The sequence below is a fragment of the Streptomyces galbus genome (assembly GCF_005280195.1).
Lineage (GTDB): Bacteria > Actinomycetota > Actinomycetes > Streptomycetales > Streptomycetaceae > Streptomyces > Streptomyces galbus.
Map to the genome: position 1 here is coordinate 97,080 of NZ_SZPR01000031.1, position 112,779 is coordinate 209,858.

The window sequence follows — 112,779 nt, forward strand, 5'->3', positions numbered from 1 at the left end:
CGATCACCTCGTCGATGCCGACCTCGGCGGCCACGGCCTCGGCGACGGTGCGGTTGTCGCCGGTGAGCAGCACGGGCGTGAGACCGAGCGCGCGCAGCCGCCGCACCGCCTCGGCGCTGGTGTCCTTCACCGCGTCCGCGACCTCCAGGACCGCGCGGGCCCGGCCGTCCCAGGCGACCGCCACCGCCGTACGGCCGCTGCGCTCCGCCTCGTCGGCGGCGGCCGCGAGACCGGCGGGCAGCTCCGTCGCCCACTCGGCGAGCAGCCGCCGGCGTCCGACGAGGACGGCGTGCCCCTCGACGACGCCCTGCACGCCGAGCCCCGGCACGTCGGCGAAGTCCTCCGGCACCGGCAGGGTGCCGACCCGCTCGACGGCTCCGGCGGCCACCGCGCGGGCGACCGGGTGCCCGGAGGCGTGCTCCAGGGCGCCGGCCAGCCGCAGCACGGCCCTCTCGTCCTCACCGTCGGCGGTGCGGACGGCGAGCAGCGTCATCCGGCCGGTGGTGACGGTGCCGGTCTTGTCGAGGACGACCGTGTCGACGCGCCGGGTGGACTCCAGCACCTCGGGGCCCTTGATGAGGATGCCGAGCTGCGCGCCGCGCCCGGTGCCGACCATGAGCGCGGTCGGTGTGGCCAGGCCCAGCGCGCACGGGCAGGCGATGATCAGCACCGCGACGGCCGCGGTGAACGCCGCGGTCGGACCGGCCCCGTTGCCCAGCCAGAAGCCCAGCGTGGCGAGCGCGAGCCCGATCACGACGGGGACGAAGACGCCGGAGATGCGGTCGGCGAGCCGCTGGGCGGCGGCCTTGCCGTTCTGCGCGTCCTCGACCAGCCGTGCCATGCGGGCCAGTTGGGTGTCGGCGCCGATCCGGGTGGCCTCGACGACCAGCCGGCCGCCCGCGTTGACGGTGGCGCCGGTGACCGTGTCTCCGACGGTGACGTCGACCGGGACGGACTCCCCGGTCAGCATCGAGGCGTCGACGGCGCTCGCCCCCTCGACGACGACGCCGTCGGTGGCGACCTTCTCGCCGGGCCGGACGAGGAAGCGGTCGCCGGTTTCCAACTCGTCGACCGGGACGCGCTCTTCGCGTCCCGCGCGCAGCACCGTCACGTCCTTGGCGCCCAGTTCCATCAGCGCCCGCAGGGCCGCGCCCGCCCGCCGCTTGGAGCGGGCCTCGAACCAGCGCCCGGCGAGGATGAACGCCGTCACGCCGGCCGCCGCTTCCAGGTAGAGGTTCCCGGCGCCGCCGCCGCGCCCCACGGTCAGCTCGAAGGGGTGGCGCATGCCGGGCGTGCCCGCGTCGCCGAGGAACAGGGCCCACAGGGACCACAGGAACGCGGCCGAGACGCCGACCGAGATCAGTGTGTCCATGGTGGCGGCGCCGTGGCGCAGGTTGGTCCAGGCGGCCCGGTGGAACGGCCAGGCGGCGTAGGTGACGACCGGGGCGGCCAGGGTGAGGGACAGCCACTGCCAGTAGTCGAACTGGAGCGCCGGGACCATCGCCAGGGCGATCACCGGCACGGCGAGGACGACGGCGGTCACCAGCCGCTCCCGCAGCGGCCGCAGTGCGTCCACGGGCTCGGCGCCGGGGGCGTCGGGCGCCTCGGCGACCGGCTCCCGGGCGGTGTACCCGGTGGCCTCGACGGCCGCGATCAGGTCGGCGACGGACACCTCCCCCGCGTAGGTCACCTTCGCCTTCTCCGTCGCGTAGTTGACGGTGGCGGTGACCCCGTCCAGGCGGTTGAGCCGCTTCTCGACGCGGGCCGCGCAGGACGCGCAGGTCATGCCGCCGATGGACAGCTCGACCGCGGTGCCGCCGGGGGCGGTGGTGGTCATTGCTTCCTCCTGGCTTCCCTTTTCTCGATACCCCCAGGGGGTATAAGGTGCTGCCATGTATACCCCCCATGGGTATGGAGACGCAAGGAGACCCGGATGAGCCCTCTCAGGAAGATCGGCGCCTTCACCGCGGCGCTGGCCGCCGCCTTCGGAGCCGCCTACGGCATCGGCGGCGCGGTCGCCCCGGTCGACGCCGGCCGTGCACAGGAGGCAGCGCACGCCTCGATGACGGACGACGGCGGTCACGCGGAACCGGGGTCGGCTGCCGCCCACACCCCCGGCGGCCTCCAGGTCTCCGAGAGGGGCTACACGCTCGACCTGGAGACGACCTCCCTGCCGGCCGGGGCACGGACCACGCTGCGGTTCGTCGTCCGCGACGCGCAGGGCGCCCCGGTGACCGCGTACCGCACCGAGCACGGCAAGCAACTGCACCTGGTCCTCGCCGCACGCGAGCTGACCGCCTACCGGCACCTGCACCCCGCCCGCGCGGCCGACGGCACCTGGAGCGTGCCCGTCGAACTGCCCGAGGCCGGCGGCTACCGGGTGTTCGCCGACTTCACCCCGGCCGCCGCACGGGAGGGGCTCACGCTCGGCTCCGACCTCGCGGTCACCGGGCGGTACGCGGCCCGCGCCCTGCCCGCCGCGGCGCGCACCGCGACCGTCGACGGCTACACCGTCCGGCTGGACGGCACGCTGACCCCGGGCCGGGAGAGCGACCTGACCTTCACCGTCTCGCGCGCGGGACGGCCGGTCACCGCGCTCCAGCCGTACCTCGGCGCCTACGGCCACCTGGTCGCCCTGCGCTCCGGCGACCTGGCCTACCTGCACGTGCACCCGCACGAGGAGGCGCGGGGCACGACCGTCTCCGGCCCCGAGGTCGCCTTCACGGCCACGGCCCCGAGCACCGGCACCTACCGCCTGTTCCTGGACTTCGAGGTGGGCGGCAGGGTCCACACGGCGTCCTTCACGGCCGCCACCGGCACCCATGGACACTGAGGCCCGCCCGTGAACCGGCCTGCCAGCGCCCGGCGTCCCTGTCGGGCGGTCAGGCGTCCGGGTCGACTTCGGGGTGCGTGAACCGTACGGGCCTGCCCAGCGACCGGGCGTAGGCGATCTCGGCCCGGGTGCTGTCGCCGATGTAGTGGCCGACCACGAGCACCTCGTCGGCGAGCCGGATCTTCGCCCGGTGCAGACGGTCGAGTCGGGCCTTCAGCGCTTCCGCCCCGGCGGGATCGGACCACAGCTCGTGCGGCGACTTCATGTCGCAGCCCGGCTTGACGACGATCCTCCCGGCCGCGGTCTCCCGCAGGTCGGCCTCGGCCATCTCGGCCATGAACCGGGTGGAGCCGCAGATCGCGACGATGCGCGGGAGGCCCAGCTCCCTCTTCGCCCCGGCGAGCTTGTCGTCGGGGGTGAGCCCTTGCGGGTGGGGCACCGATTCCTCCTGGTGGTCCGGTCAGAGGGGTCCTGCGGAGACGAGAAGGAGGACTCTAGGGGACGTCCGGGACGTCCCGTCGCGTGGTCTGCGTCGGCTCGGTCGTGCGCCTCTCCGCCGTCGCCGGGGCGCTCCGGTCGGCCGGGGGGGCCGTGCGGGGGACCGCCGACGGACCGGTCCGGGCGCCGGGGGTCCGGCTCGGCCCGGACGAGGGGGACGGGAGGGCCGAGCGGAACGAGGGCGTGGACGGGGGCCGCGAGGCGGACGGCTCCGGTGCGGCGGGGGAACTGCTCGCGGGGGGCGGCGGCGCGAGCGGCACCGTGGGGCGGGCCGGGGCCTCGGACGCGCCGGGCGCGAGGAGCACGGCGGTGAGCGCGGCGACGGCACAGGTCAGTCCGGCCCCGGCCGCGGCGCGCAGCAGCCGTCGGCGGGCGGCGGCGCGGCGGATCGCCTCGTACCGTCCGGGCGGCGGACCGAGGTGGTCGGACCCCGGCCGCAGGATCACGGCGAGCGGGTCGTCGGGCCCGAACCCGGGGTCGTCGTCGAGACGTTGGCCGTCGGAGCCGTGCCCGTACGGCCGTCCCTGCGGGTACCGGTCGTCGGACCCGTACGCGTACCCGTACGGCCGGCCGTCGGAACGTCCGTCGTCAGCGCGTGGCATCGAGGCTCCTCCTCAGGTGGACGCGGAGCAGTTCGCGGGCCGCGTGCAGGTCGGCCTTGACGGTCCCTTCCTTGCGCCCGGTCAGCACGGCCACCTCCCGGATCGGCATGTCAGCGTAGTAGTGCAGCAGGATCGGGACGCGCAGCCGTTCGGGCAGCGACTGCACCATCAGCCGCACCGAGGGGTCGGCCTGCTCCTGCGGGGGCCGCACGGCGGCCTCGGTGGTGGCCCGGCGCACGGCCCGGCGCTCGCGCTCCAGCTTGCGCCAGTGGTCGCGGACCAGGTTGGCCGCGGTGACGTAGAGGAAGCCGCGCGGCTCGTCGACGGCCGTCCAGCGGGCCCAGAGCCGGGTGAAGGACTCGGAGGCGATCTCGTGGGCCGTCCCGTCGTCGTCGACGAGCCGGCGGCACCAGCCGGCGAGGCGCGGGTACAGGGCGGCGAACAACTCGGACGCCTCCCTGTCGCGGGACCGTTTCACCGTTCTCCAGGGTCGTGGGGGAACAGGGTCGTGAGGGAACAGGGTCGTGGGGGAACAGGGTCGTGAGGGACTCGGGGAGGAAGACCCCGGGCCGACGGCGTACGTTCCGCCGGCCCGGTGCCGGGACGCCCGGCCGGATCAGGGACCGGCGGCGCGGAGCGCGGCGAAGACGATGACGTTCGCCAGGTAGCCGTCCCCGGTGCGGGGCCCGCCGCAGGTGATGAGCCGCAGCTCCGGGCGGTCCACGTCGCCGTAGACCTCGCCGGCGGGGAAGTCGGCCTTGGCGACCGTGCGCACCTCGCGCACGGCGAACTCCGCGGTGCGGCCGTCCGCCAGGCGCGCCGTGACCGCGTCACCCCGGTGCAGCCGCGCGAGGTGGCGGAAGACGCCGTCCCCGTACGGGCCGACCGTGACGTGGCCGAGGATCACCGACGGGCCGACCTGCCCGGGCGGGGGCGAGTACCGGTACCAGCCCGCCCGGTCGTGCGCGGTGACCGGCGGCACCTCCACGGTGCCGTCCGCCGCGAGTCCGAGCCGCAGGACCGGGGTGTCGACGCCGATGGCCGGCACCAGGAGCCGTACCGGCGCGGCCCCGGACGGCCGCGACGCCGGCCGGGGCGCCGCGCTCTCCCGGGGCGCGGACCGCCGGGCGCCCGGGGTGACCGCCGGGCCGGCGGCCGTCGGGCCGCCGCAGCCGGTGACCAGCGCGGCGGCCGCCGCGCCGACGACGGCGCGCCGGGAGAGCGGGCTCATGCCCCGGTCGCCCGCCGACGCCGTACGACGAGGAAGGCCGTGCCGGCGCCGGCGAGCACGGCCGCTCCCCCGCCGACGAGCACGCCGCTGTTGCCGGAGTCGCCGGCGGAGGCGGTCGCCACACCGGTGTCGGGCGCCCCGGAGGGGACGACCCGGACCTGGCCGCGGCCGGGCCCGGTGCTGGGCACCGCGGTGGGCGCGGCGGTCCGGGTGCGGGGCACCGGGCTCGGGGTCGCGCCGGTGCCCGGCGCGTCGCTCGGCGCGGCACTCGGGACGGCCGTGGCCGCCTGGGTGCGGGGCATCTGGGTGGGGCTCGCGTCGGCGAACGCGGGCACGGCGCCCGCGAGCAGCGCGGTGCCGGCGAGTGCCAGGCCACTGAGGACGGTTCGGCGCATCGATCGCTCTCTTTCGTCGGCGGCCCGTGGTCGGCGGGCCGGGATGGATCGAGCGGAGAGACGACGCGGCGGCGGACCGGGTTGTAAAGAGACGGCAAAGTCCGTGGGGGGTGGGCGCGGTACGCGGCGAGGCCCGCACCCCCGGTGGGGTGCGGGCCTCGTCAGGTCCGGGCCGGGGCGGCCCGGGGCGGTGTCACGCGTCCAGCGACGTCATCACGTGCTTGATGCGGGTGTAGTCCTCGAAGCCGTAGCCCGACAGGTCCTTGCCGTAGCCGGACTTCTTGAAGCCGCCGTGGGGCATCTCGGCGACCAGCGGGATGTGGGTGTTGATCCACACGCAGCCGAAGTCGAGCTTCTTGGACAGCCGCATGGCACGCCCGTGGTCCTTGGTCCACACCGAGGAGGCCAGCGCGTACTCGACGCCGTTGGCCCACTCGACCGCCTGGTCCTCGTCGCTGAAGGACTGGACGGTGATGACCGGGCCGAAGACCTCGTTCTGGATGATCTCGTCGTCCTGCTTGAGGCCGGAGACGACGGTCGGGGCGTAGAAGTAGCCCTTGTCGCCGACCCGCTGGCCGCCCGCCTCGACCTTGGCGTGCGCGGGCAGCCGCTCGATGAAGCCGGCGACCTGCTCGAGCTGGCGGGGGTTGTTCAGCGGGCCGAAGAGCACGTCCTCGTCGTCCGGCTGGCCGGTCTTGGTCTCGGCGGCCGTCTTGGCGAGCGCCGCCACGAACTCGTCGTGGATGGACTCGTGGACCAGCACGCGGGTGGCGGCCGTACAGTCCTGGCCGGCGTTGAAGAACCCGGCGACGGAGATGTCCTCGACGGCCTTGGCGATGTCGGTGTCCTCGAACACCACGACCGGGGCCTTGCCGCCCAGTTCCAGGTGGACGCGCTTGACGTCGGCGGAGGCGGACTTGGCGACCTCGACGCCGGCACGGACCGAGCCGGTGATGGAGGCCATGGCCGGGGTGGGGTGCTCGACCATCATGCGGCCGGTGTCGCGGTCGCCGCAGATGACGTTGAAGACGCCCTTGGGCAGGATCTCGCCGAGGATCTCCGCGATCAGGACGGTGGAGGCCGGGGTGGTGTCCGACGGCTTGAGCACGACGGTGTTGCCCGCGGCGATCGCCGGGGCGAACTTCCACACGGCCATCATCATCGGGTAGTTCCACGGCGCGACCTGCGCGCACACGCCGACCGGCTCACGACGGACGATCGAGGTCAGGCCCTCCATGTACTCGCCGGCCGAGCGGCCCTCGAGCATCCGCGCCGCGCCCGCGAAGAAGCGGATCTGGTCGACCATCGGCGGGATCTCCTCGGTGCGGGTGAGCCCGACGGGCTTGCCCGTGTTCTCCACCTCCGCGGCGATCAGGTCCTCGGCGCGCGCCTCGAACGCGTCCGCGATCTTCAGGAGGGCCTTCTGGCGCTCGGCGGGGGTGGTGTCGCGCCAGCCGGGGAAGGCCGCGGCGGCGGCCGCCATGGCGGCGTCGACGTCCGCCTGCCCGGACAGCGGCGCGGTCGCGTACGCCTCGCCGGTCGCGGGGTTGACCACCTCCGTGGTCCGTCCGTCGGCGGCGTCCCGGAACTCACCGTCGATGTAATTGCGCAGACGACGCAGCTCGGTGCTCACTGCCGGCCCTCCAAGGGTCAGGGGTGTCCAATGACTGAGACACCCAGCCTAATCGGAGAGCCGACGTTTTCAACACCCCTGATCCCGCCGAAGCTGCGAAATCCGCAGGCTTCGATCACGTAAACAACGAATTTCATCGCCTCGACCTTGCGCAACTGTCGATACGTCGTGCACAGTGAGGCCGTGGCCAGTCGAAGCGCAGAGCACAGGGACTCGCGGGACCCCCGCGATTCCAGGAACGGCACCCCCCATCTGGATGCCGTCAGCCTCGCCATCATCGAGCAGCTCCAGCAGGACGGCCGCCGGCCCTACGCCGCGATCGGCAAGGCCGTCGGCCTGTCGGAGGCGGCCGTGCGCCAGCGCGTCCAGAAGCTGCTCGACCAGGGCGTGATGCAGATCGTCGCCGTCACGGACCCGCTCACCGTGGGCTTCCGCCGGCAGGCGATGGTCGGGATCAACGTCGAGGGCGACGTCGAGGCGATCGCGGACGCGCTGACCGACATGGCGGAAGTCGAGTACGTGGTGATGACGGCGGGCTCGTTCGACATCCTCGCCGAGATCGTCTGCGAGGACGACGACCACCTGCTCGACGTGATCAACAAACGCATCCGGGCGCAGCCCGGCGTGCGCTCCACGGAGAGCTTCGTCTACCTGAAGCTGAAGAAGCAGACCTACATGTGGGGAACCCGATAACCGTGAGGACCCGATAACCGTGAGCACCAAGGACCTCAGCCGCACCGCGTACGACCACCTGTGGATGCACTTCACCCGCATGTCCTCGTACGAGAACTCTCCCGTCCCGACGATCGTGCGCGGCGAGGGCACCTACATCTACGACGACAACGGCAAGCGCTACCTCGACGGTCTCGCGGGTCTGTTCGTGGTCCAGGCCGGTCACGGCCGCACGGAGCTGGCGGAGACCGCGTTCAAGCAGGCCCAGGAGCTGGCGTTCTTCCCGGTGTGGTCGTACGCCCACCCGAAGGCGGTCGAGCTGGCCGAGCGGCTCGCCGACTACGCGCCGGGCGACCTGAACAAGGTCTTCTTCACCACCGGCGGCGGCGAGGCGGTCGAGACCGCCTGGAAGCTCGCCAAGCAGTACTTCAAGCTGACCGGCAAGCCCACCAAGCACAAGGTGATCTCCCGCGCGGTCGCCTACCACGGCACCCCGCAGGGCGCCCTGTCCATCACCGGCCTGCCGGCCCTGAAGGCGCCGTTCGAGCCGCTGGTGCCGGGCGCGCACAAGGTGCCGAACACCAACATCTACCGCGCCCCGATCCACGGCGACGACCCCGAGGCGTTCGGCCGCTGGGCCGCCGACCAGATCGAGCAGCAGATCCTCTTCGAGGGCCCCGACACGGTCGCCGCGGTCTTCCTGGAGCCCGTGCAGAACGCCGGCGGCTGCTTCCCGCCCCCGCCCGGCTACTTCCAGCGCGTGCGCGAGATCTGCGACCAGTACGACGTACTGCTCGTGTCCGACGAGGTCATCTGCGCCTTCGGCCGCCTGGGCACGATGTTCGCCTGCGACAAGTTCGGCTACGTCCCGGACATGATCACCTGCGCCAAGGGCATGACCTCCGGGTACTCCCCCATCGGCGCCTGCATCATCTCCGACCGGCTGGCCGAGCCGTTCTACAAGGGCGACAACACCTTCCTGCACGGCTACACCTTCGGCGGCCACCCCGTGTCGGCCGCCGTGGGCCTCGCCAACCTCGACCTGTTCGAGCGGGAGAACCTCACCCAGCACGTGCTGGACAACGAGGGCGCCTTCCTCGGCACCCTGCAGAAGCTGCACGACCTGCCGATCGTCGGCGACGTCCGCGGCAACGGCTTCTTCTACGGCATCGAGCTGGTCAAGGACAAGGCGACGAAGGAGTCGTTCAACGACGACGAGACCGAGCGCGTCCTGTACGGCTTCCTGTCCAAGGCGCTCTTCGACAACGGCCTGTACTGCCGTGCCGACGACCGCGGCGACCCGGTCGTCCAGCTCGCCCCGCCGCTGATCTCCGACCAGTCGACGTTCGACGAGATCGAGCAGATCCTGCGGGCGACGCTGACGGAGGCGTGGACGAAGCTCTGACCGACGGTTCCGGTCGTCGGTGAGCCGGACCGACGACGGCCCCGGTGCCGCCCGTTCGAGTGAGAAACGGGCGCCCGGGGCCGCGTGCTGTCCGGCCTCCCGGTGGCGGCTGCCTAGCGTGCCCAGTGACCGATCGGCCCCGCCTTCGTTCCCCCGCTCGGGGGAAAGGCACGGGAACCACAGATCTGAACCGAGGTGTACGCCATGGAGGCCCCGCCGGACAACGACGTGCTCTGGGCACGCTCCCTGCACTTCACGCACCGGGACGGCTCCCCCGCGCTCGGCGGGGTCTCGATCGGGGTCCGCGAGGGCGAGGTCCTCGCCGTCAGCGGCCCGCGCGGCAGCGGCAAGACGACCCTGCTGAGCTGCCTGTCCGGCCTGACGCGGGCCGAGCGCGGCGAGATCTGGTTCAACAGCGCCCCCCTGCACACCCTCGGCCCGGTGGCCCGTGAACGCCTGCGCCGCGACCGCTTCGGCTGGATCGACCCCGCCCCGCTCCTGGTGCCCGAGCTGAACGTCTGGGAGAACGCGGCCCTGCCCCTGATGCTGCGCGGCACGAGCCGACGCCGCGCCAAGGCGGCCGCCCTGGAGTGGCTCGACCGCCTCGACGTCGGCGACCGGGCCCGGCTGCGCCCCCACGAGCTGACCCAGGCCGAACGCCAACGGGTGTGCATCGCCCGCGCGTTGGCCCCGGCACCCGCGGTGCTGTTCGCCGACGAGCCGACCGCGCCCCTGCACCGCGCCGACCGCGCCCACGTCCTGCGCACGCTCACCACGGCCGCGCGCTCCCACGGCATCACGGTCGTCCTCGCGACCCACGACCCGGAGACGGCCGCGGTCGCCGACCGCACGGTCTGCCTCCTGGACGGCCGCCGTGTGCACACCGTCCACCTGCCGCCGGTCGGCGAGTCGGAGGGCCGGGCCGCGTGCTCGCTCTCCGCGTGACCCGCAGCGCCCGGCCGGCCGTCCAGGTGCGCCGCCTGCTGGTGACGGCGGCCTCGGCGGGCACGGGCTTCCTGCTGCTGTCCACCCTCGGCTACGCCCTCGGCCACCCGTGGGCGTCCGCCTCCGCCGTGCTGCGGCTGGCCTGGTGCGTGGTCCCGCTGGCCGCGACGGCCTACCTCGCGACGGCCGTGGCCCGCACGGACCCCGGCACCCGGCCCCGGCCGGGCCTCGCGGCGATCGGGCTCGGACCGGCCCGGCTGATGGCCGTCTCGGCCACCACGACGGCCCTGTCGAGCGTGCTCGGCTCCCTGCTGGCGCTCCTCGTCTTCCTCCACCTGCGCGGCGACCTCACGGGCCTGCCGTTCGACGGCGTCCGGTGGGAGTTCCTCGCCCCGGACCAGCCCCTCCCCCTGCCCGGCGCCCTCACCCTGCTCTCCCTCACCCCGCTGACCTGCTCCACCGCGGTCGCCCTGATGCTGCGCCCCCGGGACACCGTCCTGGCCACGCGTGCGGCGACCCGCACCCTCGGCCGGGTGGGCCGCCAGGCGGCGAAGGCGGCGGGCGGCCGGGGCGGCGCGAGGGGGCGCGCGGGCAGCGCGCCGACGCGGGGCGGCACGGGCGGGCCCGAGGACGCCTCGCGCCTGCCGGTCAGCCCGCCCGGCTCCCGCCCGGCGGCGGACGGGCACCCCGCGGCCGGGCACCGGCCGGCCGAGGGCGACGCCCTCCCCGCGGCCGGTGCGGGACCGACGGAAGCCGACGCCCGGCTGAACGGTGCGGGGCCGACGCAGGCCGACGGCCGGGCGGACGGTGCGGCCCCCCGGCCGGCCCCGCCCCGGCCGAGCCCCACCGCCCTCCCCTGGGGCGCGGCCCTCCTCGCCGCCGGCCTCGCGGTGGAGGCGTACGCAGGCGGCGGGGCGACGGCGGCCGGGCTCCGGCTCCCCGGCGGGCTGCACGGCCCCGGCGCCGCCCTGCTCGGCTGGACCCTCACCGCCCTCGGTCTGGCCCTCGCCGGCCCCGGCCTCACCCACCTGTGCGGCCGCCTCCTGCAGTCCGCACACCCCGGCGCGGTCCGTCTCCTCGCGGGACGCGGGCTGATGGAGGAGGCGACCCGTATCGGCCGTCCCGTGGGCGTGCTGTGCGCGGTGGCCTCGGGCGCGTACGCGATGGCCGCCCTGGGCACCGACTCGGCCACCGCCGGCCCGCTGACCGTCCTGGGCGGGCTCGTCGTCGCCGGGTGTGCCCTCGCCACCCTGGGGACCGCCGCCGTGGAGGCCCGCCAGGCCCGTGCCGAGACGACCGCCGCCCTGGTGCGGCTCGGCGCCCCGGCCACGGCGCTGCGCGGCGCGGCCGCCCTGCGCGCGGGTGCCCTGCTGGCGCTGTTCGTCCCCCTGACCGCGCTCGTGGCCGAACTCGCCTCCGTGCCACTGGCCGGATAAAGGTCCCCGCCGAGCGATGAGTTCCGGGGCAGCCCCGGGTCTACCCCACCGAACAGCACGACAGGACACCACCGGCACCGAACGGGAGAGACCCATGACCGCGCCCTCCGGCCACCAGCAGATGATCTTCGTCAACCTGCCCGTGAACGACCTCGACGCGTCGAAGAAGTTCTTCACCGAGCTGGGCTACTCGATCAACCCGCAGTTCAGCGACGAGAACGCGGCCTCCGTCGTGATCAGCGACACGATCGTGGCGATGCTGCTGACCAAGCCGTTCTACGCGACGTTCACCGACAAGGAGATCGCGGACAGCGCGAAGACCAGCGAGGTGCTGATCGCGCTGAGCGCCGCCAGCCGCGCCGAGGTCGACGAACTGGTGGACCGCGCGCTGGCGTCGGGCGCGACGCCGAGCGGCCGCACCCAGGACATGGGCTTCATGTACGGCCGTGCCTTCGACGACCTCGACGGCCACACCTGGGAGGTCATCTGGATGGACCCGGCCGCGGTCGAGGGCTGACCCGGCCGCGGCCGGGGGCCACCACTCGCCCTCGAACGGCTGTGCCAGCATGGGCGGGTGCATCCGACACCCGCCCCGCCGCAGCCGCCGTCCGAGCCCAACCGGCCGTCCGGGCCCGGCGGTCCGCCCGGACCGAACCCGCCGGCCGCACCCGTCACCGCGCTGCCGCCCCAGCCGTACGACGGGTGCCACGACCGTGAGATAGAGACCCTCGCCGAGTTCGACGAGGTCGTCTCGCGCCACGGCACGCTGGCCCACTACCGCGTGCAGTCCGTGGACCTCACCGGCCGCACGCAGACGCTGCTGGGTCTCGACACCGCGGGCGCCGTCTTCCTCGGCTGCCCGATGACCCCGCGGGCCGCGACGCACGCCCGGACCTCCGGCGCCCTGGTCTTCCCGCCGGTCCCCGGCCTGCCCTTCGACCCGTACCGGGGCCTGGTCTACTCGCCCGACGAACTGTTCGCCGGACTCGACGGCGGCTACGAGGCGACACCGGACGCCCAGAGCTACGCCTGGTTCCAGCGGACCAGGTCCGACGGCGACATCTTCTCCTCGATGCTCCGCTCGATCCACGACGACGCCGTCTCGGACGCCCTCGACGAACTCCTCGCCGGCTCGCGGGTGGTGGGCGTCATGGGCGGCCACGCGATGGCCCGCGGGACGGACGACTACGCCGGTGCCGCCCGCCTCGGCCGTGAACTGGCCCGCGCCGGGCTGACGGTGGCGACGGGCGGCGGCCCGGGCGCGATGGAGGCCGCCAACCTCGGCGCCTACGCGGCCCCGTTCGACGACGCGATGCTCGGTGAGGCCCTCCACCTCCTCGCCGCGGTGCCCGGGTTCGCGCCCTCGGTCACCGACTGGGCGCGCGCCGCCTTCGAGGTGCGCGAGAACTGGCCCGGCGGCGGCCGCTCGGTCGGCATCCCCACCTGGTTCTACGGCCACGAGCCGCCGAACCCGTTCGCCTCGCACATCGCCAAGTACTTCGCCAACGCCCTGCGCGAGGACGGCCTGCTGGCCCGGTCCACCGCGGGCGTGGTCTTCCTGCCGGGCGCCGCCGGCACCGTGCAGGAGATCTTCGACAGCGCGACGCCCAACTACTACGGGTCGCGGGGCGAACCGCGGCCCATGGTGCTGGTGGACCGCGCGCACTGGACGGAGCGGCTGCCCGCCTGGCCCCTGCTGCGCGCGCTCGCCCGGGAACGCTCCATGGAGTCCCGTATCGCCCTCGTTGACCGGATCGAGGAGGCGCCGGAGGCGTTGAAACGCCTCGGCGGTTAATAACCGGGCAAAGGCAACCGCCGTGGGGTGGCTGCGCGTTGACAGTTGTTATGGAACGCTTATAGACCTGTGAGCCAGCCGGGACTGGCGCCGCCCACTGCGACCGGTGGCGCCACCTCCCCCACCACCCCCCGCAGTTGTACCTTCCGAAAAGGACAAACGTGTCCCACAACCGTCGTACCGCCGCCCGTTCGGCGCGCATCCTCGGTGTCACCGCCGCCTCGGCCGCCCTCGCCCTGAGCGCCGCGGGCAGCGCCCTCGCCTGCTCCATAGCGGACTTCTCCGCCGCGGCCCTCTGCGACGGCGGCAAGGGCGTCATCACCGTCACCGACAAGGACGCCTCGGGCGTGCCCGCGGTCGTCACCGTGTACCTGGAGAACAACGGCAGCGACCTCCGCCAGGTCGGCGAGCAGACGGTCATCGGCACCAAGGACGGCGCCCAGGTGCAGTTCGCCGAAGCGTGGAAGCCCGGCGCCGTCTACCGGGTCCACGTCACGGCCACCCGGGGCAGCAAGACCTTCGTCAACGCGGACATCCCCCTGCTGACCGCCCCGGCCAAGGCCTGCGGCGCCGAGCAGACCGCCAAGCCCTCGCCCTCCGCCTCCCGGTCGGCGACCGCGACGCCCTCGCCGTCCGCCTCCGCGCCGGCCGACACCGCCTCGCCCGCCCCGTCCGACGCGACCGCCACCGCGAGCGGCAGCGCCGCGGCGCCCGCTCCGGGCGGCAACGACGTCTCGCCCGCGGCCCAGGAGTCCAACCTGGCCGAGACCGGCGCCGACTCCAACACCCCGGTGATCGCCGGGATCGCGGCCGCCCTGGTCGTGGTCGGCGGCGCCGCCGTCTTCTTCGGCATGCGCCGGCGGGGTGCCGGCAACCGCCACTGACCGTCCCGCCGAGCCGTGCCAGAGGCCCGTCCCCTCGGGGGCGGGCCTTCGGCCTGCGGTCCGGTGCGTGCCTCAGCCGAGGACGACCACGTCCGCCGCGTCGAACTCCACGCCGACCTCGGCCCCGGTCTCCGGGGCGTCCCGCAGGGCGCAGGCCGCCTCCAGGCGGGGCGCGTCCTCGGGCTGGAGGTGCACGGCGACGTGCGTGCCCTGGAAGGTGCGGGCGCTCACCCGGCAGCGCAGCCCCGCCTCGGCGGCGACCAGCCGGACCCCGGCCGGGCGGACCAGCAGCGTCCGCTCGCCCTGCGCCGAGCCGGCCGGAACCGGCACCTTGCCCCACGGGGTGTCCGCTGCCTCCCCGGCGACGGTCGCGGGCACCACGTTGCCGAAGCCGAGGAAGCGGGCGACGAAGGCGTCCGCCGGACGCTGCCACACCTCGAGGGGCGTGCCGGACTGGGCGATCCGCCCGTCCCGCATCACCACGACCCGGTCGGCGAGCGCGAACGCCTCGCCCTGGTCGTGGGTCACGGCGAGCACCGTGGTGCCCAACCGGGCGAACAGCTCCCGCAGTTCGACGACGAGCCGCTCCCGCAGGGACCGGTCGAGCTGGCCGAGGGGCTCGTCCAGCATCAGCAGCCGGGGGCTGGGGGCGAGGGCCCGGGCGAGCGCCACGCGCTGCTGCTCGCCTCCGGACAGCGCCGTCACCGCCCGCCGTGCCGCGCCCGGCAGTCCGACCAGCTCCAGCAGCTCCGCCACCCGCGCGTCCTGCTGCTTCCTGGACGCGCCGCGCACGCGCAGCCCGAAGGCCACGTTCCCGGCGACGTCCCGCTGCGGGAAGAGCTGGTGGTCCTGGAACATCAGCCCGACGTCCCGCCGGTGCGGGGGCACGCCCGTCCGGTCGCGGCCGTCGAGCAGCACCCGCCCGTCGTCCAGGGGCTGGAGTCCGGCCACGGCCCGCAACAGCGTCGACTTGCCGCTGCCGCTCGGCCCCAGCACGCACACCACCTGGTGTTCGGCCACGTCCAGGTCGACGGCGTCGAGCACGGGCCGCCCGCCGAACCGCACGGTCGCCCGCTCCAGAGCCAGCAGCATCAGAACTCCCCCGTCCGGTCCGCGATCCGCAAGCCCTCCAGCGCCAGCAGGGCCACCGCGCACACCACCATGAGAATCGTCGAAAGGGCCATCGCCTGGCCGTAGTTGAGCTCCCCGGCGCGGCCCAGCAAGCGGGCCACGGCGACCGGCAGCGTCGGGTTGTCGGGGCGCGCGATGAACACGGTGGCGCCGAACTCGCCGAGCGACACCGCGAACGCGAATCCGGCCGCGACGGCCAGCGCCCGCCGCACCATCGGCAGGTCCACCTCCCGCCACACCCGCCACGGCGACGCCCCGAGCACGGCCGCCGCCTCGCGCAGCCGGTCGTCCACCGCCCGCAGCACGGGCAGCATGGTCCGGATCACGAACGGCACCCCGACCAGCGCCTGCGCGAGCGGCACCAGGATCCAGCTGGTGCGCAGGTCCAGCGGGGGCTCGTCCAGGGCGACGAGGAAGCCGAAGCCGACGGTCACGGCGGAGACGCCGAGCGGCAGCATCAGCAGCGCGTCGAAGCCCCGCACCAGCCGGCCGGCGTCCCTGCGGGTGAGCGCGGCGGCGGCGAGACCGCCGATCAGCAGGGCGATGGCGGTGGCGGCGACGGCGTACTCCAGCGAGGTGCCGATCGCGTCGATCGGCGGGACGAGGAACACGCTGCCCTCGTCCGAGGTGAGCGCCCGGTAGTAGGCGAAGTCCGGCGCGTCGAACGACCGTTGGACCAGTACCGCCAGCGGCAGCACGAGCAGCAGGGCGACCGTGGCCAGGACCCCGGCGAGCAGCGCCCACTGCCCGGCCCCGCGCGGGCGGCGCGCGGTGCGGGACGCGTCCACCAGCCGCAGGGCGCTCTCCCGCCGCCGTACGGTCCAGGCGTGCACGGCGAGGATCGCGCCGACGGCGGCGAACTGCACGAGGGTGAGCACGGCCGCGGTGGACAGGTCGAAGATCTCGGAGGTCTGCCGGTAGATCTCCACCTCCAGGGTGGAGAAGGTCGGCCCGCCGAGGATCTGCACGATGCCGAAGGAGGTGAAGGTGAACAGGGACACCATCAGCGCGGCCGCCGCGACGGCCGGGCCGAGCGCGGGCAGCGTCACCTGCCGCCAGGCCCGCAGCGGCGAGGCGCCCAGCATCCGCGCCGCCTCCGCCTGCCGCGGGTCGAGCTGCGCCCACAGCCCGCCCACGGTGCGCACGACGACGGCGTAGTTGAAGAAGACGTGCGCGAGCAGGATCGCCCACACCGTGGTGTCCAGCCGTACGCCCCACAGGTCGTCGAGGAGGCCGCCGCGCCCCACGAGCGCCAGGAACGCCGTGCCCACGACGACCGTCGGCAGCACGAACGGCACGGTCACCACCGCGCGCAGGACCTGCTTGCCGGGGAAGTCGAGGCGCGCGAAGACGTACGCGCCGGGCAGCGCGACCAGGAGCGTGAGCGCGGTGGAGGCGCACGCCTGCCAGGTGGTGAACCACAGGACGTGCCGGATGTCCGGCCGGGCGAGCACGTCCGGGAGCCGGCCGAGGTGCCAGGCCCCGTCGGCGTGCAGGCCGCGGGCGACGATCGCGGCGACCGGGTAGGCGAAGAAGACACCGAAGAACGCGACGGGCAGCACCATCAGCCCGAGCCGGGCCGCGGCCGCCGGGAGCGCGGCGGACCGGCCCGGGCCGTGCGGCCGACCCGCACGGCCCGGACCGTCGGGCCGGCTCTTGCGGCCCGTCGCGTCGGCCGTCACTTCAGGACGATCGAGGTCCACGACGTGACCCACTGGTCGCGGTGCGCGGCGATCCGGTCCGGGGCCATCGTCTCGGGGTCCTTGGCCGCGGGGCCGAACTGCGTGAACTCGGCGGGGACCGCGGCGCCCTGCCGGACCGGGTAGACGAACATGTTCAGCGGCATGTCCTCCTGGAACTCCTGGGAGACCAGGAAGTCGAGGAACGCCTTGCCGCCCTTGGTGTTCTTCGCGTTGCTGAGCAGGCCCGCGAACTCGACCTGCCGGAAGCAGGTGCCGGCCGCGACGCCGGTCGGGGCGGTGGCCGGCCTGGGGTCGGCGTAGATCACCTCGGCGGGCGGCGAGGAGGCGTACGACACGACGAGCGGCCGGTCGCCGCCGGCCTTCCTGCCGCCGGCCGAGCCGGAGAACTCCTCGTTGTAGGCCTGCTCCCAGCCGTCGACCACCTTGACGCCGTTGGCCTTCAGCTTCTTCCAGTACCCCTCCCAGCCGGCGTCGCCGTACCGCGCGGCGCTGCCGAGCAGGAAGCCGAGGCCGGGCGAGGAGGTGGAGGCGTTCTCGGTGACCAGGAGGTTCTTGTACGCCGGCTTGACCAGGTCGTCGAAGGAGGCGGGCGGGGCGAGCTTGTGGTCGGCGAAGTACTTCTTGTCGTAGTTGACGCAGATGTCGCCGTAGTCGACGGGCGTGACCCGGTGCTTGCCCCGGTCGAGCTGGTAGGCGGCGCCGACCCGGTCGAGCCCCGCGGCCCGGTACGGCTGGAACAGGCCGTTGTCGAGGGCCCGTGACAGCAGGGTGTTGTCGACGCCGAAGAAGACGTCGCCCTGGGGGTGGTCCTTGGTCAGGACCGCCTTGTTGACGGCCTGCCCGGCGTCGCCGTCCTTGAGGACCTTGACCCGGTAGCCGGACCGCTTCTCGAAGTCGGCGAGCACCTTCTTCGACACGGCCCACGAGTCGTGGCTGACGAGGGTGACGGTCTTGCTGTCGGCCGAGTCCTTCGCCTCGGACGAGCCGCACGCGGACAGCGTCGCGACCAGGCCGAGGCCGACCGTCGCCGCCACGAGGGTCTTGGTGTGCACTGGATGTCCTCCTGGAGTGGGCCAGGAAGAACGCGGCCCCGCCCGGGAGGCCCGGGCAGGGCGCAACAGCTCGAGTGATGACCGAACTTCCTACCCAGAATGACCTGGGCGAGGTTCAGAGGGTCTGCGGCCCGGTGCCGCACTCTCAGCGCTGTGGCGCTCCCCTGTCGGAATATGAAGATGTGACGTCACCGGGGTGACGTGACCGGATTTTACCGCTCGGTGGCCGCGAGCTGACCACAGGCCCCGTCGATCTCCTGGCCGCGGGTGTCCCGGATGGTGACGGGCACACCGTGCGCCGCGATGGCCTCGACGAACGCCTTCTCGTCCTCGGGACGGGAGGCGGTCCACTTGGAGCCCGGGGTCGGGTTCAGCGGGATGAGGTTGACGTGCACGGGCTTGCCCTTGAGCAGCCGGCCGAGCCGGTCACCACGCCAGGCCTGGTCGTTGATGTCGCGGATCAGCGCGTACTCGATCGACAGCCGGCGCCCGCTCTTCTCGACGTACTCGAACCCGGCGTCGAGCACCTCGCGCACCTTCCACCGCGTGTTCACGGGGACGAGGGTGTCGCGCAGCTCGTCGTCGGGGGCGTGCAGCGAGATCGCGAGCCGGCACTTGAAGCCCTCGTCGGCGAACCGGTGGATCGCGGGCACGAGCCCGACGGTCGACACGGTGATCCCGCGCTGCGACAGCCCGAGCCCGTCGGGCGTGGGGTCGGTGAGCGCGCGGATGGCGCCGACGACACGCTTGTAGTTGGCGAGCGGCTCGCCCATGCCCATGAACACGATGTTGGACAGCCGCGCGGGCCCGCCCGGCACCTCGCCGTCGCGCAGCGCCCGCATGCCGTCGACGATCTGGTGGACGATCTCGGCGGTCGACAGGTTCCGGTCGAGTCCGGCCTGTCCGGTGGCGCAGAAGGGACAGTTCATCCCGCAGCCGGCCTGCGAGCTGATGCACATGGTGACCCGGTCCGGGTACCGCATCAGCACGGACTCCACGAGCGTGCCGTCGAAGAGCCGCCACAGCGTCTTGCGGGTCGTCCCCTCGTCCGTCGACAGGTGCCGCACGACGGTCATCAGCTCGGGGAACAACGCCTCGCGCAGCGGTTCACGCGCGCCGGCGGGGATGTCGGTCCACTGCTCCGGCTCGTGCGCGTACCGCGCGAAGTAGTGCTGCGAGAGCTGCTTGGCACGGAACGGCTTCTCCCCGATCCCGGCCACGACAGCCTTCCGCTCGGCGGGCGAGAGATCGGCAAGATGCCGCGGCGGCGACTTCGCTCCGCGCGGCACGACAAAGGTGAGTTCTCCGGGCTTGGGCATGATGCATCCAGTGTCGCAGATCGTCTTGGGTGACCTGGGGCTGCGAGTCGGAGCACCTGTCGCTGACGGTCATCGTCTGTCGCCGCTGAGCCACCTCGCACGGCCCCGGACGGCCCGAAACTCTCGGATCATCCATGGTCTGACCAGCTAGCATGGCTGCCGGTCCTGGGGACGGGGGTACGCCATGGCCACCGGCCGCAAGGGTTCGCGACGCATCGTCGTCGACGGCACGACCTACCGCTGGCGCCTGCGCCGCCGGCACCAGGCTCTCTGTGATCGACCGTGCACGTACGCAGTGCAGCACGCGGACACCTTGATGATGAAAGCACAGCCAGGAGCGCGGAAGGCGGTCGACCGCGTGTTCCGGCCCATACAGCCGGGCACGCGCAAGGAATGTCCTCTTGCTACGCCGCATCGGTTCAACTGGCAGAGCGCTGGGACGGCCCTCCGTGGTTCAAGTGGGCCTTCTTAGGCGTGTGGGCGCTCGGCGGAGTGTTCGTCCTCTACAAGCTGCGCCAGAACGGTTGGAAGTTGCCCCGCCGACGCTGAGGCCGGCCGACCGCGTAGAAGAGGTGGGGCTACGCAAGTCCGACGGCCCGGAGACGGCCCAGCACCACAGAACAGGAGAGTCGCTATTCGCATGGAGTCGCCCGCCGCCGGTAGTACGCGAGCGCTGTGACCGCGAGGAGGGGCGCCCAGGCCAGCAGCGGCGAGTAGCAGGCCACGAGGAGCACTTGCTGCGCCGATGTCTGCGTGACGCGCCCGATCAGGACCGCCGCCTGGGTACAGGCGAACCATCCCGTTATCGCGCACAACGTCGCCGCCCCGAGCAGTGCCGGGACTACCGCCGCGAGTGTGTGCACACGGCGTCCGCCGACGAGCGGAAGCCAGCGGGGTACGACGTCGCCCCATGGCCGTACCAGTCCCAGCGTGAGCAGGGCGAGACCTTCTGTCAACAAGGTCAGCGACATGGCTACGACTGCCTCGTGACCGTTCCGGCCCAACTGCTCGGCCACAGGGAGCCCGGCAACCTGGGCAATTCTCCACAGACCAGACGGCAGGGTGACAAGGGGCACCGTGTGGGCGGCGAGGACAGCCCAGCGCGGGACATCCGGTAACGCGTCGAGCTTCACCATGAGTTCCATCGTGCTCACGCAAGGTTGCCCGCACATCCGCATGCGGGATGACACGCGCTCCTCCATGGGCAGTACCCGGCTACGACGTCCGGGTCAGACACGAACTCGCCACCGAACCAAAGCCAAGACCGGTGACCGCCATGAGCGGGTGAAGGCAGGCATCTTCTCGCTACACCGAGGTCGGCTACCCGCGCACTCACCGCGTCGCCGGGCTTCGGGTGAAGACCCTCGGGTGGTTTACGCGGAGCACCCGACTGTCGACCGCACACCCTCGCTTAACTTCGGAGCGTAGTCAGGCGACTGCTTTGAGTGAGAGGAGTGCGTGGATGCGTTCGAAGTCCAGGGGCCGACCGGCGGCCCTCGTCTTACGAGTTCTGCCGACCCGTGGACGGGCCGCCTTACGGCAACCCGTCGCCCGTCTGCGAACGGGAGCGCTGGCCCTGGGGCTGGCGCTGGCGGTGTCCGCGCTCGCGCCCGCGGGCTCCGCCTCCGCGGCCGATCAGTACGAGTGGGCCGCGCTGGGCGACTCGTACACCGCCGGTGTGTTCGTCGGGGACCCGCTGCCCCCGCTCGGCAGTGCGTCGCGGGACGGCTGTGACCGCACCAGCGGCGCCTACCCCGGTCTGGTCGAGCGGGAGCTCGACGAGTTCCCGCCGGGCCGGCCCGTCCACCTGACCAACGTGAGCTGCGGCAACGCCACCATCAGCGAGATCGCCGACAGCAGGCAGACTCCGATCAGCCCGGTCCAGCCACCCGCCGACGGCTGGCCGGCCGTGGACCCGCAGATCGTGCGAGCCGGGCTCGACGACGGGACGGACGTCGTCACCATCGGCGTCGGCGGCAACAGCCTGCCCTTCGGCGGCATGCTCCTCAAGTGTCTCGAACTGGGCGGGACGCTCGGCAAGTCCTGCCGCCAGTACTACACCAGCCCTCCCGAGGGGGAGGAGAGCATCCAGGACAAGCTCGCCCGGGTCCAGGACGAGTACGTCCGGATGCTGGCCGAGGTCCACCAGGCCGCCCCGAACGCCGAGGTGATCACCGTCGGCTACCCGGCCGTCCTGCCGGACGAGGGCAGCGAGTGCAACCGGCTCTCCCTCACCGAGCTCGGCGCCATCAAGCACGCCGACATCGACTGGCTCCGGGACCACGTCCTCAAGCCGCTGAACAGCACCATCGAACGCGTCACGTCGTTCTTCGGCGACCGCTACGTCGACGTCTACTCCTCCAGCGTGGGCCACGACGCCTGTCAGCCCGCGGGCACCAAGTGGGTCGAGGGCATCTGCGGCGACGCCGCGGACCACTGGCCCGCCAAGCTCCCCGGGACGCCGCTGAACTGCGCTCCCCTCGACAAGCGCGTCACCCTGGTCCACCCCAACGCCCGGGGCCACGCCCACGCCGCCGCCCCGGTCGAACGAGCCATCCGCATCGCCCTCCTCACCTGACAAGGGGTACCCATGACGTCTTACGACGTGACAGACCCGATGATCTTCCCCGCCGGTGCCGCGACACAGACCAGCGCCGCGGAGGCCGCACAGGGCGAGTGGGACGCCGTCGTCGTCGGTGGCGGCATGGCGGGTTCCATCGTCGCCGAGCAGTTAGGCAACGCCGGCTACCGGGTGCTGATCCTCGAAGCCGGCCCCGGCAAGGACCTGGACCTCGCCGAGTACGAGTCGTACCTGTCGCGGTTCTACGGCGCGGCCGTCAAGGACAACCAGTCCCCGTACCCGTTCAACCCGAACGCCCGGATGCCCAGGAGCACCGACACCATGCCGGTGCGTCCGGACACGCCCCGGGACGACTTCTACCTCGTGCAGGAGGACGGGTACTGCACGGACACCACCTTCACCCGGGTCCTCGGCGGCACCTCCATGCACTGGGAGGGCAAAGCGCTGCGCATGCTCCCCGAGGACTTCGACCTGCGCACCAAGTACGGCCAGGGACTGAACTGGCCGCTCAGCTATGACGACCTGGAGCCCTACTACCGGCAGGCCGAGGCGGAACTGGGCGTGTCCGCCGACGTCGAGGAGCAGGCCTACCTCGGGATGCACTTCCCCGAGGGATACGTGTTCCCGATGCGCCGCATGCCACCGTCGTACCTCGACCGGACCGTCGCCCGGGGCGTGGACGGCATGCGGGTCACCCTGGCGGACGACGACTACACGCTCCGGGTGCGGACCTTCCCGCAGGCCCGCAACGGCGTGCCGAACCCCGCGTACGACGGCGGCAAGGGCTTCGTCCCGGTCGGCGCGGTGAGCACGAGCCAGGTGGAGGAGGGCGAGCGCTGCCAGGGCAACACCAACTGCGTCCCGATCTGCCCCGTGCAGGCCAAGTACCACGCGGGGAAGACCCTGACCAAGGCGCTCCGCAGGGGCAACGTCAAGATCGTCACGCAGGCCGTCGCGTCCAAGGTCGAGATCGACGAGCGGGACGGGCGGGTGACCGGGATCACCGTCAAGAACTACCGGTCGCTCGACTCCGACAGCTACGAGACGTACACCGTGAAGGGCACGGTCTACGTCCTTTGCGCGCACGCCATCGAGAACGCCCGCCTCATGCTGGCCTCCGACATGCAGCGCATGAGCCGCAGCAAGCTGATCGGCTGCAACCTGATGGACCACGCGTACCTGCTGTCCTGGGGCCTGCTGCCCAAGCCGGCCGGCACGATGCGGGGCACCTCCTGCACGAGCGGCATCACCGATCTGCGCGGCGGGCGGTTCCGCGGGACCCAGGCCGGATTCGGCGTGGACATCCACAACGACGGCTGGGGGTGGGCGACCGGCTCGCCCTACACGGACCTGGTCGAACTCGTCGACCAGCAGGGCCTGCGCGGGACGGAGCTGCGCAGGACACTCGGGAACCGGATCTCCCGGCAGCTCCTGCTGGCCTTCATGATCGACCTGCTGCCCGAGCGGAGCAACAAGGTCACCGTGGACGACCGCTACCGGGACGCCCTCGGCAACCTGAAGCCGGTCGTGTCGCTGAAGATCCCGCCGTACACCATGCGGGGCGCCGCGTTCGCCCGCAAGCTCGCGGCCGACATCTTCGACAGGCTCGGCGCCGAGGACAAGACGGTGTACCACCGGGACCGCCCGAGCGCCGTCGAGCACGACGGCCACTGGTACAACATCGTCGGCGGCAACCACCTGGCGGGCACCCACATCATGGGGTCCGACCCGGCGACCTCCGTGGTCGACCACACCCAGCACTCGTGGGACCACGACAACCTCTACCTCGTCGGGCCCGGCAGCCTGCCCTCGATCGGGACGTCCAACATCAGCCTGACCATGGCGGCACTCGCCTTCCGCAGTGCGGGCCACATCGCCCGTCACCTGCGCGCCGCGAAGGCGCCGGTCACCGTCCGCGGCTAGCCACTGCCCACGATTGGGGAAACATGTCCGCTTCTTCAGCATCAGAAGCAGCTCCGGACTGCAGGATCCAGACCATCGAGGAGCTCCACGAATACCTCTACAAGGGGCTCCAGTTGGAGCATGCGACGCTGCCGCCGTACCTGACCGCGCTCTATTCCCTGCATCCGGGGAAGAACGCGGACGCCTGGCACGTCATCAGGGTCGTGGCCGTCGAGGAGATGCTGCACCTCACCCTGGTCGCGAACGTCCTGAACGCCGTGGGCGGGACGCCGGACCTCACCAGGCCGGGCTTCGTGCCGACCTATCCGACGCGTCTGCCGTGTGGTCCCGACTACTTCGAGGTGCACCTCCGGCCGTTCTCGCGCGAGGCCCTCGACACCTTCCTGAAGATCGAGAAGCCCGCGGAGGCCGCCGGCGAGGCCGACCGGTTCGTACCGATGGACTGGGCGGCCCTGGGACTCACGTCCGACGGCGCGGCACCACCACCGCAGGAACTGGCCGAACTCGAGGCGTCCGGGGCGATCCTCGGTCTCGTCCCCGGAGAGCCCACCCAGCGCTTCGCGAGCATCGGTGAGTTCTACGAGGAGATCATCAGGGGCATCAACCACCTGGAGGACCAGGCCCGCAAGGCAGGCAAGACGATCTTCACCGGCGATCCCGCCCGCCAGGTGACCCCCGAGTACTTCTACTCCGGCGGCGGCGACGTGATCAAGGTGACCGGCCGCGACACCGCGGTCGCGGCGCTCACCCTCGTCGCGGAGCAGGGCGAGGGGCTGTACGGCGGCATCTACGACAGCCAGGACGAACTCGCCCACTACTACAGGTTCGAGCAGCTGGAGCTGGGGAGGTACTACCAGAAGGGCGATGATCCGGGCGCGCCTTCCGGCCCGGAGCTGAGCGTCGACTGGGATGCCGCCTATCCCGTGAAGCCGGACATCAAGCTGGCGGACCTCACGCGGGACCCGGAGGTCCTGGCCGCGGCCAGGGAGTTCAACGAGTCCTACGCGACCTTCCTGACCGGCATCAACCTGGCCTACAACGGTCAGCCCGACCTCCTGCTGAAAGCGGTCTGGGAGATGTTCCGCATGCGCGACCGCATGAACCTCCTCATCCGCAACCCGCTCACCGGGCATCCGGGGGCGAACGCCGGCCCGACATTCGAGATCTGAGACCGTCGAAGGAGGCGGACCCATGACGCAGGAAACGACCGCGGGGACCGAGCTGCGCGATTTCGTGAAGTTCTCCGCCGCGGTGACCGGGTTCAGCGAGTTCGACCTGTGGGGAACCGGTCAGGCGGAGGCGTACCACAGGACGGCCGTGGATCAGGTGGGGCAGGAGTCGCTCCGGGCGGCGCTGGCCTCCGATCCCTCCGCCGCCCCCGCCGATCCCGTGGTGGCGAGCATCATCAAGCTCTGGTACGTCGGCGTCTGGTACGGCCCGGAGCAGGTGGGACGCACGGACGTGGCGGCCTGGACGGCGCCCGGGCGCAGCGGAGCCAAGCCCGCCGTCGCGGAGGGCGGCCGGGCCGCTGAAGACCCGTCCGCGCCGCCGTTCGTCGTCTCCCCCGACGCCTACACCGAGGGGCTGTTGTGGCGGGCGATCGGTGCCCACCCGTCCGGCGCGAAGGCACCGGGGTACGGGTCGTGGGCCACGCCGCCCGCCGTCGAGGACCACCAGGAGACGGAAGTGCGATGACGGGTGGAAGCCGTCGCGTCATCACGGCCCGTGCTCCTCCAGACGTTCCCGCAGCAATCCCTCGTTCCGCCGGAACTCCCTGCGCGCCTGCCGGCGGACGACCAGCGGGACGAGCACCTTGCCCAGGCCGTGGGCCTCGAAGTCGAGGTCCATGGTCAGGCGGGTGCGGCTGCCCTCGTCGAGGGGGGTGATCTCGCCGTGGAAGCGGCCCCTGACCGGTCCGTCCACACCGCGCACCGCCCACTCGCGGAACGGCTCGTACTGGGTGCACTCCATCGTCATCGGCACCTCCCGGTTGCCGATGTGCCGGGTGACGCGGACCCGGGAGCCCAGGCCGAACGGGCCGTCGTCGAGCTGCCGCGCGGCCACCGCACTGGCCTGCCACTCGGGCAGGTGGCGCGGGTCGATGACGTACGCCCACACGTCCGCGGGCCGGCAGTCGAGGTCGATCTCTTCGTGGAAGCCGGACATGGTGCCCCCTTCCCGGGCGGTCCCCTGTGCGGGCCTACAGCCGAATCGTCCCACCGGGGCCCCGGGCCGTCATCCGGGGCGACGGCGACGGGCCCCCGTCCCGAGGAGGACGAGGGCCCGTCGCGCGGTCTGTGGCCGGTCAGCCGGAGCCGACGAACAGCACCAGCAGCAGCCACACCACCGGAGCCGTCGGCAGCAGCGAGTCCAGGCGGTCCATGATGCCGCCGTGGCCCGGCAGCAGCGTGCCCATGTCCTTGATGCCCAGGTCCCGCTTGATCATCGACTCGCCGAGGTCGCCCAGCGTGGCGCTGGCCGCGACCGCGAGCCCGAGCAGCAGGCCCTGCCACCAGGTGCCGTCGTCGATCAGGAACTGCAGGCACAGCGCGCCCGCGACCATCGCGAAGGACACGGCGCCGAACAGGCCCTCGCGGGTCTTGCCGGGGCTGATCCGCGGGGCGAGCTTGTGGGTGCCGAAGCGCCAGCCCACGGCGTACGCCCCGGTGTCGCTGACGACCGTGAGCAGCAGGAACGTCAGCACCCGCCACGGTCCGTCGTCGGCGGTCAGCATCATCGCCACGAAGGTGGCCAGGAACGGCACGTAGAACGCGGCGAAGACGCCCGCCGTGACGTCCCTGAGGTAGCCCTCGGGCGGTTCGGTCATCCGCCAGACCAGCACCGCCAGCGCGGTCAGCGCCATCGCGACCCAGGCGCCCTCCGCCCCGCGCACGTAGCCCGCGACGACCATCGCCGCGCCGCCCACCGCGAGCGGCACGAGCGGCGCCTTGATCTGCTTGCGCTCCTGCAGCCGGCTGGTCAGCTCCCACAGGCCGACGACCACGGCGACCGCGACGACGCCCACGAAGACGGCCTTGACGACGAACAGCGACGCGACGATCACCACGCCGAGGCCGACGCCGACCCCTATGGCCGCGCCGAGGTCCCGGCCCGCGCTCTTCTTCTGCGGGGCGGGCGCCGGCTGCGGCTGGGCGTCGGGCATGGGCTCCGGATTCTGCGGAACGTACGAGGGGCCGCTCTGCGGCACGTACGACGAGTCGTGGTGCGGCGTCGCGTGCGGCTGGGCCGACGGGGCCCCGGTCCGGCCGCCGTAGCGCTCGTCCGGGAGCCGGCCGTGCTCCTCGGCCGGGAACCCGGCACCGTTCCCGCCCGGGAACGCGCCGTGGTCCTCGTCCCGGAACAAGGGGCCGCCCGTCCGAGCGGCCCCCCGGTCGTCATCCTGGTCTCCGCCGTACGCGGGTCCGTCGGGCACGATGGGCATGGGGCGAGTCTGCTGCGCCTCGGGCGCATCGTACGCGGGACCCGCCGGGGCAGCACCCTGGACCGGTCCACGCTCGGTGGGCCCCCAGTACCCGGCCTGCCCGGCCTGCGGCGGCGCCCCCCAGGAAGAGTCGTTCATCAGACCTCGAGCAACTCCGCTTCCTTGTGCTTGAGGAGCTCGTCCACCTGCGTGACGTACTTCGCCGTGGTGTCGTCGAGTTCCTTCTCCGCACGGCGGCCCTCGTCCTCGCCGACCTCGCCGTCCTTGATCAGCTTGTCGATGGCGTCCTTGGCCTTGCGGCGGACGGAGCGGATGGACACCTTGGCGTCCTCGCCCTTGCCCTTGGCGACCTTGATGTACTCGCGGCGGCGCTCCTCGGTGAGCTCGGGGAACACCACCCGGATGATGTTGCCGTCGTTGCTCGGGTTGACTCCCAGGTCGGAGTCGCGGATGGCCTGCTCGATGTTGCGCAGCGCGCTCTTGTCGAACGGCGTCACGACCGCCATGCGCGGCTCCGGCACGGAGAACGAAGCCAGCTGGTTGATCGGCGTCGGCGCACCGTAGTAGTCGGCCACGATCTTGTTGAACATCGCCGGGTGCGCACGGCCGGTGCGGATCGCGGCGAAGTCCTCCTTGGCGACCACGACGGCCTTCTCCATCTTCTCCTCGGCCTCGAGGAGGGTCTCTTCGATCACCACTTGCTCCTGCGTGTCTTGAGTAGGCCCGGCTGCGGTTCCTTGCGGAGGCGGCGGCCGGCTGCGTCGCGTCTTCTTCTGCACGTTTCCCGACCGGTGGGACATTGTCCATCCCCCGGCCGGGGTGATCAGCCCTGGCTGGTCTGCTCGCCCACCAGCGTGCCGATCTTCTCACCCTTGACGGCGCGGGCGATATTGCCCTCGGCCAGGAGCTCGAAGACGAGGATCGGCAGCTTGTTGTCGCGGCACAGCGTGATGGCGGTGGCGTCGGCGACCTTCAGGTCGCGGGTGATGACCTCGCCGTAGCCGAGGGCGTCGAACTTCACGGCGTCCGGGTTGGTCTTCGGGTCGGAGTCGTAGACCCCGTCGACCCCGTTCTTGCCCATGAGGAGCGCCTCGGCGTCGATCTCGAGGGCGCGCTGGGCGGCGGTGGTGTCGGTGGAGAAGTACGGCATGCCCATACCGGCGCCGAAGATGACCACGCGGCCCTTCTCCAGGTGGCGCACGGCGCGCAGCGGGATGTACGGCTCGGCGACCTGGCCCATGGTGATGGCGGTCTGCACGCGGCTGTCGATGCCCTCCTTCTCCAGGAAGTCCTGGAGGGCGAGGCAGTTCATGACCGTGCCGAGCATGCCCATGTAGTCCGAACGGGCGCGGTCCATGCCGCGCTGCTGGAGTTCGGCGCCGCGGAAGAAGTTGCCGCCGCCGATGACGACCGCGATCTCCGCGCCGTCGCGCACCACGGCCGCGATCTCCCGGGCGATCTTGTGCACCACGTCCGGGTCGACGCCGAGGCCCCCACCACCGGAGAACGCCTCTCCGGACAGCTTCAGCAGGAACCGGCCGTGTACTTTGCCGTCGTCGCTCTTCTGGGCCTTGGTGGTCATGGGAGATCCCGCCTCTTTCGCGTGGTGCACATACAAGGAAGGCCATTGCCGGTGGGGTGTCGTTCGCAACCCATGCGCGGCAATGGCCTCCTCGTCAGATCTGCTGTCGTCCGTCACACGCCCGGGTGATGGCATCCGCCGGCGACACGGCCGGCTGGTGCCGACCCTATCGGGGCCGGGCGTCCGTCGCGGTTCGGACTCAGATGCCGACCTTGATGCGCGCGAAGCGCTTCAGGGTGACACCGGCCTCGTCCAGGACCTTCTGGACGGACTTCTTGTTGTCGAGCGCGTACGGCTGGCCGAGCAGCGTCGCGTCCTTGAAGAAGCCGTTGAGGCGACCCTCGACGATCTTGGCGATCGCGGCCTCGGGCTTGCCCTCGGCGCGGGTGGTCTCCTCGGCGATGCGGCGCTCCGACTCGACGACGTCGGCCGGTACGTCCTCCTTGGCGAGGTACTTCGGCGCGAACGCGGCGATGTGCTGCGCGATGCCCTTGGCGACCTCGGCGTTCGGCTTGTCCAGCTCGACCAGGACACCGATCTGCGGGGGCAGGTCGGGCATGGTGCGGTGCATGTAGGCGGTGACGTAGCCGTCGGCGAACTGCGCGAAGCGGTCCAGGACGATCTTCTCGCCGAGGTTGGCGTTGGCCTCGTCCACGTACGCCTGGACGGTCTTGCCGGGCTCGATCTCGGAGGCGAGCAGCGCCTCGAGGTCGGCCGGGGACGTCTTGGCGACGTGCTCGGCGATGGTGTTCGCCACGGCCTGGAACTTGTCACCCTTGGCGACGAAGTCCGTCTCGCACTTCAGCTCGACGATGACGCCGGAGGAGTTGTCGTCGGCGATGATCGAGACCACGGCGCCGTTCTCGGCGGAGCGGCCCTCGCGCTTGGCGACGCCCTTCTGGCCCTTGATGCGGAGCGCCTCGACGGCCTTCTCGACGTTGCCCTCGGCCTCGTCCAGCGCCTTCTTGCAGTCCATCATGCCGGCGCCGGTGAGCTCGCGGAGCTTCTTGACGTCGGCGGCGGTGTAGTTCGCCATGAGTCTGTGAGTCTTTCTCGAAGTCTGCGGATTCGGAGATCTGCGGGGTCTGCGGCCCCCATGGAGCGCGAGGCCGTGACGCGCCGCGGACCTACGGGTGAACGGCGGGGGCGGAGTGAGTGTCACCGCCCCCGCCGTCACCTCTGACGCTGTCGAATCAGGCCTGCTCGGCCTCGGCGGCCTTCTCGCCCTCGGCCGCGGGGGCCTCGGCGGGAGCGGCCTCGGCCTCGGCCGGAGCAGCCTCGGCCTCGGCGGCGGGGGCGGCCTCGGCGGCCGGAGCGGCCTCCTCGGAGTCGGCCTTCTTCTCGCCGCCCTCGAGCAGGTCGCGCTCCCACTCGGCCAGCGGCTCGCCGGCGGCCTTCTCGCCCTTGCCCTCGGTGGCGACACCGCTGCGGGCGATGAGGCCCTCGGCGACGGCGTCGGCGATCACGCGGGTGAGCAGGGTGACGGAGCGGATCGCGTCGTCGTTGCCCGGGATCTTGTAGTCGACCTCGTCGGGGTCGCAGTTGGTGTCGAGGATCGCGACGACCGGGATGTTGAGCTTCCGGGCCTCACCGACCGCGATGTGCTCCTTCTTGGTGTCCACGATCCAGACGGCGCTGGGCACCTTGGACATCTCGCGGATACCGCCGAGGGTCTTCTCCAGCTTGGCCTTCTCGCGGGAGAGGACCAGCAGCTCCTTCTTGGTGAGGCCGGAGGCGGCCACGTCCTCGAAGTCGATCTGCTCGAGCTCCTTCAGGCGCTGCAGGCGCTTGTAGACGGTCGAGAAGTTGGTGAGCATGCCGCCCAGCCAGCGCTGGTTGACGTAGGGCATGCCGACGCGGGTGGCCTGCTCGGCGATGGCCTCCTGCGCCTGCTTCTTGGTGCCGACGAACATGACCGTGCCGCCGTGGGCGACGGTCTCCTTGACGAACTCGTAGGCGCGGTCGATGTACGACAGCGACTGGAGCAGGTCGATGATGTAGATGCCGTTGCGCTCCGTGAAGATGAACCGCTTCATCTTCGGGTTCCAACGACGGGTCTGGTGACCGAAGTGGACGCCGCTCTCCAGCAGCTCCCGCATCGTGACGACGGCCATGGCCGTATCTCCTCGAGTTTCTCGGTTGTGCCGCGTCGGCCGGCCGGCCGTCGCGCCTGACGCCCGCGTCGCGCCTTGCCGCAAAGGACCGAGAGGCGCTGGCACCGACCGCTGGGCGGCCCGGTGTCGGGGCGTGCGAAGTCGACCCGGTGACCCGGATCGCCAGAAGAAGTGTACGGGACCGACGGGGGCCCGGGTGACGCCGCTGTCCACAAGCGGGTGGTTCGTCCACAGCACCCGGCGTGACCAGCGGGGGCGGGGGACGGTGGGGGCATGCGAGCGATGCGATGTACCGGGGGCAGGGCGTGGTCCGGGACCGTCCTGCGGCGGGTGGCGCTGCCGGTCTGCCTGCTGCTGGTGTGGGTGGTGACACCGGCGGTCTTCGCGCGGGCGGACGTCACTCCGTCGCCCGCTCCCCCGCCCGCCCCGTCGTCACCGACGCACCCGCCGTCGCAGCCGCCGCCGTCACCGTCGCAACGCGCGTCGTCGCCTCCGGTGCCCGCGCTCGGCCGCTCGTGGCCCGTGGGCACGCGTCCGGCCGTGCTGCGCGGCTGGGACCCGCCGGCGACGCCGTACGCCCGCGGCCACCGGGGGGTGGACCTGGCCGCCCCGGCCGGCGCCCCGGTACGGGCGGTGGCGGCCGGACGGGTGGCCTTCGCGGGCACGGTCGCCGGCAGGGGGGTGGTGTCGGTGGAGCTGGCGGGGACCGACCTGCGCACGACGTACGAGCCGGTACGCGCCTCGGTCCCGCAGGGCGCGCGGGTGGCACCGGGCGAGGTGATCGGCACGGTGGAGCCGACGGGCTCCCACTGCGCGAGCACCTGCGTGCACTGGGGCCTGCTGAGGGGCGAGAGCTACCTGGACCCGCTGTCCCTGCTGCCTCCGTGGCTGCTGGACGGAGGACCGTCGCGACTGCTGCCGGTGTGGGGGGTGCCGGTGCCGGGCCGGGCTCAGCCCCGTACGCCCCGCAGCACCATGCCCACCGCCGCCTCGGCCACGACCCCGGGTTCCTCCGCGGCGCCGAGCTCGATGCGGCGTACCGCGGCGTCCACGACGCCCTGGACCAGCATCGCGGCCAGCCTGGGTTCGGCGTGCCCGAGTCCGGTCAGGGCGTCGACGATCATCGAGACGAGACCGCCGTGCGCGGCGCGGATCTTCTCCCGGGCGCCGGCGTCCAGCTCACTGGCCGAGATGGCCACGACGGCCCGGTGGCGGCGGTCGCCGACCAGTTCGAGCTGCTTGCGCACGTACGCCTCGACCTGGGCCCCGGGCCCGTCCGCCGCGGCCATGGCCGACTCCACCTCCGCCGCCCAGACGGGGAAGTCGACCTCGCACAGTTCCTCGACGACCGCGGCCCGCGACCGGAAGTACTCGTAGACGGAGGAGCGCGCGAGCCCCGTCCGCTCCGCGAGGGCCGGGAAGGTCAGCGCGTCCGTGCCGCCCTCGGACAACAGGGTGCGGGCCGCGTCCAGCAGGGCGGCTCGCTGCATCGACCGGTGCTCGGCCACGGAGGCCGCTCGAATCCTTGGCACCCGACCACTGTACGGACGCGCCTGCTGCGGCGGGAGTGCCGGAGGAATCGGCCGGGACGCCCGGCGGGGCTCACCGGCCGAAGCCGGCCAGCTTCGCGCGGAGCTGGAGCACCGACTTGGTGTGGATCTGGCTGACCCGGCTCTCGGTGACGCCGAGGACGTTGCCGATCTCGGCGAGGGTGAGGCCCTCGTAGTAGTAGAGCGTGACGACGGTCTTCTCCCGGTCGGGCAGGGTGTTGATCGCCCGCGCCAGGAAGCGGCGCAGCTCGCGGTCCTCGGCCACCTCGACGGGGTTGTCCGCCGCGGTGTCCTCGAGGGTGTCCATGAAGCTGAGCCCGTCGCCGCCCTCGCCGCCGACGTGCAGCAGCTCGTCGAGGGCGACCACGTTGGCCAGCGACAACTGACTGAACACGGCGTGCAGTTCGTCGACGGCGATGCCCAGTTCGGCGGCCACCTCGACCTCCGAGGGGGTCCGCCGCAGCCGCGCCTCCAGGGTGGCGTAGGCGCGCTCGACGTTGCGGGCCTTCTGCCGCACGGAGCGGGGGATCCAGTCCAGGGCCCGCAGCTCGTCGATCATGGCGCCGCGGATCCGGGTGATGGCGTACGTCTCGAACTTGATCTCGCGGTCGACGTCGAACTTCTCGATCGCGTCGATCAGCCCGAACACCCCGGAGGAGACGAAGTCCGCCTGCTCCACGTTGGGCGGCAGGCCCACGCTGACGCGCCCCGCCACGTATTTCACGAGGGGCGAGTAGTGCAGGATCAGTTGTTCCCGCAGCCGTTCGTCGCCCGTCGCTTTGTACGACCGCCACAGCTCGTCGAGCGTCGAGGGGGCGGGCGGCCGCACGCTGCCACCGTCGCGGGCGGCTGGGGGGATCGCCGCCCGGTCGGACCCGGAGGTGTGCTGGGGCATTCGTCGCCTTGTGCCGTTCTGCCGTGGAGTTGCCGGTCTGTGTTCTACGTCGGAATCCACGTGAGCGTAGCGTGACTGGAGCGTCGCAATGAGCGAAGAGCGGGTGCCGGTCCATGCGCAGATACGTTCCTCCGCGCGTCCTGGAGAGGCACGGCGGCCCTCGGCCCGTCCGGGGGCCGCGTCAACTGCCGGATTTCCCAAGGCGTTACGCGTTCCCCCGGACGGCCGAACCGGACGGGTCAGGGCTGACGCGGACCCGGTCGAACGGAGAGCACCGCCTGGCGTGTCAACTTCCAGCCGTCGCCCTGTCGTTCGACATAGCCCAGCGCTCTGAGCTCGTAGAGCCGCGCGACCGCGTCGTCCTCGGTGGTCTGCGCGCCGCGGGCGACCTCGTCCGCCGGGGCGGCCCGCCGGCCGGGCAGGGCGGCCAGGACGCGGCGGGCGGCGGGGTCCAGCAGGTCGCGCGGCAGGACGGGGCCGCGCCGCTCGGGGGCCAGTTCGCCCATGTCACCGACCAGTTCGACGACTTCCGCGGCGTCGGTGATCAGCACGGCCTCCCCGCGCAGGAGTTCGTGCACCCCCGCGGACAGGGCACTGGTCGCCGGGCCGGGGACGCCCATGGTGTGCCGGCCGAGGCGCCGTGCGGCCCGTGCGGTGGCGAGCGACCCGCTGCGGTAGGCGGCCTCGACGACGACGGTGCCCCGGGTCAGCGCGGCGATGACCCGGTTGCGCAGCACGAACCGGCTCGGCGTCGGATGGTCCCCGGGCGGCAGCTCGCCGACGACCAGGCCCTGCTGCGCGATCCTGTCGATCAGCCCGGCGTGGCCGCGCGGGTAGGGCCGGTCGACCCCGCAGGCGAGGACGGCGACGGTGGCGCCGCCCGCGCCCAGGGCGCCCCGGTGGGCGGCGCCGTCGACGCCGTAGGCCCCGCCGGAGACGACGACCCAGCCGCGCTCGGCGAGGCCGGCGGCGAGGGCGGTGGCCATGTGGGCGCCGTACCCGGTGCAGGCGCGGGCGCCGACGACGGCCACGGAGCGCAGGGCCCACATCCGCAGGTTGGGGCTGCCCCGCACCCACAGGCCGAGCGGCCGGGCGTCCCCGAGGTCGTCGAGCGTCCCGGGCCACTCGGCGTCGCCGGGACACACGAACCGCAGGCCCGCGGTGGCGGCCAGGGCCAGGTCGCGGGCCGCGTCGGCCGCGCCGGCCCGGGCCCGCAGCCCGGCCCACCGCCGCTCGCTCACCCCGGCCGGTGCGTCCCGGTCCTCGCCGGCGAGCAGCCGCCGCACGGCCTCCCGGGCCCCCGCCTCCCGGACCCACCGTCCCGCGACCTCGTCCCCGGGCTCGATCACCCGCCCGAGGAAGACACGGGCCGCGCGCTCGTCGTCCGCGGCGGAGCCGGGGCCGCTCACGTCAGGGCCCCGATGGCCATGGGCACGCCGCGGGGCACCCCGGTGCGCAGTTGCAGGGCGAGCGCCACGTCCGTCGCGTCCGGCCGGTCGTGTCCGACCAGGTCGGCGACGGTCCAGGCGACGCGCAGGACCCGGTCGAGCCCCCGGGCGGTGAGCACGCCCCGCTCCAGGTTCCGCTCGGCCTCGTCCATCGCGCCCCGCGCGGCGTGCCAGCGGGTGCGCAGCTCCCGTCCCGGCACCTCGCTGTTGGTGCGCCACGGCGTTCCGGCCAGGCGGGCCGCGGCCCGTTCCCGCGCCGCCCGGACGCGGGCGGCGACGACCTGCGTGGACTCGCCGCCGGGGCCCCGGTGGGCCAGCTCGGCGCGGCTGACCGGGTCCACCTCGACGCGCAGGTCGACGCGGTCGAGCAGGGGCCCGGACAGCCTCGCCTGGTAGCGCCGGATCGCCGACGGCGGGCACTCGCACAGGGAGTCCCGCTGGGAGAAGCGTCCGCACGGGCAGGGGTTGGCGGCCAGCACCATCAGGAACCGGGCGGGGAAGCGCACCACCCCCGCGCTGCGGGCGATCACCACGTGCCCGGACTCCAGGGGCTGGCGGAGGGCGTCCAGGGCCTGGCTGTTGAACTCGGGAGTCTCGTCCAGGAAGAGCACGCCGCGGTGGGCCAGGGAGACCGCTCCGGGCCGGGCGATGGCGGGGCCGCCCCCGACGAGTGCCTGCATGGTGGCCGAGTGGTGCGGCGCGCAGTAGGGCGCCACGTCGATGAGCGGCTTGCCCGGGGGCAGCAGCCCGGCCACCGAGTGCACGGCCGTGACCTCCAGGGACTCTTGGCCGGTCAGGCGGGGCAGGACGGCCGGCAGGCGCTCGGCGAGCATGGTCTTGCCGGCGCCGGGCGGGCCCTCCAGGAACAGGTGGTGGCCGCCCGCCGCGGAGACCTCCACCGCTGTCCGTGCCGAGATCTGCCCGACCACGTCGGACAGGTCGTGGCCCGGGTCGTGCTGGGCAGCGCCCAGGCTGTGCATGCCGGTGGCCGCGCCCGCGCCCGGCACGCGCAGGCCGGCCAGCAGCGGATCCGGGCGGCCCTGCTCGTCCGGTTGCTCCTCGGGGACGGGTTCGTCCGCGAGGACCGCGACGAGCTGGCGCAGGCTGCGCACCCCGAGCACGGACACCCCGGGCACCAGCGCGGCCTCGGCGGCCGCGCACTCGGGCACCACGACCTGTTCGTACCCCGCCTCGGCGGCCGCGAGGACCGCGGGCAGGATGCCCCGCACCGGGCGCACCCGGCCGTCGAGCCCCAGCTCGCCGATCATGACGATGTCGGCGAGCACCCGGGGGTCGATCCGCTCGGCGGCCCCGAGCACCGCGCAGGCCACCGCCAGGTCGAAGCCGCTGCCGGCCTTGGGGACCGAGGCGGGGCTGAGTCCGACGGTGAGCTTCTTCTGGGGCCATTCCCCGCCCGAGTTCACCACCGCCGCCCGGACCCGGTCGCGGCTCTCCGTCAGGCTCTTGTCCGGGAGGCCGACCAGGGTGAAGGCCGCCACTCCCGGCTCCAGGTCGGCCTGGACCTCGACGACCACGCCCTCCACGCCCACCAGGGCCACCGCACACGTGCGTGCGAACCCCATGTCAGGCCACCCCCCGCACGTGCTCGACGACGGGCGCGCCCCGGTCCGGCAGGACGACGCCGACCAGGTCGATGCGGACGCCGCCCGGCGGGGCGCCGCCGTGGGCGTGGATCCAGCCCTCGGCCAGGCCCCGCAGGCGCGCGGCCTTCTCGGGGGTCACCGCGGCCATCGGGTGTTCGTAGGCGCCGCTCCTGCGGGTCTTGACCTCGCAGACCACCAGCACGTCGCCGTCCCGGGCGACGATGTCGATCTCCCCGGTCCTGCCCCAGCGCCAGTTGCGCTCCAGGACCGTCATCCCGGCCTCCGCCAGCCGTCGTGCGGCCAGCGTCTCGCCGTACCTGCCGAGTGCACTGCGTGCGTTCATGTCGGCACCACCTCCGGTGCCCACCGTCACGCACGGCGCCCCACGAAGTTGATCTGCGGGGACTACTCAGCGGTTGTGGACAACCCCGTCACCCGCCCGGGAGCTCCAGGTCGCTCTTGTTGAGCTCCTCAATGTTCACGTCCTTGAACGTGAGCACCCGCACCTGCTTCACGAACCGGGCCGGCCGGTACATGTCCCAGACCCACGCGTCCGCCATGGAGACCTCGAAGAACACCTCACCCTGGACCGAGTGCACCTGCATCTCGTAGTCGTTGGTCAGGTAGAAACGCCGCTCGGTCTCGATCACGTATTTGAACAGACCGACGACATCGCGGTACTCCCGGTAGAGCTTCAGCTCCATCTCGGTCTCGTACTTCTCGAGGTCCTCGGCGCTCATGGCATGTTCCCCTTCAGCCGTGCGATCCCCCCATTGTGCGCCAGTACCGCGGACCCCTAGACGATTTCCGTGTCGAGGGTCACCGGCGCGGCCGGGGGACCTTCGTCGAGCAGCCTGCGCAACAGCTCGGCGAGTCTGGTCGGATACACCGTCTCATGCGTCCGGGTCAGTTCCGCACAGGTCCACCACCTCGCTCCGGCGACGCTGCGCCGTTCCAGTTCCGTCAGGGCCTGGGCACGGGTCGCCGTGGTCGTCGTACGGGCCAGGAAGTACCACTCGTCCTGGTCCCAGCGGCGGCCCGCGAACGGGAACGAGCACCGGCGCCGCCACAGCACCGGGCCGAGCTCGGCGTCGGTGATGCCCGTCTCCTCGGCGAGTTCCCGCACCGCGGCCGCCTCACGGGTCTCGTCGCCCTCGACGCCGCCGCCGGGCGTGAACCACCAGTCGTCGGCCGGGTCGTCCGGCTCGTGCCCGTGCAGCAGCAGGATGCGGTCGTCGGGGTCCAGCAGGACCACCCGGGCGACCCGGCGCAGCCCGCCGGCGCAGCCGTCCTCGGCGACGCCGTCACCAGCACCGACACTCGCACCCGCGCCCATGCCGGCGCCCGCGGACGTCTCAGCGGGCACCGGCCGCTCCCGTCGCCGGTCGCGGCCCGCGGCGGCCGGACGCCCGCTTGGCGATCGGGCCGTACGCGCCGCCGCCGAGGACCAGGACCGCGCCGACGACGATCAGCGTGAGGATCAGGCGCAGTGGCCCAGGCTGCGAGAGGGCGCCCAGGGCCTGGAAGCCGGTGGGGCGCTTGAGCATGCCGTCCATGGGATAGACGACGGCGTCCACGCGGGCGCTGACCGCGCTGCGGGCGACCGTGCCCTGGGCGGCGTCGGACAGGTGGGCGGTGGAGTCCAGGGAACCCTGGCGCTCGTCGCCGAGCAGGAACAGGCGGCCCTCGGGGACCTTCACGGTGGGGAAGTCGGTGATCTCGGCGAGGCTGCCCTCGGGCAGGTAGGGCTCGTCGATCTGCCTGCCGTTGACGGTCAGCTTGCCGTTCGTGCAGCACGCGACGGTGTCACCGCCGACGGCGACGACCCGCTTGACCACGTCGGCGTTGGTGACCCAGCTCTTGTCGTGGAAGACCACCACGTCACCGCGGCGCACCTCGCCGCCGTCGATCCGCTGGGCCAGGACCCGGGCCCCGGCGTCGATGGTCGGGGACATCGAGCTGGTGGGCACGGTGTACGGCCGGTAGACCACCGCTCCCCAGGCGAAGCCGCCGAGGAACAGCACCAGACCCAGCGCGATGGCCAGCCCGGACAGGCGCTGTCCGGTCCGGCCGCCCACCGGGCCCGCCGTGGTGCCGCCGCCGTGCGGGGCCGTTCGTGTCGTGCTCTCGCCACCCATGGGTCCGCACCCTACCCGGCGGTACCGAACGGGGTCAGCCCCTCATCGGCCGCCGGGTTCCCAAGCTTGGGAAAGGGTGTGCCGGGGCGCTGAGGTGCGGGCCGGCGTCTAGCGGGGCGAGGACGAGGCGGTCGGTGCGGCCGTCGCCGCCGCGGTGGCCCGCCGACGGCGCCACAGGGCGAGCGGTACGACGCCGACGAGCGCGAGGCCCTCCGGCGCGACGGTGACGGCGGCCGAGCGGGCGCTGAGGCTGGGCTGGTCGAAGGTGTCCGGCACCGGCAGGGTGCCCCAGCGGTTGATCGGCCAGGCCTTGACGACGGCGCGGCCCACGACGTCGTCGACCGGGACCATGCCGTGGTGGCGGTCGGACTGGTTGTAGCGCGAGTCCCGGGAGTTCTGGCGGTGGTCGCCCATCACCCAGACGTAGCCCTTGGGGACCTTCACGGTGAACTGGCCGCCCTGGTCGTCCTGGCTGCACGGGGTGTTGCCCGGGTACACGTACGGCTCGTTCAGCGCCTTGCCGTTGACGGTGAGCGGGCCGGTGCCGCTGCACGCGACGGTGTCGCCGCCGACGCCGATGACCCGCTTGATCAGGTCCTTCTCCTCGGCGGACGGCATCAGGCCGATCCAGCTCAGGAAGGTCTGCAGGGCGTTCGGCTCGGGCGTGGGCTCGCCCGCGAGCCAGTTGTCCGGGTCGTGGAAGACGATGACCTCGCCGCGCTCGGGCTCGGAGCCGAACCACGGGGTCAGCTTGTCGACGAGGACGCGGTCGCCGCGCTGGAGGGTGTTCTGCATCGAGTCGGACGGGATGGAGAACGCCTGCACCAGGAACGTCTTGATCAGCAGCGCCAGGACCAGCGCGATGCCGATCAGGATCGGCAGTTCCTTCCAGAAGGACCGCGGCTTCTTGGGCTGCTTCGGCGGGGCTCCGTCGGAGCTGCCGGAACCGTCGGTGCCGTCCGCACCCTGTCCGCCGCCGGCCCCGGCCTGCCCGCCGGGTGTTCCGTCCTCGGCTGCCCCGGGGTCATTCCCTGAGGTCACGGCGCCGTCCGCGGCCCGGTCGGCCGCTTCCACGGGGCGTCCGCGGTGCTCCTCGCCGTCGTGTCCGGACCGTGCGCCAACCGCCACATCCCCCACGCCAACTCCTCACTGTGTGCCGCTGCCTGCTCCCTACGCGGCGCAGGCCCACCACTCCCATAACGAGCGGGAGTTCCGCAGGGCTCGGGAGTCGGATCGTTCCGTTTCGATCGTCGGGGGCAACCCTATGCGACAGCCGGGGGGCCGAGGCGGCAGCGGAGGCGGTCGAGTCGGTGACCGAGGAGAAGGTTTGCGGTTCCTTGAGACTGTTCCAGTGGCCGAGCGGCCAGGCGATGACCATGGCGCGGCCCACCACCTCGTCCACGGAGACGGTGCCGCCGTAGTCGGTGTCCTGGTGGAAGCGGGAGTCGGCCGAGTTGGCCCGGTGGTCGCCCATCACCCACAACCGGCCCTGCGGGACGGTGACGTCGAACGGCGTGTTGGACGGGGCGTTGCCCGGGTAGAGGTAGCCCCCCTCGTCCAGGGGAACGCCGTTGACGGTGACCCGCCCCTGGGTGTCGCAGCACTTGACGTGGTCGCCGCCGACGCCGACGACGCGCTTGATGAGGTCCTTCTCGTTGTCGGACGGCAGCAGCCCGATGAAGGTCAGGCCCTCCTTGACCTGCTTGACCACCACCGGGTCGTTCTTCTTGGTGGTGCTCTGCTCGTCCTGGAGCCAGCCGCCGGGGTCCTTGAACACCACGACGTCCCCGCGCTCAGGCTCGGAGCCGAACCACGGGGTGAACTTGTCCACGAGCACCCGGTCGCCGATCCGGATCGTCTGCTCCATCGAGCCGGACGGGATCACGAACGCCTGCACCAGGAACGTCTTCAGCACCAGCGCGATCAGGACGGCGACGCCGACCAGCAGCGGGATCTCCCGGACGGCGGAGCGCCTGCGCTTGCGCTTGACCTTGCGCTGGAGCTTGCGGCGCTCCGCTCGCGTGCGCCCGCCGGACGGGCCGGAGGCGCGCCGGGAGCCGGTGGGCAGGAGGCTGGCCGCGCCGTCACCCGGTGTGCCGCGCGGCTTGCCGCGGTTACCCATGGGCACCGCCCGCCGGTGCCGGTACGCGCGCGTACGCGTCCGGGCGGTGGAGGCGGGTGAGGTGCGCGGCGGGCCAGACGATCCAGTCGACGCGGCCGACCACGCGGCGGACCGGGATCATGCCGCCGCCCGGCGAGCCGAGGTGGTCGCGGGAGTCGCGGGAGTCGCTGCGGTGGTCGCCGAGCACGAACAGGGTGCCGTCGGGCACCACGACGTCGAAGGGCACCGTGGACGGACTGTCGCCGGGGTACAGGAACGCCGACTCGTCGACGGACCGGCCGTTCACCCGGATCCTCCCCTCCTGGTCGCAGCAGACCACGCGGTCTCCCCCCACGCCCGCCACGCGTTTGACGTAGTCGGCGTCACCGAAGTACCCGGTTCCGTCGAACACGACGACGTCGCCGCGGCGCGGCGCGGCACCGAAACGGTACGCCAACTTATTTACGGCGACGCGGTCCCCGATCCTCAATCCGTCCTCCATGGATCCGCTGGGGATCTGGAAGGGCTGGACCACGAACGTGGTGAGGAGCAGCAGGAAGGCCAGGCAGATCAGCAGGGTCAGGCTGACGCGGCCGCCCGGGAGCCGGCCGGTGATCCGCGCCGCCCACGCAAAGCGCGACCGTCCCTCCGGTCCCTCGCCGCCCGGCGGGTGGCCGGGCGGGGTGGGGCGGGAGGAGCGGTCGCGCTCCGTCGGCTGTGCTTCGGTGTCCATCGGGGCCAGATGCTATCCGGCCCAGACGGGGACTCCCGAACGCGCTCAGTTGTCGCGCTTCTCCTTGATCTTCGCGGCCTTGCCGCGCAGCTCACGGAGGTAGTACAGCTTGGCGCGGCGCACGTCACCGCGGGTGACCAGCTCGATCTTCTCGACGATCGGCGTGTGCACCGGGAAGGTGCGCTCGACGCCGACGGAGAAGGAGACCTTGCGGACCGTGAAGGTCTCGCGCACGCCGGAGCCCTGGCGGCGGATCACGACGCCCTTGAACTGCTGCACACGGGAGCGGTTGCCCTCGATGACGCGCACGTGGACGTTGACGGTGTCACCCGGGCGGAACGCCGGGACGTCGCTGCGCAGCGAGGCGGAGTCGACGGTGTCGAGCAGGTGGGCCATGTCGTCTGCTTTCTTCGCTGATGCCACAGGTCATCAACGGAAACTAGGGGTGTTCGGAAAAAAGGGGGCCGTGAGGTCGGAGCGGGCGTCGTCTCCCCCTGTGGCAGGGGCGCGCGCCGGACCGTGCACAGCAGCGGCCTATTCTTCCATGCCCGGGGCCCGTCGCCAAAATCGACCGTACGGCTCACCTGCGGGATCCGGTTCCCAGCCGAGGATGGACAGCATCTCGCGGTCCTTCTTGTCGAAGGACGCGGGGGCGCAGCGCTCGATCAGGTCGGGCCGGTGGGCGGTGGTGCGGCGCAGGGCCTCGTCGCGGCGCCAGCGGGCGATCTTCCCGTGGTGCCCGCTGAGCAGGACGTCCGGGATCTCGCGGCCGCGCCACTCGGGGGGCTTGGTGTAGACGGGGCCCTCGAGGAGGCTGGCCATGGCGCCGGGTGCGAAGGAGTCGTCGCGGTGGGACTCGGCGTTGCCGAGGACCCCGGGCAGCAGCCGGGCCACGGCCTCGGTGACGACCAGCACGGCCGCCTCGCCGCCGGCCAGGACGTAGTCGCCGATGGAGACCTCGTACACCGGTATCCGCGTCGCGTACTCGTCGATCACGCGCCGGTCGATGCCCTCGTAGCGGGCCGGGGTGAAGACCAGCCAGGGGCGTTCGGACAGCTCGACGGCGAGGTCCTGGGTGAAGGGGCGGCCGCTCGGGGTCGGCACGATGAGCGCGGGTGCGTGGGCGCCGCGTTCGTAGCCGTCGGCGAGGACCGCGTCCAGGGCGTCGCCCCAGGGCTCGGTCTTCATGACCATGCCGGGGCCGCCGCCGTAGGGGGTGTCGTCGACGGTGTTGTGCCGGTCGTAGGTCCAGCGCCGCAGGTCGTGGACGTGGACGTCGAGCTGTCCGCGCGCGCGTGCCTTGCCGACGAGGGAGACGTTCAGGGGGTCGAGGTACTCGGGGAAGATCGTGACGACGTCGAGGCGCATCAGGACGCGTCCCCCGGGGCGCCCTGCGCGCCGTCGCCCGGCAGCTCCTCCGGGCCGTCCTGCGCGTCGTCGCGGGCGGAGGCGATCTCGGCGCGGTCGTCGATCAGGCCCGGCGGGGGTGCGATGACCGCGCGCTGCTCCTCCAGGTCGATCCCGGTGACGATCTCCTCGACGAAGGGGATCATCACCTCGGTGCCGTCGGGCCGCTCCACGATGAACAGGTCCTGGGTGGGCAGGTGGGAGATCTCGGTGATGCGGCCGACCTCGGTGCCGTCCTCGGTGACCACGTCGAGGTCGATGAGCTGGTGGTCGTAGTACTCGTCCTCGCCCTCCGGCAGTTCCTCCGGGTCGACCTCGGCGATCAGGAGGGTGTTGCGCAGGGCCTCGGCCGCGGTGCGGTCCGCGACGCCCTCGAAGCGCAGGAGGAGCCGGCCGCTGTGGACGCGGCCGGAGGCGATGGTGAGCGGACCGGTGGCGGCCGGGTCGGTGGCCAGGACGGCCCCGGGGGCGAGCCGCAGCTCGGGCTCGTCGGTACGTACCTCGACGGTGACCTCGCCCTTGATGCCGTGGGCGCGGCCGATCCGTGCGACTACGAGCTGCACTGTCGGAGTTCTCCTGTCGGAACGGTCGGAACGGTCGCCGCGCGCGGAACAGGAGCCGGCCGGCGGACCATACGCCTCGGGCCGGGGAGGGCACTGAGCCGTCCCCGGCCCGAGCCGGTGGTGCGATGCTGCGAATGCGTCAGCGGACGTGGTCCACGTCGACGAGGTCGACACGGACACCGCGGCCGCCGATGGCGCCCACGACGGTGCGCAGGGCGCGCGCGGTGCGGCCGTTGCGGCCGATCACCTTGCCGAGGTCGTCCGGGTGGACCCGGACCTCGAGCACGCGTCCACGGCGCAGGTCGCGCGAGGCGACCTGCACATCGTCAGGGTTGTCGACGATGCCCTTCACGAGGTGCTCAAGCGCCTCTTCGAGCATCTGGCTCAGGCCTCGGCCGACTCGGACTCAGCCGCGGCCTCGTCCTTCTTCTCGGCCTTCTTCTTCTGGGTGATCGCCTCACCCTTGCCCTCGTCGTCGCCGCCCAGGGCCTCGAACGACGGGCGCGCCTTCTTCGGCTCGGCGGTCAGCAGCGGAGCCGGGGCGGGCTCGCCCTTGAACTTCTGCCAGTCGCCGGTCTTCTTCAGGATGGCGAGCACGGGCTCGGTCGGCTGGGCGCCGACACCGAGCCAGTACGCCACGCGCTCGGCGTCCACCTCGATGATCGAGGGGTGGTACGTCGGGTGGTACTTGCCGATCTCCTCGATGGCCCGGCCGTCACGGCGGGTACGGGAGTCGGCGACGACGATGCGGTAGTGAGGCGAACGGATCTTGCCCAGACGCTTCAGCTTGATCTTGACTGCCACGGGAGTGGGTTCTCCTGGAATTGACGTGGTTGGGCACGGCGGAACTGCCGCGTGGGGTTGCGGTACCCGAGTGCCCGATGGACGCGTCAGCCGGAGGAGAGAGGGGTCCTGTGCGACTGTCGAGTACAGCTAGCCATTGTGCCACACCCGGCGGGGCGCTCCGGCCCGGGCGTCCGTGCGGCCTCCGCGGCCGGGCAGGCGGCAGCGGCGCCCGGCGGGCACGGGACGACGGGCGAGGGGGTTGCACCGCGGGGCGCGGGGACGCGCGCGGCCGGCCACCACGGGATCGGTCGATCCCCTGACCGGGCACACGGCCCCGCGCCCCGCGCAACCGGCAGCCACGAGATGCCGGTGACGCGTCGGTGCGCCTAGGCCGCTCCGGCGACCTCCGGGATGCGGAACGGCTTCCCGCAGCCGCCGCAGACGATCGGCGCCTGGGCCAGGACCGAGGGGACGACCCGGACGTTGCGCCCGCAGTCGCACACGGCCTTGACCCGGACCCCGCCGCCGGAGGAGCCGTGCCGCGCGGCCGGGCCGCGGAAGGCGCGGGTGGCGTCGGAGGACGTCGCCGCGGTGTGGGCCTTGAGCGCCCGCTGGAGCCGCTCGATGGTCGGGCGGTACCGCCGCTTGGCCTCGGGGCTGAGCGTGACCAGCGAGAAACCGCTGCTGGGGTGCGGTTCGTCCGGGTGGTCCAGGCCCAGCTCCTCGGCGATCGCGAGGAACCTGCGGTTGTGGTAGCGGCCGGCCCGCGACGTGTCACGGACGCCGCGCGCGGCGGCGATCCCGTGCACTGCCTCGTGCAGCAACCGCTCGAAGGAGAGTTCGTGACCGCACGCGGACGACGACTCCCCGATCAGGGATTCTGGCGCGGCAAGGTCCGGCAGCTCGGGGTGGTGCCGCTGAATGTCGGCCCACGCCTGCGCCAGCTCTGCGGCGAGAACAGGTGGTGTCTGTGTCGTGCTCACGTAATGACAACGAGCGGGGGTGCCGCTGTGTTCCTATTCCGGGGCATCCCAAATAATTTGCACGTACCCGTCAGTTGCGACTGATGCGTCCTGACGAGGGCGGGTGCGCTGATCTGCGGAGAAGCCTCGCAGCTCACCACAAGGTGGTGCGTAGTCCGCGGTACGCCCCGGCGTGTACGCCGTCGAGCGCGCCGGACGAGGGAGGGCGGGCCGGGGCGCAAGAGGAGTTCCGGCCGCTTCGCGCCCCGGCCCACTGCCTCAGTAAGCGCGCGCGACGACGGCGACGTTACCGGGTGCGTCCTCCGCCTGCGGCACCGACCCGTCCTCGGCGACGAGGCACCGTACGGTCACGCCCTGCTCGGCCAGCCGGGCCTCGCCCTGCGCGCCGAGGGCCGCCCACGGGATGCGGGCCCAGCCGGTGGCGGCGGCCTCGACGGCCTCCTCGATCGTGGACACCTCGGCGGTGCGGGACAGCCGGCGCTCGCGGGACTGGGTGAGCAGCAGCGCGTGGTCCTCCTCCAGCAGGCCGGGCAGCCGCTCGACGAGGGTGTCCAGGGACACCGCCTCCTTGCCGCCGGGGATGCGGCGGGCCAGCATCGCGGTGCCGTTCTCCAGGTCGCGCGGGCCGATCTCGATCCGCACGGGCACGCCCTTGAGCTCCCAGTCGACCGCGCGCCGCCCGAACGGGGTGTCCACCCGGTCGTCGACCTGCACGCGGACGCCGGCCGCCCGCAGCCGGTCGCCGAGCTCGCGGACCTTGGCCAGAACCGCCTCGTCGCCCTTGATCGCCAGGACCACGGCCTGGATCTGCGCGAGCCGCGGGGGCACGCGCAGCCCGCTGTCGTCGCCGTGCATCATCACCAGGGCGCCGATCATGCGCGTGGTCGAACCCCAGGAGGTCTGCCAGACCAGTTCCTGGGTGCCGTCCTTGGACAGGTACGTGGTGTTGAACGCCTTGGCGAAGTTCTGGCCCAGCTCGTGGCTGGTGGCCATCTGCAGCGCCTTGCCGTCGCCCATCATCCCTTCCAGCGTGAGGGTGTTGAGCGCGCCGGCGAACCGCTCCCGGACCGTCTTGCGGCCGGGGACGACGTCCATGGCGAGGACGTTCACCATGAAGTCCTCGTACACGCGGCGGTGGATGTGGGAGGCGAACTCGCGCGCGTCCTCGTAGGTGGCGTGCGCGGTGTGGCCCTCCTGCCAGAGGAACTCCGTGGTGCGCAGGAAGAGGCGGGGCCGCAGTTCCCAGCGCACCACGTTGGCCCACTGGTTGATGAGCAGCGGCAGGTCGCGGTAGCTCTGCACCCACTTCGAGAAGTAGTCGTTGATGATCATCTCGGAGGTGGGCCGGACGACCGCCGGCTCCTCCAGCTCCTTGCCGCCGCCGTGCGTGACGACCGCCAGCTCCGGTGCGAAGCCCTCGACGTGGTCGGCCTCGCGGGTGAGGTAGGACTCGGGGATCAGCAGGGGGAAGTAGGCGTTCTGGGTCCCGGTCTCCTTGATGCGGGCGTCCATCTCGGTCTGCATCCGCTCCCACAGCCCGTACCCGTACGGTCGGATCACCATGGTGCCGCGCACCGGGCCGTTGTCGGCCAGCTCCGCCTTGTTGATCAGATCCTGGTACCAGCGGGGGAAGTCGTCCGCCTGGGGCGTGAGAACGGGTGCCTTTGCCATGGCGCGATGGTACGGGTCCGCGTTGCCGGGATGTGAATTCTTGCCACAGGCATGGTCAACCCCCAAGCAGGGCCCCACGCCCCCTGGACGCCGCCGCGAGCGGGGAGTTACCTGGCATACGGGAACCCGCTGACGCACGGCACGGGGGCCGGGCGACGAGCGGGTGCGGCTGGAACTGTCGACTCTCTCTCGTCGGATTGGGGCGCTTATCCATGACACCTACGCTCGTGCGGCAGCACCTTCCGCAGGCGGGGCCCTCGCCCCGCGCGGATCGCGGTGCACGCGCGCGTGACTGGTCGGAGATCCAGGAGCGGATGCTGGTGCCGCTCTACGAGGCCGTCTACGAGCGACTGGAAGTGGGCCCCGGCACGCGCGTGCTGGGCCTCGGCTGTGGTTCCGGGCTCGCCCTGCTGATGGCGGCGTCCCGGGGCGCGGCCCTCACCGGTGTCGAGTCCGCCTCCCCCGAGCGGCTCGCGCTGGCACGCGAACGGCTGCTGCCCGAGGGGCGGCCGGCCCGCGCGCGGACGGACGCACGGCTCGTGCAGGGCGCGCCCGGGGAGGCGGCGGGCGCGCGGAGCCCGGCGTACACCCTGGTGACCGCGTTCGAGCCGATCGGGGCGCTGGCCGGTGACGCGGAGCGGCTGACCGCCTCGCTCGCCGCGGCGGTGCCGCTCGCCCGGCGCGGGGCGGCGGTGGTGCTGGTCGGCTGGGGGCCGCCGGAGCGCTGCGCCACCACGGCCGTGCTGCGGGCGGCGGCCCGGGAGAACGAGCCGCCGCGCTGGCGGCCGCCCCTGCGGGACGACCTGGAGCGGGTCGCCGAGCGGGCGGGCCTCGCCCCCGACGGTTCCGGGCGGGTCGCCTGCCCGTTCGGGTACGCGGGCGTGGACAGCGCGGTGCGCGGGCTGCTGTCGACGGGGCTGTTCGACGAGGCCGCCGCCGGGACGGACGCGGCGCAGGTCGACAAGGAGCTGGCCGAGGCGCTGCACCCGTACCAGCGGCGCGACGGCACGGTGTGGATGCCGAACGTGTTCCGCTACCTCGTGGCCCGCGTGCCCTGAGGGGTCACCGGCGCGGGGCGGGGCGCGCTCACGGCTCGTCCTTGGTGGTGCGGACGATGCCGGCGATCCGGTAGGCGTCGGCCTCCTCCAGCGTCTCGCGCTCCAGCAGCGCCTCGGCCAGGGCGTCCAGTCGGCCGCGGTGGTCCCTCAGGGCGCGGCGCGCCTCCTCGTAGCACTCGTCGACGACCCGGCGCATCTCCTCGTCGATGGCGTCGAGGGTCTGCGGGGCGGCGGCCAGGCCGTACGCCTGCTGGGCGTCGCCCGGGAGCGCGGACAGGCGGCCGACGCGCTCGCTCATGCCCCAGCGGGAGACCATCCCGCGCGCGATGCGGGTCACCTGCTCCAGGTCGTTCTCGGAGCCGGTGGTGATCACGCCGTAGACGACCTGCTCGGCCGCCATGCCGCCGAGGGCCCCGATGATCCGGCCGCGCAGGTACTCCTCGGTGTACGCGTACTTGTCCGCGTCCGGCGTGGACAGCGTGACGCCCAGCGCGCGCCCGCGCGGCACGATGGTGATCTTGCGGACGGGGTCGGCGCCGGGCTGCAGCATGCCGAGCAGCGCGTGGCCGCTCTCGTGGTAGGCGGTGCGCCGGCGCTCCTCGTACGGCATGACCAGCGCGCGCTCGGCGCCGAGCTGCACCTTCTCCAGGGCGTCGGACAGGTCGGCCGGGGTGACCTGCCGCTGGTCGCGCTTGACGGCGAGGAGGGCGGCCTCGTTGGCGAGGTTGGCCAGTTCCGCGCCGGTCATGCCCGGGGTGGTGCGGGCGACCTGGGCGAGGTCGACGTCGTCGGCGAGCGGGATGCCGCGGGTGTGGATGCGCAGGATGGCCTCGCGGCCGCCGCGGTCCGGGGGCGAGACCTGCACGACGCGGTCGAAGCGGCCGGGGCGGGTCAGTGCCGGGTCGAGGACGTCGGCGCGGTTGGTGGCGGCGATGACGATGACGCCCTCGGAGCCGGAGAAGCCGTCCATCTCGGTGAGGATCTGGTTGAGGGTCTGCTCGCGCTCGTCGTGGCCGCCGACGCCCGCTCCGCCGCCGCGGGCCCGGCCGATGGTGTCGATCTCGTCGATGAAGATGATCGACGGGGCGACCTTGCGGGCCTCGGCGAACAGCTCCCGCACGCGGGAGGCGCCGACGCCGACGATCATCTCGATGAACTCCGAGGCCGAGGCGGAGAAGAACGGCACCCCGGCCTCCCCGGCGACGGCCCGCGCCAGCAGGGTCTTGCCGGTGCCGGGCGGGCCGGCGAGCAGCACGCCGCGCGGCATCTTGGCGCCCATCCGGCGGTAGGCGTCGGGGTTCTTCAGGAAGTCGACGACATCGTTCAGCTCGCCCTCGACCTCGTCGATGCCGGCCACGTCCGCGAACGTGGTGCGCTGCTCCCCCGGCTCCAGCTCGACCGGCTTGGGCGGGGCCTTGCGCCCCAGCATGCCGCCCGCGCCGCCGAGGCCCGCGCGCATCCGGCGCGCGATGAAGATCCACACGGCGACCAGGAGCAGCATCGGCGCGAGCGAGATCAGGAGGTTGGCCAGGAAGCTGCGGTGCTGCACGACGGGCTCGGCGGTGACGGTGACGTCGTGCCGGGTGAGGTCCTGCCAGAGGCCGTCGTCCGCGAAGGTCGGCCGCTCGGTCTTGAACTTGGTGTACGTCCCGTCGCCCTCGGGGTTGTCGCGGGCCTTCTTGAGCTGGCCCTGGATGGCGTTGCCCTTGGCGTAGATCTTCTTGACGTTCCCGGTGTCGACCTGCTTGCTGAACTCCGTGTAGGAGATCGTCGGCTCGGTCTCCTCGTCCAGGTAGGACAGCACCAGGTTGGCGATCAGGTACACGACCAGCGCGGTGAGGGCCAGCCGCCACCAGCCACCGCGCAGCCGCCGTCCGCCGGGGGGCTTCGGCGGCTCCTCGGGGGCGCCCTCGGTGCGCCAGGGCTGGTCGGGCGACTTGCGCGGCGGCGCAGGGTTGGTCATATCGGGACGTTACGACACGGTCCGGGCACCGGCACGCCCAGCCGGGTGCCTGCGGGAACGACGCGGGGCGCCCTCCCGGCGGAAGGGCGCCCCAGCGCGTGTGAGGGCTGCTGCGACCGGTCAGCCCATGAACTTCTTGAACTCGTCCGGCAGCTCGAAGTCCTCCGCCTGCTGCGGCAGCCCGAACGCGTTGCCGCCCTGTCCGGCCGCCTCGCGCCGCTGCGCCGCCTCCAGCTCCTGCTGCCTGCGCTTCATCGGGTTGCCGGAGCGCTGCTTGCCCTTGGCCTTCTTCTGCTGCTTCTTCTGCCGGCCGGGCCCGCCGCCCATGCCCGGCATCCCGGGCATCCCCGGCATGCCGCCGCCCTGGGCCATGCGGGACATCATCTTGCGGGCCTCGAAGAACCGCTCGACCAGGTTCTTCACGGCGCTGACCTCGACACCGGAGCCCTTGGCGATACGGGCGCGGCGCGAGCCGTTGATGATCGTCGGGTCCTGGCGCTCGCCGGGGGTCATCGACTTGATGATCGCGGCCGTGCGGTCGACGTCGCGCTCGTCGATGTTGTTGATCTGGTCCTTGATCTGGCCCATGCCCGGCAGCATGCCGAGGAGCTTGGAGATGGAGCCCATCTTCCTGACCTGCTCCATCTGGGCCAGGAAGTCGTCCAGGGTGAAGTCCTGGCCCTTCTTCGACGCCAGCTTGGAGGCCATCTTGGCGGCCTCTTCCTGGCTGAACGTCTTCTCGGCCTGCTCGATCAGGGTGAGCAGGTCACCCATGTCGAGGATGCGGGAGGCCATCCGGTCCGGGTGGAAGGCGTCGAACTCGTCGAGCTTCTCACCGTTGGACGCGAACATGATCGGCTTGCCGGTGATCTGCCGGATCGACAGGGCGGCACCACCGCGGGCGTCACCGTCGAGCTTGGAGAGCACCACGCCGTCGAAGCCGACGCCGTCGCGGAACGCCTCGGCGGTGTTGACGGCGTCCTGACCGATCATCGCGTCGACGACGAACAGGATCTCGTCGGGGCGCACCGCGTCCCGGATGTCCGCGGCCTGCTGCATCATCTCCTGGTCGATGCCCAGGCGGCCGGCGGTGTCCACGATCACGATGTCGTGGACCTTGGCCTTGGCGAACTCGATGGAGTCCTGGGCGACCTTCACCGGGTCGCCCACGCCGTTGCCCGGCTCGGGCGCGAACACGGCGACCCCGGCGCGCTCGGCGACGACGCTGAGCTGGTTGACGGCGTTGGGGCGCTGGAGGTCACAGGCCACCAGGAGCGGGGAGTGGCCCTGCTCCTTCAGCCAGCGGCCCAGCTTGCCCGCGAGGGTCGTCTTGCCGGCACCCTGCAGACCGGCCAGCATGATCACGGTGGGCGGGTTCTTGGCGAACCGCAGGCGGCGGGTCTCCCCGCCGAGGATGGTGACCAGCTCGTCGTTGACGATCTTGAGAACCTGCTGCGCCGGGTTCAGCGCCTTGGAGACCTCGGCGCCGAGCGCGCGCTCCTTGACGTTCTTGATGAACTGCCGCACGACGGGCAGCGCCACGTCGGCCTCGAGGAGTGCGATGCGGATCTCGCGCGCGGTGGCGTCGATGTCCGCCTCGGAGAGCCGTCCCTTGCCACGCAGGTTCTTGAAAGTAGCTGAGAGGCGATCGGAGAGAGTATCGAACACGGCGCTCGCGGTCCTCGGGGTCGGTGGTGGCTGCGGGAATCGCCCTCCAGGGTATCCCGGAGGAGCGCGGCGGGGTCACGGTCGTGCCGGAGCCGGTCCCCCGCCCCGGTTCTCAGCCCCTCAGGGTCTCCTCCAGCTTGCGCGCCACGGCCACCGCCTCCTCCCCCGGCAGCGGGTCCCCCTCGGGCCCCGTGACGTAGAAGGCGTCCACGGCGTTGGCGCCCAGCGTGCTCACGTGGGCGCTGCGCATCCGCACCCCGGCGTCCTCCAGCGCGCGGCCGATGCGGAACAGCAGGCCGGGCGCGTCCTGGGCGCGCACCTCGATCACCGTGGCGTGCCGGGAGGCAGCCGGGTCGACCGTGACCCGCGGCGGCGGCGCGACCACGCCCCGGCGGCGCGGGTAGGCCGCGTCGCGCTCCGCGAGGCGGCCTGCGACGTCCAGCGAGCCGTCCAGGGCGCGCACCAGGTCCGCGCGCAGCCGGGCGGCCTGGGGCAGGGAGCCGTACTCGGCGGCCACCCGCCAGTCGAGCAGCAGCACCGACCCCTCGACCCCGTCGGGCAGCTCCAGCGCCCGCAGCTCGGCCGTGCGCACGGTCAGCCGGTGCACGGCCAGCACCCCGGCCACCGCGGGCAGCACCCCCGGCTGGTCGGGCACGGCGATGAGCAGCTCGACCCCCAGCGGCTCGGGCCCCTCCGGCGTCTCGGCGGCCTCCCCCGCGGGCGGCTCGGTCTGGGCCCGCAGCGCCAGGACGGGTCCGCCGGTGGCGACGGACTCCAGGGCGAGGCGTTCCTGCTCGGCGGTGACCGCGGCGGCCGCGGTGGCCCGGGGGTCCTCGGGGAGGTCCCCGGCGAGCACCGCCGAGACCCGCCGGACCAGGTCGGCGACGAGCGAGCCGCGCCAGGACGACCAGGCGGCCGGGCCGGTGGCGAGCGCGTCGGCCTCGGTCAGCGCGTGCAGCAGCTCCAGCGTGGACTGGGTGCCCACCGCCCGGGCGACCAGCGCCACGGTGGCCGGGTCGTCCAGGTCGCGCCGGGTGGCCGTCTCGACGAGCAGCAGGTGGTGGCGGACCAGGGCGGCCAGTACGGCGGCGTCGGCGCGGTCGAAACCGATGCGGGCGGCGACGTCCTGGGCGATGATCTCCCCGGCCACGGAGTGGTCGCCGGGCCACCCCTTGCCGATGTCGTGCAGCAGCGCGGCGACCAGCAGCAGGTCGGGGCGGCTGACCCGGCGGGTGAACTCGGAGGCGCGGACGGCCGTCTCGATGAGGTGCCGGTCGACCGTCCACACGTGCACGGCGTTGCGCTGCGGGCGGCAGCGCACCCGTTCCCAGTCCGGCAGCAGCCGGCTGATCAGCCCCTCCGCCTCCAGCGCCTCCCAGACGTCGACGGTCGGCCGGCCGGAGCCGAGCAGGGTGACCAGTTGCTCGCGCGCCTCGGCGGGCCAGGGCGTGGGCAGCGGGCGCACGGTGGCCGCGAGGCGCCGCACGGCGTGCAGGGACAGCGGGAGGCCGGCCTGGGCGGCGGCGGCCGCGGCGCGCAGCGGGAGCACCGGGTCCCGCTCGGGCCGGGCGGCGCGGGCGAGCACGGCCTCGCCGTCCTGTTCCACGACCCCCTCGGCGAGCGGCGAGCGCTCGGTGACCGGTTTGCCCCCGCCCAGCATGGCGCGCAGCCTCGGGCGCACCGAGCGGGACCGCAGGACGCGGCCCACCTCGCGCCAGGTGACGTCGCTGGCGTAGGAGATGACCCGGGCGGCCTCGTAGACCTGGCGCAGCAGGGTGTCCGCGTCGAGCAGGCCCAGTTCGGCGGCGACCTGGTCCTGCTCCTGCAACGCCAGCCGGTCGGTGGCGCGGCCGGTGGCCAGGTGCAGCGCGTCGCGTACGTCGAGGAGGCGGCGCCGGGCGTCGTCGAGGCCCTCGCGCGGGGCGTCGGCCAGCCAGGAGGCGGCGACGGCGCGCAGCGCGGTGGCGTCCCGCAGCCCGCCGCAGGCCTCCTTCAGGTCGGGCTCCAGCAGGTACTGCAGCTCGCCCTGGCGCTCGCCGCGCTCGGCGCACAGCTCCTGCAGTTCGGGCAGGCGCCGGGGTGCCTGGTTGCGCCAGTCGGCGAGGACCGTGGTGCGCAGCGCGGCCGTCAGCCCGAGGTCACCGGCGAGGTGGCGGGCGTCCAGCAGGCCCAGTTGCACCTTGAGGTCCTCGGCGGCCGTCCTGCGGGCCTCGGCCGGCGTGCGGACGGAGTGGTCGAGGGCGAGCCCGAGGTCCCAGACGGGGTACCACAGGCGGTCGGCGAGGGCGGCGACCGCCTCGGGGTCGCTGCCGTCGTGCAGCAGCACCAGGTCGAGGTCGCTGCGGGGGGACAGCTCGCCGCGGCCGTAGCCGCCCACGGCGATCAGCGAGGCACCGTGCAGTGCCGGGGCGGCCGCCGTGAACAGGCCGGCCAGCCAGCCGTCGGTCAGTTCGGCGAGGGCGGCACGGCGCGGCGGCCCGGACCGCGCCCCCTCGGTGAGGAGGCGCAGCCGGGCCGCCGCGTAGCCGCTGGGTCCCGAGTCCTCTGCTTCGTCTCGCACGTCCGTACTCGTCACCCAGTGACTCCTGTTCTTCTCCGCGGTCAGAGCGCGTCCGGGCCGCGCTCGCCGGTGCGCACCCGTACGGCCGTCTCGACCGGCAGGGACCAGACCTTGCCGTCGCCGATCTTGCCGGTGCGGGCCGCCTTGACGACGACCTCGATCAGCTGCTCGGCGTCGTCGTCCTCGGCCAGGACCTCGATGCGGATCTTGGGTACCAGGTCGACCGTGTACTCGGCGCCGCGGTACACCTCGGTGTGTCCCCGCTGACGACCGTAGCCGCTGGCCTCGGTGACCGTCAGGCCGTGGACGCCGAAGGCCTGCAGGGCCTCCTTGATCTCGTCGAGCCGGTGGGGCTTCACGACGGCGGTGATGAGCTTCATGCGTCCACCTTCCTGGCAGCGGTGCCGGCCACCGGGGCGGGCGCGGCGGTCGTGCGGGCGGCGCCGCCGCCGGCCCCGCTGAAGTCGTATGCGGTCTCGGCGTGCTCGGCCGAGTCGATGCCGGAGACCTCGTCGTCCTCGGGGACGCGCATCCCGATGGTCCGGTCGAGGAGGAAGGCGAGGACCGCGGAGGCCACCAGGGAGTAGCCGAGGACGGCGAAGACGCCCGCGCACTGCTTCCAGAACTGGTCGAGGCCGCCGCCGTAGAAGAGGCCCTGGGCGTCGGACTGGCCCTTGCCGGTGGCGAAGAAGCCGATCAGCAGGGAGCCGGCGATGCCGCCGACCAGGTGGACGCCGACGACGTCCAGGGAGTCGTCGTAGTTGAACCGGTACTTCAGGCCGACGGCCATGGCGCACAGCACACCGGCGATGGCACCGACGGCGATCGCGCCGAGCGGGGAGACCGCACCGCCGGACGGGGTGATGGCGACCAGGCCGGCGACCGCGCCGGAGGCGGCGCCCAGCGTGGTGAAGGCGCCGTGGCGGATCTTCTCGTAGGCCAGCCAGGCCAGCATGGCGGCGGCGGTGGCGACCTGCGTGTTGACGAACATCAGCGCGCCGACGCCGTCGTCGTTGCCGAGCCAGGACCCGGCGTTGAAGCCGAACCAGCCGAACCACAGCAGCCCGGCGCCGAGCATGACGAGCGGCAGGCTGTGCGGGCGCATCGGGTCCTTCTTGAAGCCGACCCGCCGGCCGATGACGAGGATCACGCCGAGCGCCGCGGCACCGGCGTTGATGTGCACCGCCGTGCCGCCCGCGAAGTCGATCACGCCCAGCTCGAAGGCCCAGCCGCCGGAGCCCCACACCCAGTGGGCGACCGGGAAGTAGACGATCGTGACCCACAGCGTGATGAACAGGGCCCAGGCGCTGAACTTCACACGGTCCGCGAGGGCGCCGCTGATCAGGGCCGGGGTGATGATCGCGAACATCAGCTGGAAGACGCAGAAGACGAAGACCGGGATGGTGTAGCCGTCCCAGAGCTGGGTGAGCCCGATGTTGCTGAGGCCGACCCAGTCGGAGTTCCAGCCGATGACCGAGCCGGAGTCGGCGCCGAAGGCGAGGGAGAAGCCGTAGAGCACCCACAGGACCGTGACGATCCCGAGGCTGATGAAGCTCATCATCAGCATGTTCAGGGTGGACTTGACGCGGACCATGCCTCCGTAGAAGAAGGCCAGGCCCGGGGTCATGAGCATCACCAGGGCGGAACAGATGAGCATGAAGCCTGTGTTCGCGGACGACAGCGTCGGTGCGTCCGCCGCAAGCGTGATGGCTGGTGCCATCGGCGTCTCCTCGTCGTAGGTACGGCCCCGTGCGGGCGAAGCCTGTGCGGAATGAGGGGTGGGCCGGTTATGCGCCATGAGATTCGCGCAGCGCCGTTTCGGCGGGCGCCCCTCGTTGTTTCGCCGGGGTGACGAAGGCGTCCTGCGTGTTACGCGTGGGTGAAGTGCCCGCTGCGCGGCTGCGCGATCGTTATGGTGGCGCAACCTTCCGCGGGGGAAAGGAACCGGCCGCGGGCGGCCTTCCGACGACCTGGCATGGGGGAGCCGAGTCGGGCTGTTCGGGAGGGCCGGCCGCGGCCGGGGCTCAGGGGTGGTGCGGCGGTCAGACCGCCTCGGCGGTCTCGGGCAGTTCGACGGCGAGCCGGTCGGTGAGGTCGACGATCTCGCTGAGGTCGCCGAAGTCCCGCACGGCGGTGTCCACGGTCTTTCGGATACGGGTGTTGACGCGTTCGGAACGGACCTTCTTGGCGATGCCCATGGCCTCCACCGCGTAGGCCGTGGACTGCTCGGGTTCGCCGCGCAGCAGGTGCACGGTGGCCATGCCGATGAGGTTGAGCGCGTAGGACCGCTGGTGCTCGCGGTCCTCGGCGAAGAGGTCGACGGCGCGCCGCATCAGCGGCTCGGCGAGGGAGGCGTAGGCGGGACTGCGGCCGGCCACGTAGGCGAGGTCGCGGAAGGAGTGGCTGTTCTCGCCGTGCAGCTCGGCCTCGGAGAAGAAGCGGATCCAGTCGGGGTCCGGCTCGTCCCACTCCTCCGCGTCGGCGAAGGTGTCCTCGGCCATCCGCACGGCCCGCTTGCACCGGCCGGGCTGGCCCATGTTGGCGTAGGCGCGGGCCTCCATCGCATACAGCATCGACTGGGTGCGCGGGCTCGCGCAGTCCCGGCTGCCGTACTGCGCGAGGTGGATGAGCTCCAGCGCGTCGTCGGGCCGCCCGAGGTGGATCATCTGACGGCTCATGCTGGACAGGACGTACGAGCCGAGCGGACGGTCGCCGGCCTCCTTGGCCGCGTGCAGCGCGAGGACGAAGTACTTCTGCGCGGTGGGCTGGAGCCCCACGTCGTAGCTCATCCAGCCCGCCAGCTCGGCCAGTTCGGCGGCGACCTTGAACAACTTCCTGGCAGTGGCCTCGGGTTGCGGCTCCTGGAGCAGGTCGGTGACCTCGTGGAGCTGGCCGACGACGGCCTTGCGGCGCAGTCCGCCGCCGCACTGGGCGTCCCACTGCCGGAACATCACGGTGGTGGACTCCAGCAGCTCCAGCTCGGGCTTGGAGAGCCGGCCGCGGGCGCGGCTGGTCGGCAGGGGCTCGTCGGTCTCCTGGCGCGGGGCGGACGGGCTGGGCACGAGCCAGCGCTGGAGGGGTTCGATCAGGGAGGGGCCCGCCGCCAGGGTCAGCGACGTCCCGAGGAAGCCGCGCCGCGCCAGCATCAGGTCGCTGCGCGAGAACTCGCTGAGCAGCGCCACCGTCTGCGGACCCGTCCAGGGCAGGTCGACTCCGGTCGCGGACGGGAGCTGCCGGGTGGCGCGCAGGCCGAGGTCCTCGACGGAGACGACACAGCCGAACCGCTCGGAGAACAGCTCGGACAGGATCCTCGGGATCGGCTCGCGGGGGTTCTCGCCGTCCAGCCAGCGGCGGACCCGCGAGGTGTCGGTGGAGATGTGGTTGGCGCCCAACTGGCGGGCTCGGCGGTTGACTTGGCGGGCCAGCTCGCCCTTGGACCAGCCGCTGCGCACGAACCACGACGTGAGGAGCTCGTTGGGGCGCTTGTCGGCGCTCGCAGCGTTCGTCCCGCTTCCGCCGTTGCCGCTCACTGGAACGCCCCCATTCCTGAGACCACTTGTCGCTGAGTGCGCCAAGCCCTATCAGAATGCCGGTCCGCGGGGCCCTCCGTCCGGCGGTTCTCACCCTTCGAACGGAAAGCCGACTTGCCCCCGGCATACCCGCAAGTGCATGTGCCCCCGGGCCTCGTGCACTCACAGTAATCCTACGATCACGCCTCCAGCCATGGCGATCCCGGAAACGCCACCATTCGCCACCCCTTCGAATGAACTCAGGGTGTCGCGTTCGCGATTCACTTGACATAGACCGGCCGGGAGTGAGCGGAGCGATGCACCGAGGGGCGCGCGTCACGCCGCGTACCACCGCGAGTGCTCCGACGCGCCGCGTCCGGACCCGGCACCGGGACCGGTACAAATACAGAGAGTCACGTTCCGCGTCCGTTACGTAACCACCGGTGCGGCGGACCCGTTGGAGGGGGCATGGGCTTCACGATCGGCGGCATTCGCGAGATCCGCTCCGGCGCGCGCAGGCGCGCCCGTTCGTCCGAGTGCACGGTCGTCGCGGAGTACACCGGGCTGTGGGGCTGGGACGTGGTGCCGGGCGCCCGGGCCGCGGCCGGTGCCTGCTCCTGCGGCCGTCCCGACTGCGGCGCGCCCGGCGCGCACCCGCTGGACTTCGCCCCCACGCTCGCGGCGGGCGCGACCCTCGACGACGCCGCGAAGGTCTGGTCGGAGTTCCCGGGCGCCTCGGTGATGCTGCCCGTGGGACGCGCCTTCGACGTGATCGAGGTGGCCGAGGCGGCCGGGCGCCGCGCGCTGGTCCGGCTGGAGCGCATGGGCCTGCCGCTCGGCCCGGTCGTCGCCACCCCCGAGGGCCGCGCGCAGTTCCTCGTCGCGCCCGGCGCCGCCGCCGAGCTGACGGGCCTGCTCTACCGCATGGGCTGGGACGACCCGTCCTCCCTCGACCTGCGCGGCCTCGGCCCGGGTACGGCGATCACCGCGCCGCCCTCCGACCGCGGGGGCGCGGGCCCGGTCCACTGGCTGCGCCCGCCCGAGCTGGACACGGCCACCCGGCCTCCGGCGGCCCGGCTGCTGCTGGGCACGCTGGCGTACGTGGCCCACCGGTCGCGGGCGTAACCGGACGGCCCCTCCCCCGCGCCCGGCCCGCTGCGGCTTCCCGGCTTCCCGGCTTCCCGGCTTCCCGGCTTCCCGGTCAGGGCACACAGCGAAGCGCCCGTTCCCCAACTGCACCTTGGGGAGCGGGCGCTTCTTCGCGGTCACGAGCCGCCGGCGGGCCGAGCACCACGGCCGGGGCGGCGGCGGGGCTCAGTCGCCGATCAGGGCGTCGACGAACGCCGCGGGCTCGAACGGGGCGAGGTCGTCCGCGCCCTCGCCGAGGCCGATCAGCTTGACCGGGACGCCCAGCTCGCGCTGGACCGCGACGACGATGCCGCCCTTGGCGGTGCCGTCCAGCTTGGTCAGCACGATGCCGGTGATGTCGACGACCTCGGCGAAGACCCGCGCCTGGACCAGGCCGTTCTGCCCGGTGGTGGCGTCCAGGACCAGCAGGACCTCGTCGAGCGGGGCGTGCTTCTCGACGACGCGCTTGACCTTGCCGAGCTCGTCCATGAGCCCGGTCTTGGTGTGCAGCCGGCCGGCGGTGTCGATGAGGACCACGTCGACCCCCATCTCCTTGCCCTCCTTCACCGCGTCGAAGGCGACGGAGGCGGGGTCCCCGCCCTCCGGCCCGCGCACGGTGTAGGCGCCCACCCGCTCGCCCCAGGTCTGGAGCTGGTCGGCGGCGGCGGCCCGGAAGGTGTCGGCGGCGCCCAGGACGACCGTACGGCCGTCGGCGACGAGCACGCGCGCGAGCTTGCCGGTGGTGGTGGTCTTGCCGGTGCCGTTGACGCCGACGACCATCACGATGCCGGGCTTGCGGTCGGCGGGCTCCGTCTTCACGGTGCGGTCGAGGTCGGGGCCGACCAGCGTGATGAGCTCCTCGCGCAGCAGGCCGCGCAGCTCTTCGGGGGTGCGGGTGCCGAGCACCCGGACGCGCTCGCGCAGGCGCTCCACCAGCTCCTGGGTGGGCAGCACGCCGACGTCGGCGGTCAGCAGCGTGTCCTCGATCTCCTCCCAGGTGTCCTCGTCCAGGTGCTCGCGCGAGAGCAGCGTGAGCAGGCCCTTGCCGAGGGCGTTCTGCGAGCGGGACAGACGGGCGCGCAGCCGGACCAGACGGCCGGCCGTGGGCTCCGGGATCTCGATGACCGGAGCCTCGACGACGGGCGGTTCCTCGACCGCTGTCCCGGTGGCGGCGCCGCCGTCGGGAAGATCCACCTCCTCGATCGTGCGGCGCGCTTCGTCGCGCGGCGTCTCGGCCTCGTCGCCGACGTGCGGCTCGGCCGGGGGCGCGGTGATGTCGGGAGCGGTGGGCGGCGGCGGGGGCAGCGGCTTCTTGCGGCGACTGCCGACGACGAGCCCGCCGAGCGCGCCGATCACGACCACGGCGATGACTACAGCAAGGATGACGATGTCCATAACCCGTCCAGTATGCGCGACCCCTGTCGCCCGGAGCCGCCGCCCGCGCACCGTGGGCACGGCGCCGTGCGCACACCGCCGCCCCCGGTCCCGGCGGGGGCCGGGGCGGGGGCGGCGGACGGTACGAGGAGAGGGGCAGCGGGGACTTGGCCGCTCTCCTCGAGCTCAAGCGGGCGGGTCAGCCCATCTCCTCCAGCGCCTTGCCCTTCGTCTCCTTGACGAACTTCAGGACGAACGGGATGGAGAGCGCCGCGAACACCGTGTAGATCACGTAGGTGCCGGACAGGTTCCAGTCGGCCAGCGACGGGAAGCTCGCGGTGATGGCCCAGTTGGCGATCCACTGCGCGGCGGCGGCGACGCCGAGGGCGGCGGCGCGGATCCGGTTGGGGAACATCTCGCCGAGGAAGACCCAGACGACGACACCCCAGGACAGGGCGAAGAAGAGGACGAAGATGTGGGCGGCGATCAGGGCGACCCAGCCCTGGGTGGCCGGGAGCTTGCCGTCGACGAGGTGGTAGGAGAACGCCCAGGCCTCCAGGCCGAGGCCGATCACCATGCCGACCGAGCCGATGAGGGCGAGCGGCTTGCGGCCGACGCGGTCCACGAAGATCATCGCGATCACGGTGCCGATGATGTTGATGATCGACGTCGTGAAGGAGTAGAAGAACGAGTCCGTCGGGTCGACGCCGACCGACTGCCACAGCGTCGAGGAGTAGTAGAACGCGACGTTGATGCCGACGAACTGCTGGAAGACCGACAGTCCGATACCGACCCAGACGATCGGCTTGAAGAAGAAGGAGCCGCCGAGCAGGTCCTTGAAGGTCGACTTGTGCTCGCTCTTCATGGCGTGCTCGATCTCGTCGATCCGGGCGTCGAAGTCGACGTCCTTGCCCTCGACCTCCTCCAGGATCTCGCGGGCGCGCTGGCGCTTGCCCACGGAGATCAGGAAGCGGGGGGACTCCGGGATGGCGAAGGAGAGCAGGCCGTAGAGGACGGCCGGGATCACCATGACGCCGAGCATGACCTGCCAGGCCTCCAGGCCCATCAGCTCGCCGCGCTGGTCGCCGCCGGCGGCGTTGAGCAGGCCCCAGTTGACCAGCTGGGAGATGGCGATGCCGACGACGATCGCGGCCTGCTGGAAGGAGCCGAGCCGGCCGCGGTAGGCGGGCGGGGCGACCTCGGCGATGTAGGCCGGGCCGATCACCGACGCCATGCCGATGGCGAAGCCGCCCACGATGCGCCAGAAGGCGAGGTCCCACAGCGCGAAGGGCAGCGCCGAGCCGACGGCGCTGATGGTGAACAGCACGGCGGCGATCTGCATGCAGCGGATGCGGCCGATGCGGTCCGCGATCCGGCCGGCGGTCGCCGCACCGATGGCACAGCCGATCAGCGCGATGGCGATGACCTGGGCCAGGGCCGCGGAGCCGATGTCGTAGCGGTCGCGGATGGCCTCGACGGCGCCGTTGATGACGGAGCTGTCGTAGCCGAAGAGGAAACCGCCCATGGCGGCCGCCGCCGCGATGAAGATGACATGCCCGAGATGATCGGGATGAGCCGTCCTGGCTCCTGGCTGAGGTGCCTGCGCTGTGCTGGTCACGTGTTCTCCTCGGGCCGCGGCAACGCTGCCGCTGGGGGGCGAGCCCTTCCAGGTCAAACCTGAAGGTAAAAGCAACGTTGCAGAGCCTATGCCTTCATCTCTCGAAGTCAAGAGACGCTGAATGTGAGGTAACAGGCACTGGAAGGAGCCACTGTGTTCATTTCTTGAATGAGTGAAGGGGGTGGGCCATGAGGCGGACCGCGCGGGTCCGGACAGGGCTCCGACAGTGACCAAGTGCCCGGGATGGGCGGCGGCTAACTAACGGAGCCGCTGGCTGATGACCTTCGAGACGCCGTCGCCCTGCATGGACACGCCGTACAGCGCGTCGGCGACCTCCATCGTCCGCTTCTGGTGCGTGATCACGATGAGCTGCGAGGACTCCTGGAGCTCCTGCATGATCCGGATCAGCCGCTGGAGGTTGGTGTCGTCGAGGGCGGCCTCGACCTCGTCCATCACGTAGAACGGGCTGGGCCGGGCCTTGAAGATCGACACCAGCAGGGCGACCGCGGTCAGCGACCGCTCGCCGCCGGAGAGCAGGCTCAGCCGCTTGACCTTCTTCCCCGGCGGGCGCGCCTCGACGTCCACGCCGGTGGTCAGCATGTTGTCCGGGTCGGTCAGCACCAGCCGGCCCTCGCCACCGGGGAACAGCCGGCCGAACACGCCCTCGAACTCCCGGGCGGTGTCCCGGTAGGCCTCGGTGAAGACCTGCTCGACGCGCTCGTCGACCTCCTTCACCACCTGCAGCAGGTCGGCGCGCGTCTTCTTCAGGTCCTCGAGCTGCTCGCTGAGAAACTGGTGGCGCTCCTCCAGCGCCGCGAACTCCTCCAGCGCCAGCGGGTTGACCTTGCCGAGCTGCTGGTACGCCCGCTCGGCGGCGCGCAGCCGCTTCTCCTGCTCGGCCCGCACGAACGGGCGGGGCTGGTGGCGGGGGTGCCCGGGGTCCTCGGGCAGCTCCTCGCCCTCGGCGGGCGGCGACGGCGGCACGAGCTGGTGGGGGCCGTACTCGGAGACGAGCCCCGCGGGCTCGACGCCCAGCTCCTCCAGGGCGCGGGTCTCGAGCTGCTCGATCCTCAGCCGCTTCTCCGCGCCCAGCACCTCACCGCGGTGCACCGAGTCGGTGAGCTTGTCCAGCTCGGCCTTCAGGTCCCGGCCGGCGGTGCGGGCGGCGGCCAGCTCCTGCTCGCGGCGCGCCTTGGCGGCCTCGGCGGCGGCCCGCTCGCGCTCGGCGCGGGCGAGGGACACCTCCACGTGCGCGAGGAGCTGCCGGGCGCCGGAGGCGACGGCCCCCGCGACGGCCGCCTCGTGGCGCAGCCGCGCCCGGCGCTGCTCGGCCCGCGCGCGTGCCTCGCGTTCGGCGCGGGCGGCCCGGTCGAGGGAGTCCGCCCGGCCGGCCAGCCCCTTGACGCGTTCCTCGTGCGTACGGACCTGGAGGCGCGCCTCCATCTCGGTCTGGCGGGCGTTGGCGCCGTCGGCGGCGAGCCGGTCGCGCACCGAGGTGTCGGGCTCCTCCTCGACCGGCATCTCCTCGGCCACGGCGAGCCGTTCGGCCAGCTCCTCGACCTCTTCCAGCGCCCGGTCCAGCGCCTCCTGCGCCCGTGCGGCGGCGGCCGCGGACCGCTCGGCCTCACCGGCGGCGCCGCGCGCCTGCCCGGCGAGCCGGCCGAGCTGCTGGGCGACGGAGGACTTCTCCCGGTCGGCGGCCCGGCGCCGCTCCCCCAGCTCCTCGACGAGCGCGGCGGCCTCCCGGCGCCGCTCGGCCGCGGCTTGCTGGGCGGTGGTCAGCTCCTCGCACCGCACGGCCAGTTCGTCCAGTTCGGCGGCGGCCTCGTCGACCGACGCCTGCACCTCCAGCAGGCTCGGCGCCCCCGCGGACCCGCCGTGCGCGAAGTGCGCCCCGAGCAGGTCGCCCTCGGCGGTCACGGCGGTGAGGTCGGGCCGCGCGTGGACGAGGTCCTCGGCGTCCTCGAGGGTGCCGACGACGACGATCCCGCGCAGCAGGCGCCGTACGGCGGGCATCAGCTCGGCGGGGCCCCGCACGAGTCCGGCGGCCGGCCGGGCGCCGTCGGGCACCTGCTCCGCCAGGCCGGTCCGCGCTGGTTCCTCCGGAGCGCCGGTCAGGAGGAGGGTGGCGCGGCCCGCGTCCTCCTTGCGCAGGAGGCGGATGGCCTCGGCGGCCGCGCCCGGGCTGGTCACGGCGAGGGCGTCGGCCGCCGCGCCGAAGGCGGCCGCCAGGGCGGCCTCGTGCCCGGGGGCCACGCTCAGCAGCTCGGCGGCCGGGCCGAGCAGTCCGGTGAGGCGGTCGCGGGCGCCGAGCAGCGCGCCGGAGCCGTCCTTGCGTCGCAGGCCCAGGGCCAGGGCCTCGTGCCGGGCCTGGGTCGCCGCGCGCCTGCGTTCGGCCGCCGTGACCGCCTCGCGGGCGGCCGTCAGCGCGGCCTCGGCCCCGGCCAGCCGCCGCTTGGCGTCCTCGTGGCCGTCCGCCAGTTCCGCGTCGCCCGCGTCGAGGCCGTCGACCTCGGCCTGCAGGGCCTCGTACTCCTCTTGGGCGCGGGCGGCACGCTCCTGCGCCTCGTCCCGGGCGGCGGCCAGCCGCTCGATCTCGGCCTGCGCGGAGGCGGCGCGGGAGCGGGCCGCGCTGACCTGCCCGCCGAGGCGGGCCAGTCCTTCGCGGCGGTCGGCGAGGGCACGGGCCGCGTCTTTCAGGCGCCGCTCCTCGGCGGCGAGAGCGCCCTCCAGTTCGGCGCGGTGGGCGACCGTGTCGTCCAGCGCCCGCTGCGCCGCCTCCAGGGCGGCCTCCAGCTCGGCCTCCTGCTCCCGGACGCGGGCGGCCTCGCGCTCCATGTCCTCGGGGTCGCGGCCGCGCCGTTCCTCGGGCGGGGCGGAGGTGGCGCTCTTCACGCGCGCGTCGGCCAGGGAGATCGTGCCGCGCACGCGCTCGGCGAGCTGGGACAGCTCGTACCAGGTCTGCTGGGCGCGCTGCAGCCGGGGCGTGAGCCGGCGCACCTCGTCCTCCAGCAGCGCCTCGCGCTGGAGCGCCCTGCGCAGCTCCTGCTCGGCGGCCTCCTTGCGCTCCTTGAGGGCGGCCTCGTCGGCCACCTCGGCCTGCAGCGCCTCGCGCAGCCGGACGAGGTCGTCGGCGAGCAGGCGCAGGCGGGCGTCGCGCAGGTCGGCCTGGATGACGGCCGCCCTGCGGGCCACCGCGGCCTGGCGGCCCAGCGGCTTGAGCTGGCGGCGCAGCTCGTCGGTGAGGTCCTGCACGCGCGCGAGGTTGGCCTGCATCGCGTCCAGCTTGCGCAGCGCCTTCTCCTTGCGCCGGCGGTGCTTGAGGACGCCGGCCGCCTCCTCGATGAAGGCGCGGCGGCCCATGGGGTCGGCGTGCAGGACGGAGTCGAGCTGGCCCTGGCCGACGATGACGTGCATCTCGCGGCCGATGCCGGAGTCGGAGAGCAGTTCCTGGATGTCCAGCAGGCGGCAGGTGTCGCCGTTGATCTGGTACTCGCTGCCGCCGTTGCGGAACATGATCCGCGTGATGGTGACCTCGGCGTACTCGATGGGCAGCGCGCCGTCGGAGTTGTCGATGGTCAGGGACACCTCGGCGCGGCCCAGCGGGGGGCGGCCGGTGGTGCCGGCGAAGATGACGTCCTCCATCTTGCCGCCGCGCAGCGACTTGGCGCCCTGCTCGCCCATGACCCAGCTCAGCGCGTCCACGACGTTGGACTTGCCCGAGCCGTTGGGCCCGACGACGCAGGTGATCCCCGGCTCGAACCGGAGCGTGGTCGCCGACGCGAACGACTTGAAGCCGCGGAGGGTCAGGGCCTTGAGGTGCACGCCGCCGGACTCTACCTCCCGGGGGTGTCTCACTCCATGAACCCGCGGTTTCACGCGTGAACGCGCAGGGCACACCCTTCGTTAACGAAGCTGAAGGGTGTGTGGAGCAGCGAAGTCCGGCGGGGGTGCGGCGGACGGCTCGAAGCGGAGACGGGGGCAGAAAGAAGGGACGCCGAAGCGTCCCTTGCAACTCTGACAACGAAGCGGTCCGACGCGGTTGATGACGGACATCCCAACCGCTGCGTGTGCTGTTGTGGAGCGGGTGCAGCGATCAGGTGAGCGCAGGCTCCGCCTGGTGTGCGTCGATGCTCTGCACGATCCTGTCGTGAGAAGCGGCAGCCTGCAGGGCGTCCTTCTCCGCCTGGATCCGTCCGAGCTCGGATTCCAGGTCCTGGACGCGCTGCTGCAGCCGTCGCATCTCGGCGAGGAGTCGAGGGTCGGAGCCGCCGACGTAACCGAGAAGCGCCTTTGCCATGATGGATGGTCCTCCACAATGAGTGACCGACCGAAGCGGTGTGGGTCGTGAGGGATATGCACCCGCGATGCCTGGCAGGACCGTGTTGCTGCTGCCGTTCATCCATGCCAAACAGCTGGGTGCGCGGGGTGCTTTCAGCGTCTCACCAAAAAGTTTGACGGTCAACACGATCACACCCCGTATTGGCGGGCGACCCGGCGTGCGCGGCCTGGAACGGCGGCGTGACGACTGCTGCGGGCCCCTCGGGGCGTGGCGATCATCCTGGCGTGCACGGTCCGGCGGCGCAAGCCTTTCTCGGCATCCACCTGCTCCTTTTCCCGGAGTCGGGCGTGCGCGCAGGGTGTCCGGGGGCGGGTGCGGCGCGGGCCGGGCGGCGGGCTCAGCGGATGGCGAAGCCGTCGTAGCCGCCGCGGGGTGTGTCCCAGATCTCGGTGACGCCGTCCACGCGCCCGGGCGTGTCGTCACCCTGGAGCCAGGCCAGCAGGCCCTCGCAGCCCTCGCGCGGCCCCTCCGCGACCACCTGGACGCGGCCGTCGGCCAGATTGAGAGCAAAACCACTCAGTCCGCCGATCTCCAGCGCCTTGGCCCGCGTGAACCAGCGGAAACCCACTCCTTGGACCCGTCCGCGCACCCAGGCGACCAGCCGTGCATCCTCGCTCATGGCTGCAACCTAACCGGCCGATGTCACGCGCGACACATCCTCCCCGGGCGTCATGCGGTACCGTCCCCACCCAATGAATCTCATATGAAACTCACTCGATCGAGTGGGTCTGGTCGGCCATGAGGAGTCATTGACCGGAGGAGTCACTGACCGAGGGGCTCGGGTCGCCAGCAGGGACGAGGAAGGCCAGGACATGGGACGCCACCGACGCTCCGACGCCGGCCGCGCCGCCACGGGCCGCGCCACGGGGGTCACACAGCCGAAGGGCCCGTTCACGCGGAGCCACTCCCGGGGGGACTCGTACGGGAGCGAGGGCCCCACGCCGGGCATCGCGCCCTACCTGAACCCGGAGGCGTACGCCGAGGAGTACGCCAAGAGCCACGAGTACCTGTACGCCACGGACGACAGCCGCGGTGAGGGGTACGGCGACGGCCCGCAGACCGCGGTGCTCGCGGGCGACGGGTTCGGCGGCGGTGACGGCGGGCGCGCGACCGGCGGCCACGGCGACGACGGCTTCACGCCCGACCGCGGGGCCGGCCGCGGGCACCGCCGCAGGAAGCGGGCCGCGACACCGGTGAAGACCGGTCTGCTCGGCGTGTCCGCCGCGGTGGCCCTCGGCACGGTGGCCGTGGCCACCGGTGTGGTACCGGGTCTGGAGAACTACCAGCTCGGCGGGGGCACCAGCACCGGGGACAAGGTGCAGGCGGGCGGTGCGCCGACCAACTCGGCCTCCGAGCAGGGCGGCACGTCGGGCGCCGCCACCGAGGGCCGCGCCTCCGCGCCGACCAGCCGGGGTGGCGCGGGCCGCTCGGTCTCGCCGTCCGCCTCCGCGTCGGCCCCGGCCTCGGCGTCGGCCTCGCCGTCCGCGTCGCCCTCCGGGACGGCGTCCCGCGAGCCGTCGGCGACGCCGTCGGCCAAGGAGCCGAAGCAGCCGGCGACGACTCCGTCCAGGACGGCCTCCAAGGCGCCGCAGCGGACCAGCGCCCCGGTCACCGTCTCGGCCGAGGCACAGGCCGCGGCCCAGGTGCTGAACCTCGTCAACGAGGAGCGGGCCAAGGTCGGGTGCAGCCCGGTGGCCGCGAACAGCGCGCTGGCCGACCTCGCGGCGCGGTTCAGCGACGACATGGCGGCCCGCGGCTTCTTCGACCACACGGACCCGGACGGCAAGACGCCGTGGGACCGCGCCTCGGCGGCCGGGATATCCGACCTGGGCGGCGAGAACATAGCGCGCGGCCAGGCCGACGCGGCCGCCGTCATGGAGGCCTGGATGAACAGTCCCGGCCACCGCGCCAACATACTGAACTGCGACTTCAAGACCCTCGGAGTGGGCGTCCACATGGGCCCGGGCGGCCCGTGGTGGACCCAGGACTTCGGTTACTGAGACAACCGCAGGTCAGGTCTTTCACGGCAGGGTGATCCTGGTGGCCGGGTACTGCTCCGGGTGACGGGTCCTCGCGAAGGCGGCGGGTTCCACCGGTTCGGCATCGGCCTGCATGCGGTTCCTTCCAGGAGGCGCAGTCCTCCGGTTGTTTCTGACGCGATGGCAGTCACGACGACCGGTCAAGAGCGGCAGCCTTTCCAACCGTTTCCGATGGCTTGAACGCGAGGCTCCGCCCTGGCCATTTCCTTATTCCCTTGAACCGGTCCGCACGGTCGGGTAGATTTATGCACCGTGCCTTCGGTCACGCAACAGCGGGCTCCGAGTCGCACAAATAGGAATGGGGATTCGTGGCTATCATTTCATGGCGAAACGTGTCGGGTTTCGCGGCGGCAACTGCCGGGGCGCTCGCCCTTTCCGCCAGTCCAGCCTCTGCTGCGCCCACCTGGCAGCCCTGGGTGGCCCCTGCGAATTACCAGTGCGGGAACACGACGACGCACAGCGCTTCGGTGAACATCAAGATGCAGACATGCATCATCAAGAACCCTTCCAGCAACTACTTCCAAGCCGTCGCCATCGTGGTGAACAATGCGTCGGTCAGCGTGAACCTCGAAGCGGCGGTGTTCCAGAATCCCAACACCACCAGCTCTGTTTATGACATCTGCCCCAATAAGGCCATCGCACCCAATACACGCGTGGCCTGCTTCGGTCGCACCATAGCCAATTCTGCGCCAGTGAAGGCGGACAGCTACATCACGCTGAACACCAATTACGGCGCATTCACCGATACGGCCACGTACAGGTGATCAGGACCGCGGTGCTCGAATAACCGTGGACCATGTGTGATCCGGACGCCTGACCCGAGCACCGGGGGTCAGGCGTCCGTCGCGTCTCCGGCGGCCTCGGTCCCGCCCTCGCCCTCGTCGTCCTCCTCCGGACCCAAGGGCCTCATCGCCGTGGCGCAGGAGCCGCTCCGCACCAGCCCGTCCCACATGCGTCTCCCCCGTCGTCGCCCGGCCGGTCGCCCGGCGTGGTGCGGCGGGCGGCCCCGACGGACCGTAACGGGCCGCGGCCGTTCCCGCGACGCGGTCTTTCTAGGCCGCCGCCCCGGCACGGAAGGCGGCTGCGGTACGGGCGACGCGGTGGCCGAGGTGTTCCGCCGTGGCGATGTCGGCCTTGTGGACGGCCTCCAGGCCCTCGTCGACGTTGGTCTGGGCGGCCGCGCCGGCGAAGACGCCGAGGCGGTTGAGGTCGTTCTCGGAGCCCTCGCTGCTGTTCCAGCCGGGGTGCAGGCCGAGGTTCACCCAGTGCATGCCGTGCTGGGCGGCGAGGATCTGGAAGAACTGCAGGGTGTGCAGCTTGTCCCCGCTCTTGGAACCGGAGTTGGTGAAGCCGGCCGCCAGCTTGTCCTTCCAGTCCTGGCCGGACCAGCGCTTGGCGGTCGCCTCGGCGAAGACGTGGAAGGCGCCGGAGGCGGTGCCCATGTAGGTGGGTGAGCCGAACACGATGGCGTCCGAGGCGTCCAGCAGCGCCCACTGCTCCTCGGTGATCCCGTCCACCTTGATCAGGTGCACCTCGGCGCCGGCCTCGGCGGCACCGGCCCGCACGGCCTCGGCGAGGACGGCGGTGTGGCCGTAGCCGGAGTGGTAGGCGATGGAGACAACAGGGGTCGTCATGGGGAAGCTCCTCACAGCGCAGCTCAACAGCGATGACGAAAGGAAAGCACTAACTTTTAGAAAGTGCAACCTGTCGGTTAGCGCTGCTTTCGCGTAGGCTGGGGCCATGGACGGCATTCAGGAGCGCACGGCGGAGCAGGACCTCCCGTACAACGTGTTCGCCAAGGCCTGCCCCTCGCGCGGCACGCTGGAGCACGTCACGGGCCGCTGGGGCGGACTCACCCTCGGCGCGCTGCACGAAGGCCCGCTGCGCTTCAACGAGCTGCGTCGCCGCGTCGACGGCGTGAGCGAGAAGATGCTGTCCCAGACGCTCCACGCGCTGGAGCGCGACGGGCTGGTGCACCGCGAGGCCCAGCCGACCAACCCGCCCCGCGTGGACTACGAGCTGACGCCCCTCGGCCGTGAGGTCGCCGAGCGGCTGCTGTCGCTCATCCACTTCGTGGAGGGCCGGATGGACGACGTCCTCGCCGCCCGCGAGCACTACGACACGGCGCGCGGCGCCCTCTGACACGTCGGGCAGAAGTAGCTCGACCGGTTCATCCACGGCCGCCGGCGCATCGGCGTACCGCACCGCTTGCACGGCAGCCCCTCGCGCCCGTAGGCGTCCAGGGAGCGGTCGAAGTAGCCCGACTCGCCATTGACGTTGACGTAGAGGCTGTCGAAGCTGGTGCCGCCCACGGCGAGGGCGGCCGCCATGACCTCGCGGACGTGGCCGAGGAGTTCGGCGGTGCGCGGCCGGGTGAGGGTCCCGGTGGGGCGGTCGTAGTGCAGGCGGGAGCGCCACAGCGCCTCGTCCGCGTAGATGTTGCCGACGCCGCTGATCAGCGACTGGTCCAGCAGCGCCCGCTTGATCGTGGTGCGCTTGCGGCGCAGCGCCCGGTGGAACGCCTCGTCGTCGAAGAGCGGGTCGAGGGGGTCGCGGGCGATGTGCGCGATGACGTCGGGCAGCCCGTCGGGGGTGGTGTCGTGCAGCGACAGCCCGCCGAAGGTGCGCTGGTCGACGAAGCGCAGCTCGGTGCCCTGCTCGTCGGCGAAGCGGACCCGGATGCGCAGGTGCTTCTCGTCCGGAGCCGTGTGCGGCTGGACGAGAAGCTGACCGCTCATGCCCAGGTGTGCGAGGACCGCCTGGGGCGTGTCCTCCAGCGGCAGCCACAGGTACTTGCCGCGCCGGCTGGGCGTGCCCACGCGGTGGCCCGCGAGGCGGTGCGCGAAGTCGTCGGCGCCGAGCACGTGGCGCCGTACGGCACGGGGGTGCAGCACCTCGGCCGCGGCGACGGTCCGGTGGGCGACCCACCGCTCCAGTCCCCGCCGTACGACCTCGACCTCGGGCAACTCGGGCATGGGATCCCCCGTGGACTACCGGTGTACGAGCCGGGCGCCCCGCCCCGGCGGAGGGCCGGGGGCGGGACGCCCGGTTCGCTGCTGATGTGCTGCTGCTCGCTGTGGTGCTGCAGTGGTACCGCTGTGGTCAGGCGGAGGCCGGTTCCTCGTCGGCGTCGGCGGTGTCAGCGGTGTCGACGGGCTGTGCCGCCCTCGCCGCCTCCGCCGCCTTGGCGCGTTCGTCCGCGGCCGCGCGGATCGCCCGCCAGGCGGACTCCGCGGCCTGCTGCTCCGCCTCCTTCTTGCTGCGGCCGGTGCCGGTGCCGTACGAGACGCCTCCGACGCGGGCGGCAGCAGTGAAGGTCTTCTCGTGGTCGGGTCCGGTCTCCGTGACCAGGTACTCGGGCACGCCGAGCCCCTCGGTCGCGGTGAGCTCCTGGAGGCTGGTCTTCCAGTCCAGGCCGGCACCGAGGTTGGAGGACTTCTCGATCAGCGGGTCGAACAGGCGGTGCACCAGTTCGGAGGCCGCGTCGAGGCCCTGGTCGAGATAGACCGCGCCGATCACCGCTTCGAGGGTGTCGGCGAGGATGGATGCCTTGTCCCGTCCGCCCGTGCCTTCTTCACCGCGGCCGAGCCGGATGAAGGACCCCAGGTCGAGTCCGCGACCGACCTCCGCCAGCGCACGCGAGTTGACCACCGCGGCCCGCAGCTTGGCCAGCTGGCCTTCGGGCAGGTCGGGGTGGGTGCGGTACAGCGTGTCCGTCACGACGAGGCCGAGCACGGAGTCCCCGAGGAACTCCAGCCGCTCGTTCGTCGGCAGACCGCCGTTCTCGTACGCGTAGGAACGGTGGGTCAGCGCTCGCACCAGAAGGGCGGACTCGACGTGGTAGCCGAGCCGCCCTTCCAGAAGCGTGTGGGACGAGGCCGTGTCCGCCTTCTTCCTGGCGACTGAATCCGCCTTGGCGTCAGACATGAAGCCTCTCACCAGCCGCTCAGACCTCGAGGACCTGGCGCTTGTTGTAGGTGCCGCACGACGGGCACGCGATGTGCTGCTGCTTGGGCTCGTGGCAGCGCTCGCACGCGACCAGGGTGGGGACCGCAGCCTTCCACTGCGACCGGCGGTGGCGCGTGTTGCTGCGCGACATCTTCCGCTTCGGAACAGCCACGGCTACTTCTCCTGCTTCTCGTCGACGCGCGCTGATCGAGTCGCGTCGCCGCTCATCTCGTCCTTCTCGCCGTCCGACATGGTGCCGGCGAGTCCCTGCAAAGCCGCCCAACGGATGTCGACGGCGTCGTGGTGGTGGTCCGGGTCGTCCGCGAGCCGCGCTCCGCACTCGGAGCACAGACCAGGGCAGTCTTCCTGGCACACCGGCTGCATCGGCAGTGCGAGCACCACCGCATCACGCAGCAGAGGCTCGAGGTCGAAGAGTCCGTCCTCGAGGTAGAACCTGTCCTCGTCGTCCTCGGCGTCGTCGCCCGGTTCCGCGATCACACGGCCCCGGTCGTCGGCGTCAGGGTACGAGAACAGTTCCTGGAAGTCCGCTTCGACGTCGAGCTGAAGCGGCTCCAGACACCTTACGCACTCCCCCTCGGCCCGTGCACGGGCGGTGCCTGTGACGAGCACCCCTTCCATGACCGACTCGAGGCGCAGGTCGAGCTCCACCGGGGCGCCTTCCGGCACTCCGACGACACCCTGGATACCGAGGTCCCTGGGGGCGTCCACCGTGCGGGTCAGGCGCTGCTGCGCACCAGGACGCCGCCCCAGCTCGTGCGTGTCGAACACGAGGGGGTTGCGGTGGTCGAGGCGGGCGTTCAGGGCCGTTCCTGCTTTCGTGTGCGGAGGTCTGGGAACGCTGCCCGGCGGTGGCCGAGGGCAGCGCGGATCGCGAAGGTGGGCGCGACCGAAGGGCCAGGATACTGGAGCTTTCGCCCAGGACCCAATCCGGTGCCCCGGGCCCCCGCCCCACGGGGCCCGGCACCCGTCCGCTACTGGCCGCGGCCCTGCTCGTAGGCGCGGAGCTGCTCGGCGCTGATCATGCCGGTGTCGAACAGGCTCGTCTCGTCCAGCGCGTACGACTGCTGCGCGTGCTCCTGCTGCCGGCCCTGCTGCTGCTCGTGCTGCTGGTGCTGGTGGTCGTAGGCGGGGTGCTGGGGGTCGTAGCCCTGGTAGGCGTACGGGTCGGCCTGCTGGTAGCCGTAGGGGTCCTGCTGGCCGGCGTAGGTCTGCTGCTGCGGGTAGCCGTAGGGGTCCGGCTGCTGCTGGTAGGCGTACGCGCCCTGCTGGTCGTACGACGACTGCTGCGCCTGCTGCTGCTCGGCCGGGGCGTCCTGCTCCGCGAGGGCGGCCAGGTCGGCGAGGTAGTCGGCGTCCGAGGAGTGCTGGTAGGTCGTGGTGTCGTCGGCGAGGGCGCCGAGGTCGTCGGTGGCGATCCGGCCGTGCAGCTTCTGCCGGCCGCGGCCCACCGCGTCCAGGGTCTTGGCGAGGACCGCCTCGAAGGCGCCCAGCTTGGCGTCCACGTACGCGTCGGCGTCGCGGCGCAGGGTCTCGGGGTCGTGGCTGCGCTCGGGGGCGTCCTCGTCCTCGTAGCCGTTCTCGTCGGTGCCGGGGCCGGTGCCCAGGAGCTTCTCGCGGCCGCGGCCGACCGAGCCGAGGGTCTTGGTGAGGACGACCTCGAAGTTGGCGAGCTTGGAGTCGACGTATTCGTCGGCCTCGGCGCGGATCTCCTCGGCCTCCTGGCGGGCCTCGGCGAGGATCCGGTCGGCCTCGGCCTGGGAGCGGCGGGCGACCTCGGTGTCGGAGATCAGCGAGCCGCGCTCGGCGTGGGCGTGGGAGATGATCCGCTCGGCCTCCTGGCGGGCCTGCTCCACCATCTGCTCGCGGTCGCCGATCAGTTCCCGGGCCTGGGCGAGGGAGTCGGGCAGCGCCGCGCGCACCTCCTCCAGCAGGGAGAGCAGTTCGGCGCGGTTGACCACGCACGAGGCCGACATCGGCATCGACCGGGCGCTGGAGACCGCCGCCACGATCTCGTCGAGCTTCTTCTGTACGTCCACCGGGGGCTCGCCACTCTCTACAGCTGTGATGGAGACGGACGGGACGACTGTAGCCCCATCAGTGCGCGTGCAGGCGCTCGTTGAGCGCGGTCAGGACGGCCGGCGGTACCAGGTGGGAGACGTCGCCGCCCCAGGTCGCCACCTCCTTGACCAGCGAGGAGGACAGGAAGCTGTAGGTGGGGTTGGTGGGCACGAACAGGGTTTCGACGCCGGAGAGGCCGTTGTTCATCTGGGCCATCTGGAGCTCGTAGTCGAAGTCGCTGACCGCCCGGAGTCCCTTGACGATGGCGGGGATGTCCCGCTCCTTGCAGTAGTCGACGAGGAGGCCGTGGAAGGACTCCACGACCACGTTGCCGTACTCGGCGGTGACCTCGCGTATCAGGCCGATCCGCTCGTCGATCTCGAACAGGCCCTTCTTGGACTTGTTGATCATCACCGCGACGTAGACCTCGTCGTAGAGGCGCGAGGCGCGGGAGATGATGTCGAGGTGACCGTTGGTGATCGGGTCGAACGACCCGGGACAGACGGCGCGGCGCACTGGAGTTCCCTCGCTCTCGGGTCCGGTCATCGTGCGTCTTCGCACGAGGAGGCGGCGCGACCGTACCAAAACGTTCCCTCGCCGTAGCGACGGGACCGGAGCGCTGCGAAGCCGTCCGGCCAGCGGAATTCGCCACCTCGGGTGCTGCGCTCCACGGTGACGAGCGCGTCGGCCGTGAGCCAGCCTTCCGAGCGGAGTGTGAGGAGGATCTCCCGAAGATCGTCGTCGGTGACGGCGTACGGGGGATCGAGGAAGACCAGGTCGTACGGTGCGGCGGGGGGCGCCGCTCGGATGACCTGCTCGGCCTTGCCCGCGCGGACCTCGGCACCGGGCAGGCCCAGCGCGCGCACGTTCTCCCGCACCGTGCGGGCGGCACGGGCGTCGGCCTCCACGAGCAGGGTGTGGCCCGCGCCCCGGGACAGCGCCTCCAGGCCCACGGCGCCGGAGCCGGCGTACAGGTCGAGGACGCGCTCGCCGTCCAGGGGGCCGCCCAGCAGGGACTGCCAGGTGGAGAAGAGACCCTCGCGCGCGCGGTCGGAGGTGGGGCGGGTGCCGTTCCCCGGGGGGACGGCCAGTCGACGGCCGCCGGCGGTGCCGGCGATCACGCGGGTCATCTTGCTTCCTCGGTGGTGGGCGGCCGGGGGATCCCTGCCTGGGTCGGCTGTGGGTTCCAGTGTGGCCGGTGACGCGGTGGCCCGCGTCCCCGGGGAGGTCGCGGGGGTGGCTCGGGGAGGAGCCCCTCATCCCTCCTCGGCCCTCCTCGCTCCTTCTCGCTCCTTCTCGCTTCTTCTCACCCTTTCTCCAGGTACTGCTCCCTCTCCTCGTCCAGGAGGGCGTCCAGCGCGGTGCGCAGGCCCGGGAGGCCGGTGAGGTCCGGGTCGGCCGCGACCAGGGCCGTCGCCTCCTGGCGCGCCTCCGCGATGATCTCCTCGTCCTCGATGACCTCCAGGACCCGCAGCGAGGAGCGGGCACCGGACTGGGCCTGGCCGAGGACGTCGCCCTCACGCCGCTGTTCGAGGTCGATGCGGGACAGCTCGAAGCCGTCGAGGGTGGCGGCGACCGCGTTCAGCCGCTGGCGGGCCGGGCTCGCCTCCGGCATCTCGGTGACGAGGAGGCACACGCCGGGGGCCGCGCCGCGGCCGACGCGGCCGCGCAACTGGTGGAGCTGGGAGACGCCGAAGCGGTCGGCGTCCATGATCACCATGGCGGTGGCGTTCGGGACGTTGACGCCGACCTCGATGACGGTGGTGGCGACCAGCACGTCGGCGTCGCCCGCGGCGAAGCGGCGCATCACGGCGTCCTTGTCGTCGGGTGCCATGCGGCCGTGCAGCACCTCGACGCGCAGGCCCTGCAGCGGGCCCTTGGCGAGCTGGTCGGCGACGTCCAGGACGGCCAGCGGGGGCCGCTTCTCGGCGTCGTCCTCCGCGGGCCTGCGCTTGCCGGTGGCCTCCTCCTCGTCGCCGATGCGGGGGCACACCACGTACGCCTGGTGGCCGGCCGCCACCTCCTCGCGCACCCGCTCCCAGGCGCGGGCCAGGAAGTGGGGCTTGTCGGCGGCGGGGACGACGTGGCTGGAGATGGGCGAACGGCCGGCCGGGAGCTGGTCCAGGACCGAGGTCTCCAGGTCCCCGAAGACCGTCATGGCGACCGTGCGCGGGATGGGCGTGGCCGTCATCACGAGCAGGTGCGGGGGCTGCTTGCCCTTGCCGCGCAGGGCGTCGCGCTGCTCGACGCCGAAGCGGTGCTGCTCGTCGACGACGACCAGGCCCAGGTCGTGGAACTGCACCTTGTCCTCGATCAGCGCGTGCGTGCCGATGACGACGCCGGCCTCGCCGGTGACGAGGTCCAGCAGGGCCTGGCGGCGGGCGGCCGCGCCCATCGACCCGGTGAGCAGCACGACCTTGGTGGCGTGCTCGGACCCGCCGAGCATCCCGCCCTCGGCGAGCTCGCCCATCATCTCGGTGACCGAGCGATGGTGCTGCTGGGCCAGGACCTCGGTCGGCGCGAGCAGGGCGGCCTGCCCGCCCGCGTCGACGACGGCGAGCATGGCCCGCAGCGCGACCATGGTCTTCCCGCTGCCGACCTCGCCCTGCAGCAGCCGGTGCATCGGGTGGTCGGTGGCCAGGTCGTCGAAGATCTCCCGGGAGACCCGCCGCTGGCCGTCGGTGAGGGTGAACGGCAGCCGGTCGTCGAACGCGGCCAGCAGGCCGTCGGGGCGGGGGACGCGCGGGACGGCGGGGAGCTGGGCGTCGGTGTGCCGACGGCGGGCCAGGGCGACCTGGAGGACGAACGCCTCGTCCCACTTCAGGCGGGCGCGGGCGTCGGCGACGTCGGCCTTGGTCTGCGGGCGGTGGATCTTGACCAGGGCCTCGGGCAGGGAGACCAGGCCGCGGCCCTCGCGCAGTGCCTCCGGCAGCGGGTCGAGCGCCTCCTGGACGCCGGGCAGCACCGTCTGCACGGCCTTGCCGATCTTCCAGGACTCCAGCTTGGCGGTGGCCGGGTAGAGCGGGATCAGGGCGCCCGCCCAGCTCTCCACCGCCTCCCCCGGCTCGTCGGGGTCCCCGCGCAGCAGTTCGTAGGCGGGGTGGGCGAGTTGCAGGCGGCGGTTGAAGACGGAGACCTTGCCGGCGAACATAGCGCGGGTGCCCGGCAGGAGCTCCTTGTGGGGCTTGTGCACGCCGTTGCCGAAGAAGACGAGCTGGAGGCGGCCGCTGCCGTCCGTGATGGTGACCTCCAGGCGCTGCCCCTTGCCGCGGGGCGCCCGGGCGGAGGCGAAGGTGTGCAGGCGGGCGTCGGCCACCTGGGCGACCACGGTCACGTGCTCGTCCATGGGCAGGTCGGCGAGGTGGGTGAGCTGGCCGCGCTCCTCGTACCGGCGCGGGTAGTGGTGGAGGAGGTCGCCGACGGTGTGCAGGCCGAGGTGCTCGGCCATCACCTTCGCGGTGGCGGCGCCGAGCACGTTCTTCAGGGGTCGTTCCAGTGCGGGCACGAGATCCATTGCACACCACCGCGCTGACATCGCCGTATACGTGTCTCGAAACCCCTGGTCAGGCGCGTCGTTCGGGACTTAGGATGACGCGCTCCGGCCATCCCCCGCGGTCACCGCCTCACCGGGACCGCCCGACCCCGCGCCGTCGCGAGTCCCCCCACCGGCGCAGCGACGATGGACTCCCAGACCTCACAGTCATCCCCGGCTCCCGAGCCGCACCGTACGTTCCAGGTCGACCTGCGCGGTCTGGTGGACCTGCTCTCCCATCACCTCTACTCCAGTCCCCGGGTCTACCTGCGCGAGCTCCTGCAGAACGCGGTGGACGCCGTCACCGCCCGCCGGGCCGTGGAGCCCGGCGCCCCGGCCCGGGTGCGCCTGTACCCGGAAGGCGAGGGCGGTGCCGCGCTGCGCGTGGAGGACTCCGGGATCGGGCTGACCGAGTCCGACGTGCACGAGCTGCTGGCGACCATCGGGCGCAGCTCCAAGCGGGCCGAGGGCCTGCAGGAGGCGCGGTCGGAGTTCCTCGGGCAGTTCGGCATCGGGTTGCTGGCCTGTTTCGTGGTCGCCGAGCGGATCCGGGTGGTCAGCCGCAGCGCGCGGACCCCGCAGGCCCCGCCGGTGGAGTGGACGGCGCGCGACGACGGCTCGTACACCGTGCGCACGCTCCCGGACGAGGCCCGCCCCGAACCGGGCACGACCGTGCACCTGGTGGCGCGGGCCGGTGCCGCCGAGTGGCTGGCGCCGGAGCGGGTGCTGTCCCTGGCGCGGGACTTCGGCTCGCTGCTGCCGTACGACGTGCGGGTGGGCGAGGAGGAGGTCACCGACCTGCCGGCCCCCTGGGACCGGCCCTACGCCTCGCCCGCGAACCGGCGGGTGGCGCTGGCCCGGCACTGCCGGGCGCTGTTCGGCTTCACGCCGCTGGACTCGGTCGACCTGTCGGTGCCGCTGGCCGGCATCCGCGGGGTGGCGTACGTGCTGCCGTCGGCGGTCAGTCCCGCCCAGCGGGCCGGCCACCGGGTGCACCTGAAGGGCATGTTGCTCACCGAGCGGGCCGAACAGCTCCTGCCCGACTGGGCGTTCTTCGTGCGCTGCGTCCTGGACACCGACAGCCTGCGGCCCACGGCCTCGCGCGAGGCGCTGTACGAGGACGAGACGCTGGCCGCCGTGCGGGAGGCGCTCGGCGAGCGGATCAGGTCCTGGCTGACGGGGCTCGCGGCGGGCGACCCGGAGCGGCTGGCGGCGTTCCTGTCCGTGCACCACCTGGGCGTGAAGTCCCTGGCCCGGCACGATCCGGAGATGCTGCGCACGATGCTGCCGTGGCTGCCGTTCGAGACGACGGACGGGCGGCTGTCGCTGGAGGAGTTCGCCCAGCGCCACCGCGTCGTGCACTTCACGCGCACGGTGGAGGAGTACCGCCAGGTCGCGCCGATCGCCTCCGCGCAGGGCATCGGCGTGATCAACGGCGGTTACACCTACGACAGCGAGCTGGTCGAGGCGCTGCCGTCGGTGCGGCCGGGCACGGTGGTCGCCGAGCTGGACGCGGACACGGTCACCGCGCACCTGGACGCCGTGGACCCCGCGGAGGAGCTGGCGCTGGCGGGGTTCCTGGCGGCGGCGCGGGCCACGCTGGACCCGCTGGGCTGCGACGTGGTGCTGCGCGCGTTCCACCCGCTGTCGGTGCCCGCGCTGCACCTGGACGACCGGGCGGCCCGGCACGAGCAGGCGCGGGCGCAGGCCGAGGCGCAGGCGGACGACCTGTGGGCGGGCATCCTCGGCTCGCTGCGCGGCACCGCGCCCCGCTCGCGCCTGGTGCTCAACCACCTCAACCCGCTGGTGCGGCGCATCAGTTCGCTGCGGGAGGCGGAACTGATCGGCACCGCGACGGAGTCGCTGTACGGACAGGCGCTGCTGATGGCGCAGCGACCGCTCAGGCCCGCGGACTCGGCGCTGCTGAACCGGGCGTTCATCGGCCTGCTGGAGTGGGCCACCCACGGCGAGGAGGGGCGCTGATGAGCGAGATCACGGACTTCGACTCGCTCCGCCGGGCGATGGCGGACAACTCCGAGCAGCCGGAGGGGCCGGCCCGCAACGCGCGCGCCGAGCACCTGCTCGCCGAGGCCGAGAAGCTGGACGTCCCGCTCGCCGTGATCGAGGCGCTCGGGCACCAGCTCAAGGTCTACAACTACAGCTCCGAGAAGGCGAAGATGTTCGTCCCCTTCGCGCGGCTGCTGCGCATGTGGGACGAGCGCCCGGAGGACTTCGACGCGTACGAGACGCACTCGCTGCACTGGGTGTTCAAGTGGATGTCGGCGGGGATGCTCGACCAGCCGCACATCCCGCTCTCCTCGATCGAGAAGTGGCTGGGCGAGATGGAGCACCGCTACCGGCTCGCCGGGCACTCCGAACGGGCCGTGCGCAGCGCGGAGTTCAGCGTGGCCGCGCACATCGGGGACCGGGCCCGGGCCGAGCGGGCCTTCGCGGCCTGGCTGGCGGCGGACCGGGACGCCATGGCCGACTGCCACGCGTGCGAATTGCACGGGCAGGGCTGGTGGCACGCGGAGCTGGGCCGTGACGAGGAGGCCCTGGAGCTGTGGGAGCCGGTGCTGGAGGGCGCGTACACGTGCGCGCACGAGCCGCACACCGCGCTGGCGTCGTCGCTGCTGCCGCTGCTGCGCCTGGGCCGCGTGGAGGAGGCCCGCGCGAACCACCTGCGGGGCTTCCGGCTGGTGCGGACGATGGAGAGCATGCGCGGCGCGTACGCCGACCACGTGGAGTTCTGCGCCCTGACCGGCAACGAGGCCCGGGGGCTCGAACTGCTCGCGGAGCGCCCGGCGTACTTCACGGACGACGGCCACCCGCAGAGCAAGCTGGACTTCCTGGCCGTGGTGGCGCTGCTGACGGACCGGCTGGTGGAGCGGGGGCTGGGCGGGCAGCCGGTGCCGGGCCCGGCCGGGCGCGCCTGGACGGCCGCCGAACTGGCCGCGCACGCGCGCGCGGAGGCGCTGGCGCTGGCCGCCCGTTTCGACGCGCGCAACGGCACGTCGTACGTCAGCGAGCGGGTGCGCGACCGGATGGCGCGGCGCCCGCTGGTGGAGCGGCTGCCCCTGGGCGTGCGCGCGGTGCGGCCGGCCGCCGTCGCCGCGGCCCCGGTGCCGGTCGCGCAGGCGGAGCCGGCCGGGGAGCCGGACGACCTGGCGGCGCTGCTGGGCCGGGCCCGGCGGCTGTCGGACGCGCTGCGGCCGCACGCCGTGGAGGCGTGGGCCGCGGTCGCACGAGCCGCCGAGAGCGCCGAGGGCGGCGCTGACGCGGTGCTGGACGCGCGCGACCGGGCGGAGATCGCCGACCATGAGGGGATGGCGCTGGGCCCCGGGGGCGTCGCGTCCTTCGAGCGGGCCGCCGCGCTGTACGAGGAGGCCGGCGACCCCGGGGAGGCCCTGGCGGCCCGCGCGCGTGCGGCGTACGTCCGGGCGCTGGACGGGGCGGCCGAGGAGGCCCGCGCGGCGGTCGCCGAGCCGTACGACAGGGTTCTCGCGCTGTACGCCGACGGGGGCACCGGGCTGCGGCAGACGGCGGGCGTGCTGATGAGCCGCGCCCGCATCCTGATGCGGCCCGTGCACGAGGCGCAGGGACCGGTCGCGCCCGAGGTCCTCGCCGACGCCGAGGCGGCCGCGCGGGAGGTGCTGGCGCTGGTCGAGGGCCGCGCGGACGACGACGTGCGGCTGGCCGCGCGGGTCGCGGAGGGCCACGCCATGCTCGCCGAGCTGGCCACCCGGTCCGGGGACCCCCGCACGGGCGCGGAGCTGTTCGCGCGGGCGTCCGGGGAGTTCGTCGCGGCGGGCCTGCCCTGGTTCGCGGTGGAGTACGAGGCCCGGCTGGCCGCCCTGGCGCACCACCTGGGCGACCCGGCCGGGGCGGAGCGGGCGCTGCGGGCCGCCCTGGAGCACGGCGGCGAGCACCTGGAGCCCGTCGGGCGGGCCCAGCTCCACCTCCAGCTCGCCGAGGTGGTCGGGGGCCGGGGACAGGCCGACGAGGCCGCCGAGCACGCCCTGGAGGCGGCCCACTGGGCCGACGTGGCCGGCGAGGGCCCCACACTCGGCGCGTGGGCCCGGCACCAGCTCGGCGGCCACCTGGTGCGCCGGGGCCGCTGGGCGGAGGCCGCCGAGGTGCTGGAGTCGGCGCTCGCCGACCTGAGCGTCGAGACGCACGGCGACGGCACGGTCGTGCAGACCCAGTGGTGGCTCGGGGACTGCCTGAGCGAGCTCGGTGAGCACCGGGAGGCCGCCGAACGCCGGCTGCGGGCCGCCGAGATCGCCCGGCACTGGCCCGAGCAGCACGACCACGCCACCCTCGCCCACCTCGCCGCCGAGTCGCTCGGCCAGGCGGGGCTGCCCGCCGAGGCGGACCGGGCGTACGCGCGCGCGGGCGAACTGTGGCGCTCCCTGGGCAACGTGCACGGCCTGGTGCGCTCCCTGCGCGCCCGCGCGTGGCTGGCGCTGCGCACCCAGGAGGGGCCCGGGGCCGCGCGCACGCTGATGGCCGACGCGGTCGAGGAGTGCGCGGACGCACTGGGCGCCCTGGACGCGGCGGACCACGCGGGCGGCGAGGGCGCCGGGAGCGCGGAGGACGGGGCGGAGGCGGCGGAGGCCCGGCAACGGCTCGTCGAGGAACTCGGCCACACCCACCGCCAGTTCGGTGACCTGCTCGCCCGCTCGGTGGCCGAGGACGACGACGACGCGTCGATCGCCGCCGCGCTGGAGGAGGCGCTGACGCAGATGACGCGGGCCGTGGCGGTCTTCGCGCCGCTGGGCGACGCCGCGCTGCACGCGCGGACCGGCGCCGAACTGGCCGCGGGCTGGCTGGAGACCGACTTGGGCCGCCCGTCGGACGCGGCGGCACGCGCGCGTGCGGTGCTGGCGGCGTACGCCGACGCGGACGGGTCCGACGGGGGCGGGGACGCGGACGCGGACGCGGACGCGGACGGGGAGACGGTGCGCGCGCGCCGGGCGGAGGCGGAGCAGCTCCTCCAGGTGGCGAGGGAGCAGCCGACGGGCTGACGTCCGGGAGCGGACGGCGGCGCGGGGCCGGCGGGCTACTCGACGCCGATGAGCAGCAGCGTGCCCTGCCGGCCGCCACGGTAGACCACCGTGTCGACGGCGAGGTACGCCTCCCGCACCCGGTTCCGCAGGTGCTCGGCGACCTCCTCGGGCGCCTCGTCGCCGAGCACCAGGGTGACCAGCTCGCCGCCCGCCGCGAGCATGCGGTCCAGGACGGTGCGGGCGGTGTCGGTGACGTCCGCGCCGATCACCGCCACGTCGCCGTCGATCAGGCCGAGGACGTCACCGGCCTGGCAGATGCCCGCCATGGTCCACGACCGGTGCTCGGCGACGGTGACCTCGGCGTAGCGGGTGGCGCCGGCCGCCGAGGTCATCGCGACGACGTCCTCGTCGAAGCGGCGGCCGGGCTCGTGCACGGCCAGCGCGGCCAGGCCCTGGACCGCGGACCGGGTGGGGATGAGCGCCACCCGGACGCCCTCGGCGCGGGCCTGCTCGGCCGCCGCGGCGGCGGTGTGGCGCAGCTCGGCGTCGTTGGGCAGCAGCACCACCTCGCGCGCGTGGGCCCGTCGTACGGCCTGGACCAGCTCGCCGCTGGCGGGCGGCTCGCCGGGGCGGGCGAGCACGGTGGTCGCGCCGGAGTCGGCGTACAGGCAGGCCAGGCCCTCGCCGGGGACGACGGCGACGACGCCCCGCTGGACGCGCTCGCGGGGCGGGCGCTCCCCGCGCACGGTGTGCACGTCGTCGGCGCCGAAGTGGGTGATCCGGATGCGGTACGGCCGTCCGGCCTCCAGGCCGGCCTCGACGGCGGCGCCGGCGTCGTCGACGTGCACGTGGACGTTCCACAGGCCGTCGCCGCCGACCACGACCAGGGAGTCGCCGAGGGCGTCCAGGCGGTCCCGCAGCCTGGCCACGGCGGTGTCCTCGGCCTCCAGCAGGTAGATGACCTCGTAGGCGGGCCCGTCGCCCTGCTCGCCGTCCGGCGGCTCGCAGGGGTCGATCACCGTCCCGGCGTCCGTGTCCGTCGCCGTCCCGCTCGGCGCGCCCTCCTCCGGCGCGGGGCCCGTCCCGGCCGCCGCCACCGCGGCGGGTACCTCCCCCGTCAACGTCTCCACCAGGGCCCCCAGCACCGCCACCAGCCCGCGCCCGCCCGCGTCGACCACGCCGGACCGCTCCAGGACGGGAAGCTGGGCCGGTGTCCGCGCGAGGGCCGCGCACGCGCCCCGGTGGGCGGCCCGGGCGACCGCCGCGCAGTCGCCGTCGGCCGTCCGGGCCGCGTCGGCGGCGGCGGAGGCGACGGACAGCACGGTGCCCTCCACGGGGTGGGCGACGGCCTGCCGGGCGGAGTCGGCCGCGTGCCGCAGGGCCAGGCCGAGGCCCTTGCCGTCGGTGCGGGTGCGGTCGGGGTCCTCGGCGAGCACCTGGGCCATGCCGCGCAGGAGCTGGGCGAGGATCGTCCCGGAGTTCCCGCGGGCGCCTATGAGCGCGCCGTGCGCCATGGCCCGCACGGCGTCGGCGAGCGAGGGCGCCGAGGCCGCGCTCGCGACGGGGTCCCCCGGCGCACCACCGCCCGGGACCGCGGGGGCCGCTCCCCCGCCGCGCGCCTCGTGGCCCGCGAAGACCGCCTCGACGGCCGTCGCGGCCGACTCGACGGTCAGGTACAGGTTGGTGCCGGTGTCCCCGTCCGCGACCGGGTAGACGTTGATCGCGTCGATCTCCTCACGCGCGCGTCCCAGCGCCCGGAGCGCGAGACCGCACCAGGTGCGCACCGCGAGAGCATCGAGGAATGTCTGCGGCACCTGCGCCACCTGCGCCTCTCCTTGAGCTGCTGGACGTGGGAGGCAGCGTAGACCGTGAACGGGTCCCTGCCCCAAGGGGGCCGCAGGGCGACGGGCCGGGGACGGGGCGTCGGCCGACCGTGGTAGTTTCGTTGCACGGGCGCAGTCGTTGTATGCTGCTCCGGTTGCCCGATCCGATCGGGCTCTCCCCCTGGCAACGCCACTCAAGATCGCCGATCTCCGGATCGTGGTCCCGGCCTGCCGGGATCAACCGTAAGTGCATCTGAAGTCTTTGGAGTGACCCGTGGCTGCCAACTGCGACGTCTGCGGCAAGGGGCCGGGCTTCGGCAACAACATCTCGCACTCGCACCGCCGTACGTCCCGTCGCTGGAACCCGAACATCCAGCGTGTGCGTACCGTGGTCGGCGGGACGCCGAAGCGCGTGAACGCTTGCACCTCGTGCATCAAGGCCGGCAAGGTCTCGCGCTGACGCTCAGCTGAGCGCGCGGCCACTGCCGGTTCGCTGCAAAAAGCCGGTCCACCCCAGGTGGACCGGCTTTTTGCTGTACCCGCCTCAGGCTCCGGGAGTACCCCGCCTGAGTGCCCAGCCGTGGTCCACGGGTCCGATGCCGGCGCCCAGTGCGAACCCGGCGGCGATCGCCCCGGTGACGTACTCCTTGGCCGCCCGTACCGCCTGAGGCACGGGCTGTCCCTTCGCGAGCTGCGCCGCGATCGCGGAGGCGAGGGTGCAGCCGGTGCCGTGGGTGTGCCGGTTGTCGAGGCGGGGAGCGCGCAGCCAGTGCTCCTCGGTGCCGTCGGTGAGCAGGTCCACGGCCTCGCCGGGGAGATGGCCGCCCTTGATCAGCGCCCAGCGCGGGCCGAACGCCAGCACCGCCTGGGCCGCCTCCCGCATCCCGGCCTCCGACTCCACCCGCACGCCGGTGAGTTGCGCGACCTCGTCGAGGTTGGGCGTGGCGACGGTGGCGGCCGGGAGCAGTCGGGTGCGCACCGAGTCGAGCGCGGAGGCGGCCAGCAGCGGGTCGCCGTGCTTGGAGACGCCGACCGGGTCGACGACCGCGGGCACGTCCGTCCCGGCGAGCAACTCGGCGACCGCCTCGACCAGTCGGGCGGAGGACAGCATGCCGGTCTTCACCGCCCGTACGCCGATGTCGTCCACGACGCTGCGGTACTGGGCCCGCACCGCCTCCACGGGCAGCTCCCAGGCGCCCTGGACGCCCAGGGAGTTCTGCGCGGTGACCGCCGTGACGACGCTCATGCCGTGCACGCCGAGGGCGAGCATCGTCTTCAGGTCGGCCTGGATCCCGGCGCCGCCGCCGGAGTCGGAGCCGGCCACCGTGAGGACCGCGGGCCTCATGACTCGATGTCCCCGCCGAAGTGGTCCCAGCCGCCCTTGCTGGTCCAGGGCGCCCCGTCGACGGTCACGTGGGGCAGCGCCGAGGGGTTGAGGACCTCGCCGATGACCTTCCAGCGGGCCGGCAGCTTCACGTCCGGCGGGAAGGTCGCCACGATGGCGTGGTCCTCTCCCCCGGTCAGCACCCACTGCATGGGGTCGACGCCGACGGCCTGCCCGATGTCGTTCATCTGGGTGGGGATGTCGATGGCGCCGGAGCGGACGTCGATGCGGACCTTGCTGGCCTCGGCGATGTGCCCGAGGTCGGCGATCAGCCCGTCGCTGACGTCGCACATCGCGGTGGCGCCGAGCGAGGCGGCCGCCGGGCCCGCGTGGTACGGCGGCTCGGGGCGGCGGTGGGCCTCGACGAAGGCGCGCGGCGAGCGGAAGCCGCGGGAGAGCACCGCGTACCCGGCCGCGGACCAGCCCAGCCAGCCGGTGACGGCGACCAGGTCGCCGGGGCGGGCGCCGCCCCGGGTGACGGGCTCGTGGTTGCGCAGGTCGCCGAGCGCGGTGATCGACACCATGATCGTGTCGCCGCGCACGACGTCGCCCCCGACCACGGAGGCGCCGGCCACCTGGCACTCGTCGCGCAGCCCGTCCATCAGCTCCGTCGGCCAGGTCACCGGGAGTTCGGCGGGCACGACCAGGCCGAGCAGCAGGGCGGTCGGCACGGCGCCCATGGCGGCGATGTCGGCGAGGTTCTGGGCGGCGGCCTTGCGGCCGACGTCGTAGGCGGTGGACCAGTCGCGCCGGAAGTGCCGGCCCTCCAGCAGGATGTCGGTGCTGGCCACCACCCGGCGGTCGGGCGCGGAGACCACCGCGGCGTCGTCACCGGGGCCGACCCGCACCGCCGGGGTGGTGGTGAGCCGGGAGGTGAGCTCCCTGATGAGCCCGAACTCGCCGAGCTCACCAACAGTGCCCTTCATTGCCCTTACGCCCCTTCTGTCCCTGTCCGTGCCCGGTCGCGCGGGACCGGTCCCCTCGATACGGTCGACCTGACCGTGCCCTTCGCCCCCGCCCGCAGCCCGTCACGCACGCCGTGCTCCCCTCGGGTCTCCCCGCGGCGCGCGACGACGCGGTACCGTGGCGTTCCTTTTCCCCACATGATCCTCGTGGCCGCCCTGGAGGTTCCGTGGTACAGGCGTACATCCTGATCCAGACGGAGGTCGGCAAGGCGTCGACCGTCGCCGAGACGATCGGCAAGATTCCCGGTGTCGTCCAGGCAGAGGACGTCACCGGTCCCTACGACGTGATCGTGCGGGCCCAGGCCGACACGGTCGACGACCTCGGCCGGATGGTGGTCGCCAAGGTCCAGCAGGTGGACGGGATCACCCGAACCCTGACCTGCCCGGTCGTGCATCTGTAGCCCCCGTCTACCCTTGGCCGGTGAACTCCTTGCGTCACCGGCTCATCGGCCTGCCCGCGCTCGCCCTGCTGCTCGTCACCGTCGGCTGCTCCTCGGCAGACGACGGTGCGTCGGCGGCGGTTCCCAGCCCGGACGCGAAAGCCGCCGCACTGTGCCAGAAACTGGACGGAGTGCTGCCGGCCACGGTGGACGACGAGAGCCGCGAGGATCCCGAGCCCGCGTCCGCGCTGACCGCGGGCTGGGGGAACCCGGCGATCATACTGCGGTGCGGTGTGCCCCGGCCGCCGAAGATGCTCGATCCCGCGGTGCCCCAGGGCCGCGACGCGGACGCCGTCGCCGGCGGGGTCGACGGCGTCAACTGGTTGATGGAGAAGGAGAGCGGCGGGGCGTACCGGTACACGACCGCGAGCCGCCTCGCCTACGTCGAGGTGACGGTGCCCGCGGACCGGGACAGCTCGGGGGCGCTGGTCGACCTCGCCCCGGCCATCAAGAAGGCGATCCCCGAGGGGATCGCCGACTGAGTTGCGCGGGTCCGGGCGGTCAGCGCAGGCCGGTGGGGCGGCGCAGCGCGGCCTGGATCAGCCGGTCCACCAACTCCGGGTAGCCGACCCCGCTCGCCTGCCACATCTGCGGGTACATCGAGATGGGCGTGAAGCCCGGCATCGTGTTGATCTCGTTGATCACGAACTCCCCGTCCTCGGTGAGGAAGAAGTCCGCGCGCACCAGGCCCTCGCAGCTCGCCGCCTCGAAGGCGTCCACCGCGAGCCGCTGGACCTCGGCGGTCTCCTCCGGCGTCAGCGGCGCCGGCACCAGGCCCGGGGTGGAGTCGATGTACTTGGCCTCGAAGTCGTAGTACGCGTGCGTGTCCGGCGGGGGGATCTCGGCGGGCACCGAGGCGCGCGGGCCGTCCTCGAACTCCAGGACGCCGCACTCGATCTCGCGGCCGCGCAGCGCCGCCTCGACCAGGATCTTCGGGTCGTGGGCCTGGGCCGCGGCGATCGCCTCGTCCAGCCCGGACAGGTCGTCGACCTTGGTGATGCCGATGGACGAGCCCGCGCGGGCGGGCTTCACGAACAGCGGCCAGCCGTGCTCGCCCGCGAAGTCCACGATCTTCTTGCGGGCCGCGGCCTCGTCCCGGGCCCACTCGCGGGGCCGGATCACCACGTACGGGCCCACCTTCAGCCCGAAGGAGGTGAACACCCGCTTCATGTACTCCTTGTCCTGGCCCACGGCCGAGGCGAGCACGCCCGCCCCGACGTACGGCACGCCGGACAGCTCCAGCAGGCCCTGCAGGGTGCCGTCCTCGCCGTAGGGGCCGTGCAGGACGGGGAAGACGACGTCGACCTCGCCGAGCGCCTTGGGCACCGACCCGGGCTCGCTGTAGACGACTTCGCGGTTCGCGGGGTCCACGGGCAGGACCACAGCGCCCTCGGCCGACTCGGCGAGCTCCTCCACGTTCGGCGTACGGCGCTCGGTGATCGCCATGCGCTCGGGCTCGTCCGCGGTGAGCGCCCAGCGGCCGTCCTGGGTGATGCCGATCGGCAGGACGTCGTATTTCGTCCGGTCGACGGCCTTGAGGACGGCTCCGGCGGTGACCACGGAGATCCCGTGTTCGGAGCTGCGCCCGCCGAACACGACGGCCACGCGCGGCTTGCGGGACGGCTGCTCAGGGCTCTGGGGGAGGTTCTCGGTGCTCATATCGCGTTGAGAGTACCCGGTGGTAGGGCCGCGTCCCAGCGTCGGTGCGCGGCCGAACGAGGGGCGTCGCTCAGTGTCGTTCCGGCTTCGCGCTGCGCGACATCAGTTCCTTCACGGCGACCACGGGCGGCTTGCCCTCGTGGACGATCGCGACGACCGTCTCGGTGATGGGCATGTCGACGCCGTGGCGGCGGGCCAGGTCCAGTACGGACTCACAGGACTTGACGCCCTCGGCGGTCTGCCGGGTGACCGCGATGGTCTCCTGGAGGGTCATGCCGCGGCCCAGGTTGGTGCCGAAGGTGTGGTTGCGCGACAGCGGTGAGGAGCAGGTCGCCACCAGGTCGCCCAGGCCGGCGAGTCCCGCGAAGGTCAGCGGGTCGGCGCCCATGGCCAGGCCCAGCCGGGTCGTCTCGGCGAGGCCGCGGGTGATCAGCGAGCCCTTGGCGTTGTCGCCGAGGCCCATGCCGTCGGCGATGCCCACGGCGAGGCCGATCACGTTCTTCACGGCGCCGCCGAGTTCGCAGCCGACGACGTCGGTGTTGGTGTACGGGCGGAAGTACGGCGTGTGGCAGGCGGCCTGGAGGCGCCGGGCGACCGTCTCGTCGGTGCAGGCGACCACCGCGGCGGCCGGCATGCGGGAGGCGATCTCCCGGGCCAGGTTGGGGCCGGTGACCACGGCGACCCGGTCCCGGACGACCCCGGCGACGTCCTCGACGACCTCGCTCATCCGCATGGTGGTGCCCAGTTCGACGCCCTTCATCAGGGAGACGAGCACGGTGTCCGGCGCGAGCAGCGGCGCCCACGCGGCCAGGTTGGCGCGCAGCGTCTGCGAGGGCACGGCGAGGACGGTGAAGTCGGCGTCGCGGGCCGCCTCGGCGGGGTCGGCGGTGGCGCGCAGGTTCTCCGGGAGCTCGACGCCGGGAAGGTAGTCGGGGTTGGTCCGCGTGGAGTTGACCGCGTCGGCGAGCTCGGCGCGGCGCGCCCAGAGCGTCACCTCGCAGCCCGCGTCGGCGAGGACCATGCCGAACGCGGTGCCCCAGGACCCGGTCCCGAAGACGGCCGCCCTGACGGACTCGCTCACGTGCCGCTCTCCCCTTCACGGCCCGTCTGGGCCTCGGTCCTGCGCCGCTGCTCGATCCGCTCGCGGCGCGGGTCGTAGGGCGTCTCGGGCGCCTTCTCGCCGCGGATCTCCTCGAGCTGGCGGGTGATGGCGGCCATGATGACCTCGGTGGCCTCCTTGAGGACGTCCGCGGTCATCTCCTTGCCGTAGAAGCGCGACAGGTCCACGGGCGGTCCGGCGAGGACGCGGTGGGTCTTGCGCGGCAGCAGCCTCGGCTTCTTGGCGTAGGGCGGCAGGATCTCGTTGCAGCCCCACTGGGCGACCGGGATCACCGGGCACTTGGTCTGCAGCGCCACGCGCGCGGCGCCCGTCTTGGCGGTCATCGGCCAGCCGTCCGGGTCCCGGGTGAGGGTGCCCTCGGGGTAGAACGCGACGCACTCGCCGCGCTCGACGGCGTCGATGGCGGCCCGGAAGGCGCTGAGCGCGTCGGTGGATTCGCGGTAGACCGGGATCTGCCCGGTGCCGCGCATGGCGGCGCCGACGAAGCCCTTCTTGAAAAGGCCGCTCTTCGCCAGGAATCGCGGCACGCGCCCGGTGTTGTACTGGTAGTGCGCGTACGCGAAGGGGTCGATGTGCGAATTGTGGTTCACCGCGGTGATAAATCCGCCCTCGGCCGGAATGTGCTCCATTCCACGCCAGTCCCGCTTGATCAGAACCACCAGCGGCGGTTTGCAGATCACCGCGGCGAAGCGGTACCAGAAGCCGATTCTGCGGCGGGGCACGCGGACACCTTCCTCTAGGAACTTCCCAGGGCCTGCTGCGGGGCCTGGGGCCGCACAAGTGTCGCCCCGGGCCGCCGGTCTGTCGAGAACACCGTACGCCCCGGTCACCGCGGCGCCGGAGGGCCGGGGCGCGGGCCGGGTGACAATGACCGTGACGAGCAAGGGACGGTACGCCGGTGCAGTGGACGTTGGTCATACCCCTGAAGCCCTTGGCGCAGGCCAAGAGCAGGCTGGCGGACACCGCGTCGGACGGCCTGCGCCCCGGGCTGGCGCTGGCGTTCGCGCAGGACACGGTGGGGGCCGCGCTGGCCTCGCCCGCCGTGCGGGGTGTGGTGGTCGTCACGGACGACACGCTGGCCGGGCGGGAACTGGCGGCGCTCGGGGCGCGGATCGTGCCCGACACCCCGCGCGCCGGTCTGAACGCCGCGCTGACGCACGGGGCCGGGGCCGCGCGCGCCGTGGACGCGCGGTGCGCGCTCGCGGCGGTGAACGCGGACCTGCCGGCGCTGCGCCCGCACGAATTGGCGCGGGTCCTGGACGCGGCGGCGGAATTCCCCCGCGCTTTTCTCGCGGACGCGGCCGGTGTCGGCACCACGGTGCTGACGGCCGTTCCCGGGCGGGAATTGTTCCCCGCGTTCGGCACGGATTCCCGGGCCCGTCACCGCGCCTCGGGAGCGCGGGAACTGGCCCTGTCCGGGGTGGTGTCCGTACGGCAGGACGTGGACACCGGGGAGGACCTGCGCGCGGCGCTGGCGCTGGGGGTGGGCCCCCGGACGGCGGCGGCGGCCGCGCGGCTGCTGACCGCCGGGCAGTAGGCTGCCGTCATGCAGGCGACCGCATACACGTACGACCCGGTGACGCGCAGCGGGCAGGTGCTGCTCGACGACGGGACGCCGGTGCCCTTCGACGCGGCGGCGTTCGACGCGGGCGGCCTGCGGCTGTTGCGGCCGGGCCAGCGGGTGCGGATCGAGACGGAGGGGCCCGCGGACGCCCCCCGCGTCACGCTGGTCACCCTGCACACCTTCTGAACCACCGGTGTTGCGCCGCGCAGGCGCCCCCGGACATGCCGCGGGCCGGACTCCCTGGGGAGTCCGGCCCGGCACGTGGCCGCCCTCGTCGCCTTACGCCTGGCGGGAGGTGGCCTTCTTGGCGGTGGTCTTGCGCGCGGTCGACTTCTTGGCGGGGGCCTTGGTGGCGGTCGCCTTCTTCGCCGGGGCCTTCTTGGCCGCCGTCTTCTTGGCGGTCGCGGTCTTCGCCGTGGAGGTCTTCTTGGCGGCCGCGGCGGTCTTCTGCGGGGTCGCCTTCTTCGCGGTGGACTTCTTGGCGGCGGCCGTCGTGGTCTTGCGGGCGGTCGTCGTCTTCTTCGCGGCGGACTTCTTCGCGGCGGCGGCGGTGGTCTTCTTGGCCGCGGCCTTCTTGCCCGCCGCCTTGGCGATGGTGGGGGGCGGGCCGGACAGGCTGCCCTTGGGCGCCTTCTTGACCGCGATGTCGTTCTTCGGGAGCTTCTTCGAGCCGCTGACCAGGTCCTTGAAGCCCTGACCGGCGCGGAAGCGCGGCACCGAGGTCTTCTTGACCCGAACCCGCTCGCCCGTCTGGGGGTTGCGGGCGTAGCGGGCGGGACGGTCGACCTTCTCGAACGAACCGAAGCCGGTGACCGAGACCCGGTCGCCGCCGACGACCGCGCGGACGATGGCGTCCAGGACCGCGTCGACAGCGTCGGCGGCCTGCTGGCGGCCGCCCATCTTGTCGGCAATCGCTTCTACGAGCTGCGCCTTGTTCACGTCTTCCCCTTCGGAGACATTGCCAGAACGAAAGTGTTCAAGCTTTTTCGCACGTTAGGCAGATATATACCGCAAATCAAACACGAAACGGGCTTATCACCCTTGTGCCGCAACGGACTCGACCGCCGTGGCCCGTTCAGCGTTCCTCGTCGGGGACGCGCCCCGCGTCCAGGTCCGCCACGAACCGGTCCAGCCGCCTTGTCGCGTCGGCGAGATCGTGCTTGGCCGCGGCCGTAATGACCAGCAGCTTCCGGGTCAGCGCCATCCGTACGCCCTCCGGGACTTGCAGTGCGCGCACCCTTGCGTGCGCTTCCTTGAGTTGGTCCGCGACCGCCGCATAGAGCTCGAGTTGGCCGTCGTGTTCCATGCACAGATTGTGCCATCTGGGGCGAGTTGTCGCCCGCTCAGGGTGCAACTGCCGCCCCGACAGGCCGTCCCGGCACGGTGGGACGACCCCGCCACGGCAGCCGCCTACCCGGGCAACCAGCCCGTTAACGTGGGAAGTTGAGAAGGTTCCGCGAGGGTGACGGGGCCGAACGGGTGCAGAAACAGCCGTACCCCCGATCGGAGTCGATCGGGGGTACGGCGGGGGTGCGGGTGGCCGGAATTCGACGCGTGCCGAAGGGTCCGGACCGGGTGATCTAGACGGGCAGCGTCCGCGGCTTGTGCGACGGCCGCTTCGCCTCGTACGCGGCGATGTCCGCCTCGTTCTGGAGCGTGATGGAGATGTCGTCCAGCCCGTTCAGCAGCCGCCAGCGCGAGTTCTCGTCCAGCTCGAAGGCGGCGGTGATCCCCTCGGCGCGCACCTCGCGGGCCTCGAGGTCGACCGTGACCTCGGCCTGCGGGTCGTCCTCCGTGAGGTCCCACAGCGCGTCCACGACCTTCTGGTCGAGCACCACCGTGAGCAGGCCGTTCTTCAGCGAGTTGCCGCGGAAGATGTCGGCGAAGCGGGAGGAGATCACGGCCTTGAAGCCGTAGTTCTGCAGCGCCCAGACGGCGTGCTCGCGGGAGGAGCCGGTGCCGAAGTCGGGGCCGGCCACCAGGACCGTGGCGCCCTGCCGCTCGGGGCGGTTGAGGACGAACTCCGGGTCCTTGCGCCAGGCCTCGAACAGTCCGTCCTCGAAGCCGTCCCGGGTCACCTTCTTGAGCCAGTGAGCAGGGATGATCTGGTCGGTGTCGACGTTGGAGCGGCGCAGCGGGACCGCCCGGCCGGTGTGCGTGGTGAATGCTTCCATGGCTGATCAGACTCCAGCGGGCGTACGGGTCTCGGCGGCGGACAGGTCGGCCGGGGAGGCCAGGTGGCCCAGGACGGCCGTGGCGGCCGCGACCTGCGGCGACACCAGGTGGGTACGACCGCCCTTGCCCTGCCGGCCCTCGAAGTTGCGGTTGGAGGTCGAGGCGGAGCGCTCACCGGGGGCGAGCTGGTCGGGGTTCATGCCCAGACACATCGAGCAGCCCGCGTGCCGCCACTCGGCGCCGGCCTCCTTGAAGACCACGTCCAGGCCCTCGGAGACGGCCTGCAGGCCCACCCGCGCGGAGCCCGGGACGACCAGCATCCGTACGCCGTCGGCGACTTTGCGGCCGCGCAGGATCTCGGCGGCGGCACGCAGGTCCTCGATGCGGCCGTTGGTGCAGGAGCCTACGAAGACGGTGTCCACACCGATGGAGCGCAGCGGCTGTCCGGCCTCCAACCCCATGTACTCCAGGGCCTTTTCGGCGGCCAGGCGCTCCGAAGCGTCTTCGTACGAAGCGGGGTCGGGGACCGACGCCGAAAGCGGCGCGCCCTGCCCCGGGTTGGTGCCCCAGGTGACGAACGGCGAGAGCGCGGCGGCGTCGATCACGACCTCGGCGTCGAACTCGGCGTCGTCGTCGGTGCGCAGCGTCTTCCAGTACGCGACGGCGGCGTCCCAGTCGGCGCCCTCGGGGGCGTGCGGACGCCCCTGGAGGTAGGCGAAGGTCGTCTCGTCGGGGGCGATCATGCCCGCGCGGGCGCCGGCCTCGATCGACATGTTGCAGATGGTCATGCGGGCCTCCATCGAGAGCTTCTCGATGGCCTCGCCGCGGTACTCCAGGATGTAGCCCTGGCCGCCGCCGGTGCCGATCCGCGCGATGATCGCCAGGATCAGGTCCTTGGCGGTGACGCCGTCGGGCAGCTCGCCGTTGACCGTGATCGCCATGGTCTTGGGCCGGGCCAGCGGCAGCGTCTGGGTGGCCAGCACGTGCTCCACCTGGGAGGTGCCGATGCCGAACGCCAGCGCGCCGAAGGCGCCGTGGGTGGAGGTGTGCGAGTCACCGCAGACCACCGTGGTGCCCGGCTGGGTCAGGCCGAGCTGCGGTCCCACGACGTGGACGACGCCCTGCTCGACGTCCCCGAGCGGGTGCAGGCGCACCCCGAACTCGGCGCAGTTCTTGCGCAGCGTCTCGAGCTGGGCCCGGGAGACCGGGTCGGCGATCGGCTTGTCGATGTCCAGGGTGGGGGTGTTGTGGTCCTCGGTGGCGATGGTGAGGTCGAGGCGCCGCACCTGCCGGCCGCTCTGGCGCAGCCCGTCGAAGGCCTGCGGGCTGGTCACCTCGTGCAGCAGGTGCAAGTCGATGAAGAGGAGGTCGGGCTCGCCCTCGGCGCGCCGGACGACGTGGTCGTCCCAGACCTTCTCCGCGAGTGTCCTACCCATCGCTTTCCCTCCGGCCGGCGAACGTCCACCGACCCAACTAGAGATCTTGGGGAGACGGCGCCCGCACCCCGTGTTCCGGGCACCCGCCGCCGGGCCCGTTCGGTGCGCGGGCCGTCTGTGTCCAAGGGTTGCGCGTCTCACGGAAAAATGAACTTGCGTTTCACAGAGTGAGACGGGAGTATCGTTGCATGGACAACAGTAGCGGCGTAGGCGTGCTGGACAAGGCGGCCCTTGTCCTGAGCGCCCTGGAGTCCGGTCCGGCCACCCTCGCGGGGCTGGTCACCGCGACCGGACTGGCACGACCCACGGCCCACCGGCTGGCCGTGGCCCTCGAACACCACCGCATGGTGGCACGTGACATGCAGGGCCGTTTCATCCTCGGCCCGCGCCTGGCGGAACTGGCCGCGGCGGCCGGCGAGGACCGGCTCCTCGCTACGGCCGGCCCGGTGCTCACCCACCTGCGCGACGTGACGGGCGAGAGCGCCCAGCTCTACCGCCGCCAGGGCGACATGCGCATCTGCGTCGCCGCGGCGGAGCGCCTGTCCGGCCTGCGGGACACCGTCCCGGTCGGCTCGACGCTGACCATGAAGGCCGGTTCCTCGGCGCAGATCCTCATGGCCTGGGAGGAGCCCGAGCGCCTGCACCGCGGCCTGCAGGGCGCCCGCTTCACGGCGACGGCCCTGTCGGGCGTGCGGCGCCGCGGCTGGGCCCAGTCCATCGGCGAGCGCGAGCCGGGCGTCGCCTCCGTCTCCGCGCCGGTGCGCGGCCCGTCGAACCGCGTGGTGGCCGCGGTGTCCGTCTCCGGCCCCATCGAGCGCCTCACCCGGCATCCCGGCCGCATGCACGCCCAGGCGGTCATCGACGCGGCGGCCCGGCTGTCGGAGGCCCTGCGCCGCACCGGCTGATCCGACGCGGACGCCCCGCCCTCCAGGGAGCACCGGCCTCAACGCCGCGGCAGGTCCTCCCGGGGGCGTGACACACGTCCGCCGGAGTACGCGGGCCTCCCCTCAGGACGCCGGCGCCCGCCACGCCAGCCGGTCCTTGGCGTAGCGCCCCCGCTCGGCGAGCGGCACCTGCCCGTGCGCCGCGGCGAGCCCGAAGGCCGGCATGTCGCCGTAGATCGACTCGTAGCGCCCCTCGGGCACGACGTACGCCTCGTGCCAGATCCCGACGTGACCGCGCACCTTGCCCGCCCGCTCCAAGCCGTTGATCCGTGCCCACACCTCGTGGTGGAAGGCGTCGGGAGCGCTCGCGTAGGCGTACAGCTTCTCCTTCGACTCCCAGTACTGGACGACGTAGTAGGTGCGCGGCGAGGCCGTCAGCAGGACCCGGGAGAGCAGCCCGCGCTCGGGCGCCTTCTCCAGCTCGGCGAGCATCCGGAACATCGCCCGCATGACCGGCAGCCACTGGTGCACCGCCCAGAAGCGGTTGATCCGCATGCCGATCAGCAGGACGACCACGTCCCCGTGGGCGTTGGCGGTGGTACGACGTGCGCCGACACGTTTCCCGTCCATGCTTGGATAGTGCCGTTGTCCAAGGGAGGGCACAAGAGATGCGGCTGGCCGAACTGAGCGGGCGCAGCGGTGTGTCCACCGCGACGATCAAGTACTACCTGCGCGAGGGCCTGTTGCCGCCCGGCCGGCAGGTCAACGCGACCACCGCCGAGTACGGCGAGGAGCACCTGCGCAGGCTGCGCCTGGTGCGGGCGATGGTCCAGGTGGGCCGGCTGCCGGTGGCGACGGTGCGCGAGGTGCTGGGCCACGTCGACGACGACTCCCTGGGGCGCACGGTCCGGCTCGGCGCCGCGCTGTGGGCGCTCCCGCAGGTCCCGGAGCCGGACGCGGACGACGAGCACGTGCGGGCGGCCCGCGAGGAGGCGGACGCCCTGCTGGAGGCGCTGGGCTGGTCCAACGCCCGGCTGCTGACGACGATCTCGCCCGCGTACCGCTCGCTGGTGGTGGCGGTGGCCGCGCTCCGCCGGCTCGGCTACCGCCCGGACGCCCAACTGCTCGTGTCGTACGCCCGGTTGATGCACCGGGCGGCTGAGCTGGACCTGGACCACGTGGAGCAGCAGCCCTCGGAGGCGGAGCGGGTCGAGGCGGCCGTGCTGGGCGCGATCCTGGTGGAGCCCGTGCTCCAAGCCCTGCACCGGCTGGCCCAGGAGGAGGAGTCGGCCCGGCGGTACGGTTTCGAGTGACCGGCGGGAGAGGGCACGACGAAGGCCCCCCGCGTGAGCGGAGGGCCTTCTGCTGTACCCCCGACCGGATTCGAACCGGCGCTACCGCCTTGAGAGGGCGGCGTGCTAGGCCGCTACACAACGGGGGCGTGGACTCTGCGTTTCCGCAGGCCCGAGCTGGTCTACCTGGACTCGAACCAAGACTAACTGAACCAGAATCAGTCGTGCTGCCAATTACACCATAGACCAATGTGGTTTAGACCAGTCAGTACCCCCGACCGGATTCGAACCGGCGCTACCGCCTTGAGAGGGCGGCGTGCTAGGCCGCTACACAACGGGGGCCCTAGCGATCCTGCATCGACGGCGGCGGGAGCGACCCGGCCGCCTTCGTGGGAAGGATCTGTACCCCCGACCGGATTCGAACCGGCGCTACTGCCTTGAGAGGGCAGCGTGCTAGGCCGCTACACAACGGGGGCTCGCGGATGTGATCCGCTGGTGCAGATGAGCTCTGCGAGCTGGCCTACCTGGACTCGAACCAAGACTAACTGAACCAGAATCAGTCGTGCTGCCAATTACACCATAGGCCATCGGAACGCAAGCCCCGTAGGGGATCTTGTTCTCGTTCGCTCCCCCGGGTTCTCGGCCTTTCGGCCCGCTCCCCGGCGGCGCAGGAAGAACATTACCCGAAGGTGGACGGGGCTCCAAAACGGGTATCGGCGCCGAGCAGCGCGGGCAGTTCGGCGAGCGAGGCGATGCGGTGCCGGCCGGCCGGGTCCTCGACGACGGCCCCGCCGCCGTGGCGGTCGATCCACACGGACAGCAGTCCGGCGTCCGCCGCGCCCCGGCCGTCGATCTCCGGGTGGTCGCCGACGTAGGCCACCTCGTGCGGGGGCAGGTCCAGGGACTCGCAGGCCGCGAGGAAGGCCGCGGCCTCGGGCTTGGAGACGCCCAGCTCGGCCGCGCACAGGATGGCCTCGAACCGGTCGTGGACGCCGAGGACGCGCAGCTTGCGGTCCTGGACGTGCAGGCTGGAGTTGGAGAGCACCGCGTGCCGGTGGCTGGCGGCGAGGGCGTCCAGCACCGGCACCACGTCCGGGAAGAGCGACCAGGCGGCCTCGTAGTGACCGACGTAACGCTGGAACCAGGTGTCGGCCTCGTCGTCGGTCAGCTCGGCGCCCAGGAACACCCTGACCCGGTCGCGGCGCTGCGCCTGGAAGCCGATCTCCCCCGCGGCGAACCGCGCCCACTGCTGGTCGGTGGCCTCCCGCCAGCGGGACAGCGCCTCCTCGGCGCTGCCGTACCCGGCGAGCAGCCCCTCGGCGGCCAGGTGCGCCCGCATGCCCTCCCGGTCGGCGGTCGTGTAGTCGAAGAGGGTGTCGTCCACGTCCCAGACCACGGCGCGTATGTTCCTCATGCACCGACCGTAACCCGCGGTCCGTCCCGCTGTCCGGGAGACGGCGAAGGGGCGGCACCGGGTGCACCGGTGCCGCCCCTTCGCCGCGTGCGGGTTACGCGGTCAGCCGCGCCAGGGCCGCGTCGATGCGGGCCAGCGACTTCTCCTTGCCCAGCACCTCCAGGGACTCGAACAGCGGCAGGCCGACCGTGCGGCCGGTGACGGCGACGCGGACCGGGGCCTGCGCCTTGCCGAGCTTGAGGCCGTGGGCCTCACCGGCGGCCAGGACGGCCTCCTTCAGCGACTCCGGGGAGGTCCAGTCGGCCGGCTCCAGCTTCTCGCGGGCCGTGCGCAGCAGCGCGTCGCTGCCCTCCTTCATCGCCTTCGTCCAGCTCGCCTCGTCGACGGCCGGCTCGGCCAGGAAGAGGAAGTCGACGTTGTCGGTGATCTCGGACAGCACCTTCAGACGGGTCTGGGCGTGCGGGGCGATCGCCTGCCACTTGGCCTCGTCGAAGTCCTCCGGCGCCCAGGGGGCGAACGGGGCCTGGAGCCACGGGCGGCAGCGCTCGGTGAAGTCCTTCACGTCCAGCAGCCGGATGTGGTCGCCGTTGATGGCCTCGCACTTCTTCAGGTCGAAGCGCGCCGGGTTGGGGTTGACGTCCTTGACGTCGAAGGCCGCGACCAGCTCCTCGCGCGTGAAGATGTCCTGGTCCGCGGAGAGGGACCAGCCGAGCAGCGAGAGGTAGTTGAGCAGGCCCTCGGGCAGGAAGCCCTGCTCGCGGTAGAGGTTGAGCGAGGACTGCGGGTCTCGCTTGGAGAGCTTCTTGTTGCCCTCGCCCATGACGTAGGGCAGGTGGCCGAACTCGGGGACGGCCTTGGCGATGCCCAGCTCGATCAGCGCCTTGTACAGGGCGATCTGGCGCGGGGTGGAGGAGAGCAGGTCCTCGCCGCGCAGGACGTGGGTGATCTCCATCAGCGCGTCGTCGACCGGGTTGACCAGCGTGTACAGCGGGGCGCCGTTGGCGCGGACGATGCCGTAGTCCGGCACGTTCTCCGGGGTGAAGGTCAGCTCGCCGCGGACCAGGTCGGTGAAGGTGATCGTCTCGTCCGGCATGCGGAAGCGGACGATGGGCGTGCGGCCCTGCGCCCGGTACTCCTCGACCTGCGCCTCGGACAGGTCGCGGCAGTGGCCGTCGTAGCCGGAGGGCCGGCCGGCGGCGCGGGCGGCCTCGCGGCGGGTGTCCAGCTCCTCCTGGGAGCAGTAGCAGTGGTAGGCGTACCCGCCGTCCAGCAGCTTGCGGGCGACGTCCGCGTACAGGTCCATGCGCTGCGACTGGCGGTACGGCGCGTGCGGGCCGCCGACCTCGGGGCCCTCGTCCCAGTCGAAGCCCAGCCAGCGCATCGCGTCCAGGAGCTGCCGGTACGACTCCTCCGAGTCGCGGGCCGCGTCGGTGTCCTCGATGCGGAAGACGAGCGTGCCCTGGTGGTGGCGGGCGAACGCCCAGTTGAACAGGGCGGTGCGCACCAGGCCCACGTGGGGGTTGCCGGTGGGGGACGGACAGAAACGGACGCGTACGGGAGAGCCGGGTGCGCTAGCCACGCTTGACAACCTTGTTGGTGAGAGTGCCGATGCCTTCGATGGTGACGGCGACCTCGTCGCCGACAGTCAGGGGGCCGACCCCAGCCGGGGTGCCCGTGAGGACGACGTCGCCCGGGAGCAGCGTCATGGCCTCGGTGATGTTGACGATGAGGTCCTCGATCGAGTGGATCATCTCGCTCGTCCGGCCGAGCTGGCGCTGCTCGCCGTTGACGGTGAGCTGGACGGTGAGGTCCGAGGCCCTCGCGAGGTCCAGTCCGGTCTCCACCCAGGGGCCGAGCGGGCAGGAGGTGTCGAAGCCCTTGGCCCGGGCCCACTGCTTCTCGCGCTTCTGCACGTCACGGGCGGTGACGTCGTTGGCGCAGGTGTAGCCGAAGATGACGTCCCGGACGCGTTCGCGCGGGACCTCGCGGCACATCCGCCCGATGACCACGGCGAGTTCCGCCTCGTGGTGCAGGTCGGCGGAGAAGGACGGGTACTGGATGGCGTCGCCGGGGCCGATCACCGAGGTGGAGGGCTTGAAGAAGGCGAACGGGGCGTCCGGCACCTCGTTGCCCAGCTCGCGCGCGTGCTCGGCGTAGTTGCGGCCGAAGGCCACGACCTTGTTGGGGAGCACGGGCGGCAGGAGCCGGACCTTGCTCAGCGGCACCTTGGTGCCGGAGAGCTCGTGTTCCGCGAACGGGATGCCCTTGATGATGTCGAGGACGAGCTCGTCCGGCTTGTCGCCCTCGACCGCGCCGAAGGCGACGTTCCCGTCGATGGAGAACCTGGCGATGCGCACGGGTTGGTTGGCCCCTGATCTCTTCGCTGCTGGAGTCTGACGGTCCAGGCTAACGCGGAAGGGCGCCCCCGGCCGGGGACGCCCTTGACATCCGTGGGCGGCCGCGCTGCATGATCGACGGGTGGGCGTCGGCTGGCGGAGCGGCGGCCGTGGTGCGGCTGGTGTGCCTGCTGGTCCGCCCTACTCGGCGGAGGCCATCTCCGGGACCTCCATCAGGATGGTGCGCCGGGGGTTCGCGGTCTGGGCGGGCAGGTCGACGGAGTGCTCCGGCTGCGGCGGGGTCTGGAGGTCGTCGGCGCCCTTGAGGTGCGCCAGGGTGGTGCGCCGCGGGTTGGCGATCTTGCGGAACATCGTCGTGGTCTCCACTGTTGACTGACCCTGTTCGTCTCGGGGCGCAGGTGAGGACGCGGACGGCCTCACGCAGGGGCGCCGGTTGTCGGTTCTGCCAGGTCTGTAAAGCGTCAGGCTAGACATCCGATTCCCCCCGCACGGCACGGAGTGCCACCGGGCGCGTGTGAGTTTCCTCACTTACTCGTGTTCAAACGGGCCAATTCAGGCGCACAACCGACCCTTACGAAACGGACATTGAGCCCCTGAAGCCACCATTCCGCTCCTGATCATGGCGACTGGGACACGCGGCGCCTCTCACCGAAACGCCCAGGTCTGTCCGCTATCGGCGGGAACACCTTCCACGAGCGGTGACCCGCCCCTCACGGCGTGTCACAGATGTCACAGCCCGGCCAACACACCTTGTTGGAGATCCTGCACTGTGCTGGAATTCCACGGACCGCCGCAGGATCGAGCCGGCGCGCAGGGGGCGCACACCAGCGCCGAGTGGCGGCGAGAAGGGGGAACCTGCGCCGGGTCACTCACGACCACCGGGGGGCGTATTCAGGGCGCCCCTCAAGACGCCGACACCGTCCTTCCGTTCACGCGGAGGGGCGCCTGGTCCAGAGGTTGCGACGCTAGTGCAGGGACGTTTCAAGAGGGATGGCAGCGCTCCGGCGGAGCCGGAGCCGCACGGCGGGACCGGCCCCATGGCCGTCAGCTCCTCGCCCCCGCACGCCCAGAACCCGGGCCCGGCCCCGTCCGGTGACGGCGGTGACCGCCCCGGGCGCCCCGGCGCGACCGCCTCGTCGGCCACCTCCGGGTCCTCCGGCCGCTCCGGTGGGACCGCCGGCGCGGGCTCCTCGGGCACCGGTGCCCCCATACCCCCGGTCAAGCCGCCCAAGGGTGCCACCGACCCTGGTCCCCGCGTCGCGCTGCGCAACTGGCGCATCTCCACGCGCCTGGTGGCCCTGCTGACCCTCCCCGTGGTCGCGGCCACCTCGCTGGGCGCGCTGCGCATCGACCAGTCGATGGAGGACATCCAGCAGCTCGACAACATGAAGCTGCTGACGGAGATGACCAAGCAGGCCACCGAGCTGGCCACCGCGCTGCAGACCGAGCGCGACCAGTCCGCCGGTGTGCTGTCGCACAGCTCGCGCCTGGAAGACGTCAAGGGGGTGCGCGACAAGACCGACGAGACCCTCGCCGCCTTCGTCGACGCCTCCGAGGCGATCGACACCTCCAGCAAGGACGGCAACCTCCAGGGCGTCCGCGACAACATCGTCGGCCTGGTCAGCGACCTCGGCACCCTGGCCAAGATCCGCAACACCGCGTACGCCGCCGAGGGCAACGCGATGCAGACGGTCGAGGGCTACCACCGTCTGATCAGCCGGCTGGTCGACCTGTCCCAGGACATGGCCGAGGCCACCAGCAACCCGGACATGATCCAGCGCACCCGCGCCCTGGCGGCCTTCTCCGCCGCCAAGGAGTACTCGTCGATGCAGCGCGCCGTGCTCGCCTCGGCGCTGCCGTCCAACGACGATTCGGCCGGCAAGCTCTCCGACAACGACCGGACCTACGGCGAGATGGCGCTCGAGAGCGAGGACTCCGAGCTCGCCATCTTCCGCAGCATCTACGGCGACTCGGGCGCCGAGGAACTGCTGCGCCCGATCCTGCAGAACAACGCGACCATCCTGCAGGCCGACAAGTACGCCAACCGCGCGTTCGCCTCGGCCAGCGGTCTGCAGTCGCTGGACCGCCGGTCCTGGAAGGACTGGCTCGACGCCAGCGGCACCAAGATCAGCCAGATGAAGAACATCGAGCACACGCTGCTCGAGGACATGGAGCAGAAGGCCCGTCAGCTCCGCGCCGAGTCCGAGCGCGAGGCGATCATCTCGGGTGCGCTGATCCTGCTCGTGCTCGGTGTCTCGCTGGTCGGCGCCTTCATCGTCGCCCGGTCCATGATCCGCTCACTGCGCCGGCTCCAGGAGACCGCGACCAAGGTCGCCCAGGACCGCCTGCCCGAGCTGGTCAAGCAGCTCTCCGAGGCCGACCCGCAGGACGTCGACACCTCCGTGGAGTCGGTCGGTGTGCACTCCCGGGACGAGATCGGCCAGGTGGCCGCGGCCTTCGACGACGTGCACCGCGAGGCGGTCCGCCTCGCCGCCGAGCAGGCCCTGCTGCGGGGCAACGTCAACGCGATGTTCACCAACCTCTCGCGCCGCTCCCAGGGCCTCATCCAGCGCCAGCTCTCGCTCATCTCCGAGCTGGAGTCCCGCGAGGCCGACCCCGACCAGCTCTCCTCGCTGTTCAAGCTCGACCACCTCGCGACCCGCATGCGCCGTAACGGTGAGAACCTCCTCGTCCTCGCGGGTGAGGAGCCCGGCCGCCGGTGGACCCGTCCGGTCCCGCTGGTCGACGTGCTCCGCGCCGCCGCGTCCGAGGTGGAGCAGTACGAGCGCATCGAGCTGGCCTCCGTGCCGACGACCGAGGTCGCCGGCCGCGTGGTCAACGACCTCGTGCACCTGCTCGCCGAGCTGCTGGAGAACGCGACCTCGTTCTCCTCGCCGCAGACCAAGGTCAAGGTCACCGGTCACGCCCTGCCCGACGGCCGGGTCCTGATCGAGATCCACGACACCGGCATCGGCCTCTCCCCCGAGGACCTCGCCGCGATCAACGAGCGGCTGGCGTCGCCGCCCACCGTGGACGTCTCGGTCTCCCGCCGCATGGGTCTGTTCGTGGTCGGCCGTCTGTCGCAGCGCCACGGCATCCGCATCCAGCTCCGCCCGTCCGACTCCGGCGGTACGACCGCGCTGGTCATGCTGCCCGTGGACGTCGCCCAGGGCGGCAAGAAGCCGCAGCCCAAGCCGGGCCAGGGCGGTGCCTCCGGCGGTCCCGCCGCCGCGCAGGCCGCCGCCGGTGCCGCCGCCGCACGCCGCCAGTCCCAGTCCGGCGGTGCCCTCGGGGGCACCCCCGCGCAGGGCGGTGCCCTCGGCTCCGGTCCCGCGGGCGCGGGCCGGCTGGCCGCCGGCCAGGGTCCCCGGGCCGCGCTGCCCGGCCGCGACGGTGCTCCCGGCGCGGGTCAGGGCAACGGCCGCGGTCCGCAGGGCCCGCAGCAGGGCCGCCCGGCGCCGGCCGGCGCGGGTGCCGGCTTCGGCGGGCAGGCCCCGGCCGCCCCGCAGGGCCTCCAGGCGTCCGGCCAGAACGGTCAGGGCGGTCAGGGCGGTCAGGGCGGTCAGGGCGGTCAGGGACAGGACATGTTCGGCGGGCGGGGTCCCGTGCCGCCGCAGCGCGGCACCGAGGGCGCCGGGCGCCCCGGCCGCGGCCGCCGGCCGCAGCTTCCCGGCGGTCCCCGGGCCGAGCTGCCCGGCGGCAACGCCCAGCAGCGCGTGCCGAGCTGGGGTGACGAGAACGCCCAGCCGCAGGTCGGCCGCGGTGCGCTGGACGCCCCGCGCGGCCACGACGAGCCGGACGTCGCCCGCACCTCGCAGCTCCCGCGCATCGACGACCGGCAGGGTCCCGGCTCCACCTCGGAGCTCCCCCGCATCGACGAACGCCAGGCTCCCCAGGGCGACTACGGCCGTCCGGGTGCGAACGGCGGCCAGAACACGGGCCAGTTCGCCCGTCCGCAGGGCACCGGGCCGTTCCCGCCGGTGGGCGGACCGCAGCAGACCGGGCAGTTCCCGGTCCCGGGCGGCCGTCCGGACGCGGGCCGCACCCCGCAGGTCCCCGCCCGCACGGACGGGTCGGCGAACGGGTTCGTCCGCTCCGACGTCTTCGGCGCCCCGGCGCCGAACGCCCCGGCGGGCCCGGGCCGGTTCACCGCCCCGCAGGCGTACGACAACGGCTCCACCGGGCAGTTCCCCGTGCCGGGCCAGGACCCGTCGGCCACCGGCCGGCACGCCCTGCCCGAGCGCCAGGACCCGTCCGCCACGGGCCGGTTCGAGCAGCCCCAGGGCCCGGGCGGCTTCGCCCCGCAGCGGCCGGTCCGCCCCGAGCCGGAGGCGCTGCCCCCGGCCCAGGGTCCGGGCGACGGCCGTACCCCGCTGTACGACACCCTGGAGACCAACTGGTTCCGCGGTGGGCAGCAGGGCGACGCCCCCGGCGCGGCCCCCCAGGCGCCGCAGGTCCCCCAGCAGCCGCAGGCCCCGGCTGCCCCCCAGCGTCCCGCTTCGGCCTCCTGGCGCACCTCGCCCAACGACGAGCTCGTGCGGCAGGCGGAGCGGGTCCGGCAGCCGGCCGCGGGTGGTGTCACCACCTCCGGCCTGCCACGCCGGGTGCCCCGGGCGAACCTCGTCCCGGGGACGGCTCAGCAGCAACAGCACCAAGCCGGTCCGCAGGTCTCGCGTGCGCCTGACGACGTGCGCGGGCGGCTGACCAATCTCCGTCGGGGCATCGCGCAGGGTCGTCAGGCCGGCAACGGCCAGACGGGCAGCTTCCCCAGCCCCACTCACCAGCAGGAGCGTTAGTTGAGCCAGATGAGCCAGGCGGCACAGAACCTCAACTGGTTGATCACGAACTTCGTGGACAACACCCCGGGGGTGTCCCACACCGTCGTCGTGTCCGCCGACGGTCTGCTGCTGGCGATGTCGGAGGGCTTCCCCCGCGACCGCGCAGACCAGTTGGCGGCCGTGGCCTCGGGCCTGACGTCGCTGACGGCCGGGGCCTCCCGGATCTTCGAGGGCGGCAACGTGGCGCAGACCGTCGTCGAGATGGAACGAGGATTCCTCTTCCTCATGTCCGTCTCGGACGGCTCGTCCCTCGCCGTCCTCGCGCACCCCGAGTGCGACATCGGCCTCGTCGGCTACGAGATGGCACTGCTCGTCGACCGCGCGGGCGCCGTGCTCACGCCCGACCTGCGCGCCGAACTGCAAGGCAGTCTGCTCCACTGACCGCTTCCGGATCCACCCGCCTCACCAAATCACCGTCCGGCCGCCACAATCCCCCCACGGCCCCGTCAGACGGCACGACTGACCGAGACTTGCTGTCCCGCCCGGAGGATTCATGACCCCGCCCACCGCCCATCATGATCCGTACGCCGAGCCGTACGGGGACGAGGGCGACCAGCCGCTGGTGCGTCCGTACGCGATGACCGGTGGCCGGACCCGGCCGCGCTACCAGCTCGCCATCGAGGCGCTGATCAGCACCACGGCCGACCCGGCAGCGCTCATGGGACTGCTTCCCGAGCACCAGCGCATCTGCCACCTGTGCCGTGAGGTCAAGTCGGTGGCCGAGGTGTCGGCGCTGCTCGCCATGCCGCTCGGCGTGGCGCGGATCCTGGTCGCGGACCTCGCCGAGGCCGGCCTGGTCGCCGTCCACCAGCCGGGTGGCGACGAGAACAACGGCGGCGCACCGGACGTGACGCTGCTCGAAAGGGTGCTCAGTGGACTTCGCAAGCTCTGACGGAGGGCGGGCCACCACCTCCGCGAAGATCGTGGTGGCGGGTGGCTTCGGCGTGGGCAAGACCACGTTCGTGGGTGCCGTCTCGGAGATCAACCCGCTGCGCACGGAGGCCGTGATGACCTCCGCGAGCGCGGGGATCGACGACCTCACCCACACCGGGGACAAGACGACCACCACGGTCGCCATGGACTTCGGCCGCATCACCCTGGACCAGGACCTGATCCTGTACCTGTTCGGCACCCCGGGCCAGGACCGCTTCTGGTTCATGTGGGACGACCTGGTGCGCGGCGCCATCGGCGCGGTGGTGCTCGTGGACACCCGGCGCCTGGCGGACTGCTTCCCGGCGGTGGACTACTTCGAGAACAGCGGCCTGCCCTTCGTCATCGCCCTCAACGGCTTCGACGGGCAGCAGCCCTACTCGCCCGACGAGGTGCGCGAGGCGCTGCAGATCGGTCCGGACACCCCGATCATCACGACGGACGCCCGGCACCGCGCCGACGCGAAGAGTGCGCTGATCACGCTGGTGGAGCACGCCCTGATGGCCCGGCTGAGGTAACGCTCAAGTCGTCCCTCGCGTACGGCAGTTGCCGTAGACAAATCGGAGCCGACTGTGGCCTTTGACACGGTCGGCTCCGGTGTTCATAACGTTTCGGCAGAGGAATCGGCCGAGACCACCACACCGCGCGGTCGTTCGGTCTCGCTGCGCGCACGACGGCCCCGTCTTTTGGCGGGGCTCGCTCTTTATGACCGTTTTATCTGGGACTTACATCACGCGGAATCGACTCATCCGAGTGTTTGGAACAGCACTGGTTGACGTGCTGGAATGCCTGAACTGCCCAATAGTCAATGACGTACTCATGGTCGATGGCTGACCGGGCTCTGAGAGACTGCGGCACGACGATGGTGCCGACCGCCGAGAGGTTGTTGGTCGAGTGAGGCGAAGCAAGAAAAGTCCCGAGCCCGCGGCCCGGGGCAACTTCACCCCGCCGCCGCGCGGAGCGGCGCCCGCCCCCGTGCCCGGTTCGGTGCCGTCGGCCGCGCCCGCACCGAGCGGCGGCCGGCTCTCCCCGCGCAACTGGCGGGTGCCCACCCGGCTGAACGCGATCCTGCTCATACCCGTGCTGGTCGGCCTGGTCATGGGCGGCTTCCAGGTGAAGAACTCGATCGACACCTGGCAGGAAGCGGAGGACGCGGAGAACACCGCGCGCCTGGTGCAGGCCTCCCTCACCTACGCCGATGCCCTCTACAACGAGCGCGACACCACCGCCGCCCCGCTGCTCAAGGGCGCCGGCAAGGACGACGCGACCGTCAAGGGCGCCCGCGAGGCGACCGACAAGGCGGCGGACGCCTTCAACGTGGCCGCGCAGAACATGCCCCCCAAGGCGGGTCTGGAGCGCCGCCTGAAGCTCTTCCGCGAGGTCGAGCCCAAGCTGCAGGCGCTGCGCACCGCCGCCTACACCACCAACCTCAAGGGCGTGGAGACCGAGGAGGGCTACGTCCAGGTCGCCCACCCGCTGATGGAGTTCGCCAACGAACTCGGTCTGGGCACCGGCAACATCACCTCCTACGGCCGTACCGTCTACGCGATCTCGCTGACCAAGGCCGCGCTCTCCCTGGACCGCTCGATCGGCACGCACCTGCTGGTCAAGCCCGGCCCCACCAAGGCCGACCTCGCCAAGCAGCGGGTGGCGCTCTCCTCGTACGCCTACCTCGAGGGCATCGCCGTCGAGGAGTACATCGGCGGTGGCACCGAGCAGGACGCGCAGAAGCTCACCGACCTGCAGACCAAGATGAAGTCGCAGGCCGCGGCCCAGGCCCAGGAGGCCAAGTCCAAGGACCCCGACTACGTGCCGCCGCCCTCCGACCCGGCCCTGATGGTCGCCGGCATGTCGGGGCTGACCAGCACGGACGCCGCGGAGCGCGCCGCGCTCGCCACGCAGGGCATCACGCCCGAGAACTGGTGGGCGGTCACCACCCTCAAGTACACGGCCTACCGGCAGATCGAGTCGGACATGGCCGACAAGGCGGTGACCGAGGCCTCGGACATCGCCGCCGACGCCAAGACCTCCGCCCTCATCACCGGTGCGGCCGTCGTGGTCGCGCTGCTGCTGGCGTTCATCCTGGCCGGCGCGGTCGCGCGGCAGATGTCGCGGTCGATGCGCCAGCTCCGCAACGCGGCCTTCGGCATCGCCGAGCAGCGCCTGCCGATGCTGGTCGACCAGCTCTCGCGCACCGACCCCGGCCGGGTCGACACCCGGGTCGCGCCCATCCCGATCACCACCACGGACGAGATCGGCGAGGTCGCCCGCGCCTTCGACCAGGTCCACCGCGAGGCCGTCCGGCTCGCCGCGGAGCAGGCCCTGCTGCGGGGCAACATCAACGCGATCTTCACCAACCTCTCGCGCCGCAACCAGTCGCTGATCGAGGGCCAGCTCACCCTGATCACCGACCTGGAGAACAACGAGGCCGACCCCGACCAGCTCGAGAACCTCTTCAAGCTGGACCACCTCGCGACCCGTATGCGCCGCAACGGCGAGAACCTGCTGGTCCTCGCCGGTGAGGAGCCCGGCCGCCGCTGGGACCAGCCGGTCCCGCTGGTCGACGTGCTGCGCGCCGCCTCCTCCGAGGTGGAGCAGTACGAGCGCATCGAGCTGTCCGGCGTGCCGGAGGCGGAGATCCACGGCCGCGCCGTGACCGACCTCGTGCACCTGCTGGCCGAGCTGCTGGAGAACGCCACCACGTTCTCCTCGCCGCAGACCAAGGTCCGCGTCACCGCGACCCGGCTGCCCGACGGCCGCGTCATGATCGAGATCCACGACAAGGGCATCGGCCTGACGGCCGAGGACTTCGCGGACATCAACCACAAGCTGGCCAACCCGCCGACCGTGGACGCCGCGATCTCGCAGCGCATGGGCCTGTTCGTGGTCGGCCGGCTGTCCGACCGGCACGGCATCCGGGTCCAGCTCCGCCCCTCGGGCGAGCAGGCCGGCACCACCTCGCTGGTCATGCTGCCGGACGCGATCACCCACGGCGGCGGTGGCGAACCGGCCGTGCGGGACGAGTTCACGGTCTCGCAGATCATCCCGGAGCAGCAGTACGGCGGCGAGAACTTCGCCCAGCCGATGCGGACGGCCGCCGAACTCGGCTTCGACGACAGCCGCTACACCGAGGTGCCCGACGACCTGCGCGACCTGGACCCGGTGGGCCGGTCCCTGATGCGCGAGGAGCGCCGCGCGGCCCTGGAGTCCCAGGCGCCCGCCGAGCCCGACCGGCAGGACCAGGAGCGGTCCGGGTACGGCGACGGCTTCGACGACGGTTTCGACGGCCACGGCTCGCCGTACGACGGTGCGCGCGGCGGCTACGAGAGCGCGCAGAACGGCTACGACGCCCCGCAGAACGCCTCCTACGAGGGCGGCGCCACCGGCTACGCCGAACCGGCCGCCCCGCAGCACGGCTACGACCAGCAGACGTCGTACGACGAGCAGTACTACGCGCCCAACGGCGGCCTGCCGCAGAACGAGTCCTTCTCCGACCCGTTCGCCGGCGGCGGCACGGACGGCCGCGGCGACACCTTCTCCTCCCACGGCTCCTCCCACGGCGACGGCTTCGCCGCGAACGGCTCCTACCCCGAGCAGGGCTATGCGGAGCCAGCGCAGGGGGAGCGGGCCGCGCAGCCGGCGAGCGCCCAGGACGGCGCGAACGGCTACGACGAGCGGTCCTACCAGGACGACTGGCCGCAGCAGACCGGCTACCGCAACGGCTACCCGGACCAGTACGCTCCGGAAGCGGAATCCGCGCAGGCCGCTGACGCGGCCGAGCAGGACCGCGTAGGCTTCGACCGTCCGGGACCGGCCCCCTCCGCCGGCCACGAGCTGACCGACGCCGGACTTCCCCGCCGCGGAGGCTTCGCGGCGAACGGTTCGAACGGCGCCCAGCGGCCCGTGCACCAGGAAGCGCCGGCTCCCGCTCAGGACGGCAACGGCGGCGACAGCGCCTGGCGTTCGGCGAACGACGAGCGCTGGCAGCAGGCCGCGCAGCTGCGCAAGCCCAAGGCGGGCGGGGTCACCTCCTCCGGCCTGCCGCGGCGGGTGCCCAAGGCCAACCTGGTCGAGGGCGCCGCCGAGAACACCCCCCAGGGAGGCCCACAGGTCTCCCGCGCCCCGGAGGACGTCCGGGGCAGGCTGAGCAACCTGCGCCGCGGCGTCCAGCGAGGCCGCACCGCAGGCAGTGAAACGAACGGCCAGGGCTTCGGTCCTGACAGCACCTACAACCAGGAGCGTTAGTGTGAGCCCGATGAGCCAGGCGGCACAGAACCTGAACTGGTTGATCACCAACTTCGTGGACAACACCCCGGGGGTGTCCCACACGGTGGTGGTCTCCGCCGACGGACTCCTTCTGGCGATGTCCGAAGGCTTTCCCCGCGACCGCGCCGACCAGCTCGCGGCCGTCGCCTCCGGTCTGACGTCCCTCACGGCAGGCGCCTCCCGCATCTTCGAGGGCGGCGCCGTGAACCAGACCGTTGTGGAGATGGAGCGCGGATTCCTCTTCATCATGTCCATCTCCGACGGGTCGTCGCTCGCGGTCCTGGCGCACCCGGAGGCGGACATCGGCCTCATTGGGTACGAGATGGCCCTCCTGGTGGACCGTGCGGGCACGGTCCTGACGCCCGACCTTCGTGCGGAGCTCCAAGGGAGCCTGCTCAACTAACAGACGTACGGTGCGTTTTGGCGTCCCGAGGCCGTAATGTTTCGGGACGCGGCTACCCCACGACGGGTGCCAGGCACAGTCGGAGGAGGAAAGACAGTGGCAACACCCCCAGGCGGTCCGTCTTCGGGCAACTGGTCGTACGGTCCCGCCCAGGGGCCGAACGACGGCTCGGCGAACCCGTACAACTTCCCCTCCGCGCCGAGCCACCGGCAGCCGTACGCGCCCCAGGGTCCCGGCCCGTCGCCGTACGACCAGCCGCAGGCACCGCGCATCCAGCCCGTGCAGCCGCACCGTCGCGCCCCCGAGCCGGCGCCCGCCGGGGCGGCCAGCAACCCCCTGGTGCGTCCGTACGCCATGACCGGTGGCCGGACCCGCCCGCGGTACCAGCTCGCCATCGAGGCGCTGGTGCACACCACCGCGGCTCCGCACCAGATGCAGGGCCAGCTGCCCGAGCATCAGCGGATCTGCAACCTGTGCCGTGAGATCAAGTCGGTGGCCGAGATCTCGGCCCTGCTCACGATCCCCCTCGGCGTGGCCAGGATCCTCGTCGCCGACTTGGCGGAGGCGGGCCTGGTCGCCATCCATCAGCCCGGCGGCGACGAGAACGCCGGCGGCCAGCCAGACGTGACACTGCTCGAAAGGGTGCTCAGTGGACTTCGCAAGCTCTAGCGGCGGGTCGATTTCTGGGAGTCGCTCCACCACATCCGCGAAGATCGTGGTGGCGGGCGGCTTCGGCGTGGGCAAGACCACGTTCGTCGGCGCCGTCTCGGAGATCAACCCGCTGCGCACGGAGGCCGTCATGACGTCTGCTTCGGCGGGCATCGACGACCTCACCCACACCGGGGACAAGACGACCACCACGGTCGCCATGGACTTCGGCCGCATCACCCTGGACCAGGACCTGATCCTGTACCTCTTCGGTACGCCCGGCCAGGACCGCTTCTGGT

105 protein-coding genes, 5 tRNA genes and 1 pseudogene (1 of these 111 cut by a window edge) are annotated in these 112,779 nt (G+C 72.6%); 35 read left to right on the forward strand and 76 right to left on the reverse strand.

Features of this window, described 5'->3' with window-relative positions:
• The coding region (locus E4U92_RS31065) for a heavy metal translocating P-type ATPase (protein ID WP_137303944.1) at positions 1 to 1,837 on the reverse strand (1,837 nt) is incomplete at its 3' end.
• 96 nt (positions 1,838 to 1,933) lie between these two features.
• Between E4U92_RS31065 and E4U92_RS31070 the strand changes: the two genes are divergently transcribed.
• Entirely contained in the window at positions 1,934 to 2,833 is a 900-nt protein-coding gene (locus E4U92_RS31070) for a hypothetical protein (protein ID WP_137303776.1), read from the forward strand.
• A 49-nt stretch (positions 2,834 to 2,882) separates the two neighbouring features.
• Here the strand turns inward: E4U92_RS31070 and E4U92_RS31075 are convergent, their stop codons facing one another.
• The 6 genes from E4U92_RS31075 to E4U92_RS31100 all read right to left on the reverse strand — a co-directional run bounded on the left by E4U92_RS31075 (position 2,883) and on the right by E4U92_RS31100 (position 7,192).
• A complete protein-coding gene (locus E4U92_RS31075) occupies positions 2,883 to 3,272 on the reverse strand; it encodes a hypothetical protein (protein ID WP_137303777.1) in 390 nt (129 codons plus the stop codon).
• Positions 3,273 to 3,327: 55 nt separating this feature from the next.
• On the reverse strand, positions 3,328 to 3,933 hold the full coding sequence (locus E4U92_RS31080; protein ID WP_229863001.1) for a hypothetical protein: 606 nt from the start codon (positions 3,931 to 3,933) through the stop codon (positions 3,328 to 3,330).
• Positions 3,920 to 4,411: an RNA polymerase sigma factor gene (locus tag E4U92_RS31085; RefSeq protein ID WP_137303778.1), complete on the reverse strand. Its 492-nt coding sequence runs from the start codon at positions 4,409 to 4,411 to the stop codon at positions 3,920 to 3,922. The genes E4U92_RS31080 and E4U92_RS31085 overlap by 14 nt, the downstream gene beginning before the upstream one ends.
• Positions 4,412 to 4,549: 138 nt before the next feature.
• On the reverse strand, positions 4,550 to 5,164 hold the full coding sequence (locus tag E4U92_RS31090) for a class F sortase (protein ID WP_137303779.1): 615 nt from the start codon (positions 5,162 to 5,164) through the stop codon (positions 4,550 to 4,552).
• The gene (locus E4U92_RS31095; RefSeq protein ID WP_137303780.1) at positions 5,161 to 5,559 is read right to left on the reverse strand and encodes a Tat pathway signal sequence domain protein; all 399 of its coding nucleotides are present in this window, start codon (positions 5,557 to 5,559) and stop codon (positions 5,161 to 5,163) included. The genes E4U92_RS31090 and E4U92_RS31095 overlap by 4 nt, the downstream gene beginning before the upstream one ends.
• 193 nt (positions 5,560 to 5,752) lie before the next feature.
• A complete protein-coding gene (locus E4U92_RS31100; protein WP_137303781.1) occupies positions 5,753 to 7,192 on the reverse strand; it encodes a gamma-aminobutyraldehyde dehydrogenase in 1,440 nt (479 codons plus the stop codon).
• A 168-nt stretch (positions 7,193 to 7,360) separates the two neighbouring features.
• Here E4U92_RS31100 and E4U92_RS31105 point away from each other — a divergent pair, with 168 nt between their 5' ends.
• The 7 genes from E4U92_RS31105 (at position 7,361) to E4U92_RS31135 (ending at position 14,329) form a co-directional block, all read left to right on the forward strand.
• Positions 7,361 to 7,885 (forward strand): Lrp/AsnC family transcriptional regulator, encoded by a 525-nt coding sequence (locus E4U92_RS31105; protein ID WP_067239131.1) that lies wholly within the window; start codon positions 7,361 to 7,363, stop codon positions 7,883 to 7,885.
• Positions 7,886 to 7,904: 19 nt separating this feature from the next.
• Positions 7,905 to 9,269, forward strand: coding sequence for an aspartate aminotransferase family protein (locus E4U92_RS31110; RefSeq protein WP_067239129.1), 1,365 nt, complete (start codon positions 7,905 to 7,907; stop codon positions 9,267 to 9,269).
• A 204-nt stretch (positions 9,270 to 9,473) separates the two neighbouring features.
• Complete coding sequence (locus tag E4U92_RS31115; protein ID WP_137303782.1) at positions 9,474 to 10,214, forward strand: ABC transporter ATP-binding protein; 741 nt, start codon at positions 9,474 to 9,476, stop codon at positions 10,212 to 10,214.
• Positions 10,196 to 11,650, forward strand: a complete 1,455-nt coding sequence (locus E4U92_RS31120) for a hypothetical protein (protein ID WP_137303783.1) — start codon at positions 10,196 to 10,198, stop codon at positions 11,648 to 11,650. Before E4U92_RS31115 ends, E4U92_RS31120 begins: the two co-directional genes overlap by 19 nt.
• Positions 11,651 to 11,744: 94 nt before the next feature.
• The gene (locus E4U92_RS31125; RefSeq protein WP_137303784.1) at positions 11,745 to 12,167 is read left to right on the forward strand and encodes a VOC family protein; all 423 of its coding nucleotides are present in this window, start codon (positions 11,745 to 11,747) and stop codon (positions 12,165 to 12,167) included.
• Between the two features lie 162 nt (positions 12,168 to 12,329).
• Positions 12,330 to 13,445, forward strand: a complete 1,116-nt coding sequence (locus E4U92_RS31130; protein ID WP_137303946.1) for an LOG family protein — start codon at positions 12,330 to 12,332, stop codon at positions 13,443 to 13,445.
• Positions 13,446 to 13,606: 161 nt separating this feature from the next.
• Entirely contained in the window at positions 13,607 to 14,329 is a 723-nt protein-coding gene (locus tag E4U92_RS31135) for an LAETG motif-containing sortase-dependent surface protein (RefSeq protein WP_137303785.1), read from the forward strand.
• 72 nt (positions 14,330 to 14,401) lie between these two features.
• On the opposite strand, the gene E4U92_RS31140 is transcribed toward E4U92_RS31135, so the two are convergent.
• From E4U92_RS31140 to E4U92_RS31165, 5 genes are all read right to left on the reverse strand, one after another.
• Positions 14,402 to 15,421, reverse strand: coding sequence for an ABC transporter ATP-binding protein (locus tag E4U92_RS31140; protein WP_137303786.1), 1,020 nt, complete (start codon positions 15,419 to 15,421; stop codon positions 14,402 to 14,404).
• Complete coding sequence (locus E4U92_RS31145) at positions 15,421 to 17,163, reverse strand: ABC transporter permease (RefSeq protein ID WP_168725232.1); 1,743 nt, start codon at positions 17,161 to 17,163, stop codon at positions 15,421 to 15,423. Before E4U92_RS31145 ends, E4U92_RS31140 begins: the two co-directional genes overlap by 1 nt.
• Positions 17,139 to 18,215 (reverse strand): thiamine ABC transporter substrate-binding protein, encoded by a 1,077-nt coding sequence (locus E4U92_RS31150; RefSeq protein ID WP_137303787.1) that lies wholly within the window; start codon positions 18,213 to 18,215, stop codon positions 17,139 to 17,141. Before E4U92_RS31150 ends, E4U92_RS31145 begins: the two co-directional genes overlap by 25 nt.
• Positions 18,216 to 18,427: 212 nt before the next feature.
• Positions 18,428 to 19,534, reverse strand: a complete 1,107-nt coding sequence (gene rlmN / locus E4U92_RS31155; protein WP_137303788.1) for a dual-specificity RNA methyltransferase RlmN — start codon at positions 19,532 to 19,534, stop codon at positions 18,428 to 18,430.
• Positions 19,535 to 20,166: 632 nt separating this feature from the next.
• Complete coding sequence (locus E4U92_RS31165; protein ID WP_137303790.1) at positions 20,167 to 20,670, reverse strand: hypothetical protein; 504 nt, start codon at positions 20,668 to 20,670, stop codon at positions 20,167 to 20,169.
• Between the two features lie 326 nt (positions 20,671 to 20,996).
• Between E4U92_RS31165 and E4U92_RS31170 the strand changes: the two genes are divergently transcribed.
• Genes E4U92_RS31170 through E4U92_RS31185 form a run of 4 tightly spaced genes read left to right on the forward strand, consistent with a single transcriptional unit; the run spans position 20,997 to position 25,733 of the window.
• Positions 20,997 to 22,112: an SGNH/GDSL hydrolase family protein gene (locus E4U92_RS31170; protein WP_137303791.1), complete on the forward strand. Its 1,116-nt coding sequence runs from the start codon at positions 20,997 to 20,999 to the stop codon at positions 22,110 to 22,112.
• A gap of 12 nt (positions 22,113 to 22,124) precedes the next feature.
• Positions 22,125 to 24,038 carry a GMC family oxidoreductase gene (locus E4U92_RS31175; RefSeq protein WP_206666491.1) on the forward strand — a complete coding sequence of 638 codons (1,914 nt, stop codon included), beginning with the start codon at positions 22,125 to 22,127 and terminating at the stop codon, positions 24,036 to 24,038.
• A 23-nt stretch (positions 24,039 to 24,061) separates the two neighbouring features.
• A complete protein-coding gene (locus tag E4U92_RS31180) occupies positions 24,062 to 25,207 on the forward strand; it encodes a ferritin-like domain-containing protein (RefSeq protein ID WP_137303792.1) in 1,146 nt (381 codons plus the stop codon).
• 22 nt (positions 25,208 to 25,229) lie between these two features.
• On the forward strand, positions 25,230 to 25,733 hold the full coding sequence (locus E4U92_RS31185) for a hypothetical protein (protein ID WP_137303793.1): 504 nt from the start codon (positions 25,230 to 25,232) through the stop codon (positions 25,731 to 25,733).
• A gap of 21 nt (positions 25,734 to 25,754) precedes the next feature.
• Here E4U92_RS31185 and E4U92_RS31190 read toward each other — a convergent pair whose 3' ends face one another.
• From E4U92_RS31190 to rpsB, 6 genes are all read right to left on the reverse strand, one after another.
• The gene (locus E4U92_RS31190) at positions 25,755 to 26,204 is read right to left on the reverse strand and encodes an SRPBCC family protein (protein ID WP_137303794.1); all 450 of its coding nucleotides are present in this window, start codon (positions 26,202 to 26,204) and stop codon (positions 25,755 to 25,757) included.
• Between the two features lie 139 nt (positions 26,205 to 26,343).
• Positions 26,344 to 27,618 carry a phosphatidate cytidylyltransferase gene (locus tag E4U92_RS31195; protein WP_137303795.1) on the reverse strand — a complete coding sequence of 425 codons (1,275 nt, stop codon included), beginning with the start codon at positions 27,616 to 27,618 and terminating at the stop codon, positions 26,344 to 26,346.
• Positions 27,618 to 28,175 (reverse strand): ribosome recycling factor, encoded by a 558-nt coding sequence (gene frr, locus E4U92_RS31200; RefSeq protein ID WP_067239283.1) that lies wholly within the window; start codon positions 28,173 to 28,175, stop codon positions 27,618 to 27,620. Before frr ends, E4U92_RS31195 begins: the two co-directional genes overlap by 1 nt.
• A 128-nt stretch (positions 28,176 to 28,303) precedes the next feature.
• The gene (gene pyrH / locus E4U92_RS31205; protein WP_067239096.1) at positions 28,304 to 29,062 is read right to left on the reverse strand and encodes a UMP kinase; all 759 of its coding nucleotides are present in this window, start codon (positions 29,060 to 29,062) and stop codon (positions 28,304 to 28,306) included.
• 199 nt (positions 29,063 to 29,261) lie between these two features.
• Complete coding sequence (gene tsf, locus E4U92_RS31210; protein WP_137303796.1) at positions 29,262 to 30,098, reverse strand: translation elongation factor Ts; 837 nt, start codon at positions 30,096 to 30,098, stop codon at positions 29,262 to 29,264.
• A 157-nt stretch (positions 30,099 to 30,255) separates the two neighbouring features.
• A complete protein-coding gene (rpsB, locus tag E4U92_RS31215; protein ID WP_137303797.1) occupies positions 30,256 to 31,176 on the reverse strand; it encodes a 30S ribosomal protein S2 in 921 nt (306 codons plus the stop codon).
• A gap of 351 nt (positions 31,177 to 31,527) precedes the next feature.
• On the opposite strand from rpsB, the pseudogene E4U92_RS31220 reads away from it, so the two are divergent.
• Positions 31,528 to 32,118: pseudogene (locus E4U92_RS31220) on the forward strand (murein hydrolase activator EnvC family protein); the annotation flags it as partial.
• Positions 32,119 to 32,126: 8 nt separating this feature from the next.
• Here the strand turns inward: E4U92_RS31220 and E4U92_RS31225 are convergent.
• From E4U92_RS31225 to proS, 18 genes are all read right to left on the reverse strand, one after another.
• Complete coding sequence (locus E4U92_RS31225) at positions 32,127 to 32,684, reverse strand: TetR/AcrR family transcriptional regulator (protein ID WP_137303949.1); 558 nt, start codon at positions 32,682 to 32,684, stop codon at positions 32,127 to 32,129.
• A 94-nt stretch (positions 32,685 to 32,778) separates the two neighbouring features.
• Entirely contained in the window at positions 32,779 to 33,621 is an 843-nt protein-coding gene (gene whiG, locus E4U92_RS31230) for an RNA polymerase sigma factor WhiG (protein ID WP_137303798.1), read from the reverse strand.
• Positions 33,622 to 33,860: 239 nt separating this feature from the next.
• Positions 33,861 to 35,030 (reverse strand): DNA-processing protein DprA, encoded by a 1,170-nt coding sequence (gene dprA / locus E4U92_RS31235; RefSeq protein ID WP_137303799.1) that lies wholly within the window; start codon positions 35,028 to 35,030, stop codon positions 33,861 to 33,863.
• Positions 35,027 to 36,652, reverse strand: a complete 1,626-nt coding sequence (locus E4U92_RS31240) for a YifB family Mg chelatase-like AAA ATPase (protein WP_137303800.1) — start codon at positions 36,650 to 36,652, stop codon at positions 35,027 to 35,029. The genes dprA and E4U92_RS31240 overlap by 4 nt, the downstream gene beginning before the upstream one ends.
• Position 36,653: 1 nt before the next feature.
• Positions 36,654 to 37,016: a YraN family protein gene (locus E4U92_RS31245; protein ID WP_137303801.1), complete on the reverse strand. Its 363-nt coding sequence runs from the start codon at positions 37,014 to 37,016 to the stop codon at positions 36,654 to 36,656.
• Positions 37,017 to 37,104: 88 nt separating this feature from the next.
• Entirely contained in the window at positions 37,105 to 37,413 is a 309-nt protein-coding gene (locus E4U92_RS31250; RefSeq protein ID WP_003965949.1) for a DUF2469 domain-containing protein, read from the reverse strand.
• Positions 37,414 to 37,469: 56 nt separating this feature from the next.
• Positions 37,470 to 38,009 (reverse strand): NUDIX hydrolase, encoded by a 540-nt coding sequence (locus E4U92_RS31255; RefSeq protein WP_137303950.1) that lies wholly within the window; start codon positions 38,007 to 38,009, stop codon positions 37,470 to 37,472.
• A gap of 19 nt (positions 38,010 to 38,028) precedes the next feature.
• A complete protein-coding gene (lepB, locus tag E4U92_RS31260; protein ID WP_137303802.1) occupies positions 38,029 to 38,811 on the reverse strand; it encodes a signal peptidase I in 783 nt (260 codons plus the stop codon).
• A 108-nt stretch (positions 38,812 to 38,919) separates the two neighbouring features.
• Positions 38,920 to 39,948, reverse strand: a complete 1,029-nt coding sequence (gene lepB, locus E4U92_RS31265; protein ID WP_137303803.1) for a signal peptidase I — start codon at positions 39,946 to 39,948, stop codon at positions 38,920 to 38,922.
• Positions 39,836 to 40,933 carry a signal peptidase I gene (gene lepB, locus E4U92_RS31270; RefSeq protein WP_137303804.1) on the reverse strand — a complete coding sequence of 366 codons (1,098 nt, stop codon included), beginning with the start codon at positions 40,931 to 40,933 and terminating at the stop codon, positions 39,836 to 39,838. Before lepB (E4U92_RS31270) ends, lepB (E4U92_RS31265) begins: the two co-directional genes overlap by 113 nt.
• The gene (lepB, locus tag E4U92_RS31275; protein WP_137303805.1) at positions 40,926 to 41,645 is read right to left on the reverse strand and encodes a signal peptidase I; all 720 of its coding nucleotides are present in this window, start codon (positions 41,643 to 41,645) and stop codon (positions 40,926 to 40,928) included. Before lepB (E4U92_RS31275) ends, lepB (E4U92_RS31270) begins: the two co-directional genes overlap by 8 nt.
• Before the next feature lie 45 nt (positions 41,646 to 41,690).
• On the reverse strand, positions 41,691 to 42,041 hold the full coding sequence (rplS, locus tag E4U92_RS31280) for a 50S ribosomal protein L19 (protein WP_137303806.1): 351 nt from the start codon (positions 42,039 to 42,041) through the stop codon (positions 41,691 to 41,693).
• 138 nt (positions 42,042 to 42,179) lie between these two features.
• Complete coding sequence (trmD, locus tag E4U92_RS31285) at positions 42,180 to 43,013, reverse strand: tRNA (guanosine(37)-N1)-methyltransferase TrmD (RefSeq protein WP_137303807.1); 834 nt, start codon at positions 43,011 to 43,013, stop codon at positions 42,180 to 42,182.
• Positions 43,013 to 43,615: a ribosome maturation factor RimM gene (rimM, locus tag E4U92_RS31290; protein ID WP_137303808.1), complete on the reverse strand. Its 603-nt coding sequence runs from the start codon at positions 43,613 to 43,615 to the stop codon at positions 43,013 to 43,015. Before rimM ends, trmD begins: the two co-directional genes overlap by 1 nt.
• Before the next feature lie 139 nt (positions 43,616 to 43,754).
• Positions 43,755 to 43,994 (reverse strand): RNA-binding protein, encoded by a 240-nt coding sequence (locus E4U92_RS31295; RefSeq protein ID WP_005479813.1) that lies wholly within the window; start codon positions 43,992 to 43,994, stop codon positions 43,755 to 43,757.
• Between the two features lie 5 nt (positions 43,995 to 43,999).
• Positions 44,000 to 44,419: a 30S ribosomal protein S16 gene (rpsP, locus tag E4U92_RS31300; protein WP_067239053.1), complete on the reverse strand. Its 420-nt coding sequence runs from the start codon at positions 44,417 to 44,419 to the stop codon at positions 44,000 to 44,002.
• Positions 44,420 to 44,787: 368 nt separating this feature from the next.
• Entirely contained in the window at positions 44,788 to 45,384 is a 597-nt protein-coding gene (locus tag E4U92_RS31305; RefSeq protein ID WP_067239050.1) for a hypothetical protein, read from the reverse strand.
• A gap of 258 nt (positions 45,385 to 45,642) precedes the next feature.
• A complete protein-coding gene (gene proS / locus E4U92_RS31310) occupies positions 45,643 to 47,055 on the reverse strand; it encodes a proline--tRNA ligase (protein ID WP_137303809.1) in 1,413 nt (470 codons plus the stop codon).
• Positions 47,056 to 47,267: 212 nt separating this feature from the next.
• Between proS and E4U92_RS31315 the strand changes: the two genes are divergently transcribed.
• On the forward strand, positions 47,268 to 48,113 hold the full coding sequence (locus E4U92_RS31315; RefSeq protein ID WP_137303810.1) for a class I SAM-dependent methyltransferase: 846 nt from the start codon (positions 47,268 to 47,270) through the stop codon (positions 48,111 to 48,113).
• A gap of 28 nt (positions 48,114 to 48,141) precedes the next feature.
• Here the strand turns inward: E4U92_RS31315 and ftsH are convergent, their stop codons facing one another.
• The 6 genes from ftsH to nsdA form a co-directional block, all read right to left on the reverse strand.
• Entirely contained in the window at positions 48,142 to 50,076 is a 1,935-nt protein-coding gene (ftsH, locus tag E4U92_RS31320; protein ID WP_137303811.1) for an ATP-dependent zinc metalloprotease FtsH, read from the reverse strand.
• Positions 50,077 to 50,196: 120 nt separating this feature from the next.
• Positions 50,197 to 51,744 (reverse strand): signal recognition particle protein, encoded by a 1,548-nt coding sequence (gene ffh, locus E4U92_RS31325; protein WP_137303812.1) that lies wholly within the window; start codon positions 51,742 to 51,744, stop codon positions 50,197 to 50,199.
• Between the two features lie 112 nt (positions 51,745 to 51,856).
• Positions 51,857 to 54,319 (reverse strand): [protein-PII] uridylyltransferase, encoded by a 2,463-nt coding sequence (locus tag E4U92_RS31330; RefSeq protein WP_137303813.1) that lies wholly within the window; start codon positions 54,317 to 54,319, stop codon positions 51,857 to 51,859.
• Between the two features lie 26 nt (positions 54,320 to 54,345).
• A complete protein-coding gene (locus E4U92_RS31335) occupies positions 54,346 to 54,684 on the reverse strand; it encodes a P-II family nitrogen regulator (protein WP_039656487.1) in 339 nt (112 codons plus the stop codon).
• The gene (locus tag E4U92_RS31340; RefSeq protein WP_137303814.1) at positions 54,681 to 56,024 is read right to left on the reverse strand and encodes an ammonium transporter; all 1,344 of its coding nucleotides are present in this window, start codon (positions 56,022 to 56,024) and stop codon (positions 54,681 to 54,683) included. The genes E4U92_RS31335 and E4U92_RS31340 overlap by 4 nt, the downstream gene beginning before the upstream one ends.
• A 322-nt stretch (positions 56,025 to 56,346) precedes the next feature.
• Positions 56,347 to 57,834, reverse strand: a complete 1,488-nt coding sequence (gene nsdA / locus E4U92_RS31345) for a transcriptional repressor NsdA (protein ID WP_137303815.1) — start codon at positions 57,832 to 57,834, stop codon at positions 56,347 to 56,349.
• A gap of 447 nt (positions 57,835 to 58,281) precedes the next feature.
• Here nsdA and E4U92_RS31350 point away from each other — a divergent pair, with 447 nt between their 5' ends.
• A complete protein-coding gene (locus tag E4U92_RS31350) occupies positions 58,282 to 58,938 on the forward strand; it encodes a bifunctional DNA primase/polymerase (protein WP_137303816.1) in 657 nt (218 codons plus the stop codon).
• A 189-nt stretch (positions 58,939 to 59,127) separates the two neighbouring features.
• Here the strand turns inward: E4U92_RS31350 and ftsY are convergent, their stop codons facing one another.
• The 5 genes from ftsY to E4U92_RS31375 form a co-directional block, all read right to left on the reverse strand.
• Entirely contained in the window at positions 59,128 to 60,336 is a 1,209-nt protein-coding gene (gene ftsY, locus E4U92_RS31355) for a signal recognition particle-docking protein FtsY (protein WP_137303817.1), read from the reverse strand.
• A 178-nt stretch (positions 60,337 to 60,514) separates the two neighbouring features.
• Entirely contained in the window at positions 60,515 to 61,933 is a 1,419-nt protein-coding gene (locus E4U92_RS31360; RefSeq protein ID WP_137303818.1) for a sugar porter family MFS transporter, read from the reverse strand.
• Positions 61,934 to 62,191: 258 nt separating this feature from the next.
• Positions 62,192 to 65,758 carry a chromosome segregation protein SMC gene (gene smc, locus E4U92_RS31365; protein ID WP_137303819.1) on the reverse strand — a complete coding sequence of 1,189 codons (3,567 nt, stop codon included), beginning with the start codon at positions 65,756 to 65,758 and terminating at the stop codon, positions 62,192 to 62,194.
• Positions 65,759 to 66,029: 271 nt separating this feature from the next.
• A complete protein-coding gene (locus E4U92_RS31370) occupies positions 66,030 to 66,233 on the reverse strand; it encodes a hypothetical protein (protein ID WP_067239026.1) in 204 nt (67 codons plus the stop codon).
• 379 nt (positions 66,234 to 66,612) lie between these two features.
• Positions 66,613 to 66,894, reverse strand: a complete 282-nt coding sequence (locus tag E4U92_RS31375) for an acylphosphatase (protein WP_137303820.1) — start codon at positions 66,892 to 66,894, stop codon at positions 66,613 to 66,615.
• Positions 66,895 to 67,087: 193 nt separating this feature from the next.
• On the opposite strand from E4U92_RS31375, the gene E4U92_RS31380 reads away from it, so the two are divergent.
• Together E4U92_RS31380 and E4U92_RS31385 are read left to right on the forward strand one after the other, a co-directional pair.
• Positions 67,088 to 68,275 carry a CAP domain-containing protein gene (locus tag E4U92_RS31380; RefSeq protein ID WP_137303821.1) on the forward strand — a complete coding sequence of 396 codons (1,188 nt, stop codon included), beginning with the start codon at positions 67,088 to 67,090 and terminating at the stop codon, positions 68,273 to 68,275.
• Positions 68,276 to 68,622: 347 nt separating this feature from the next.
• Positions 68,623 to 69,078, forward strand: a complete 456-nt coding sequence (locus tag E4U92_RS31385) for a hypothetical protein (protein WP_137303822.1) — start codon at positions 68,623 to 68,625, stop codon at positions 69,076 to 69,078.
• Between the two features lie 288 nt (positions 69,079 to 69,366).
• Here E4U92_RS31385 and E4U92_RS31390 read toward each other — a convergent pair whose 3' ends face one another.
• On the reverse strand, positions 69,367 to 69,948 hold the full coding sequence (locus E4U92_RS31390) for a flavodoxin family protein (RefSeq protein WP_137303823.1): 582 nt from the start codon (positions 69,946 to 69,948) through the stop codon (positions 69,367 to 69,369).
• 106 nt (positions 69,949 to 70,054) lie between these two features.
• Here E4U92_RS31390 and E4U92_RS31395 point away from each other — a divergent pair, with 106 nt between their 5' ends.
• Positions 70,055 to 70,456, forward strand: a complete 402-nt coding sequence (locus E4U92_RS31395) for a winged helix-turn-helix transcriptional regulator (protein ID WP_137303824.1) — start codon at positions 70,055 to 70,057, stop codon at positions 70,454 to 70,456.
• Here the strand turns inward: E4U92_RS31395 and mutM are convergent.
• The 8 genes from mutM to recG form a co-directional block, all read right to left on the reverse strand.
• Positions 70,429 to 71,289, reverse strand: coding sequence for a bifunctional DNA-formamidopyrimidine glycosylase/DNA-(apurinic or apyrimidinic site) lyase (mutM, locus tag E4U92_RS31400; protein ID WP_137303825.1), 861 nt, complete (start codon positions 71,287 to 71,289; stop codon positions 70,429 to 70,431). The genes E4U92_RS31395 and mutM overlap by 28 nt on opposite strands.
• Before the next feature lie 127 nt (positions 71,290 to 71,416).
• Positions 71,417 to 72,241, reverse strand: coding sequence for a ribonuclease III (gene rnc, locus E4U92_RS31405; protein ID WP_137303826.1), 825 nt, complete (start codon positions 72,239 to 72,241; stop codon positions 71,417 to 71,419).
• A 19-nt stretch (positions 72,242 to 72,260) separates the two neighbouring features.
• Positions 72,261 to 72,434 carry a 50S ribosomal protein L32 gene (rpmF, locus tag E4U92_RS31410; protein WP_003951102.1) on the reverse strand — a complete coding sequence of 58 codons (174 nt, stop codon included), beginning with the start codon at positions 72,432 to 72,434 and terminating at the stop codon, positions 72,261 to 72,263.
• A 2-nt stretch (positions 72,435 to 72,436) separates the two neighbouring features.
• Positions 72,437 to 73,084: a YceD family protein gene (locus tag E4U92_RS31415; protein ID WP_137303951.1), complete on the reverse strand. Its 648-nt coding sequence runs from the start codon at positions 73,082 to 73,084 to the stop codon at positions 72,437 to 72,439.
• Positions 73,085 to 73,254: 170 nt separating this feature from the next.
• Positions 73,255 to 74,319 carry an ATP synthase F0 subunit B gene (locus E4U92_RS31420; RefSeq protein ID WP_137303827.1) on the reverse strand — a complete coding sequence of 355 codons (1,065 nt, stop codon included), beginning with the start codon at positions 74,317 to 74,319 and terminating at the stop codon, positions 73,255 to 73,257.
• Positions 74,320 to 74,377: 58 nt separating this feature from the next.
• Complete coding sequence (coaD, locus tag E4U92_RS31425) at positions 74,378 to 74,887, reverse strand: pantetheine-phosphate adenylyltransferase (protein WP_137303828.1); 510 nt, start codon at positions 74,885 to 74,887, stop codon at positions 74,378 to 74,380.
• Positions 74,884 to 75,531 carry a 16S rRNA (guanine(966)-N(2))-methyltransferase RsmD gene (rsmD, locus tag E4U92_RS31430; protein WP_268253538.1) on the reverse strand — a complete coding sequence of 216 codons (648 nt, stop codon included), beginning with the start codon at positions 75,529 to 75,531 and terminating at the stop codon, positions 74,884 to 74,886. The genes coaD and rsmD overlap by 4 nt, the downstream gene beginning before the upstream one ends.
• Before the next feature lie 116 nt (positions 75,532 to 75,647).
• Positions 75,648 to 77,855 (reverse strand): ATP-dependent DNA helicase RecG, encoded by a 2,208-nt coding sequence (gene recG, locus E4U92_RS31435; RefSeq protein WP_137303830.1) that lies wholly within the window; start codon positions 77,853 to 77,855, stop codon positions 75,648 to 75,650.
• Positions 77,856 to 78,020: 165 nt separating this feature from the next.
• Here recG and E4U92_RS31440 point away from each other — a divergent pair, with 165 nt between their 5' ends.
• A complete protein-coding gene (locus tag E4U92_RS31440) occupies positions 78,021 to 79,856 on the forward strand; it encodes an HSP90 family protein (RefSeq protein ID WP_137303831.1) in 1,836 nt (611 codons plus the stop codon).
• Complete coding sequence (locus tag E4U92_RS31445; protein WP_137303832.1) at positions 79,856 to 82,900, forward strand: tetratricopeptide repeat protein; 3,045 nt, start codon at positions 79,856 to 79,858, stop codon at positions 82,898 to 82,900. The genes E4U92_RS31440 and E4U92_RS31445 overlap by 1 nt, the downstream gene beginning before the upstream one ends.
• A gap of 35 nt (positions 82,901 to 82,935) precedes the next feature.
• On the opposite strand, the gene E4U92_RS31450 is transcribed toward E4U92_RS31445, so the two are convergent.
• The gene (locus tag E4U92_RS31450; protein ID WP_137303833.1) at positions 82,936 to 84,705 is read right to left on the reverse strand and encodes a DAK2 domain-containing protein; all 1,770 of its coding nucleotides are present in this window, start codon (positions 84,703 to 84,705) and stop codon (positions 82,936 to 82,938) included.
• Positions 84,706 to 84,979: 274 nt separating this feature from the next.
• On the opposite strand from E4U92_RS31450, the gene rpmB reads away from it, so the two are divergent.
• Positions 84,980 to 85,165 carry a 50S ribosomal protein L28 gene (rpmB, locus tag E4U92_RS31455; RefSeq protein ID WP_003993230.1) on the forward strand — a complete coding sequence of 62 codons (186 nt, stop codon included), beginning with the start codon at positions 84,980 to 84,982 and terminating at the stop codon, positions 85,163 to 85,165.
• Between the two features lie 84 nt (positions 85,166 to 85,249).
• Here rpmB and thiD read toward each other — a convergent pair whose 3' ends face one another.
• Both thiD and E4U92_RS31465 read right to left on the reverse strand, forming a co-directional pair.
• The gene (gene thiD, locus E4U92_RS31460) at positions 85,250 to 86,050 is read right to left on the reverse strand and encodes a bifunctional hydroxymethylpyrimidine kinase/phosphomethylpyrimidine kinase (RefSeq protein ID WP_137303834.1); all 801 of its coding nucleotides are present in this window, start codon (positions 86,048 to 86,050) and stop codon (positions 85,250 to 85,252) included.
• Entirely contained in the window at positions 86,047 to 87,015 is a 969-nt protein-coding gene (locus E4U92_RS31465) for a thiamine-phosphate kinase (protein ID WP_137303835.1), read from the reverse strand. The genes thiD and E4U92_RS31465 overlap by 4 nt, the downstream gene beginning before the upstream one ends.
• Before the next feature lie 206 nt (positions 87,016 to 87,221).
• On the opposite strand from E4U92_RS31465, the gene E4U92_RS31470 reads away from it, so the two are divergent.
• Positions 87,222 to 87,455 (forward strand): Lrp/AsnC family transcriptional regulator, encoded by a 234-nt coding sequence (locus tag E4U92_RS31470; protein WP_067238984.1) that lies wholly within the window; start codon positions 87,222 to 87,224, stop codon positions 87,453 to 87,455.
• Between the two features lie 20 nt (positions 87,456 to 87,475).
• Positions 87,476 to 87,976 (forward strand): DUF3515 domain-containing protein, encoded by a 501-nt coding sequence (locus E4U92_RS31475; protein WP_137303836.1) that lies wholly within the window; start codon positions 87,476 to 87,478, stop codon positions 87,974 to 87,976.
• A gap of 19 nt (positions 87,977 to 87,995) precedes the next feature.
• Here the strand turns inward: E4U92_RS31475 and E4U92_RS31480 are convergent, their stop codons facing one another.
• The 3 genes from E4U92_RS31480 to E4U92_RS31490 all read right to left on the reverse strand — a co-directional run bounded on the left by E4U92_RS31480 (position 87,996) and on the right by E4U92_RS31490 (position 90,995).
• Positions 87,996 to 89,153, reverse strand: coding sequence for a D-alanine--D-alanine ligase family protein (locus E4U92_RS31480; RefSeq protein WP_137303837.1), 1,158 nt, complete (start codon positions 89,151 to 89,153; stop codon positions 87,996 to 87,998).
• Positions 89,154 to 89,223: 70 nt separating this feature from the next.
• A complete protein-coding gene (locus tag E4U92_RS31485; protein ID WP_137303838.1) occupies positions 89,224 to 90,234 on the reverse strand; it encodes an NAD(P)H-dependent glycerol-3-phosphate dehydrogenase in 1,011 nt (336 codons plus the stop codon).
• Complete coding sequence (locus E4U92_RS31490) at positions 90,231 to 90,995, reverse strand: lysophospholipid acyltransferase family protein (protein ID WP_137303839.1); 765 nt, start codon at positions 90,993 to 90,995, stop codon at positions 90,231 to 90,233. The genes E4U92_RS31485 and E4U92_RS31490 overlap by 4 nt, the downstream gene beginning before the upstream one ends.
• 176 nt (positions 90,996 to 91,171) lie before the next feature.
• Here E4U92_RS31490 and cofC point away from each other — a divergent pair, with 176 nt between their 5' ends.
• Entirely contained in the window at positions 91,172 to 91,810 is a 639-nt protein-coding gene (gene cofC / locus E4U92_RS31495; protein ID WP_137303840.1) for a 2-phospho-L-lactate guanylyltransferase, read from the forward strand.
• Positions 91,811 to 91,819: 9 nt separating this feature from the next.
• Positions 91,820 to 92,023 carry a hypothetical protein gene (locus tag E4U92_RS31500; RefSeq protein WP_137303841.1) on the forward strand — a complete coding sequence of 68 codons (204 nt, stop codon included), beginning with the start codon at positions 91,820 to 91,822 and terminating at the stop codon, positions 92,021 to 92,023.
• A 93-nt stretch (positions 92,024 to 92,116) separates the two neighbouring features.
• Here the strand turns inward: E4U92_RS31500 and E4U92_RS31505 are convergent, their stop codons facing one another.
• The 4 genes from E4U92_RS31505 to leuC form a co-directional block, all read right to left on the reverse strand.
• Positions 92,117 to 92,776, reverse strand: coding sequence for an HU family DNA-binding protein (locus E4U92_RS31505; protein ID WP_137303842.1), 660 nt, complete (start codon positions 92,774 to 92,776; stop codon positions 92,117 to 92,119).
• Positions 92,777 to 92,912: 136 nt separating this feature from the next.
• Positions 92,913 to 93,143, reverse strand: coding sequence for an SCO5555 family protein (locus E4U92_RS31510; protein ID WP_137303843.1), 231 nt, complete (start codon positions 93,141 to 93,143; stop codon positions 92,913 to 92,915).
• 274 nt (positions 93,144 to 93,417) lie between these two features.
• Positions 93,418 to 94,011, reverse strand: coding sequence for a 3-isopropylmalate dehydratase small subunit (leuD, locus tag E4U92_RS31515; protein WP_137303844.1), 594 nt, complete (start codon positions 94,009 to 94,011; stop codon positions 93,418 to 93,420).
• 6 nt (positions 94,012 to 94,017) lie between these two features.
• On the reverse strand, positions 94,018 to 95,448 hold the full coding sequence (gene leuC, locus E4U92_RS31520) for a 3-isopropylmalate dehydratase large subunit (protein ID WP_137303845.1): 1,431 nt from the start codon (positions 95,446 to 95,448) through the stop codon (positions 94,018 to 94,020).
• A gap of 188 nt (positions 95,449 to 95,636) precedes the next feature.
• On the opposite strand from leuC, the gene ndgR reads away from it, so the two are divergent.
• Positions 95,637 to 96,353, forward strand: coding sequence for an IclR family transcriptional regulator NdgR (ndgR, locus tag E4U92_RS31525; protein ID WP_067238957.1), 717 nt, complete (start codon positions 95,637 to 95,639; stop codon positions 96,351 to 96,353).
• 102 nt (positions 96,354 to 96,455) lie between these two features.
• On the opposite strand, the gene E4U92_RS31530 is transcribed toward ndgR, so the two are convergent.
• A complete protein-coding gene (locus E4U92_RS31530) occupies positions 96,456 to 96,962 on the reverse strand; it encodes a DUF4188 domain-containing protein (RefSeq protein WP_137303846.1) in 507 nt (168 codons plus the stop codon).
• 38 nt (positions 96,963 to 97,000) lie between these two features.
• Between E4U92_RS31530 and E4U92_RS31535 the strand changes: the two genes are divergently transcribed.
• On the forward strand, positions 97,001 to 97,645 hold the full coding sequence (locus E4U92_RS31535; RefSeq protein ID WP_137303847.1) for a MerR family transcriptional regulator: 645 nt from the start codon (positions 97,001 to 97,003) through the stop codon (positions 97,643 to 97,645).
• A 55-nt stretch (positions 97,646 to 97,700) separates the two neighbouring features.
• Here the strand turns inward: E4U92_RS31535 and E4U92_RS31540 are convergent.
• The 9 genes from E4U92_RS31540 to E4U92_RS31580 form a co-directional block, all read right to left on the reverse strand.
• A tRNA-Glu gene (locus E4U92_RS31540) sits at positions 97,701 to 97,773 on the reverse strand.
• Between the two features lie 28 nt (positions 97,774 to 97,801).
• Positions 97,802 to 97,873, reverse strand: a tRNA-Gln gene (locus tag E4U92_RS31545).
• A gap of 20 nt (positions 97,874 to 97,893) precedes the next feature.
• Positions 97,894 to 97,966 (reverse strand) — tRNA-Glu (locus E4U92_RS31550).
• Between the two features lie 61 nt (positions 97,967 to 98,027).
• Positions 98,028 to 98,100, reverse strand: a tRNA-Glu gene (locus tag E4U92_RS31555).
• A gap of 39 nt (positions 98,101 to 98,139) precedes the next feature.
• Positions 98,140 to 98,211, reverse strand: a tRNA-Gln gene (locus E4U92_RS31560).
• 92 nt (positions 98,212 to 98,303) lie between these two features.
• Positions 98,304 to 99,038, reverse strand: coding sequence for an HAD family hydrolase (locus E4U92_RS31565; protein WP_137303848.1), 735 nt, complete (start codon positions 99,036 to 99,038; stop codon positions 98,304 to 98,306).
• A gap of 94 nt (positions 99,039 to 99,132) precedes the next feature.
• Complete coding sequence (gene gltX, locus E4U92_RS31570; RefSeq protein ID WP_137303849.1) at positions 99,133 to 100,617, reverse strand: glutamate--tRNA ligase; 1,485 nt, start codon at positions 100,615 to 100,617, stop codon at positions 99,133 to 99,135.
• A complete protein-coding gene (locus E4U92_RS31575; RefSeq protein ID WP_137303850.1) occupies positions 100,610 to 101,395 on the reverse strand; it encodes a fumarylacetoacetate hydrolase family protein in 786 nt (261 codons plus the stop codon). The genes gltX and E4U92_RS31575 overlap by 8 nt, the downstream gene beginning before the upstream one ends.
• Before the next feature lie 180 nt (positions 101,396 to 101,575).
• Positions 101,576 to 101,761: a hypothetical protein gene (locus E4U92_RS31580; RefSeq protein ID WP_137303851.1), complete on the reverse strand. Its 186-nt coding sequence runs from the start codon at positions 101,759 to 101,761 to the stop codon at positions 101,576 to 101,578.
• Between the two features lie 602 nt (positions 101,762 to 102,363).
• On the opposite strand from E4U92_RS31580, the gene E4U92_RS31585 reads away from it, so the two are divergent.
• The 8 genes from E4U92_RS31585 to E4U92_RS31620 all read left to right on the forward strand — a co-directional run.
• Entirely contained in the window at positions 102,364 to 106,191 is a 3,828-nt protein-coding gene (locus tag E4U92_RS31585; protein ID WP_137303852.1) for a sensor histidine kinase, read from the forward strand.
• A gap of 9 nt (positions 106,192 to 106,200) precedes the next feature.
• The gene (locus E4U92_RS31590; RefSeq protein ID WP_003973453.1) at positions 106,201 to 106,614 is read left to right on the forward strand and encodes a roadblock/LC7 domain-containing protein; all 414 of its coding nucleotides are present in this window, start codon (positions 106,201 to 106,203) and stop codon (positions 106,612 to 106,614) included.
• A 112-nt stretch (positions 106,615 to 106,726) separates the two neighbouring features.
• Complete coding sequence (locus tag E4U92_RS31595; protein ID WP_137303853.1) at positions 106,727 to 107,125, forward strand: DUF742 domain-containing protein; 399 nt, start codon at positions 106,727 to 106,729, stop codon at positions 107,123 to 107,125.
• Positions 107,106 to 107,681, forward strand: coding sequence for a GTP-binding protein (locus tag E4U92_RS31600; RefSeq protein WP_009190815.1), 576 nt, complete (start codon positions 107,106 to 107,108; stop codon positions 107,679 to 107,681). The genes E4U92_RS31595 and E4U92_RS31600 overlap by 20 nt, the downstream gene beginning before the upstream one ends.
• Positions 107,682 to 108,057: 376 nt before the next feature.
• Complete coding sequence (locus E4U92_RS31605) at positions 108,058 to 111,408, forward strand: nitrate- and nitrite sensing domain-containing protein (protein WP_137303854.1); 3,351 nt, start codon at positions 108,058 to 108,060, stop codon at positions 111,406 to 111,408.
• A gap of 10 nt (positions 111,409 to 111,418) precedes the next feature.
• The gene (locus tag E4U92_RS31610) at positions 111,419 to 111,832 is read left to right on the forward strand and encodes a roadblock/LC7 domain-containing protein (RefSeq protein ID WP_067239279.1); all 414 of its coding nucleotides are present in this window, start codon (positions 111,419 to 111,421) and stop codon (positions 111,830 to 111,832) included.
• 96 nt (positions 111,833 to 111,928) lie between these two features.
• A complete protein-coding gene (locus E4U92_RS31615; protein WP_137303855.1) occupies positions 111,929 to 112,501 on the forward strand; it encodes a DUF742 domain-containing protein in 573 nt (190 codons plus the stop codon).
• Positions 112,482 to 112,779: the 5' portion of a GTP-binding protein gene (locus E4U92_RS31620; RefSeq protein WP_067238932.1), read on the forward strand. The gene runs 293 nt beyond the window's last position; only the first 298 of its 591 coding nucleotides appear in the window; its start codon is at positions 112,482 to 112,484; its stop codon lies beyond the right edge, outside the window. The genes E4U92_RS31615 and E4U92_RS31620 overlap by 20 nt, the downstream gene beginning before the upstream one ends.

Excerpts from the sequence above, each read along its gene's own strand:
- rpsB (WP_137303797.1), bottom strand. The coding sequence starts at position 31,176 with ATGGCCGTCGTCACGATGCGGGAGCTGCTGGAGAGCGGCGTCCACTTC.
- rplS (WP_137303806.1), bottom strand. The coding sequence starts at position 42,041 with ATGGCCCACCTGCTCGACACCGTCGACTCCGCCTCGCTGCGCAGCGAC.
- E4U92_RS31090 (WP_137303779.1), bottom strand. The coding sequence starts at position 5,164 with ATGAGCCCGCTCTCCCGGCGCGCCGTCGTCGGCGCGGCGGCCGCCGCG.
- E4U92_RS31535 (WP_137303847.1), top strand. The coding sequence starts at position 97,001 with ATGCGGCTGGCCGAACTGAGCGGGCGCAGCGGTGTGTCCACCGCGACG.
- E4U92_RS31565 (WP_137303848.1), bottom strand. The coding sequence starts at position 99,038 with ATGAGGAACATACGCGCCGTGGTCTGGGACGTGGACGACACCCTCTTC.
- mutM (WP_137303825.1), bottom strand. The coding sequence starts at position 71,289 with ATGCCCGAGTTGCCCGAGGTCGAGGTCGTACGGCGGGGACTGGAGCGG.
- pyrH (WP_067239096.1), bottom strand. The coding sequence starts at position 29,062 with ATGACCACCAAGGCCCAGAAGAGCGACGACGGCAAAGTACACGGCCGG.
- ftsH (WP_137303811.1), bottom strand. The coding sequence starts at position 50,076 with ATGACCAACCCTGCGCCGCCGCGCAAGTCGCCCGACCAGCCCTGGCGC.
- E4U92_RS31350 (WP_137303816.1), top strand. The coding sequence starts at position 58,282 with ATGGGCTTCACGATCGGCGGCATTCGCGAGATCCGCTCCGGCGCGCGC.
- E4U92_RS31180 (WP_137303792.1), top strand. The coding sequence starts at position 24,062 with ATGTCCGCTTCTTCAGCATCAGAAGCAGCTCCGGACTGCAGGATCCAG.
- E4U92_RS31380 (WP_137303821.1), top strand. The coding sequence starts at position 67,088 with ATGGGACGCCACCGACGCTCCGACGCCGGCCGCGCCGCCACGGGCCGC.
- E4U92_RS31395 (WP_137303824.1), top strand. The coding sequence starts at position 70,055 with ATGGACGGCATTCAGGAGCGCACGGCGGAGCAGGACCTCCCGTACAAC.
- tsf (WP_137303796.1), bottom strand. The coding sequence starts at position 30,098 with ATGGCGAACTACACCGCCGCCGACGTCAAGAAGCTCCGCGAGCTCACC.
- recG (WP_137303830.1), bottom strand. The coding sequence starts at position 77,855 with ATGGATCTCGTGCCCGCACTGGAACGACCCCTGAAGAACGTGCTCGGC.
- ndgR (WP_067238957.1), top strand. The coding sequence starts at position 95,637 with ATGGACAACAGTAGCGGCGTAGGCGTGCTGGACAAGGCGGCCCTTGTC.
- E4U92_RS31440 (WP_137303831.1), top strand. The coding sequence starts at position 78,021 with ATGGACTCCCAGACCTCACAGTCATCCCCGGCTCCCGAGCCGCACCGT.
- lepB (WP_137303804.1), bottom strand. The coding sequence starts at position 40,933 with ATGGGTAACCGCGGCAAGCCGCGCGGCACACCGGGTGACGGCGCGGCC.
- whiG (WP_137303798.1), bottom strand. The coding sequence starts at position 33,621 with ATGCCCCAGCACACCTCCGGGTCCGACCGGGCGGCGATCCCCCCAGCC.
- rnc (WP_137303826.1), bottom strand. The coding sequence starts at position 72,241 with ATGTCTGACGCCAAGGCGGATTCAGTCGCCAGGAAGAAGGCGGACACG.
- E4U92_RS31245 (WP_137303801.1), bottom strand. The coding sequence starts at position 37,016 with ATGAACGCACGCAGTGCACTCGGCAGGTACGGCGAGACGCTGGCCGCA.
- E4U92_RS31140 (WP_137303786.1), bottom strand. The coding sequence starts at position 15,421 with ATGCTGCTGGCTCTGGAGCGGGCGACCGTGCGGTTCGGCGGGCGGCCC.
- E4U92_RS31370 (WP_067239026.1), bottom strand. The coding sequence starts at position 66,233 with ATGGCAAAGGCGCTTCTCGGTTACGTCGGCGGCTCCGACCCTCGACTC.
- E4U92_RS31295 (WP_005479813.1), bottom strand. The coding sequence starts at position 43,994 with ATGCTCGAAGAGGCGCTTGAGCACCTCGTGAAGGGCATCGTCGACAAC.
- E4U92_RS31255 (WP_137303950.1), bottom strand. The coding sequence starts at position 38,009 with ATGGGCGCGGGTGCGAGTGTCGGTGCTGGTGACGGCGTCGCCGAGGAC.
- E4U92_RS31175 (WP_206666491.1), top strand. The coding sequence starts at position 22,125 with ATGACGTCTTACGACGTGACAGACCCGATGATCTTCCCCGCCGGTGCC.
- E4U92_RS31315 (WP_137303810.1), top strand. The coding sequence starts at position 47,268 with ATGACACCTACGCTCGTGCGGCAGCACCTTCCGCAGGCGGGGCCCTCG.
- leuC (WP_137303845.1), bottom strand. The coding sequence starts at position 95,448 with ATGGGTAGGACACTCGCGGAGAAGGTCTGGGACGACCACGTCGTCCGG.
- E4U92_RS31610 (WP_067239279.1), top strand. The coding sequence starts at position 111,419 with ATGAGCCAGGCGGCACAGAACCTGAACTGGTTGATCACCAACTTCGTG.
- trmD (WP_137303807.1), bottom strand. The coding sequence starts at position 43,013 with ATGCGCCTCGACGTCGTCACGATCTTCCCCGAGTACCTCGACCCCCTG.
- ftsY (WP_137303817.1), bottom strand. The coding sequence starts at position 60,336 with ATGGACATCGTCATCCTTGCTGTAGTCATCGCCGTGGTCGTGATCGGC.
- E4U92_RS31340 (WP_137303814.1), bottom strand. The coding sequence starts at position 56,024 with ATGGCACCAGCCATCACGCTTGCGGCGGACGCACCGACGCTGTCGTCC.
- E4U92_RS31190 (WP_137303794.1), bottom strand. The coding sequence starts at position 26,204 with ATGTCCGGCTTCCACGAAGAGATCGACCTCGACTGCCGGCCCGCGGAC.
- E4U92_RS31170 (WP_137303791.1), top strand. The coding sequence starts at position 20,997 with ATGCGTTCGAAGTCCAGGGGCCGACCGGCGGCCCTCGTCTTACGAGTT.
- E4U92_RS31445 (WP_137303832.1), top strand. The coding sequence starts at position 79,856 with ATGAGCGAGATCACGGACTTCGACTCGCTCCGCCGGGCGATGGCGGAC.
- E4U92_RS31510 (WP_137303843.1), bottom strand. The coding sequence starts at position 93,143 with ATGGAACACGACGGCCAACTCGAGCTCTATGCGGCGGTCGCGGACCAA.
- E4U92_RS31590 (WP_003973453.1), top strand. The coding sequence starts at position 106,201 with ATGAGCCAGGCGGCACAGAACCTCAACTGGTTGATCACGAACTTCGTG.
- E4U92_RS31375 (WP_137303820.1), bottom strand. The coding sequence starts at position 66,894 with ATGAGCGAGGATGCACGGCTGGTCGCCTGGGTGCGCGGACGGGTCCAA.
- E4U92_RS31465 (WP_137303835.1), bottom strand. The coding sequence starts at position 87,015 with ATGAAGGGCACTGTTGGTGAGCTCGGCGAGTTCGGGCTCATCAGGGAG.
- E4U92_RS31595 (WP_137303853.1), top strand. The coding sequence starts at position 106,727 with ATGACCCCGCCCACCGCCCATCATGATCCGTACGCCGAGCCGTACGGG.
- lepB (WP_137303802.1), bottom strand. The coding sequence starts at position 38,811 with ATGGGTGGCGAGAGCACGACACGAACGGCCCCGCACGGCGGCGGCACC.
- E4U92_RS31125 (WP_137303784.1), top strand. The coding sequence starts at position 11,745 with ATGACCGCGCCCTCCGGCCACCAGCAGATGATCTTCGTCAACCTGCCC.
- leuD (WP_137303844.1), bottom strand. The coding sequence starts at position 94,011 with ATGGAAGCATTCACCACGCACACCGGCCGGGCGGTCCCGCTGCGCCGC.
- rlmN (WP_137303788.1), bottom strand. The coding sequence starts at position 19,534 with ATGCCCAAGCCCGGAGAACTCACCTTTGTCGTGCCGCGCGGAGCGAAG.
- E4U92_RS31115 (WP_137303782.1), top strand. The coding sequence starts at position 9,474 with ATGGAGGCCCCGCCGGACAACGACGTGCTCTGGGCACGCTCCCTGCAC.
- E4U92_RS31195 (WP_137303795.1), bottom strand. The coding sequence starts at position 27,618 with ATGAACGACTCTTCCTGGGGGGCGCCGCCGCAGGCCGGGCAGGCCGGG.
- E4U92_RS31095 (WP_137303780.1), bottom strand. The coding sequence starts at position 5,559 with ATGCGCCGAACCGTCCTCAGTGGCCTGGCACTCGCCGGCACCGCGCTG.
- E4U92_RS31335 (WP_039656487.1), bottom strand. The coding sequence starts at position 54,684 with ATGAAGCTCATCACCGCCGTCGTGAAGCCCCACCGGCTCGACGAGATC.
- E4U92_RS31500 (WP_137303841.1), top strand. The coding sequence starts at position 91,820 with ATGCAGGCGACCGCATACACGTACGACCCGGTGACGCGCAGCGGGCAG.
- E4U92_RS31185 (WP_137303793.1), top strand. The coding sequence starts at position 25,230 with ATGACGCAGGAAACGACCGCGGGGACCGAGCTGCGCGATTTCGTGAAG.
- thiD (WP_137303834.1), bottom strand. The coding sequence starts at position 86,050 with ATGAGGCCCGCGGTCCTCACGGTGGCCGGCTCCGACTCCGGCGGCGGC.
- E4U92_RS31240 (WP_137303800.1), bottom strand. The coding sequence starts at position 36,652 with ATGGGGTTCGCACGCACGTGTGCGGTGGCCCTGGTGGGCGTGGAGGGC.
- E4U92_RS31480 (WP_137303837.1), bottom strand. The coding sequence starts at position 89,153 with ATGAGCACCGAGAACCTCCCCCAGAGCCCTGAGCAGCCGTCCCGCAAG.
- E4U92_RS31165 (WP_137303790.1), bottom strand. The coding sequence starts at position 20,670 with ATGGTGAAGCTCGACGCGTTACCGGATGTCCCGCGCTGGGCTGTCCTC.
- E4U92_RS31390 (WP_137303823.1), bottom strand. The coding sequence starts at position 69,948 with ATGACGACCCCTGTTGTCTCCATCGCCTACCACTCCGGCTACGGCCAC.
- lepB (WP_137303805.1), bottom strand. The coding sequence starts at position 41,645 with ATGGACACCGAAGCACAGCCGACGGAGCGCGACCGCTCCTCCCGCCCC.
- E4U92_RS31250 (WP_003965949.1), bottom strand. The coding sequence starts at position 37,413 with ATGAGCGCCGAGGACCTCGAGAAGTACGAGACCGAGATGGAGCTGAAG.
- coaD (WP_137303828.1), bottom strand. The coding sequence starts at position 74,887 with ATGACCGGACCCGAGAGCGAGGGAACTCCAGTGCGCCGCGCCGTCTGT.
- proS (WP_137303809.1), bottom strand. The coding sequence starts at position 47,055 with ATGGCAAAGGCACCCGTTCTCACGCCCCAGGCGGACGACTTCCCCCGC.
- E4U92_RS31080 (WP_229863001.1), bottom strand. The coding sequence starts at position 3,933 with ATGCCACGCGCTGACGACGGACGTTCCGACGGCCGGCCGTACGGGTAC.
- E4U92_RS31530 (WP_137303846.1), bottom strand. The coding sequence starts at position 96,962 with ATGGACGGGAAACGTGTCGGCGCACGTCGTACCACCGCCAACGCCCAC.
- E4U92_RS31070 (WP_137303776.1), top strand. The coding sequence starts at position 1,934 with ATGAGCCCTCTCAGGAAGATCGGCGCCTTCACCGCGGCGCTGGCCGCC.